This is a genomic window from Pantoea sp. PGP6 (assembly GCF_053474785.1).
Genome location: NZ_JBQBMA010000001.1, coordinates 57,672 through 171,917 on the forward strand (window position 1 = coordinate 57,672; position 114,246 = coordinate 171,917).

Annotated in this window: 106 protein-coding genes, 2 tRNA genes, 3 rRNA genes and 1 pseudogene (2 of these 112 running past the window's edge); 48 read left to right on the forward strand and 64 right to left on the reverse strand. The window is 55.2% G+C overall.

Features of this window, described 5'->3' with window-relative positions; genetic code table 11:
* From ACLIBF_RS00260 to ravA, 16 genes and pseudogenes are all read right to left on the reverse strand, one after another.
* A protein-coding gene (locus ACLIBF_RS00260) for a F0F1 ATP synthase subunit epsilon (RefSeq protein WP_031376165.1) crosses the window boundary here: on the reverse strand, positions 1-409 show its 5' portion. The gene continues 11 nt to the left of window position 1, outside the view; the window shows 409 of its 420 coding nt (coding positions 1-409); it begins with the start codon at positions 407-409; its stop codon lies off the left edge, out of view.
* A gap of 24 nt (positions 410-433) precedes the next feature.
* Positions 434-1,831 (reverse strand): F0F1 ATP synthase subunit beta, encoded by a 1,398-nt coding sequence (gene atpD / locus ACLIBF_RS00265; protein WP_010258870.1) that lies wholly within the window; start codon positions 1,829-1,831, stop codon positions 434-436.
* Between the two features lie 30 nt (positions 1,832-1,861).
* Complete coding sequence (gene atpG, locus ACLIBF_RS00270; RefSeq protein ID WP_031376166.1) at positions 1,862-2,728, reverse strand: F0F1 ATP synthase subunit gamma; 867 nt, start codon at positions 2,726-2,728, stop codon at positions 1,862-1,864.
* A 52-nt stretch (positions 2,729-2,780) separates the two neighbouring features.
* Positions 2,781-4,322 (reverse strand): F0F1 ATP synthase subunit alpha, encoded by a 1,542-nt coding sequence (gene atpA, locus ACLIBF_RS00275; RefSeq protein ID WP_069728658.1) that lies wholly within the window; start codon positions 4,320-4,322, stop codon positions 2,781-2,783.
* Between the two features lie 14 nt (positions 4,323-4,336).
* A complete protein-coding gene (gene atpH / locus ACLIBF_RS00280) occupies positions 4,337-4,870 on the reverse strand; it encodes a F0F1 ATP synthase subunit delta (RefSeq protein ID WP_031376168.1) in 534 nt (177 codons plus the stop codon).
* Between the two features lie 14 nt (positions 4,871-4,884).
* Entirely contained in the window at positions 4,885-5,355 is a 471-nt protein-coding gene (gene atpF / locus ACLIBF_RS00285) for a F0F1 ATP synthase subunit B (RefSeq protein WP_031376169.1), read from the reverse strand.
* Positions 5,356-5,460: 105 nt separating this feature from the next.
* Positions 5,461-5,700 (reverse strand): F0F1 ATP synthase subunit C, encoded by a 240-nt coding sequence (atpE, locus tag ACLIBF_RS00290; protein WP_003849523.1) that lies wholly within the window; start codon positions 5,698-5,700, stop codon positions 5,461-5,463.
* Positions 5,701-5,804: 104 nt separating this feature from the next.
* Entirely contained in the window at positions 5,805-6,623 is an 819-nt protein-coding gene (atpB, locus tag ACLIBF_RS00295) for a F0F1 ATP synthase subunit A (protein WP_031376170.1), read from the reverse strand.
* Positions 6,624-6,631: 8 nt separating this feature from the next.
* On the reverse strand, positions 6,632-7,012 hold the full coding sequence (gene atpI, locus ACLIBF_RS00300) for a F0F1 ATP synthase subunit I (protein WP_031376171.1): 381 nt from the start codon (positions 7,010-7,012) through the stop codon (positions 6,632-6,634).
* 713 nt (positions 7,013-7,725) lie between these two features.
* Positions 7,726-8,343, reverse strand: a complete 618-nt coding sequence (gene rsmG, locus ACLIBF_RS00305) for a 16S rRNA (guanine(527)-N(7))-methyltransferase RsmG (RefSeq protein WP_448309108.1) — start codon at positions 8,341-8,343, stop codon at positions 7,726-7,728.
* 47 nt (positions 8,344-8,390) lie between these two features.
* Positions 8,391-10,280, reverse strand: coding sequence for a tRNA uridine-5-carboxymethylaminomethyl(34) synthesis enzyme MnmG (mnmG, locus tag ACLIBF_RS00310; protein WP_448309110.1), 1,890 nt, complete (start codon positions 10,278-10,280; stop codon positions 8,391-8,393).
* Between the two features lie 432 nt (positions 10,281-10,712).
* Positions 10,713-11,153, reverse strand: coding sequence for an FMN-binding protein MioC (gene mioC / locus ACLIBF_RS00315; protein ID WP_031376174.1), 441 nt, complete (start codon positions 11,151-11,153; stop codon positions 10,713-10,715).
* A 154-nt stretch (positions 11,154-11,307) separates the two neighbouring features.
* Positions 11,308-11,769, reverse strand: coding sequence for a transcriptional regulator AsnC (asnC, locus tag ACLIBF_RS00320; RefSeq protein WP_003849496.1), 462 nt, complete (start codon positions 11,767-11,769; stop codon positions 11,308-11,310).
* 102 nt (positions 11,770-11,871) lie between these two features.
* Positions 11,872-14,010 (reverse strand): annotated as a pseudogene (gene ovoA, locus ACLIBF_RS00325) (5-histidylcysteine sulfoxide synthase).
* Between the two features lie 73 nt (positions 14,011-14,083).
* Positions 14,084-15,544, reverse strand: coding sequence for an ATPase RavA stimulator ViaA (viaA, locus tag ACLIBF_RS00330; RefSeq protein ID WP_069728662.1), 1,461 nt, complete (start codon positions 15,542-15,544; stop codon positions 14,084-14,086).
* Positions 15,541-17,037 carry an ATPase RavA gene (gene ravA, locus ACLIBF_RS00335; protein WP_031376176.1) on the reverse strand — a complete coding sequence of 499 codons (1,497 nt, stop codon included), beginning with the start codon at positions 17,035-17,037 and terminating at the stop codon, positions 15,541-15,543. The genes viaA and ravA overlap by 4 nt, the downstream gene beginning before the upstream one ends.
* Positions 17,038-17,329: 292 nt before the next feature.
* Here ravA and kup point away from each other — a divergent pair, with 292 nt between their 5' ends.
* The gene (kup, locus tag ACLIBF_RS00340; protein WP_046289503.1) at positions 17,330-19,198 is read left to right on the forward strand and encodes a low affinity potassium transporter Kup; all 1,869 of its coding nucleotides are present in this window, start codon (positions 17,330-17,332) and stop codon (positions 19,196-19,198) included.
* 33 nt (positions 19,199-19,231) lie between these two features.
* On the opposite strand, the gene qseC is transcribed toward kup, so the two are convergent.
* Positions 19,232-20,572, reverse strand: a complete 1,341-nt coding sequence (qseC, locus tag ACLIBF_RS00345; protein ID WP_069728664.1) for a quorum sensing histidine kinase QseC — start codon at positions 20,570-20,572, stop codon at positions 19,232-19,234.
* Positions 20,560-21,231, reverse strand: coding sequence for a quorum sensing response regulator transcription factor QseB (gene qseB, locus ACLIBF_RS00350; protein WP_069728665.1), 672 nt, complete (start codon positions 21,229-21,231; stop codon positions 20,560-20,562). Before qseB ends, qseC begins: the two co-directional genes overlap by 13 nt.
* A 162-nt stretch (positions 21,232-21,393) precedes the next feature.
* Between qseB and ACLIBF_RS00355 the strand changes: the two genes are divergently transcribed.
* The 7 genes from ACLIBF_RS00355 to rbsR all read left to right on the forward strand — a co-directional run bounded on the left by ACLIBF_RS00355 (position 21,394) and on the right by rbsR (position 27,772).
* Entirely contained in the window at positions 21,394-21,795 is a 402-nt protein-coding gene (locus tag ACLIBF_RS00355; protein WP_031376179.1) for a YgiW/YdeI family stress tolerance OB fold protein, read from the forward strand.
* A gap of 182 nt (positions 21,796-21,977) precedes the next feature.
* Positions 21,978-22,397, forward strand: coding sequence for a D-ribose pyranase (rbsD, locus tag ACLIBF_RS00360; protein ID WP_046289504.1), 420 nt, complete (start codon positions 21,978-21,980; stop codon positions 22,395-22,397).
* A 7-nt stretch (positions 22,398-22,404) separates the two neighbouring features.
* Positions 22,405-23,913, forward strand: a complete 1,509-nt coding sequence (rbsA, locus tag ACLIBF_RS00365; RefSeq protein ID WP_448309113.1) for a ribose ABC transporter ATP-binding protein RbsA — start codon at positions 22,405-22,407, stop codon at positions 23,911-23,913.
* Positions 23,910-24,881 (forward strand): ribose ABC transporter permease, encoded by a 972-nt coding sequence (gene rbsC / locus ACLIBF_RS00370; protein ID WP_031376180.1) that lies wholly within the window; start codon positions 23,910-23,912, stop codon positions 24,879-24,881. The genes rbsA and rbsC overlap by 4 nt, the downstream gene beginning before the upstream one ends.
* 26 nt (positions 24,882-24,907) lie before the next feature.
* Positions 24,908-25,783 carry a ribose ABC transporter substrate-binding protein RbsB gene (rbsB, locus tag ACLIBF_RS00375; RefSeq protein ID WP_069728666.1) on the forward strand — a complete coding sequence of 292 codons (876 nt, stop codon included), beginning with the start codon at positions 24,908-24,910 and terminating at the stop codon, positions 25,781-25,783.
* 62 nt (positions 25,784-25,845) lie between these two features.
* Complete coding sequence (rbsK, locus tag ACLIBF_RS00380) at positions 25,846-26,775, forward strand: ribokinase (RefSeq protein WP_069728667.1); 930 nt, start codon at positions 25,846-25,848, stop codon at positions 26,773-26,775.
* 13 nt (positions 26,776-26,788) lie between these two features.
* The gene (gene rbsR, locus ACLIBF_RS00385) at positions 26,789-27,772 is read left to right on the forward strand and encodes a ribose operon transcriptional repressor RbsR (RefSeq protein ID WP_069728673.1); all 984 of its coding nucleotides are present in this window, start codon (positions 26,789-26,791) and stop codon (positions 27,770-27,772) included.
* Here rbsR and mdtD read toward each other — a convergent pair.
* Positions 27,769-29,175 (reverse strand): multidrug transporter subunit MdtD, encoded by a 1,407-nt coding sequence (gene mdtD / locus ACLIBF_RS00390; protein WP_069728668.1) that lies wholly within the window; start codon positions 29,173-29,175, stop codon positions 27,769-27,771. The two genes, rbsR and mdtD, sit on opposite strands and share 4 nt — an antisense overlap.
* 535 nt (positions 29,176-29,710) lie before the next feature.
* Between mdtD and ACLIBF_RS00395 the strand changes: the two genes are divergently transcribed.
* The 5 genes from ACLIBF_RS00395 (at position 29,711) to rrf (ending at position 35,048) form a co-directional block, all read left to right on the forward strand.
* A 16S ribosomal RNA gene (locus tag ACLIBF_RS00395) occupies positions 29,711-31,250 on the forward strand.
* A gap of 73 nt (positions 31,251-31,323) precedes the next feature.
* Positions 31,324-31,400, forward strand: a tRNA-Ile gene (locus tag ACLIBF_RS00400).
* A gap of 142 nt (positions 31,401-31,542) precedes the next feature.
* Positions 31,543-31,618, forward strand: a tRNA-Ala gene (locus ACLIBF_RS00405).
* Positions 31,619-31,828: 210 nt separating this feature from the next.
* Positions 31,829-34,734: ribosomal RNA gene (locus ACLIBF_RS00410) — 23S ribosomal RNA — on the forward strand.
* Between the two features lie 198 nt (positions 34,735-34,932).
* Positions 34,933-35,048 (forward strand): 5S ribosomal RNA (rrf, locus tag ACLIBF_RS00415).
* Together the 16S, 23S and 5S rRNA genes with 2 tRNA genes alongside form the textbook arrangement of a ribosomal RNA operon.
* Positions 35,049-35,130: 82 nt before the next feature.
* Here the strand turns inward: rrf and mobB are convergent.
* Positions 35,131-35,637, reverse strand: coding sequence for a molybdopterin-guanine dinucleotide biosynthesis protein MobB (gene mobB, locus ACLIBF_RS00420; protein WP_069729246.1), 507 nt, complete (start codon positions 35,635-35,637; stop codon positions 35,131-35,133).
* A gap of 1 nt (position 35,638) precedes the next feature.
* Positions 35,639-36,205, reverse strand: a complete 567-nt coding sequence (mobA, locus tag ACLIBF_RS00425; protein ID WP_031377272.1) for a molybdenum cofactor guanylyltransferase MobA — start codon at positions 36,203-36,205, stop codon at positions 35,639-35,641.
* Positions 36,206-36,250: 45 nt separating this feature from the next.
* On the opposite strand from mobA, the gene ACLIBF_RS00430 reads away from it, so the two are divergent.
* From ACLIBF_RS00430 to ACLIBF_RS00450, 5 genes are all read left to right on the forward strand, one after another.
* Entirely contained in the window at positions 36,251-36,526 is a 276-nt protein-coding gene (locus ACLIBF_RS00430) for a YihD family protein (protein WP_031377271.1), read from the forward strand.
* A 45-nt stretch (positions 36,527-36,571) separates the two neighbouring features.
* The gene (locus ACLIBF_RS00435) at positions 36,572-37,558 is read left to right on the forward strand and encodes a serine/threonine protein kinase (protein WP_089562352.1); all 987 of its coding nucleotides are present in this window, start codon (positions 36,572-36,574) and stop codon (positions 37,556-37,558) included.
* 26 nt (positions 37,559-37,584) lie between these two features.
* Positions 37,585-38,214 (forward strand): thiol:disulfide interchange protein DsbA, encoded by a 630-nt coding sequence (gene dsbA, locus ACLIBF_RS00440; protein WP_031377269.1) that lies wholly within the window; start codon positions 37,585-37,587, stop codon positions 38,212-38,214.
* A 375-nt stretch (positions 38,215-38,589) separates the two neighbouring features.
* Positions 38,590-41,376: a DNA polymerase I gene (polA, locus tag ACLIBF_RS00445; protein ID WP_279810171.1), complete on the forward strand. Its 2,787-nt coding sequence runs from the start codon at positions 38,590-38,592 to the stop codon at positions 41,374-41,376.
* A 285-nt stretch (positions 41,377-41,661) separates the two neighbouring features.
* The gene (locus ACLIBF_RS00450) at positions 41,662-41,709 is read left to right on the forward strand and encodes a spot 42 RNA, inhibition of DNA synthesis (protein WP_071892919.1); all 48 of its coding nucleotides are present in this window, start codon (positions 41,662-41,664) and stop codon (positions 41,707-41,709) included.
* A gap of 85 nt (positions 41,710-41,794) precedes the next feature.
* Here ACLIBF_RS00450 and yihA read toward each other — a convergent pair whose 3' ends face one another.
* Complete coding sequence (gene yihA, locus ACLIBF_RS00455) at positions 41,795-42,430, reverse strand: ribosome biogenesis GTP-binding protein YihA/YsxC (protein WP_031377267.1); 636 nt, start codon at positions 42,428-42,430, stop codon at positions 41,795-41,797.
* Positions 42,431-42,981: 551 nt separating this feature from the next.
* Between yihA and yihI the strand changes: the two genes are divergently transcribed.
* Entirely contained in the window at positions 42,982-43,506 is a 525-nt protein-coding gene (gene yihI, locus ACLIBF_RS00460) for a Der GTPase-activating protein YihI (protein ID WP_031377266.1), read from the forward strand.
* A gap of 233 nt (positions 43,507-43,739) precedes the next feature.
* The gene (hemN, locus tag ACLIBF_RS00465; protein WP_069729250.1) at positions 43,740-45,113 is read left to right on the forward strand and encodes an oxygen-independent coproporphyrinogen III oxidase; all 1,374 of its coding nucleotides are present in this window, start codon (positions 43,740-43,742) and stop codon (positions 45,111-45,113) included.
* Between the two features lie 36 nt (positions 45,114-45,149).
* On the opposite strand, the gene glnG is transcribed toward hemN, so the two are convergent.
* From glnG to glnA, 3 genes are all read right to left on the reverse strand, one after another.
* On the reverse strand, positions 45,150-46,559 hold the full coding sequence (gene glnG, locus ACLIBF_RS00470; RefSeq protein ID WP_031377264.1) for a nitrogen regulation protein NR(I): 1,410 nt from the start codon (positions 46,557-46,559) through the stop codon (positions 45,150-45,152).
* A gap of 7 nt (positions 46,560-46,566) precedes the next feature.
* Entirely contained in the window at positions 46,567-47,616 is a 1,050-nt protein-coding gene (glnL, locus tag ACLIBF_RS00475) for a nitrogen regulation protein NR(II) (protein WP_046289507.1), read from the reverse strand.
* A 138-nt stretch (positions 47,617-47,754) separates the two neighbouring features.
* The gene (gene glnA, locus ACLIBF_RS00480) at positions 47,755-49,164 is read right to left on the reverse strand and encodes a glutamate--ammonia ligase (RefSeq protein WP_031377263.1); all 1,410 of its coding nucleotides are present in this window, start codon (positions 49,162-49,164) and stop codon (positions 47,755-47,757) included.
* Positions 49,165-49,600: 436 nt separating this feature from the next.
* Here glnA and typA point away from each other — a divergent pair, with 436 nt between their 5' ends.
* The 5 genes from typA (at position 49,601) to fabY (ending at position 54,547) form a co-directional block, all read left to right on the forward strand.
* The gene (gene typA, locus ACLIBF_RS00485) at positions 49,601-51,424 is read left to right on the forward strand and encodes a ribosome-dependent GTPase TypA (protein ID WP_046289508.1); all 1,824 of its coding nucleotides are present in this window, start codon (positions 49,601-49,603) and stop codon (positions 51,422-51,424) included.
* A gap of 212 nt (positions 51,425-51,636) precedes the next feature.
* Positions 51,637-52,233: a glucose-1-phosphatase gene (gene yihX, locus ACLIBF_RS00490; RefSeq protein WP_031375170.1), complete on the forward strand. Its 597-nt coding sequence runs from the start codon at positions 51,637-51,639 to the stop codon at positions 52,231-52,233.
* A gap of 3 nt (positions 52,234-52,236) precedes the next feature.
* Positions 52,237-53,106: a virulence factor BrkB family protein gene (locus ACLIBF_RS00495; protein ID WP_448309118.1), complete on the forward strand. Its 870-nt coding sequence runs from the start codon at positions 52,237-52,239 to the stop codon at positions 53,104-53,106.
* Positions 53,103-53,540: a D-aminoacyl-tRNA deacylase gene (dtd, locus tag ACLIBF_RS00500; protein ID WP_031375168.1), complete on the forward strand. Its 438-nt coding sequence runs from the start codon at positions 53,103-53,105 to the stop codon at positions 53,538-53,540. The genes ACLIBF_RS00495 and dtd overlap by 4 nt, the downstream gene beginning before the upstream one ends.
* Positions 53,541-53,599: 59 nt before the next feature.
* On the forward strand, positions 53,600-54,547 hold the full coding sequence (gene fabY, locus ACLIBF_RS00505; RefSeq protein ID WP_046289509.1) for a fatty acid biosynthesis protein FabY: 948 nt from the start codon (positions 53,600-53,602) through the stop codon (positions 54,545-54,547).
* Positions 54,548-54,579: 32 nt separating this feature from the next.
* On the opposite strand, the gene ACLIBF_RS00510 is transcribed toward fabY, so the two are convergent.
* From ACLIBF_RS00510 to gmk, 7 genes are all read right to left on the reverse strand, one after another.
* Positions 54,580-56,259: an AsmA family protein gene (locus ACLIBF_RS00510; protein ID WP_279810172.1), complete on the reverse strand. Its 1,680-nt coding sequence runs from the start codon at positions 56,257-56,259 to the stop codon at positions 54,580-54,582.
* A 118-nt stretch (positions 56,260-56,377) separates the two neighbouring features.
* Positions 56,378-57,751 (reverse strand): nucleobase:cation symporter-2 family protein, encoded by a 1,374-nt coding sequence (locus tag ACLIBF_RS00515; protein ID WP_094106101.1) that lies wholly within the window; start codon positions 57,749-57,751, stop codon positions 56,378-56,380.
* Between the two features lie 89 nt (positions 57,752-57,840).
* Positions 57,841-59,919 carry an ATP-dependent DNA helicase RecG gene (recG, locus tag ACLIBF_RS00520; RefSeq protein WP_031375165.1) on the reverse strand — a complete coding sequence of 693 codons (2,079 nt, stop codon included), beginning with the start codon at positions 59,917-59,919 and terminating at the stop codon, positions 57,841-57,843.
* Positions 59,916-60,617 carry a tRNA (guanosine(18)-2'-O)-methyltransferase TrmH gene (gene trmH / locus ACLIBF_RS00525; RefSeq protein WP_031375164.1) on the reverse strand — a complete coding sequence of 234 codons (702 nt, stop codon included), beginning with the start codon at positions 60,615-60,617 and terminating at the stop codon, positions 59,916-59,918. The genes recG and trmH overlap by 4 nt, the downstream gene beginning before the upstream one ends.
* A 3-nt stretch (positions 60,618-60,620) precedes the next feature.
* The gene (gene spoT / locus ACLIBF_RS00530) at positions 60,621-62,726 is read right to left on the reverse strand and encodes a bifunctional GTP diphosphokinase/guanosine-3',5'-bis pyrophosphate 3'-pyrophosphohydrolase (RefSeq protein WP_031375163.1); all 2,106 of its coding nucleotides are present in this window, start codon (positions 62,724-62,726) and stop codon (positions 60,621-60,623) included.
* A gap of 20 nt (positions 62,727-62,746) precedes the next feature.
* Complete coding sequence (gene rpoZ / locus ACLIBF_RS00535) at positions 62,747-63,022, reverse strand: DNA-directed RNA polymerase subunit omega (RefSeq protein WP_003851346.1); 276 nt, start codon at positions 63,020-63,022, stop codon at positions 62,747-62,749.
* Between the two features lie 54 nt (positions 63,023-63,076).
* Positions 63,077-63,700, reverse strand: a complete 624-nt coding sequence (gmk, locus tag ACLIBF_RS00540) for a guanylate kinase (protein WP_031375162.1) — start codon at positions 63,698-63,700, stop codon at positions 63,077-63,079.
* 240 nt (positions 63,701-63,940) lie between these two features.
* Here gmk and ligB point away from each other — a divergent pair, with 240 nt between their 5' ends.
* Positions 63,941-65,686, forward strand: coding sequence for an NAD-dependent DNA ligase LigB (ligB, locus tag ACLIBF_RS00545; RefSeq protein ID WP_279810174.1), 1,746 nt, complete (start codon positions 63,941-63,943; stop codon positions 65,684-65,686).
* On the opposite strand, the gene ACLIBF_RS00550 is transcribed toward ligB, so the two are convergent.
* The 7 genes from ACLIBF_RS00550 to ACLIBF_RS00580 all read right to left on the reverse strand — a co-directional run bounded on the left by ACLIBF_RS00550 (position 65,624) and on the right by ACLIBF_RS00580 (position 72,334).
* Positions 65,624-66,241: a trimeric intracellular cation channel family protein gene (locus ACLIBF_RS00550; RefSeq protein WP_031375160.1), complete on the reverse strand. Its 618-nt coding sequence runs from the start codon at positions 66,239-66,241 to the stop codon at positions 65,624-65,626. The genes ligB and ACLIBF_RS00550 overlap by 63 nt on opposite strands.
* 587 nt (positions 66,242-66,828) lie before the next feature.
* Entirely contained in the window at positions 66,829-67,473 is a 645-nt protein-coding gene (locus tag ACLIBF_RS00555) for an oligosaccharide flippase family protein (RefSeq protein WP_031375159.1), read from the reverse strand.
* A gap of 80 nt (positions 67,474-67,553) precedes the next feature.
* Positions 67,554-67,820, reverse strand: coding sequence for a hypothetical protein (locus ACLIBF_RS00560; RefSeq protein WP_031375158.1), 267 nt, complete (start codon positions 67,818-67,820; stop codon positions 67,554-67,556).
* Positions 67,821-68,254: 434 nt separating this feature from the next.
* Positions 68,255-68,650 (reverse strand): hypothetical protein, encoded by a 396-nt coding sequence (locus ACLIBF_RS00565; protein ID WP_046289511.1) that lies wholly within the window; start codon positions 68,648-68,650, stop codon positions 68,255-68,257.
* 140 nt (positions 68,651-68,790) lie between these two features.
* Positions 68,791-69,933, reverse strand: coding sequence for an alanine racemase (locus tag ACLIBF_RS00570; RefSeq protein ID WP_031375157.1), 1,143 nt, complete (start codon positions 69,931-69,933; stop codon positions 68,791-68,793).
* A gap of 191 nt (positions 69,934-70,124) precedes the next feature.
* Complete coding sequence (lpxP, locus tag ACLIBF_RS00575) at positions 70,125-71,048, reverse strand: kdo(2)-lipid IV(A) palmitoleoyltransferase (RefSeq protein ID WP_031375156.1); 924 nt, start codon at positions 71,046-71,048, stop codon at positions 70,125-70,127.
* A gap of 422 nt (positions 71,049-71,470) precedes the next feature.
* Entirely contained in the window at positions 71,471-72,334 is an 864-nt protein-coding gene (locus ACLIBF_RS00580) for a YicC/YloC family endoribonuclease (protein ID WP_031375155.1), read from the reverse strand.
* Positions 72,335-72,491: 157 nt separating this feature from the next.
* On the opposite strand from ACLIBF_RS00580, the gene ACLIBF_RS00585 reads away from it, so the two are divergent.
* A complete protein-coding gene (locus ACLIBF_RS00585) occupies positions 72,492-72,917 on the forward strand; it encodes a DUF3574 domain-containing protein (RefSeq protein WP_031375154.1) in 426 nt (141 codons plus the stop codon).
* Between the two features lie 36 nt (positions 72,918-72,953).
* On the opposite strand, the gene ACLIBF_RS00590 is transcribed toward ACLIBF_RS00585, so the two are convergent.
* On the reverse strand, positions 72,954-74,138 hold the full coding sequence (locus ACLIBF_RS00590; protein ID WP_031375153.1) for a NupC/NupG family nucleoside CNT transporter: 1,185 nt from the start codon (positions 74,136-74,138) through the stop codon (positions 72,954-72,956).
* 148 nt (positions 74,139-74,286) lie between these two features.
* Here ACLIBF_RS00590 and rph point away from each other — a divergent pair, with 148 nt between their 5' ends.
* Together rph and pyrE are read left to right on the forward strand one after the other, a co-directional pair.
* Positions 74,287-75,003, forward strand: coding sequence for a ribonuclease PH (gene rph / locus ACLIBF_RS00595; RefSeq protein WP_031375152.1), 717 nt, complete (start codon positions 74,287-74,289; stop codon positions 75,001-75,003).
* A gap of 49 nt (positions 75,004-75,052) precedes the next feature.
* Complete coding sequence (gene pyrE / locus ACLIBF_RS00600; protein WP_046289512.1) at positions 75,053-75,694, forward strand: orotate phosphoribosyltransferase; 642 nt, start codon at positions 75,053-75,055, stop codon at positions 75,692-75,694.
* Positions 75,695-75,725: 31 nt separating this feature from the next.
* Here the strand turns inward: pyrE and slmA are convergent, their stop codons facing one another.
* From slmA to coaBC, 3 genes are all read right to left on the reverse strand, one after another.
* Complete coding sequence (gene slmA / locus ACLIBF_RS00605) at positions 75,726-76,322, reverse strand: nucleoid occlusion factor SlmA (protein WP_031375150.1); 597 nt, start codon at positions 76,320-76,322, stop codon at positions 75,726-75,728.
* A gap of 118 nt (positions 76,323-76,440) precedes the next feature.
* Positions 76,441-76,899, reverse strand: a complete 459-nt coding sequence (gene dut / locus ACLIBF_RS00610; protein ID WP_031375149.1) for a dUTP diphosphatase — start codon at positions 76,897-76,899, stop codon at positions 76,441-76,443.
* Entirely contained in the window at positions 76,877-78,097 is a 1,221-nt protein-coding gene (gene coaBC, locus ACLIBF_RS00615) for a bifunctional phosphopantothenoylcysteine decarboxylase/phosphopantothenate--cysteine ligase CoaBC (RefSeq protein ID WP_279810180.1), read from the reverse strand. The genes dut and coaBC overlap by 23 nt, the downstream gene beginning before the upstream one ends.
* Before the next feature lie 180 nt (positions 78,098-78,277).
* Here coaBC and radC point away from each other — a divergent pair, with 180 nt between their 5' ends.
* The 4 genes from radC to mutM all read left to right on the forward strand — a co-directional run bounded on the left by radC (position 78,278) and on the right by mutM (position 80,478).
* Positions 78,278-78,934, forward strand: a complete 657-nt coding sequence (gene radC / locus ACLIBF_RS00620) for a RadC family protein (protein ID WP_031375148.1) — start codon at positions 78,278-78,280, stop codon at positions 78,932-78,934.
* Positions 78,935-79,174: 240 nt separating this feature from the next.
* Positions 79,175-79,411 (forward strand): 50S ribosomal protein L28, encoded by a 237-nt coding sequence (gene rpmB, locus ACLIBF_RS00625; protein ID WP_006121249.1) that lies wholly within the window; start codon positions 79,175-79,177, stop codon positions 79,409-79,411.
* 20 nt (positions 79,412-79,431) lie between these two features.
* Positions 79,432-79,599: a 50S ribosomal protein L33 gene (gene rpmG, locus ACLIBF_RS00630; protein WP_001051798.1), complete on the forward strand. Its 168-nt coding sequence runs from the start codon at positions 79,432-79,434 to the stop codon at positions 79,597-79,599.
* Between the two features lie 69 nt (positions 79,600-79,668).
* Positions 79,669-80,478, forward strand: coding sequence for a bifunctional DNA-formamidopyrimidine glycosylase/DNA-(apurinic or apyrimidinic site) lyase (gene mutM, locus ACLIBF_RS00635; protein WP_031375147.1), 810 nt, complete (start codon positions 79,669-79,671; stop codon positions 80,476-80,478).
* Here the strand turns inward: mutM and coaD are convergent.
* From coaD to rfaD, 11 genes are all read right to left on the reverse strand, one after another.
* Positions 80,475-80,954 carry a pantetheine-phosphate adenylyltransferase gene (gene coaD, locus ACLIBF_RS00640; protein WP_031375146.1) on the reverse strand — a complete coding sequence of 160 codons (480 nt, stop codon included), beginning with the start codon at positions 80,952-80,954 and terminating at the stop codon, positions 80,475-80,477. The two genes, mutM and coaD, sit on opposite strands and share 4 nt — an antisense overlap.
* Positions 80,951-81,727: a glycosyltransferase family 2 protein gene (locus tag ACLIBF_RS00645; protein ID WP_448309130.1), complete on the reverse strand. Its 777-nt coding sequence runs from the start codon at positions 81,725-81,727 to the stop codon at positions 80,951-80,953. The genes coaD and ACLIBF_RS00645 overlap by 4 nt, the downstream gene beginning before the upstream one ends.
* Entirely contained in the window at positions 81,727-83,001 is a 1,275-nt protein-coding gene (waaA, locus tag ACLIBF_RS00650) for a lipid IV(A) 3-deoxy-D-manno-octulosonic acid transferase (protein WP_031375144.1), read from the reverse strand. Before waaA ends, ACLIBF_RS00645 begins: the two co-directional genes overlap by 1 nt.
* Positions 83,002-83,093: 92 nt before the next feature.
* On the reverse strand, positions 83,094-84,227 hold the full coding sequence (locus ACLIBF_RS00655) for a glycosyltransferase family 4 protein (RefSeq protein ID WP_279810181.1): 1,134 nt from the start codon (positions 84,225-84,227) through the stop codon (positions 83,094-83,096).
* On the reverse strand, positions 84,220-85,296 hold the full coding sequence (rfaQ, locus tag ACLIBF_RS00660) for a putative lipopolysaccharide heptosyltransferase III (RefSeq protein ID WP_031375142.1): 1,077 nt from the start codon (positions 85,294-85,296) through the stop codon (positions 84,220-84,222). The genes ACLIBF_RS00655 and rfaQ overlap by 8 nt, the downstream gene beginning before the upstream one ends.
* A 73-nt stretch (positions 85,297-85,369) precedes the next feature.
* Positions 85,370-86,419, reverse strand: coding sequence for a glycosyltransferase (locus tag ACLIBF_RS00665; protein ID WP_069729260.1), 1,050 nt, complete (start codon positions 86,417-86,419; stop codon positions 85,370-85,372).
* Between the two features lie 209 nt (positions 86,420-86,628).
* Positions 86,629-87,621 carry a glycosyltransferase family 8 protein gene (locus tag ACLIBF_RS00670; protein WP_031375140.1) on the reverse strand — a complete coding sequence of 331 codons (993 nt, stop codon included), beginning with the start codon at positions 87,619-87,621 and terminating at the stop codon, positions 86,629-86,631.
* Positions 87,622-87,630: 9 nt separating this feature from the next.
* Positions 87,631-88,707 (reverse strand): glycosyltransferase family 9 protein, encoded by a 1,077-nt coding sequence (locus ACLIBF_RS00675; protein WP_069729261.1) that lies wholly within the window; start codon positions 88,705-88,707, stop codon positions 87,631-87,633.
* A complete protein-coding gene (gene rfaC / locus ACLIBF_RS00680; protein ID WP_069729262.1) occupies positions 88,704-89,681 on the reverse strand; it encodes a lipopolysaccharide heptosyltransferase RfaC in 978 nt (325 codons plus the stop codon). The genes ACLIBF_RS00675 and rfaC overlap by 4 nt, the downstream gene beginning before the upstream one ends.
* Positions 89,669-90,727 carry an ADP-heptose--LPS heptosyltransferase RfaF gene (gene rfaF, locus ACLIBF_RS00685; protein ID WP_069729263.1) on the reverse strand — a complete coding sequence of 353 codons (1,059 nt, stop codon included), beginning with the start codon at positions 90,725-90,727 and terminating at the stop codon, positions 89,669-89,671. The genes rfaC and rfaF overlap by 13 nt, the downstream gene beginning before the upstream one ends.
* A gap of 17 nt (positions 90,728-90,744) precedes the next feature.
* Positions 90,745-91,677 (reverse strand): ADP-glyceromanno-heptose 6-epimerase, encoded by a 933-nt coding sequence (gene rfaD, locus ACLIBF_RS00690; protein ID WP_031375590.1) that lies wholly within the window; start codon positions 91,675-91,677, stop codon positions 90,745-90,747.
* A 230-nt stretch (positions 91,678-91,907) separates the two neighbouring features.
* Between rfaD and ACLIBF_RS00695 the strand changes: the two genes are divergently transcribed.
* Together ACLIBF_RS00695 and tdh are read left to right on the forward strand one after the other, a co-directional pair.
* The gene (locus ACLIBF_RS00695; protein ID WP_279810182.1) at positions 91,908-93,104 is read left to right on the forward strand and encodes a glycine C-acetyltransferase; all 1,197 of its coding nucleotides are present in this window, start codon (positions 91,908-91,910) and stop codon (positions 93,102-93,104) included.
* A 10-nt stretch (positions 93,105-93,114) separates the two neighbouring features.
* On the forward strand, positions 93,115-94,143 hold the full coding sequence (gene tdh, locus ACLIBF_RS00700; protein WP_069729266.1) for an L-threonine 3-dehydrogenase: 1,029 nt from the start codon (positions 93,115-93,117) through the stop codon (positions 94,141-94,143).
* Positions 94,144-94,173: 30 nt separating this feature from the next.
* Here the strand turns inward: tdh and ACLIBF_RS00705 are convergent, their stop codons facing one another.
* The 4 genes from ACLIBF_RS00705 to envC all read right to left on the reverse strand — a co-directional run bounded on the left by ACLIBF_RS00705 (position 94,174) and on the right by envC (position 98,627).
* A complete protein-coding gene (locus tag ACLIBF_RS00705) occupies positions 94,174-95,085 on the reverse strand; it encodes a hypothetical protein (RefSeq protein WP_279810183.1) in 912 nt (303 codons plus the stop codon).
* Positions 95,078-96,307, reverse strand: coding sequence for a glycosyltransferase (locus ACLIBF_RS00710; RefSeq protein WP_069729268.1), 1,230 nt, complete (start codon positions 96,305-96,307; stop codon positions 95,078-95,080). The genes ACLIBF_RS00705 and ACLIBF_RS00710 overlap by 8 nt, the downstream gene beginning before the upstream one ends.
* 103 nt (positions 96,308-96,410) lie before the next feature.
* On the reverse strand, positions 96,411-97,322 hold the full coding sequence (locus ACLIBF_RS00715) for a divergent polysaccharide deacetylase family protein (RefSeq protein ID WP_031375595.1): 912 nt from the start codon (positions 97,320-97,322) through the stop codon (positions 96,411-96,413).
* A 3-nt stretch (positions 97,323-97,325) separates the two neighbouring features.
* Positions 97,326-98,627, reverse strand: a complete 1,302-nt coding sequence (gene envC, locus ACLIBF_RS00720) for a murein hydrolase activator EnvC (protein WP_069729270.1) — start codon at positions 98,625-98,627, stop codon at positions 97,326-97,328.
* A 253-nt stretch (positions 98,628-98,880) separates the two neighbouring features.
* On the opposite strand from envC, the gene ACLIBF_RS00725 reads away from it, so the two are divergent.
* The 5 genes from ACLIBF_RS00725 to cysE all read left to right on the forward strand — a co-directional run bounded on the left by ACLIBF_RS00725 (position 98,881) and on the right by cysE (position 102,002).
* On the forward strand, positions 98,881-99,312 hold the full coding sequence (locus ACLIBF_RS00725; RefSeq protein ID WP_031375596.1) for a rhodanese-like domain-containing protein: 432 nt from the start codon (positions 98,881-98,883) through the stop codon (positions 99,310-99,312).
* A 20-nt stretch (positions 99,313-99,332) separates the two neighbouring features.
* A complete protein-coding gene (gene grxC / locus ACLIBF_RS00730) occupies positions 99,333-99,587 on the forward strand; it encodes a glutaredoxin 3 (protein ID WP_008926942.1) in 255 nt (84 codons plus the stop codon).
* Between the two features lie 38 nt (positions 99,588-99,625).
* Positions 99,626-100,096: a protein-export chaperone SecB gene (gene secB, locus ACLIBF_RS00735; protein ID WP_031375597.1), complete on the forward strand. Its 471-nt coding sequence runs from the start codon at positions 99,626-99,628 to the stop codon at positions 100,094-100,096.
* Complete coding sequence (gpsA, locus tag ACLIBF_RS00740; protein WP_031375598.1) at positions 100,096-101,112, forward strand: NAD(P)H-dependent glycerol-3-phosphate dehydrogenase; 1,017 nt, start codon at positions 100,096-100,098, stop codon at positions 101,110-101,112. The genes secB and gpsA overlap by 1 nt, the downstream gene beginning before the upstream one ends.
* A 68-nt stretch (positions 101,113-101,180) precedes the next feature.
* The gene (gene cysE, locus ACLIBF_RS00745) at positions 101,181-102,002 is read left to right on the forward strand and encodes a serine O-acetyltransferase (protein WP_046289519.1); all 822 of its coding nucleotides are present in this window, start codon (positions 101,181-101,183) and stop codon (positions 102,000-102,002) included.
* On the opposite strand, the gene trmL is transcribed toward cysE, so the two are convergent.
* From trmL to cpxR, 3 genes are read right to left on the reverse strand one after another with little or no spacing between them, the layout of a single operon-like run.
* The gene (trmL, locus tag ACLIBF_RS00750; protein ID WP_031375599.1) at positions 101,999-102,472 is read right to left on the reverse strand and encodes a tRNA (uridine(34)/cytosine(34)/5-carboxymethylaminomethyluridine(34)-2'-O)-methyltransferase TrmL; all 474 of its coding nucleotides are present in this window, start codon (positions 102,470-102,472) and stop codon (positions 101,999-102,001) included. The two genes, cysE and trmL, sit on opposite strands and share 4 nt — an antisense overlap.
* A 35-nt stretch (positions 102,473-102,507) precedes the next feature.
* Positions 102,508-103,887, reverse strand: coding sequence for an envelope stress sensor histidine kinase CpxA (gene cpxA / locus ACLIBF_RS00755; RefSeq protein ID WP_031375600.1), 1,380 nt, complete (start codon positions 103,885-103,887; stop codon positions 102,508-102,510).
* Entirely contained in the window at positions 103,884-104,582 is a 699-nt protein-coding gene (cpxR, locus tag ACLIBF_RS00760) for an envelope stress response regulator transcription factor CpxR (protein WP_031375601.1), read from the reverse strand. Before cpxR ends, cpxA begins: the two co-directional genes overlap by 4 nt.
* Positions 104,583-104,730: 148 nt before the next feature.
* Here cpxR and cpxP point away from each other — a divergent pair, with 148 nt between their 5' ends.
* From cpxP to ACLIBF_RS00790, 6 genes are all read left to right on the forward strand, one after another.
* Positions 104,731-105,240, forward strand: a complete 510-nt coding sequence (gene cpxP / locus ACLIBF_RS00765) for a cell-envelope stress modulator CpxP (protein WP_031375602.1) — start codon at positions 104,731-104,733, stop codon at positions 105,238-105,240.
* Between the two features lie 452 nt (positions 105,241-105,692).
* On the forward strand, positions 105,693-105,848 hold the full coding sequence (locus ACLIBF_RS00770) for a con-10 family general stress protein (protein WP_031375603.1): 156 nt from the start codon (positions 105,693-105,695) through the stop codon (positions 105,846-105,848).
* A 234-nt stretch (positions 105,849-106,082) separates the two neighbouring features.
* Positions 106,083-106,985, forward strand: coding sequence for a CDF family cation-efflux transporter FieF (gene fieF, locus ACLIBF_RS00775; RefSeq protein WP_031375604.1), 903 nt, complete (start codon positions 106,083-106,085; stop codon positions 106,983-106,985).
* Between the two features lie 208 nt (positions 106,986-107,193).
* Positions 107,194-108,156, forward strand: coding sequence for a 6-phosphofructokinase (pfkA, locus tag ACLIBF_RS00780; RefSeq protein ID WP_046289520.1), 963 nt, complete (start codon positions 107,194-107,196; stop codon positions 108,154-108,156).
* A gap of 143 nt (positions 108,157-108,299) precedes the next feature.
* Complete coding sequence (locus tag ACLIBF_RS00785) at positions 108,300-109,289, forward strand: sulfate ABC transporter substrate-binding protein (RefSeq protein ID WP_031375606.1); 990 nt, start codon at positions 108,300-108,302, stop codon at positions 109,287-109,289.
* A gap of 148 nt (positions 109,290-109,437) precedes the next feature.
* Positions 109,438-110,211, forward strand: a complete 774-nt coding sequence (locus ACLIBF_RS00790; RefSeq protein WP_046289521.1) for a CDP-diacylglycerol diphosphatase — start codon at positions 109,438-109,440, stop codon at positions 110,209-110,211.
* Between the two features lie 29 nt (positions 110,212-110,240).
* Here ACLIBF_RS00790 and tpiA read toward each other — a convergent pair whose 3' ends face one another.
* The gene (gene tpiA / locus ACLIBF_RS00795) at positions 110,241-111,008 is read right to left on the reverse strand and encodes a triose-phosphate isomerase (RefSeq protein WP_031375607.1); all 768 of its coding nucleotides are present in this window, start codon (positions 111,006-111,008) and stop codon (positions 110,241-110,243) included.
* A 120-nt stretch (positions 111,009-111,128) separates the two neighbouring features.
* Complete coding sequence (locus ACLIBF_RS00800; RefSeq protein WP_031375608.1) at positions 111,129-111,719, reverse strand: DUF1454 family protein; 591 nt, start codon at positions 111,717-111,719, stop codon at positions 111,129-111,131.
* Positions 111,720-111,819: 100 nt separating this feature from the next.
* On the opposite strand from ACLIBF_RS00800, the gene ACLIBF_RS00805 reads away from it, so the two are divergent.
* Positions 111,820-112,254: a DUF805 domain-containing protein gene (locus ACLIBF_RS00805; RefSeq protein WP_031375609.1), complete on the forward strand. Its 435-nt coding sequence runs from the start codon at positions 111,820-111,822 to the stop codon at positions 112,252-112,254.
* Here the strand turns inward: ACLIBF_RS00805 and fpr are convergent.
* Positions 112,245-112,991, reverse strand: coding sequence for a ferredoxin--NADP(+) reductase (gene fpr, locus ACLIBF_RS00810; RefSeq protein ID WP_031375610.1), 747 nt, complete (start codon positions 112,989-112,991; stop codon positions 112,245-112,247). The genes ACLIBF_RS00805 and fpr overlap by 10 nt on opposite strands.
* A gap of 273 nt (positions 112,992-113,264) precedes the next feature.
* On the opposite strand from fpr, the gene emrD reads away from it, so the two are divergent.
* Positions 113,265-114,246 carry the 5' portion of a multidrug efflux MFS transporter EmrD gene (gene emrD / locus ACLIBF_RS00815; protein ID WP_031375611.1) on the forward strand. The gene runs 212 nt beyond the window's last position, so only the first 982 of its 1,194 coding nucleotides appear in the window; it begins with the start codon at positions 113,265-113,267; its stop codon lies beyond the right edge, outside the window.

The window sequence follows — 114,246 nt, forward strand, 5'->3', positions numbered from 1 at the left end:
TTTTGGTCAGTTCGATCACGCGCAGTTTAGCAATGGCTTTCGCCAGCTCGGCAGAGGCCTGAGCATAGTCCACGTCACCGTGGCTGCTGTTCATGTGCTCTTCTGCTTTGCGTTTCGCTTCCAGGGCGCGGGCTTCGTCCAGATCGGTACCGCGAATAGCGGTATCGGCCAGAACGGTGCTGCTGCCCGGCTGCACTTCCAGCACGCCGCCAGAGAGGTAGATAAACTCCTCTTCGCCGTGCTGTTTCACGATACGGATCATTCCAGGCTTAATGGCAGTCAGCAGCGGCGCATGGCCAGGGAAAATCCCTAACTCACCTTCGCTACCTGACACCTGAATTTTCTGTACCAGACCAGAGAACAACTGACTCTCTGCGCTGACCACATCCAGGTGATAAGTCATAGCCATAATATTCCTCCCGGGAAACCGTTATTACAGTTTCTTCGCTTTTTCCACGGCTTCTTCGATGGCACCAACCATGTAGAAGGCCTGCTCTGGCAGGTGATCAAACTCACCTTCCATGATGCCTTTAAAGCCACGGATAGTGTCTTTCAGCGTAACGTACTTGCCCGGAGAACCGGTGAAGACTTCCGCAACGAAGAACGGCTGAGACAGGAAACGCTGAATCTTACGCGCACGTGCCACCAGCAGTTTATCTTCTTCAGACAGCTCGTCCATACCGAGGATGGCGATGATGTCTTTCAGCTCCTGGTAACGCTGCAGCAGTGACTGAACGCCACGCGCTACGTCGTAGTGCTCCTGACCCACAACCAGTGGATCCAGCTGACGGCTGGTGGAATCCAGCGGGTCAACGGCCGGGTAGATACCCAGAGAGGCGATCTGACGGCTCAGCGTTACTGTTGAGTCTAAGTGCGCAAAGGTGGTTGCTGGCGACGGGTCAGTCAGGTCATCCGCAGGGACGTAAACGGCCTGTACGGAAGTGATTGAACCGGTCTTGGTGGAGGTAATACGCTCCTGCAACACACCCATCTCTTCGGCCAGCGTTGGCTGGTAACCTACCGCAGATGGCATACGACCCAGCAGTGCAGAAACTTCGGTACCGGCCAGGGTATAACGGTAGATGTTATCGATGAACAGCAGAACGTCGCGGCCTTCATCACGGAATTTTTCCGCCATGGTCAGACCGGTCAGTGCCACGCGCAGACGGTTACCCGGCGGCTCGTTCATCTGGCCATACACCAGGGCAACTTTGTCGATAACGTTGGAGTCGGTCATTTCGTGGTAGAAGTCGTTACCCTCACGAGTACGCTCACCCACACCGGCAAACACTGAGTAACCTGAGTGTTCAGCCGCGATGTTACGGATCAGTTCCATCATGTTGACGGTTTTACCTACACCCGCACCACCGAACAGACCCACTTTACCGCCCTTGGCGAACGGACACATCAGGTCGATAACCTTGATGCCGGTTTCCAGCAGTTCCTGCGAGTTAGACTGATCTTCATAAGAAGGTGCCGCGCGGTGAATAGAGGCGATCTCTACTGCGCTGCCATCTTCTTCTTTCAGCTCGCCTTTCATGTCGATTGGCTCGCCGAGAACGTTCATGATACGGCCCAGGGTCGCTTTACCGACCGGAACCTGAATCGGTTTCTGCAGGTCGTTGACGCTCAGACCACGCTTCAGGCCGTCAGACGTACCCATTGCAATGGTACGGACCACGCCGCCGCCCAGCTGCTGCTGAACTTCCAGCACCAGACGCGCATCACCATTCATAACCTCGAGGGCACTGTACACTTGCGGTACCGCGTCCTGAGGGAATTCGACGTCAACAACGGCGCCGATAATCTGGACAATCTTTCCAGTTGCCATCTTGAATCCTCTACCTAATTCCAAACCTGGTTAAACCGCGGAGGCCCCCGAGACGATCTCGGTAAGTTCCTGGGTGATGCTGGCCTGACGAGCTTTGTTGTACACCAACTGCAGCTCTTTGATCAGATTTCCGCCGTTATCGGTTGCGGCTTTCATCGCCACCATACGTGCGGCCTGCTCACTGGCCAGATTTTCCACCACACCCTGATAAACCTGCGATTCGACGTAACGACGCAGCAGGGTATCCAGCAGCGCTTTCGGATCGGGTTCGTACAGGTAATCCCAGGTCTTCGCCTTCATCTCTTCTTCACCTTCCGCTGGCGGTAACGGCAGCAGTTGGGTAATGGTCGGAGTCTGAGACATGGTGTTATTGAACTTGTTACTGACGATCATCAGTTTGTCGATGCGGCCTTCATCATAAGCCTGCAACATCACTTTTACCGGGCCAATCAGGTCAGACAGGGTAGGTTTATCGCCCATGCCGCTGACTTGCGCCACGATGTTGCCACCAACAGAACTGAAGAATGACGCCCCTTTAGAACCGATAATCGACAGATCGCTCTGCACGCCTTTATCGGACCAGGACTTCATATCTGCCAGTACTTTCTTGAACAGGTTAATGTTCAAACCACCACAAAGCCCGCGGTCAGTTGAAACGACCAGGTAGCCGACGCGCTTAACGTCGCGCTCTTGCAGGTAAGGGTGCTTGTATTCCAGATTACCCAACGCAAGGTGACCAATCACTTTGCGCATGGTGTCTGCATACGGACGGCTGGCCGCCATGCGTTCCTGCGTTTTACGCATCTTGGAGGCGGCGACCATTTCCATCGCTTTGGTGATCTTCTGCGTGTTTTTCACGCTTCCGATCTTGCTTCGTATCTCTTTTGCGCCGGCCATTAGCTTCTCCTCAAAGCCTTGCGGCCTGCCTTTTCAGACAAGCCGCCAGACATTACCAGGACTGGGTTGCTTTAAACGTATCGATCAGGCCTTTCAGCTTGGCTTCGATATCGTTGTTGTAGTTACCCGACTGGTTGATTTCAGCCATCAGCTCGGCGTGATCGCGATCGGCGAAGGCCAGCAGTGCAGCTTCGAAGCTGCCAATTTTTGCCAGCTCAACGTCGTTCAGATAGCCACGCTCGGCCGCGAACAGAACCAGACCCTGCTGCGCGACTGACATCGGCGCATACTGTTTCTGCTTCAGCAGCTCGGTGACTTTCTGACCGTGGCTCAGCTGTTTACGGGTTGCATCGTCCAGATCAGAGGCGAACTGCGAGAACGCCGCCAGTTCACGATACTGTGCCAGCGCGGTACGGATACCACCGGACAGTTTCTTGATGATCTTGGTCTGTGCAGCACCACCAACACGCGATACCGAAATACCTGGGTTAACCGCCGGACGAATACCGGAGTTGAACAGGTTCGATTCCAGGAAGATCTGACCATCAGTAATCGAGATTACGTTGGTCGGAACGAACGCAGAAACGTCGCCCGCCTGGGTTTCGATGATCGGCAGTGCAGTCAGTGAACCGGTTTTACCTGTCACGGCACCGTTAGTGAAACGCTCAACATAATCAGCGCTTACGCGTGATGCACGTTCCAGCAGACGGGAGTGGAGATAGAACACGTCACCAGGGAATGCTTCACGACCTGGTGGACGGCGCAGCAGCAGAGAGATCTGACGGTAAGCAATTGCCTGCTTAGAGAGATCATCATAAACGATCAGCGCATCTTCACCGCGGTCACGGAAGTATTCACCCATCGCACAGCCTGCGTACGGAGAGAGATACTGCAGGGCAGCAGATTCAGAAGCAGAGGCCACCACAACAATGGTGTTCTGCAGCGCGCCATGCTCTTCCAGCTTGCGAACCACGTTAGAGATGGTTGAGGCTTTCTGACCAATCGCAACGTAGACACACTTGATGCCCGAGTCGCGCTGGTTGATGATCGCATCGATCGCCATCGCGGTTTTACCGGTCTGACGGTCACCGATGATCAGCTCACGCTGGCCACGGCCGATTGGAATCATCGCATCGACCGACTTATAACCGGTCTGAACCGGCTGGTCGACTGACTGACGGTCGATAACGCCTGGTGCAATCACTTCAACCGGTGAGAAACCGTCGTTGTCGATTGCGCCTTTACCGTCGATTGGTGCACCCAGGGTGTTCACCACACGGCCCAGCAGACCACGGCCTACCGGTACTTCCAGAATACGGCCAGTACACTTCACCTTCATGCCTTCGGCGAGGTCAGCGTAAGGACCCATTACCACTGCACCTACTGAGTCACGCTCGAGGTTCAGGGCAATCGCGTAACGGTTGCCCGGCAGGGCAATCATCTCACCCTGCATCACATCGGCCAGGCCGTGTACGCGGATGATACCGTCACTTACAGAAACAATCGTACCTTCGTTGTGAGCTTCACTCACGACATTGAACTGAGCAATGCGCTGCTTGATCAGTTCGCTGATTTCGGTGGAATTCAGTTGCATATGCTCCAGTCCCCTTAAGACTGCAAGACGTCAGCCAGACGGTCAAGACGGCCGCGTACGCTGCCATCAATAACCAGATCACCCGAACGGATGATCACGCCTGCCATCACAGACTTATCAATTTTGCAATTCAGCTTAACTTTGCGTGACAGACGTTTTTCCATCGCGGCGCTGATTTTATTCAGCTGGTCGTCACTCAGCGTACTGGCGGAGATAACATCAACTTCTGCGGTGGCTTCATAAGCGTCACGCAGGTCGATGAATTGGGCCAGTACTGCCGGAAGCGCTGTCAAACGTCCGTTTTCCGCCATCACCTTAATCAGGTTCTGCGCGGGTTCATCCAGTTGATCACCACAGACTGCGTTAAACGACGCTGCCAACGCTTCGGGTGCTAACGCACCTGAAAGAAGATCAGCCATCTGTTCATTGCGAGCCACTTCTGCGGCAAACGCCAGCATCTGTTGCCAGCGTTCAATACTTTGATGCTCAACAGCAAAGTCAAAAGCTGCTTTGGCGTAGGGGCGAGCTACAGTAATCAGATCAGACATCAGCCCCTCCCTCCTTACAGTTCAGCGACCAGTTTATCAACGATGTCGCTGTTAGCAGCTTCATCCACGGAACGTTCGATGATCTTCTCGGCACCGGCCATAGCCAGCAACGCGACTTGCTTACGCAGTTCTTCACGAGCACGTTTGCGTTCGGCGTCAATCTCAGCCTGCGCTTGTGCCACGATGCGAGCACGTTCGTTATCAGCTTCGGTTTTGGCTTCGTCCAGAATCTGCGCGCGACGCTTGTTCGCTTGCTCGATAATGACCTGAGCGTCTTCTTTAGCTTTTTTCAGCTGGTCGGTCGCATTAGCCTGCGCGAGATCCAAATCTTTCTTCGCGCGTTCAGCAGAAGCAAGGCCTTCAGCAATTTCTTTCTGGCGCTTTTCGATGGCAGCCATAATCGGCGGCCATACGTACTTCATGCAGAACGCGACAAACAGGATGAACGCGATGGCCTGGCCGAGGATTGTTGCATTAATGTTCACAGCACAATGCCTCTAATTGAGTATTTAACTTTTCTGCCGTTATCAACGATAAGCGGCAGAATCCGTTCACCCTTGCACACTGTGCGCTGAGTGAACACAGGAGCTTTAGGCGACAGCAAACATCACGTAGAGACCCAGACCAACAGCGATCATCGGGATTGCATCCACCAGACCCATTACAACAAAGAACTGCGTGCGCAGCAGAGGAATCAGGTCAGGCTGACGAGCAGCGCCTTCCAGGAATTTTCCTCCGAGGATGCCGATACCGATCGCAGCACCGATTGCCGCCAGGCCCATCATCACAGCGGCAGCCATGTACAGCAGATCCATATTCAGGTTTTCCATGACAGTCTCCAGTTTGTTTCAGTTAAATGCTCCCTTCATCTTCCGGGCCGCGGCCTGATGGCCGTCACCCGGAATAGAGAGGGAAAGTAGTGTTGAGAAAAAAATCAATGTTCTTCAGATGCCATCGACAGATAGACAATCGTGAGGACCATGAAAATGAAAGCCTGTAGCGAAATGATCAGGATGTGGAAAATGGCCCACGGCACATTCAGCACCCACTGCGACCACCACGGCAACAGACCGGCAATAAGGATAAAGATCAGCTCACCCGCATACATGTTGCCGAACAGTCGTAAACCGAGAGAAACCGGTTTAGACAGCAGGCTCACACCTTCCAGAATCAGGTTGATCGGGATGAAGATCGGGTGGTTAAAAGGCTGCAGCGTCAGCTCTTTCGTGAAGCCGCCAATGCCTTTCATTTTGATGCTGTAGAACAGAATCAAAATAAAGACGCCCAACGCCATAGAGAGCGTGATGTTCACGTCTGCAGACGGCACGACGCGCAGCGCCGGCAGGCCCAACCAATGCTCGCCGATATACGGCAGCAGATCGATTGGCAGCAGATCCATGAAGTTCATCAGGAAGACCCAGACAAAAATTGTCAGCGCCAGCGGGGCGATAAGTTTGCTCTTACCGTGATACATGTCGCGCACGTTGTCATCAACGAAGCCGACAACCAGTTCGATAGCCGCTTGTAATTTCCCTGGCACACCGCTGGTAGCTGTTTTAGCTACTTTACGGAACAACACCAGGAAGATGAATCCCAGCACCAGAGAGAAAAACATGGAATCGATATTTAATACCCAGAACGTCGCGGGAGCGTCGTGCGGATTCACTAACTCGAAAGTACGCAGGTCCAGCTGAAGGTTATTCAGATGGTGTCCTATGTATTCTTGCGGAGTAGAGATTTCTCCTGCAGCCATGATGCCTCTTACCCTTTGTTGTTAATTACCGCCGGTGCCAGCATTTGTACCACCAGCACCGATAACCAGGTTATTCCGACCGGCCAGAAAACCGCCCCGAATAGACCCAACGCCACAATGAGCAAAATGATGGTCGCGAACACTTTGGCTATTTCACCCAAAGCGAAGCTCCACGCGACTCGCCCCGAAGCCGGGGTTTGCCCCTGCAGGCGCCAGGCTAAAAACAAAAACAACACGTTCGGCAGCCAGGCTGCCGCTCCGCCAGCTACAGCAGAGACGCCCCAGGTGACATCTTTCAGGGCAAAGAGTGCGCCGATGATGACGATTGTCACCAGCTGAATCATCAGCACTGTCCGGGCGAATTTTACACTGTAAAGAGACACTGACATGACGCTGATACTCTCCTGCCCCATTCGGGGTATGTCGCGTGTCGTATAAGACTGCCTTTACGCATTTGAGTCAAGCAGCAAAAGCCGTGCAAATTATACGGGCCGCACCTGCGATTTCAATCGGTAAGTAGCGAAAAGGTGAACAATTATTTAAATTTCTTTCCGGAGGGCTATTTTTCCAAACATCCCCCGGTGAGGATTCGCCTTTTCCCGGCTGAAAATTGGCTGGCGAGTTGCTTTTAAAGCGTGCTTTAGATCACATAATAAGCATTCGCGCCGCCAGGACTTTTCTCAGAACGCTAATTACATGCCGTTCATATCCGAGCTAAAGCCATAAAAATCAGTGGCTTGAAAATATATTAACCGCCAAAAAAGCCTATTTTCACTGAAAACACGCTATTGACATCGAACTGTGCATGAGAATCGTGAAATTCATATTACGCACGCCAGGTAATTACCTTGATATATTTTCTGGCGTGACTATTTTTATTCCGTTAGTCCGCTATACAAGTGATCTTTGTGCTAACTAAATGTGAATTAAACGTTAAATGTAACAGAGCTTTTCGGATAATTTCCGTCGGCGTTTTTAACCTTCCGCCGTCAGAGGCTTAATGAAAATCCTTTATTATTAACGCATCAAATGCACTTTTTTTCACCAGTCAGCGGGATAAGACAAATCGCTGAAGCGGGTTAAATCCTTATCTATTTCAGGCCTATTGCTGATGGAGGATCACCAGGTGCCGGTCGCCTTCCAGCTGCGGAACCTGCAGCTTAATCACCTCATCACAGCGATAGCCGGCCGGTAAGCTGGTGATTTCATCATCCGGACGGACACCTTTAAGGGCAAAAAAGCGCCCTTCTGCCCCGGGCAGATGATGACACCAGTTAACCATGTCAGTCAGTGAGGCGAATGCCCGGCTGATCACGCCATCAAACGGTGGCTCTGCCGGGAAGTCTTCAACCCGGCTCTGCACCGGCGTAATGTTAGTGAGTCCTAACTCATGCTGTACCTGCCGCAGGAAACGCACCCGCTTACCGAGGCTGTCGAGCAGCGTAAAGTGCGCATCAGGCATCACAATCGCCAGCGGAATGCCTGGCAGGCCCGGTCCGGTACCGACATCAATAAAGCGCGAACCGATCAGGTGTGGTGCCACCACAATGCTGTCGAGTATATGGCGAATCAGCATCTGCTGCGGATCGCGCACTGACGTCAGGTTGTAGGCTTTATTCCACTTGTCCAGCAGGCCGACATAGGCAACCAGCTGCTGTTTTTGTTGATCGGAGAGGGAAATCTTGGCTGCCTGTAGCAGCGAGGTGAGTGTGTTGATCACAGCGTAAGTCCAGTCAGCGGGGGCGAGTCGCCTCGCCCCGTTTCAGGTCAGGCGCTTTTGCGCAGCAGACCCTGTTTTTTCAGATAAATAAGCAGAATAGAGATAGCCGCCGGCGTGATGCCGGAAATGCGCGTCGCCTGGCCAATCGAGGTTGGCTTGTGGTCATTCAGCTTCGCGATCACCTCATTTGACAGGCCGTTGACCTGGCGATAATCCAGATCCACCGGCAACAGGGTATTCTCGTTGCGCTGCTGACGATCGATCTCTTCCTGCTGACGCGCAATGTATCCTTCATATTTGACCTGAATCTCAACCTGCTCTGCCGCTTGCTCATCGGCCAGCGCCGGGCCAAAGGTATCCAGCGTCATCAGGGTGAGATAGGTCATTTCCGGCCGACGCAGCAAATCTTCGCCACTGGCTTCTTTGGTCAGCGGCGCGCTGAGGACGGTGTTCACCTCGGCAACGCGCTCAGATTTAGGGTGTACCCAGATATCGCGCAGACGCTGACGCTCCTGCTCAATCGCTTCCAGCTTCTGGTTGAAACGCGCCCAGCGGGCATCATCGACCAGGCCCAGCTCGCGGCCAGTTTCGGTCAGACGCAGATCGGCATTATCCTCACGCAGCATCAGACGATACTCGGCGCGGGAGGTAAACATGCGGTACGGCTCTTTGGTACCGAGGGTGCAGAGGTCGTCAACCAGTACGCCGAGGTAAGCCTGATCGCGACGCGGTGCCCAGCCCTCTTTGTCGGCAGACTGACGCGCGGCGTTGAGGCCGGCCAGCATCCCCTGCGCGGCTGCTTCTTCGTAGCCGGTGGTGCCGTTGATCTGTCCGGCAAAGAACAGACCGTTAATGAATTTGCTCTCCAGCGTCGGTTTCAGATCGCGTGGATCAAAAAAGTCATACTCGATGGCATAGCCCGGACGTACGATCGTCGCATTTTCCATGCCCTGCATCGATCGCACGATCTGGATCTGTACGTCAAACGGCAGGCTGGTTGAGATGCCGTTCGGGTAAATTTCGTTACTGGTCAGCCCTTCCGGTTCAAGGAAGATCTGATGCGCGTTACGATCGGCAAAACGCATCACCTTGTCTTCGATCGACGGGCAGTAACGCGGGCCGATCCCTTCGATGATCCCGGCATACATCGGGCTGCGATCGAGGTTATTGCGGATCACTTCATGGGTTTTTTCGTTGGTATGGGTGATCCAGCACGGCACCTGCTGCGGATGCTGAGCGGCATTGCCCATGAACGAAAACACCGGCATCGGGTTATCGCCATGCTGCGGCGCCAGTACGCTGAAGTCGATGCTGCGCGCATCAATGCGCGGCGGTGTACCGGTTTTCAGGCGATTAACCCGCAGTGGCAGGGCACGCAGACGTTTTGCTAGCGGAATAGAAGGTGGATCGCCTGCGCGACCGCCGCTGTAGTTATCCAGTCCGATATGAATTTTACCGTCGAGGAAAGTCCCGACCGTCAGTACCACGGTCTTCGCCCGGAATTTCAGCCCCATCTGGGTAACGGCACCGACTACCCGATCGTTTTCCACAATCAGATCGTCGACCGCCTGCTGGAAGATCATCAGGTTGGGCTGATTCTCCAGCGCGGTGCGAATCGCCTGCCGATAGAGCACGCGATCGGCCTGAGCACGGGTTGCCCTGACTGCCGGGCCTTTACTGGCGTTTAGTATCCTAAACTGGATACCGGCCTGATCGATTGCGTGGGCCATCAGACCCCCCATGGCGTCCACTTCCTTCACCAGATGTCCTTTGCCAATGCCACCGATCGCCGGGTTACAGGACATTTGTCCAAGCGTATCAATGTTATGGGTGAGTAACAGGGTTTGCTGACCCATTCGGGCTGCCGCCATTGCGGCTTCGGTGCCCGCATGACCACCACCAATTACGATGACGTCAAAAGGATCCTGATAAAACATGAAGTGGTACCTCGGTTGATAAACGTGCCGGATCGTCGTCCTGGGGCGTGGATTCTACTCAAATTCCGTCTGGGGTGAAAGCCGCGGGATCGTCCGGTTTTAAAAGAAAGGATCTTAGATTTGTATATGATCTTTCTGTTAGATCTCTTATTAGGATCGCCGGTTTCTGTGGATATGTGCCAGAACACCCGTCAAAACAGGGGATTACCCAGGATCACTAGCTGTTAATGATCGGTGATCCTGATCCGTATAAGCTGGGATCTAAATGGCGACTTATACACAGCTCAAAAAGCATACTACGGTTATTCTTTGGATAACTACCGGTTATACGCAGTAAAAGAGGGTAGTTATCCACAAAATAAACGTCTGCAAAAGGACAAAATCAGCATCTTCCACTGGGGATCGTCACTATTTCACGATCCCCGACCAGTCTCAGATCGCGTTTTTCCACGTCATGACCCAGGCCTCAGCCGGATCTTCCGGGATCTCATGCTCCAGTACGTCGATTTCCAGTCGATCACCGATCCGCTGTGCGCCCTGGGCGATCAACAGCGTCTCGATCTGACGAATCGCCCCGCAAAACAGGTCATATTCATGATTGCCGAGACCGACGGCACCAAACCGGACCTGAGAGAGATCGGGCTGGCTTTCACTGATAGCCTCGAACCACGGTTGCAGATTGTCGGGAATTTCACCTGCGCCATGGGTTGAGCAGACCACCAGCCAGATGCCTTCCTGCGGCACCTCATCCAGCGCCGGGCCGTGCAGCATCTGCGTTGAGAAGCCTGCGTCCTGTAATTTTTCTTCCAGATGCTCAGCAACATACTCGGCGCTGCCCAAGGTACTGCCACTGATTAAAGTAATATCGGCCATCTTGCTCTCCTGGACATTAAGGCGGGCATTGTACGCTGTGATCAAGCGGTGATCCACCTGTGGAAAACAGGGTTAATAGATCAGGAGAGGTGAACGCAGCCGTTGTCAGCCGCTGCATTCGTCCGGGATAAGGTTGTGCACAGGAGAAGTGCGATCAGGGTTTGATGGTCCGCATGATCGGGTTTTGCAGAGAGATCAGGGTTTCTGTTGATTGAATTTCATCAATGGTCTGGATCTTGTTGATCAGCACCTGTTGCAGGGCATCAATCGAGCGGCACATCACCTTAATAAAGATGCTGTAGTGGCCGGTGGTGTACCAGGCCTCCACCACTTCATCCAGCGCGTCCAGCTTGCTCAGCGCCGCCGGATAATCGCGGGCACTCTTCAGGATGATGCCGATAAAACAGCAGACATCAAATCCCAGCTGGCGCGGATCGATGTCGACGCGGGTGCCCAGTATAATGCCGGCCTGCTTCATCTTCTCTACCCGCACATGGATGGTGCCGGGGCTGACGTTAAACTGTTTTGCCAGTTCGGCGTAAGCGGTACGCGCGTTATCCAGCAGGGCATTCAGAATGCCGCGATCCAGATTATCAAGCTGCAGATGTTCGGCCATGGCCATCCTCGTTGGGCTGCTTTGAATTGAACAAGGGAGAATGTGCAGCAAAAGCGCGGTTCAGGCAACAACCGGCAGCGACGGGCGCCGCTGCCAGGTAACTTAGCGTTTACGCCAGACGGTAACCTGCGCCAGCGTGTGCTGGAACTTGCGCGCCGTTTCACGGATCACAAACGGCATCTCCTGCGGCGTATCCAGCAGTTCAAAGTCGGCCGCCAGCAGCCGTTGCAGCGCCTGTAGCGTCGTCAGCGCCTCACCATTTTCACGTACGCCGCCCAGCCAGTTCTCTTTAGGCGTATACGCTTCCAGCCAGGTGTAAGGCGAGGAGAGCAGCAGAATGCCGCCCGGACGTAGCATCGGCGTGACATCCTGCAGGAAGCGCGCAGGCTGGCGCAGGCGATCGATCAGATTGGAAGCCAGCACCAGATCGTAGCGGGCCGGTTGCGGTTTGAGGTTACAGGCGTCGCCCTGCACAAACTGAATGCGCTGCGCCAGATCGCCATCCAGCCCGAAATCTTTCAGGCGCACCTGGCGATACTCCACCAGATCGCCCTCCTGCGGCACGACATAGCGGAAATCTTCGCCGCTGGTCAGTTGCAGCGCCACGTCAATAAAGCGCGCCGAGTAATCCATGCCGGTAACGCGTTAAAAATGGCGGGCCAGTTCAAAGCTGGCGCGTCCGGTGGCGCAGCCGATATCCAGCGCTTCAGCGTGTGACGTGGTGTAATTCAGCGCCAGTTTTACCAGGCTTTCGGCGTAATTATCGACCCCAAAATAGCGCGGGCCATACTGGAAATCGAGATACTGCGACACCATGGCGTCGGTTTCGTACGGATTCAGCGTCATGCTTTCCTGATGGCGGGAGACCACGTAGCGGAAACCGGCGTGCTGGAAGAAATGTCGGCGGAACGCATAACGCGCCGATTTGAGCGCTTCGTTGCCGGTCGAGATCCAGCTGCCGCCTTTAATCAGCGAATGCTTGCCATCAAAGGTCGGGGTGGAAAAGTCGTCGTACAGCGGATGGACTTTGAAGCCTTCAAAGCCGTTAGTCGGCGTGGTGGTCCACTGCCAGACGTTACCGACGATATCGAAGAACTCGCCCTGGGCGAACTGATCGACCGGGCTGGAAGAGGCCCAGTATGCCAGATTGATATTGCCAAGCGCCCGCTCCCACTGCGGCTGATCGCCGGTGACCTGTTCACGCAGCTGATACCACTCCGCTTCGCACGGCAGCTGGATAGCCATTCCGCTCTGGTCGGCTTTCCAGCGACAGAAGGCGGCCGCTTCCAGCTGGTTCACTTCCGCTGGCCAGTCCCACGGCATCGCCACTTCTTCACACATCAGACGCAGCTTAAGCTGATCGGGCATCGCTGGCGTGCCGACCCAGAACGTTGGCATCTCCGCCTGGGCAAACTGGCACCAGCCCCAGCCTTCATCATCCCACCAGCGGGCGTCCTGATAGCCGCCTGCGCTGACAAACTCAAAAAACTCGGCGTTACTGACCAGCATCTTGCTGGCTTTGAACGGCTGCAGCGTGATCTGCTGGCTGCCATATTCGTTATCCCAGCCGTAGGTATCGTCGGTTTTGCCCAGCGTAACGCGACCGCCCGGCATCGGCAGCAGACTGTTGACCGGCACATCCTGGCGCTGATGGTGCGCCAGCGGACAGACTGGCCAGGCCGGCTGCGGCGTCACCCAGTCAACCGGCAGTTGCCGGATCAGCACGCTGGACGTTTCCAGGTGAATACGCTCATGCTCGATCCCCATCAGGATCACCCAGGCCGGGCTGTCCCACTGGATCGGTAAGCTCAGCGGCATCGTCTGGATCAGGTCGCTGACCACTGCTTTGACCCGACCACGATAGTCACGTACCGCGTCGATAGTGGGCCACTCATAGTGGCTGTCATTGAGATCGTCCCAGCTCATCTCATCGACGCCAATCGCCATCATCGCTTCAATACGATCGTCGAGGCGCGCCTCAATGTAGCGACCGGCCATCAGCTTATTAATGTAGAAGGTGGCGGTATGACCAAAATAGAAGATCAGCGGATGACGCAGCGGAATGGCTTTGGTAAACCAGGCCTGCGAATCAGTCAGGCAGGTAAACAGACTTTCGTACTGCTCCCAGGTCTGGAGGAAGTAAGTCAGCAGTTCGGCACGTTTTTGTTCAATATTCTGGCCGGAGAGCAGTAAGGTTCGCGTCGGCGCAGGCAGATCGCGATGGGGTTGGACGGTCGTCACAAGGTGCTCCAGATTGCTGTGTGAAAAAATGGCAGTGATTCACTATAGCAAAGAAGCATTTCTGCCTGATGACTTAACGCCGCCAGTGGCGCAGCAGGCGGCTTTTCATACCGGTATCGAAGCGCCAGATATGGTCGAAGATGCGCATAATGCCGGGCTTGCCGTGGGTCGACATCGCCACGGCGTGAAAACGTTGCTGATTGTGTCGCTGGCGCTGTTTGATGGCGCTGATCACCTCTTCCGGCAGCCGCTGGGCGATAAAATCGGAGACGATCACCGCGTCCGCCTCCTGCCAGACCGGTCCTTCCATGCGCTTAACCACGGCCGTGAGACAGGCGGCAAGATCGGTGCCGCCACGAAAACGCTGGCTGAGGAAGCGAATAGCCTGCTCAAGTCCATCATCACCGGTCAGCTCATAGCCAATCACCTCATGGGCGAACAGCATAATATAGCAGCGACGACGATCGGCCAGCGCCACCTTCAGCAGTGCCAGGCAGAACGCTTTGGCGCAGCGCTCATTGAACCCGCCCATCGAACCGGAGGTATCGACGCAGACAATAAACGGTCCGCGCGGCTGCTCTTCATGATGCTGGTGGCTGACCGGTCGCTGGGTCACTTTTTCATGCCAGGCATCGCCCTGCAGCTTGTAGGTCAGCAAGCGTTTCTCTACCAGCCGGCGGTAAAATTCCAGCTCCAGCTCGCTGATGCTCAGCGCAGCCAGCTCCGGTGGCAGCAGGCGCAGCACATCATCGCTCTGATGAATGCCGCTGACCTCTTCCGGTACCGCCGCTGGCTCGTGAACCAGCTGATGAAATGCCTCCATCGGCGCATCCTGTGACGGCACCGATTTCGCTTCCCGGCTGCGGCCGAGCTGTTGTGCCAGCTTCAGCAGTTCCGGCTGCTGCGCCAGAAAATCACCGTACTGCAGCATCAGCTGGTAGTCGCCTGGCTGCAGTGAAGTTTTGCTCATGTCCCACAGCCGGCCTGCCGCCGCTTCGTCATCGTCGCTCAGCATCGGTGCCAGCTGACCACTCAGCGCCATACGCTGCAGCAGTTCCGCCATCAGACGTTCGCGCTGCTGCTCCAGCAACTGCTGATTCAGCGTCAGGGTTTGCAGCGTCAGGCTGAGCCGCCAGCGCTGTAAAAACAGCGTATGCTGCGCACTGCTGAGATGATGGATGTCGGTGTGTTGCAGTAGCCGGCGGGCTTCATCAATAAACGGTGAAGGCAGGCGTTCCAGCGTTTGTAGCGTGTCATCGAGCTGCTGGCTGAACTGACGATCGCTGAGCAGCTGCACCCGCTGGAACAGCTGAAACTCCTCCGCCAGCACGGCGGGTACCGGGGTGGCCTTCAGCTCAGCGTTGATCTCCGCTTTCCAGCGCGGCACATCGCGCAGCAGGGCTTTTTTCAGACCGGGGAATTTTTCAAAAAACAGTGCCAGTTGCGGCGACGCCAGCAGAGCGATGATCAACTCTTCAATCAGTTCCGTTTCGCCAATTGAGAGCAGCGTGCTGAGCGTCTCCAGTGAGATCATTTACGCGCCTGTTTCAGCTGTTCCGCCACATCCTGCAGGCTGGTCTCAACCCGCGCCAGCCAGTCATCGCTGATAAACAGACAGCGCTGATGCTGGCTGAACAGGTGACGCTGGCTGCGTAACTCACTTTCCAGCGTATCCAGCGCCTCGATAATTTCGCCGGGTAGCTGATCGCTATTGCTGGCGCCAGGCAGTGTCAGCCGTGAGGATTGCAGGCTGACGTCACGTATCGCCAGGCAGTGCTGCGCATCGACCTGCAAATCCAGCGTCTGCGCGAAGCCGATGCCGTTGAGCTTGCCGCGTATCTCGCCGCCTTTTTGCAGCCACTGATGCAGTGCGTCGCGGGCGATCACCAGATGCGTGACCTGCATATCATGCAGCGTCAGTGGATGTTGCAGCATCAGCGTCAGCTGCTCGTCGGTAAGATTTTCCGGCAAATCGTAATAGGGTTTGCGGCTGAACATACCGCTGTGCTTCTCCAGCGTGATCGCCTGCGCCATGCTCTGTTGCTGCTGCAAGGCCATCCGGCGCGCTTTGATCTGTTGCAGCCTGAGCAGCATCGGCTGCTGTTGCCAGGCATGCTGGGTCATTAACAGGTCAATTTCACGTTCCAGCAGCTGCATTGAGGCGACATCGTGCCACAGGCAATCTTTCAGCAGGATCAGGTCGATTGGCGCGATGGCGTTGCGGCCGCTGTAAAAGGCGCTGGCCTGCAGCAGGTGAATGGCTTTTTTCCAGCGCCGGTCAGAAATGTAAGGGGCCGCTGGCTGGCTCTCCAGCTGCTGACGCAGTTGATAAATCAGTTCAAACACCGCATCGGGTAAACTGACCTGGCTGATGCCAAGCTGCCACTGGGCATACTCTTCATCGCTGATGCGCAGCGATTCGGCCACCGGATTGGCATTTTCATCCTGCTGATGCGTCAGCATGCTGCGGAAGTTCTGCTTTTCATGCACGTTGTCCAGCCATAAGCGGATCAGCATCCGGTCATACAGTGCTTCCAGACCGCTGTCGGCTTCCGGCAGTTCGTTGGAGGCGGTGACCAGCAGCCGCATCGGAATTTTTTCTTCGCTGTCGCCGTTGCGGAAGCGGCGTTCGTTAATCGCAGTCAGCAAGGTGTTCAGAATGGCCGGACCGGCTTTCCAGATCTCATCGAGAAAGACAATCTCCGCGTCGGGCAGATAGCCTTTGGTCAGGCGCTGATAGCGACCTTCATCTTTTAGCGCCTGGATCGACAGCGGGCCAAACACCTCTTCAGGCGTGGAGAAACGGGTCATCAGGTATTCAAAGGCGCGGGCGTGCTGAAAGGCATATTTGAGGCGGCGGGCAATCAGACTCTTCGCAATGCCAGGCGGACCGAGCAGGAACACGCTTTCACCGCTGAGCGCGGCCAGCAGACAAAGGCGAATAGCATGATGCCGTTCATACAGGCCTTTTTCTAACGCGTTGCTGAGGCGAGAAATTCTTTCTGCCAAAAGATGGGGTTGAGCCATAATCACATCAATGTCCTTACGATCGTCGGGCCGCCGCGCTTAAGCAAGCGCCTTACTCTATAGATAATGATGCGTGAAAGCGTTGATAGCTGTCAGCTTTTTTGTTTCAGAAGATTCGGTTAACGGGAAAGCGGCCATAAGCCGCGGTTTCTGAGGTAAAAACCGCCGCATTCCGCCGGTGGTCAGGTTAACCGGGTATAGGAATTTTCGGCAATACGTGCATACTGTGCGCTTTTTGATGGCTTGAGCGAGGGGTTTTTGCGCCTCTTAGACTCCAACAAAAGATAACTCTATGAGCTCGGATAATAAGCAGTCACTTGGTGGGCTAACGCTGGCCGCAATTGGTGTTGTCTATGGGGATATCGGCACCAGTCCGCTGTATACCTTGCGTGAATGTCTCTCCGGCCAGTTCGGCTTCGGCGTGGAACGCGGCGCGGTATTTGGCTTTCTGTCACTGATTTTCTGGCTACTGGTGCTGGTGGTTTCACTGAAATACATCAGCTACGTCATGCGGGCCGACAACGCGGGTGAAGGGGGAATTCTGACCCTGATGTCGCTGGCGGGCCGTCATACCGGTGCCCGCGCCACGGCGGTGCTGGTAATCATGGGCCTGATTGGCGGCAGCTTCTTCTATGGCGAAGTGGTGATCACGCCAGCGATTTCAGTGATGTCGGCGATAGAAGGACTGGAAATTGCCGCTCCGTCGCTTGATCCCTTTATCGTGCCGCTGTCGATTGCGGTGCTGACGCTGCTGTTCGCGATTCAGAAACACGGAACCGGCATGGTCGGCAAGCTGTTTGCGCCGGTAATGCTGCTGTGGTTCCTGGTGCTGGCGATCCTCGGCGTTAACGGCATCATGAAGAACCCTGAAGTTCTGCAGGCGCTTAATCCCACCTATGCGGTTAACTTCTTCCTGCAATATAAGTCGATCTCCTTCTTTGCACTGGGCGCCGTCGTACTGGCGATTACCGGCGTAGAAGCGCTGTATGCTGATATGGGCCACTTCGGTAAAATCCCGATCCGGCTGGCGTGGTTCTCCGTGGTGCTGCCGTCACTGGTGCTCAACTATTTTGGCCAGGGCGCGCTGCTGCTCAGCGATCCCAAAGCGATTAAGAACCCCTTTTTCCTGCTGGCGCCGGACTGGGCGCTGATCCCGATGCTGATTCTGGCGACTCTGGCGACGGTAATCGCCTCGCAGGCGGTAATCTCCGGCGTCTTCTCGCTGACGCGCCAGGCGGTCCGTCTCGGGTATCTGCCCGGCATGCGGATCATTCATACCTCGGAGCGTGAATCGGGCCAGATCTATATCCCGATGATCAACTGGGTGCTCTATTTCGCGGTGCTGATTGTGATTATCAGCTTTGAACACTCCAGCAATCTGGCGGCGGCCTATGGCATTGCGGTGACCGGTACTATGGTGCTGACCTCAATTCTCTCCTGCACCGTGGCGATTAAAAACTGGCACTGGCACAAGCTGGCGGTTGGCGTAATCCTGCTGCTGATGCTGTTTATCGACGTGCCGCTGTTTACCGCCAACCTGGTCAAAATTTTCTCGGGTGGCTGGTTGCCGCTCTGCCTCGGCCTGGTGATGTTTATCATTATGACGACGTGGAAAAGTGAACGTTTCCGCCTGCTGCGCCGGATGCATGAGCACGGCAACTCACTGGAGGCGATGATTGCGTCACTGGAGAAATCGCCGCCGGTGCGGGTACCGGGCACCGCGGTCTATATGTCGCGCGCACTGAACGTGATCCCCTTTGCCATGCTGCATAACCTCAAGCACAACAAAGTGCTGCACGAACGGGTAGTGCTGTTGACGCTGCGTACTGAGGATGCGCCTTACGTGCACAATGTGCGGCGGGTGACGATTGAGCAGCTTTCGCCGACGTTCTGGCGCGTGGTGGCCAGCTATGGCTGGCGCGAAACGCCGAACGTGGAGGAGATTTTCCACCGTTGTGGGCTGGAAGGGCTGAACTGCCGGATGATGGAAACCTCTTTCTTTATGTCGCATGAGTCGCTGATTATCGGCAAACGGCCGTGGTATCTGCGGTTGCGTGGCAAGCTGTTCATGGCGCTACAGCGCAATGCGTTACGCGCCCCTGACCAGTTTGAGATCCCGCCAAACCGGGTGATCGAGCTGGGCACCCAGGTCGAGATCTAACCTGTGAAACCCGCCTTATCGGCGGGTTTTTTATTACCAGCGCAGCGTGACGCACAATCCGCTGCCGGGGCGCTGGCTGAACGCCAGCTGCATCGCGTGCAGCTGAGCGATGTTCCGCACAATCGACAATCCCAGCCCGCTGCCACTCTTCTCCTGACCGGGCGGTCGCCAGAAACGCTCGCCTAACCGTTGCCGATCGGCATCGCTCAGGCCCTCTCCGTTATCCTCGACGGACAGGCTGTTGGCCGCGAGCCGCACATCCACTTCACTGCCGGCGGGGGTATAGCGAATCGCGTTATCCAGCAGGTTGCGTACCAGCAACGAGAGCAACAGCGGATGGCCCTGTATCACCGGTTCGGCTTCTGCGTGCAGACGTAGGGTTACGCCGGCTTTATCCGCCAGCGGCAGTTGCGCCGCCAGCGTCTCCTGCAGCGTCTGTTTTAACGATACCGGTTCAAAGGCGCTGCGGGCATCATCCGCTTCCACCCGCGACAGGGTAAGCAGCTGATCCACCAGCCGGGTAGCGCGCGCAATGCCGCTATCCAGCTGTTTCAGCGCATGGGTTCGCATCGTTTCATCGTCGACGGCCAGCTGAATCACTTCGCTTTGTACCTGCAATGCGGCCAGCGGGCTGCGCAGCTCATGCGCGGCATCAGAGGTAAAACGCCGTTCACGTTGCATCATTGCGCTGATGCGACTGAACAGGCCGTTCAGCGCGAGGATCAGCGGCTGCACCTCTTTCGGCACCCGTTCGGCCTGCAAAGGGGTGCCGTCATCCGGTGCACGCTGAGCCAGTTGCTTCGCCAGCTGCTTTAACGGACGTAATTCCGACCAGACCAGGCTGATGAGCAGCAGCAGCATAAAAGGCAGCGCGATCAGCCAGGGTAATACGCTGGCCTGCATCAAATCTCCGGCCATCTCATCGCGATATTCCCTCTCCTGACCGACCACCACGCGAAACTGTTTGTCTGGTGTGGTCAGCCAGACAAAACGCCAGCGGTCATCATCATTGGTGAGCTGGCCATCATGAAAACCCTGGTAGTCCGCTTCAAACGGCAGGTATCTGCCATTATCACCATCGTTGAGCACCTGCCGGCCATCATGGGTGAAGACAGCAAACGCCAGCGCGTCATCATCCTGATCGCCACGGTGGTGCCGCAGCAGCTGTCGGGTTTTTGGCAGGGACGGTGCATCTAGCGAGGCGTAATCGAGGGTCAGCAGGCGCTTGGCCAGCAGCATCTGCTGGGTATCGAACAGCTCATTAATGGTGTCACGCGTCTGATGCCATGCACTGAGGCTGGCACTGGCCCAGCAGATGCCCAGCAGCAGCACAAAACCGATGCCAAGCCGCAGAAACAGACTTACCGATCGCATTCTGTCGCTCCCAGGGTATAACCCACGCCGTGCAGAGTGCGGATAAACTGACTGCCGAGTTTCTTACGCAGGTGATGAATATGCACTTCCACCGCATTGCTGGAGACGTCGGCGTCCCAGCTATACAGTTTTTCCTCCAGCTGGTTGCGGGTCAGCACCCGGCCAGGGTTGCGCATAAACAGCTCCAGCAGCGCCAGTTCCCGACTTTTTAGCTCAATCGCCTGGCCGTCGCAGGTAACGCTGTGGCTGTCGGGCTTCAGGACCACGTTGCCATGACGCAGCTCTGGCTGTAGCTGACCATGCCGGCGACGGATCAGCGCCTGTAAGCGAGCAGCGACTTCGGTCAGAGCGAACGGTTTGCAGAGATAATCATCCGCGCCCATCTGCAGCCCTTCGACTCGCTGATCGAGCGCATCACGCGCCGTCAGGATCAGCACCGGTACATCCTGCCCTTGCTGACGCCACTGTCGCAGGATATCCAGTCCGTCCCGTTCGGGCAGTGACAGATCGAGGATCACCGCATCCCACGGCGCGGCGTTTAACGCCTGAAATCCGGCCTCGCCGGAGGTAAACCAGTCGACGCTAAATCCCAGCTTACCCAGTCCCGCTTTAATCCCGTCGCCAATTAAGCGATCGTCTTCTATCAGTAAAATACGCATCATTTCTCCCTGCGGTGATAGCGCTTTATACGAAGCAGACTGCCGCTTGTACAGCGCATTTCGGCGAAAATGGCTTATTTTTGCTTCTTAAGAAGCTGTTAAGAACCTTATGGTCAACTAGGCTCAACAAAACGAAACACATCATGGAAAAGAGGTGACAAAATGAAAAAGCACGCTGCAATTTTAGCTGTCGTTATGCTGGCTTCTGCCCCGGTTTTTGCTGCTCAGCAAGGCGGCTTTGTCGACCCCAATGCCCCGGCGGCGCAGGTTCAGACCCGACAGGGTGGTTTCAGCGCTGACCACACCAGTGTGGTGACGGTGAAGCAGGCGGAAGAGATGAAGGATGACAGCTGGATTACCGTACGCGGTAAGCTGGAAAAACAGATCGGCGATGAAGATTATCTGTTCCGCGATCAGACCGGTACGATGAAAGTCGAAATCGACCATAAGCACTGGAACGGCCAGACTATCTCGCCAAAAGATACCGTTGAGCTGACCGGTGAGCTGGATAAAGATTTCAACAGCATCGAAATGGACGTTAAACAGGTTAAGAAACTGCCTTAATCGTCCACTACGGGACCGCATCAGCGGTCCTTTTTTCTGCCCTGCTGCCCGCCTTAATTCAAATTTCCCGCCGCGTAAGCGAAACGTTTCGATAGCGATCACAAATTTCAGCTTCGCCGATTGAGTTGCTGGCGGCTTTTCATACACTCCTGTCAGCGAAACGTTTCGCTGTGGAGTGAAAAATGAAAAAAGGTCGCTTGTTAAACGCTGAACTCTCTCATGTGATTGCCCGCCTGGGACACACAGATACGCTGACGATTGCCGATGCCGGTTTGCCGATCCCGGCAGGACCGCAACGCATCGATTTAGCCCTGATACCGGGTACGCCCGATTTTATCGCGGTGGTAAAGGCCGTCACGCTTGAGATGCAGGTAGAAAGCGCCCTGATCGCGGAGGAGATTAAGCAGCACAATCCGCAGCTCCATAGCGCACTGCTCGCCGTGCTCGAAGCCTTGCAACAGCACCAGGGAAATACCATCACCATCCGCTACACCAGCCATGATCAATTCAAACAACAAACGCAGCGCAGTCAGGCGGTCATTCGCAGCGGAGAGTGTTCTCCGTTTGCGAATGTCATCCTCAGCGCCGGTGTGACCTTCTGAGGCCGCTATGCAACCTTTACTGCAGCTCAACGGCATTGAAAAATCGTTCCCTGGGGTAAAAGCCCTGAAGGGTGCCTCACTGAATGTCCGGGCAGGACGCGTCATGGCGCTGGTGGGTGAAAACGGCGCCGGCAAATCTACCATGATGAAAGTGCTGACCGGGATATATCAGTTCGACGCCGGTTCGCTGCTCTGGCTCGGCAAAGAGACCCGTTTCAATGGCCCTAAAGCGTCACAGGAAGCGGGCATCGGCATTATTCATCAGGAACTGAACCTGATCCCCCAGTTAACCGTGGCTGAGAATATTTTTCTCGGTCGCGAATTTGTTAACCGCTTTGGCCGCATCCAGTGGGCGCGCATGTATGCCGAAGCGGATGCGTTACTTAAGCGGCTTAATCTGCGCTTCAACAGCCACAAGCTGGTCGGCGATCTGTCGATTGGCGATCAGCAAATGGTCGAAATTGCCAAAGTGCTGAGCTTTGAGTCGCAGGTGATCATCATGGATGAGCCGACCGATGCGCTGACGGATACCGAAACGCTGTCGCTGTTCCGGGTGATCAACGAACTGAAAGCGCAGGGCTGCGGCATCGTCTATATCTCACATCGTATGAAAGAGATCTTTGAGATCTGCGATGACGTCACGGTGTTCCGTGACGGCCAGTTTATTGCCGAGCGTCCGGTCAGCGAACTGACCGAAGAGAGCCTGATCGAAATGATGGTCGGTCGCAAACTGGAAGATCAGTATCCTCATCTGGATCAGGCGCCAGGCGAGGTGCGGCTGAAAGTCGATAACGTCAGCGGTCCCGGCGTGCATAACGTCAGCTTCAGCCTGCGCAAAGGTGAAATTCTGGGCATCTCCGGACTGATGGGCGCGGGCCGTACCGAACTGATGAAAGTGCTGTATGGCGCGTTGCCGCGTTATCAGGGCAGCCTGTGGCTCAGCGGTCGGGAAGTGGTGACGCGTTCGCCGCAGGATGGCCTGGCTAACGGCATCGTCTATATCTCGGAAGATCGTAAGCGTGACGGCCTGGTGCTGGGCATGTCGGTCAAAGAGAACATGTCGCTGACCGCGCTGCGCTATTTCAGTCACGGCGGCGGCACGCTGAAGCATGCGGCTGAGCAGCTGGCGGTGGGTGACTTTATCCGGCTGTTCAACGTGAAAACCCCCTCTATGGCGCAGCCGATCGGGCTGCTTTCCGGCGGCAATCAGCAGAAAGTGGCGATTGCCCGCGGCCTGATGACCCGTCCCAACGTGCTGATTCTTGATGAGCCAACCCGTGGCGTCGATGTTGGCGCGAAAAAAGAGATCTACCAGCTGATTAACCAGTTCAAAGCCGAAGGGCTGAGCATCATCCTTGTCTCTTCTGAAATGCCGGAAGTATTAGGAATGAGTGACCGCATCCTGGTGATGCATGAAGGCCGTTTAAGCGGCGAATTTACCCGTGAAGAAGCCACTCAGGAGAGCCTGATGGCCGCCGCCGTAGGCAAGCAACACAGCGAGGATTTAGTGGTATGACGACCCAATCTTTACCTGCCAGCCGTCGCTGGTTTAGCAAAAGCTGGTTACTGGAACAAAAGTCGCTGATTGCGCTGATGGTGTTAATTGCCGTGGTGGCGAGTCAGAGCCCGAACTTCTTTACCGTAGCCAACCTGTTCAACATTCTGCAGCAGACCTCGGTGAACGCCATTATGGCGGTTGGCATGACGCTGGTGATTCTGACCTCAGGTATCGATCTCTCGGTGGGCTCGCTGCTGGCGCTGACCGGGGCGGTAGGCGCGTCGCTGGTCGGCATGGAAGTGAATGCGCTGGTGGCCGTGGCGGCGTCTCTGGCGCTCGGTGCAGCGATTGGTGCGCTGACCGGCACCATTGTGGCGCGCGGTAAGGTGCAGGCATTTATCGCCACGCTGGTGATGATGCTGCTGTTGCGCGGCGTCACCATGGTCTACACCGACGGCAGCCCAATCAGTACCGGTTTTAATGCCAACGCCGATCTGCTGGGCTGGTTTGGTATTGGTCGTCCGCTGGGTATTCCTGCCCCGGTATGGCTGATGGCGCTGGTATTTATCGCCGCCTGGTACATGCTGCACCACACCCGTCTCGGCCGCTACATCTATGCGCTGGGCGGCAACGAAGCCGCGACCCGCCTCTCCGGTATCAATGTTAATCGCGTCAAGGTCATCGTCTATTCACTGAGTGGCATGCTGGCTGCGCTGGCGGGCACCATTGAGGTGGCGCGTCTCTCCTCGGCGCAGCCAACGGCTGGTACCGGCTATGAGCTGGATGCGATTGCCGCTGTGGTGCTGGGTGGTACCAGCCTGGCGGGCGGTAAAGGACGTATTGTCGGCACGTTGATTGGTGCCCTGATCCTCGGTTTCCTTAATAACGGCCTGAACCTGATGGGCGTCTCTTCGTACTACCAGATGATCGTTAAAGCGGTGGTAATCCTGCTGGCGGTGCTGGTGGATAATAAAAGCAGTAAATAACTCTGACCTTTACACAGGATGAAATGATGAAAAAGTTAACCGCACTGGCCATGATCCTTGGCGCTACGCTCAGTACCAGCGCCATGGCAAAAGAGACCATCGCGCTGGTGGTATCGACCCTCAATAACCCGTTTTTTGTTTCGCTGAAAGAGGGCGCACAAAAAGAAGCCGACAAACTGGGCTACAACCTGGTGGTGCTGGATTCGCAGAATAACCCGGCAAAAGAGCTGGCGAACGTACAGGATCTGACGGTACGCGGTACCAAACTGCTGCTGATCAACCCAACCGATTCTGACGCGGTCGGCAACGCAGTGAAGATGGCTAACCAGGCCAACATCCCGGTTATCACCCTGGACCGCGTGGCCGCGCAGGGCACGGTGGTCAGCCACGTCGCCTCTGATAACCGTTTTGGTGGGAAAATGGCCGGTGATTTCATCGCCAAAAAAGTCGGCGAAAGCGCCAAAATTATTGAGCTGCAGGGCATTGCCGGCACCTCAGCCGCCCGTGAACGTGGCGAGGGATTCAAACAGGCTGCTGATGCCCACAAATTCCAGATCCTTGCCAGCCAGCCGGCTGACTTTGACCGGACTAAGGGCCTGAACGTGATGCAGAACATGCTGCAGGCCCATCCGGACGTGCAGGCTGTATTTGCGCAGAATGATGAAATGGCGCTGGGTGCACTGCGTGCGCTGCAGACTGCCGGTAAAACCGATGTGATCGTGGTGGGGTTTGACGGCACCGCTGATGGCGTGAAAGCGGTAGAAGGTGGCAAACTGTCTGCGACCGTGGCACAGATGCCAGACAAAATTGGCATGATCGGCGTTGATACCGCTGATAAAGTGCTGAAGGGTGAAAAAGTGAAGGCGATCAATCCGGTCGACCTGAAGCTGGTCACTCAATAACTCAAAGAAAAGCAGGGCACTGCGCCACCCTCCCGGTGGCGCACTTATTCCGGACTCCCCTAATGAGCAAAAACGCAAAACTGGCCGTTCTTGGCAGCATCAACGCTGACCACATCCTTAATCTGGCGCACTTTCCTCGTCCCGGTGAAACGGTGATCGGGCAGGATTACCAGATTGCGTTTGGCGGTAAAGGTGCCAATCAGGCCGTGGCCGCAGGGCGTGCTGGCGCGGATATCGCTTTTATCGCCTGTGTGGGCGCGGATGACATTGGCGAACGTATTCGTCAGCAACTGGCCCGCGACAATATTGATACTGCTCCGGTAGAAGTGGTGGCGGGCGAGTCGACCGGGGTGGCGATGATTTTCGTCAACCGTGAAGGCGAGAACAATATCGGCATCTATTCCGGCGCTAACGCCGCCTTAACGCCCGACTGTGTGGCGCGCCATCAGCAGGTGATCGCCGAGGCTGACGCGCTGCTGATGCAGCTGGAGTCACCGCTGGAAAGTGTGCTGGCAGCGGCGCGTTTCGCCAGAGAACAGCAGACTCAGGTGATCCTCAACCCGGCACCGGCTACGCCGCTCTCCGATGAGCTGCTGGCGTTGATCGATATCATTACCCCGAATGAAACCGAGGCGGAAATTCTGACCGGGATTGCCGTTCATAACGATCAGGACGCTGCCCGGGCTGCGGCGGCACTGCATGCCAAAGGCATCGATACCGTACTGATTACGCTGGGCCGGCGCGGTGTCTGGTTGAGTGAGCAGGGCCAGGGTCAGCGTATTCCGGGCTTTAGCGTTAAGGCGATTGATACCATCGCTGCGGGCGATACCTTTAATGGTGCCTTTATTACCGCGCGACTGGAGCAAAAACCGATGCAGGATGCGGTGCGCTTTGCGCATGCCGCTGCGGCTATCGCCGTAACCCGATCCGGCGCGCAGCCCTCCGTGCCGTGGCGCGCGGAGATCGATGACTTTTTGCAGCAGCAGGATTAAGCGCTTGGCCACCATGAAAGATGTCGCTCGCCTGGCGGGCGTCTCTACCTCCACCGTTTCGCACGTCATCAATAACAATCGCTTTGTCAGCGAGGGCGTGCGGGAGAAAGTCGAACAGGCGATCCGCAGTCTGAACTACGCCCCCTCGGCGCTGGCGCGCAGCCTGAAGATCAACCAGACCCACACTATCGGCATGCTGCTGACCACCAGTAGCAACCCGTTTTATGCAGAAGTGGTGCGCGGCGTTGAGGACAGTTGCTATCAGCGTGGCTACAGCCTGATCCTGTGTAATACCGCCGGTGATGAGGAGCGGATGAATCGCAGTCTCGAAACGCTGATGCAAAAGCGCGTCGATGGATTGCTGATGATGTGTACCGAAAGTCATCTGCCGTCGGCGGACATTCTCAACCGTTATCCCTCTATTCCGACCGTGATGATGGACTGGGCACCGTTTGAAGGTCGCGGCGACATCATCCAGGACAATGCGCTGCTGGGCGGTGAGTTGGCAACTCAGCACCTGATCGACAGCGGCTATACCCGCATCGCCTGTATTGCCGGCCCGCAGGACAAAACCACCGCGCGGATGCGGCTGGAAGGATTTCACAATGCGATGGCGAAAAGCGGTCTGGAGGTGTTGCCGGGTTATGTGGTCAACGGCGACTTTGAATTTCAGGGCGGTTACAACGGGATGATTGAGCTGCTGGCGCTGGAAACTGTGCCGCAGGCGGTCTTCACCGGTAATGATGCGATGGCGGTCGGGGTTTATCATGCGTTATATCAGGCGGGTTTACAGATTCCGCAGGATGTCGCCGTGATGGGCTATGACGATATTGAGCTGGCGCGTTATCTTTCTCCGCCGCTGAGTACCATTCATCAACCTAAAGATGAACTGGGCGAACTGGCTATCGATACCTTAATCCATCGCCTGCGCGATCCCGACGCCAGCCAGCAGACGCTGGTGCTGACGCCGGAGCTGGTGGCGCGGGGCTCAACTTAAGCCGTCTTCTTCTTTTTCTTATCGCGGTTGGTAATCAGATTCCGTCCGTCGCCGTTTTTCAGCAGCATAAAGGTCAGCGCTGACAGCACCGTTACCACGCCCATGGTCAGAAATGTTGCGTGGAACTGTGCAACGGTGCTGGTTTCAAATTCCTGATAGAAGCGCAGGACGGCGGCGCTTACCGCGACACCAAAACTGATCGCTAACTGCTGTGTCACGGCCAGCACGCTGTTACCCCCGCTGGCGTTATCGTCATTCAGGTCGGCGAGGGTGATGGTATTCATCGCGGTAAACTGAGTCGACATTGCCATGCCGAGAATAAACAGCGGCAGTAATAACAGGATCATGCCTTCCTCGGGTGACTGCAGAGAGAAAGTGGCAATCAGGATGCCGATAATGACGGTAATACCGACCAGCAGACGGCGATAGCCTAACCAGCGCAGCAGTTGTGTCACCGTCGACTTCGCCAGTATCGACCCCACGGCGGTAGGAGCCATCATACAACCGGCGATAATCGCCGAATAACCAAAGCCCACCTGCAACATCAGCGGCATCAGGAACGGCACACAGCCGGTGCCCAGACGTGAAGCGATATTCCCGATGATGCCTACCGAGAAGGTGCGGGTTTTAAACATCGGCAGATTAATCAGCGGGGAGGGATGGCGGCGCGCGTGCATTATATAGAGAAGCAGCAGAACAATCCCGCCGAGTAATACCCCGCCCGCCAGCCAGGCTGACACAATACGCTCACCAAACAGTTCAATCCCTGTCGAGATCATGACCAGCCCCAGACCAAACAGTAAAAAGCCGAAGAAATCGAAGCGGCGTTTTGGCGTGGTGAAGTCCGGCATATATTTGCGGGCATAGAAGATGCCGAGTATGCCGATGGGAATATTAATCAGGAAGATCCAGTGCCAGGTGGCGTAGGTCACCATCACACCACCCAGCAGCGGACCCAGTATCGGCCCGACCAGTCCCGGCATGGTGACAAAATTAAGCACCGGTAGCAGTTCGCTGCGCGGATAGGCACGCAACAGCGCCAGGCGCGCAACCGGCATCATCATGGCGCCGCCCACCCCCTGTACGATACGTGAGGTCACCAGCATAGAGAGCGTGGGTGACAGGGCACAGGCCAGCGAACCGAGCGTGAAGAGGGAGACCGCAGCGATAAACACTTTTCGGGTGCCATAGCGATCGGCAAGCCAGCCGCTGACCGGGATCAGCATTGCCACAGTCAGGGTATAACTGATTACAGCGGATTGCATGGCCAGAGGAGAACGTTCAAGGCTGGTGGCGATAGCGGGCAGGGCGGTGTTGAGAATAGTGGCATCCAGTGCCTGCATGAAAAATGCCATGGCAGCAATCCATGGCAAACCGGCCATGCTGCGCGCGGATTTTATCATTGAGCGTCCTTCTTAGGGTTATCCAGCGAGAAGAATGAAAAAGAATAGCACCGCCAGCGCAACGCGGCAGGCCTGTTTTTTCCGCTTTACGGGGATTTCTGTGCGTTATTCGATCATCAAATGGCGGTTTTTAAGGCGTTCGTTTAAAAAAAGCGCGCTTAGCAAATTTATTTAAAGAAACGCTTGTCAGCCTCCGGAAACTCCCTATAATGCGCCTCCACTGACACGGAACACCGGCTTACGGAGAGACGGGTCAGCAGGCACAGGAGACTGCGCCGCCGGAGAAAAGCTTCTGAAAAAGAGGTTGACTCTGAGGGAGGAAAGCGTAATATACGCCTCCTCGCGACAGGACGCTAACGCACTGTTCGCACTGCTCTTTAACAATTTATCAGACAATCTGTGTGGGCACTCGCAGGATTGATATCAGCGTCTCCGGACGTAAAAAATATCAAGTCTCACGAGTGAACACATAATGAAATTCATTATGACGTTTTACAGATGAGCACCGCTTAACTTGTTTAAGCAAATCAAACTTAAATTGAAGAGTTTGATCATGGCTCAGATTGAACGCTGGCGGCAGGCCTAACACATGCAAGTCGGACGGTAGCACAGAGAGCTTGCTCTTGGGTGACGAGTGGCGGACGGGTGAGTAATGTCTGGGGATCTGCCCGATAGAGGGGGATAACCACTGGAAACGGTGGCTAATACCGCATAACGTCGCAAGACCAAAGAGGGGGACCTTCGGGCCTCTCACTATCGGATGAACCCAGATGGGATTAGCTAGTAGGCGGGGTAATGGCCCACCTAGGCGACGATCCCTAGCTGGTCTGAGAGGATGACCAGCCACACTGGAACTGAGACACGGTCCAGACTCCTACGGGAGGCAGCAGTGGGGAATATTGCACAATGGGCGCAAGCCTGATGCAGCCATGCCGCGTGTATGAAGAAGGCCTTCGGGTTGTAAAGTACTTTCAGCGGGGAGGAAGGCGATGTGGTTAATAACCGCGTCGATTGACGTTACCCGCAGAAGAAGCACCGGCTAACTCCGTGCCAGCAGCCGCGGTAATACGGAGGGTGCAAGCGTTAATCGGAATTACTGGGCGTAAAGCGCACGCAGGCGGTCTGTTAAGTCAGATGTGAAATCCCCGGGCTTAACCTGGGAACTGCATTTGAAACTGGCAGGCTTGAGTCTCGTAGAGGGGGGTAGAATTCCAGGTGTAGCGGTGAAATGCGTAGAGATCTGGAGGAATACCGGTGGCGAAGGCGGCCCCCTGGACGAAGACTGACGCTCAGGTGCGAAAGCGTGGGGAGCAAACAGGATTAGATACCCTGGTAGTCCACGCCGTAAACGATGTCGACTTGGAGGTTGTTCCCTTGAGGAGTGGCTTCCGGAGCTAACGCGTTAAGTCGACCGCCTGGGGAGTACGGCCGCAAGGTTAAAACTCAAATGAATTGACGGGGGCCCGCACAAGCGGTGGAGCATGTGGTTTAATTCGATGCAACGCGAAGAACCTTACCTACTCTTGACATCCAGCGAACTTGGCAGAGATGCCTTGGTGCCTTCGGGAACGCTGAGACAGGTGCTGCATGGCTGTCGTCAGCTCGTGTTGTGAAATGTTGGGTTAAGTCCCGCAACGAGCGCAACCCTTATCCTTTGTTGCCAGCGATTCGGTCGGGAACTCAAAGGAGACTGCCGGTGATAAACCGGAGGAAGGTGGGGATGACGTCAAGTCATCATGGCCCTTACGAGTAGGGCTACACACGTGCTACAATGGCGCATACAAAGAGAAGCGACCTCGCGAGAGCAAGCGGACCTCACAAAGTGCGTCGTAGTCCGGATCGGAGTCTGCAACTCGACTCCGTGAAGTCGGAATCGCTAGTAATCGTGGATCAGAATGCCACGGTGAATACGTTCCCGGGCCTTGTACACACCGCCCGTCACACCATGGGAGTGGGTTGCAAAAGAAGTAGGTAGCTTAACCTTCGGGAGGGCGCTTACCACTTTGTGATTCATGACTGGGGTGAAGTCGTAACAAGGTAACCGTAGGGGAACCTGCGGTTGGATCACCTCCTTACCTGAAGATACCTTCCGGCGCAGTGTCCACACAGATTGTCTGATAAAAAGTAACGAGCAGAAAAAACCTCTACAGGCTTGTAGCTCAGGTGGTTAGAGCGCACCCCTGATAAGGGTGAGGTCGGTGGTTCAAGTCCACTCAGGCCTACCAAATTCGTACTCATGCTGCGTTATGTTTCCGGCTCGCATAGTTCACTATGCTGCGCGAAAACATGCCTTGCCTGAGCACGAATTGCATTTCTTACGGAATGTACTCGGTTGAGTGGTAGTAGTGGTCTCTGCAGTAACTGTATGGGGCTATAGCTCAGCTGGGAGAGCGCCTGCCTTGCACGCAGGAGGTCAGCGGTTCGATCCCGCTTAGCTCCACCATACCGTTTAACTGTTTTTTCTGAAAAATACTTCAGAGCGTACCGGCAACGGTGTGCTGCGAAGTATTATGCTCTTTAACAATCCGGAACAAGCTGAAAATTGAAACGACATGTCGTTTTCATTCTCCGTAATAAGAATGAAAGCCACGACATGTTCGAGTCTCTCAAATGCTTGCAACACGCAGCGCTGAAAAACGCCTGTGGGTTGTGAGGTTAAGCGACTAAGCGTACACGGTGGATGCCCTGGCAGTCAGAGGCGATGAAGGACGTGCTAATCTGCGTAAAGCGACGGTAAGGTGATATGAACCGCTACAGCCGTCGATGTCCGAATGGGGAAACCCGGTGCACTCAGTGCATCATTGCAGCATGAATACATAGTGCTGCAAGGCGAACCGGGGGAACTGAAACATCTAAGTACCCCGAGGAAAAGAAATCAACCGAGATTCCCCCAGTAGCGGCGAGCGAACGGGGAGCAGCCCAGAGCCTGAATCAGCTTGTGTGTTAGTGGAAGCGTCTGGAAAGTCGCAGGGTACAGGGTGATACTCCCGTACACAAAAACACACATTCTGTGAGCTCGATGAGTAAGGCGGGACACGTGGTATCCTGTCTGAATATGGGGGGACCATCCTCCAAGGCTAAATACTCCTGACTGACCGATAGTGAACCAGTACCGTGAGGGAAAGGCGAAAAGAACCCCGGCGAGGGGAGTGAAACAGAACCTGAAACCGTGTACGTACAAGCAGTGGGAGCCTTCTTTATGGGGGTGACTGCGTACCTTTTGTATAATGGGTCAGCGACTTATATTCTGTAGCAAGGTTAACCGTATAGGGGAGCCGCAGGGAAACCGAGTCTTAACTGGGCGTTAAGTTGCAGGGTATAGACCCGAAACCCGGTGATCTAGCCATGGGCAGGTTGAAGGTTGGGTAACACTAACTGGAGGACCGAACCGACTAATGTTGAAAAATTAGCGGATGACCTGTGGCTGGGGGTGAAAGGCCAATCAAACCGGGAGATAGCTGGTTCTCCCCGAAAGCTATTTAGGTAGCGCCTCGTGAACTCATCTTCGGGGGTAGAGCACTGTTTCGGCTAGGGGGCCATCCCGGCTTACCAACCCGATGCAAACTGCGAATACCGAAGAATGTTATCACGGGAGACACACGGCGGGTGCTAACGTCCGTCGTGAAGAGGGAAACAACCCAGACCGCCAGCTAAGGTCCCAAAGTCATGGTTAAGTGGGAAACGATGTGGGAAGGCACAGACAGCCAGGATGTTGGCTTAGAAGCAGCCATCATTTAAAGAAAGCGTAATAGCTCACTGGTCGAGTCGGCCTGCGCGGAAGATGTAACGGGGCTAAACCATGCACCGAAGCTGCGGCAGCGACACTATGTGTTGTTGGGTAGGGGAGCGTTCTGTAAGCCGTCGAAGGTGTGCTGTGAGGCATGCTGGAGGTATCAGAAGTGCGAATGCTGACATAAGTAACGATAAAGCGGGTGAAAAGCCCGCTCGCCGGAAGACCAAGGGTTCCTGTTCAACGTTAATCGGAGCAGGGTGAGTCGACCCCTAAGGCGAGGCCGAAAGGCGTAGTCGATGGGAAACAGGTTAATATTCCTGTACTTGGTGTTACTGCGAAGGGGGGACGGAGAAGGCTATATCAGCCGGGCGACGGTTGTCCCGGTTTAAGCGTGTAGGTGTGTGTTCCAGGCAAATCCGGTTCACTTTACACTGAGGCGTGACGACGAGGCACTACGGTGCTGAAGTGATAAATGCCCTGCTTCCAGGAAAAGCCTCTAAGCATCAGGTAACACAAAATCGTACCCCAAACCGACACAGGTGGTCAGGTAGAGAATACCAAGGCGCTTGAGAGAACTCGGGTGAAGGAACTAGGCAAAATGGTGCCGTAACTTCGGGAGAAGGCACGCTGGCGCGTAGGTGGAGGGACTTGCTCCCCGAGCCGAAGCCAGTCGAAGATACCAGCTGGCTGCAACTGTTTATTAAAAACACAGCACTGTGCAAACACGAAAGTGGACGTATACGGTGTGACGCCTGCCCGGTGCCGGAAGGTTAATTGATGGGGTTATCCGTAAGGAGAAGCTCTTGATCGAAGCCCCGGTAAACGGCGGCCGTAACTATAACGGTCCTAAGGTAGCGAAATTCCTTGTCGGGTAAGTTCCGACCTGCACGAATGGCGTAATGATGGCCAGGCTGTCTCCACCCGAGACTCAGTGAAATTGAACTCGCTGTGAAGATGCAGTGTACCCGCGGCAAGACGGAAAGACCCCGTGAACCTTTACTACAGCTTGACACTGAACATTGAGCCTTGATGTGTAGGATAGGTGGGAGGCTTTGAAGCGCGGACGCCAGTCCGCGTGGAGCCAACCTTGAAATACCACCCTTTAATGTTTGATGTTCTAACGTGGCCCCGTTATCCGGGGTGCGGACAGTGTCTGGTGGGTAGTTTGACTGGGGCGGTCTCCTCCTAAAGCGTAACGGAGGAGCACGAAGGTCAGCTAATCACGGTCGGACATCGTGAGGTTAGTGCAATGGCATAAGCTGGCTTGACTGCGAGAGTGACGGCTCGAGCAGGTGCGAAAGCAGGTCATAGTGATCCGGTGGTTCTGAATGGAAGGGCCATCGCTCAACGGATAAAAGGTACTCCGGGGATAACAGGCTGATACCGCCCAAGAGTTCATATCGACGGCGGTGTTTGGCACCTCGATGTCGGCTCATCACATCCTGGGGCTGAAGTAGGTCCCAAGGGTACGGCTGTTCGCCGTTTAAAGTGGTACGCGAGCTGGGTTTAGAACGTCGTGAGACAGTTCGGTCCCTATCTGCCGTGGGCGCTGGAGAATTGAGGGGGGTTGCTCCTAGTACGAGAGGACCGGAGTGAACGCACCACTGGTGTTCGGGTTGTCATGCCAATGGCATTGCCCGGTAGCTAAGTGCGGAAAAGATAAGTGCTGAAAGCATCTAAGCACGAAACTTGCCCCGAGATGAGTTCTCCCTGACCCTTTAAGGGTCCTGAAGGGACGTTGAAGACGACGACGTTGATAGGCCGGATGTGTAAGCGCAGCGATGCGTTGAGCTAACCGGTACTAATGACCCGTGAGGCTTAACCTTACAACGCCAGAGGCGTTTTTGAGAGACACAATTTTCAGCCTGTACCGGATAAAAATTAGCGGAAACGAAAGATTTTGCGGCGTGACAAGGCGCAGAGCGAGGACGTCAGCGGGAGCATACTGAAGTATGTGACCGGTGTGGCCGAGCGATGGCAACGCGGTCATGGCGTAAAAGATTCGTTTCGTGCACCAAGATTTGCCTGGCGGCTGTAGCGCGGTGGTCCCACCTGACCCCATGCCGAACTCAGAAGTGAAACGCCGTAGCGCCGATGGTAGTGTGGGGTCTCCCCATGCGAGAGTAGGGAACTGCCAGGCATCATACGAGTGAAGAAGCCCCGCACGAAAGTGCGGGGCTTTTTTACGTCTGCAGATCCTAAAATCCTGTCAAAAACGTGCATCAGCGGGCTTTTAGCCAGTCAGCAATGAACGCCGCAATCACTACCGGCTGGTTTAAATCCAGTACCGGTACCGACAATGCAAGAGCCTGATCGCTGGCGACGGCGATCACCTGTTCATCCAGCAGCTCATCTACGCCACCTTTGATGCCGGCGCGCCACAACACAATTTTTGGCACTGCCTCATTTTTGAATCCTTCTACCAGCACCAGATCCAGTAGTGAATGTTCCATCCGGCTCACCAGGTAAGGCAGATCAATGTGCCCTTCATCAGGTGTTTCACACATTAATGCCCAGCGCTGTGAACTGGCCACGATAACCTGATTCGCCCCGGCTTTCCTGAGGAGATAGCTATCCTTGCCAGGTGTATCCACCTCCATCTGATGATGCGTATGCTTGATCAAACCGCTACGTATGCCCTGATGGCTAAGGATCGGTATAAGTTGCTGTAGGAGCATTGTTTTTCCGGTTCCACTCCAGCCGGTGATAGCCAGTAAAGGTAGCGACATATTAAAATCTCTTATCCAGATCATCCGGGGTATTGATGTTGTGAAAGGCGGATTCGTCATCCGGTAACAGCACCGCATGTCCGCCCTGATGGCGTAAAAACTGCATCAGGCGGCGTTCACCGGCCTGGAGATAGGCCTGCAGTGGCGCAGCAACATCGCGGTGGATCAGCGCCAGCGTAGGATGATCGCGCTCCTGTGAGCGTACCCACACTGCTGGGGCGTCGCCGCGTTGTTGCACCAGCTGCTCAACAAAGTTAAGCGGGATAGCAGGTGTATCGCAGGAACTGAACACCGCCCAGTCCCCCTCAATAGCGCGTAATGCGCTATAGATCCCCGCCAGCGGGCCCGGGTAATCTGCAAACACGTCCTGCACGACCCGACATCCGCTTAACTGATAACGATCAATATTGCGATTCGCGTTAATCACCACAATGTCGACTTGTGGCCTTAGCCGTTCAAGGACATGCTGATACAGTGGCTTGCCATTCAGTGGTACCAATCCTTTGTCCTGACCACCCATACGGCGGCCCTGACCCCCGGCCAGAATCACGCCGGTTAACATTGTCATGGCATTATCCTCGCTAATGACATACTGAAAACGGGAGTAAGTGATATGAAATGCCATCGTCTGAACGAATTGATGGAACTGTTACAACCCGCCTGGCAAAAAGAACCCGATCTTAACCTCATCGCATTCTTACAGAAACTGGCACAGGAAGCTGGATTCCGTGGCCCATTAAGTGAATTAACCGATGACGTATTGATTTACCATCTCAAAATGCGCGACGCAGGCAGCCATGATGAGATACCGGGGCTGAAAAAAGATCACGAAGTTGATTTCAAAACAGCGTTGCTACGCGCACGGGGTGTCATTAAAGATGACGAGTAGTGTTATCCTTGGTGGCTAAATACACCGGCCACGACAGGTAAAATGATGAGCGACGCTGCGTTTAACTTTCAGACGTTGAATCCCGACGTGCTGCTGGATGCGCTGTGGGAAACAGGCATACGCGTCGAATCAGGACTGACAGCGCTGAACAGCTATGAAAACCGTGTTTATCAATTTAGTGATGATGAGAAACGCCGTTACGTGGCTAAATTCTATCGCCCACAGCGCTGGCGTGCAGAGCAGATTGTCGAAGAGCATCAGTATGCGCTTGATCTGCTGGCTGACGAAGTACCGATCGCGGCACCGCTGATTTTACAGGGCAACACCTTGCAGAGTCACGCCGGCTTCTTTTTTGCAGTGTTCCCCAGCCTTGGCGGGCGGCAGTATGAAACTGATAATGAAGATCAGATGGAGTGGGTAGGTCGCTTTCTGGGTCGGATTCATCAGACCGGCCGTAAAGCGCTGTTCAGCCAACGGCCGACTATCGGCCTGGATGAATATCTCCATCAGCCTCGTGCGGTGCTGGAACAGTGTGCATTAGTACCTGCTTCACTGAAAGATGCGCTGCTTCAGTCGGTCGACAAGCTGGGGCACACGTTACAGCAGCGCTGGCATAGTACGTGGCAGCCGCTACGATTACACGGTGACTGTCATCCCGGTAATATCCTGTGGCGTGACGGGCCACTGTTTGTCGACCTGGACGATGCCCGTAACGGTCCGGCAGTGCAGGATCTGTGGATGCTGATCAGCGGGGATCGGCAGGAACAGCGTATTCAGTGGGATATCCTGCTGGAGGCGTACGGTGAATTCAGTGACTTTGATATTAATGAATTGTCACTGATTGAGCCTTTACGCGCGATGCGCATGGTTTATTATCTGGCCTGGGTAGTCCGACGCTGGCAGGATCCCGCTTTTCCGCGCGCCTTCCCCTGGATGACAGATGAAGATTTCTGGCGCCGGCAGATTTCGCTTTTTACCGAGCAGGAGAAGCTGTTGCAGGAACCTCCTTTGCAGCTGACCCCGCAATTTTAATGAAGTAGTCAGGAGAGTTTTTCACGATGAAAAAGATTTGGTTTGCACTGATCGGTTTAGTGCTGGCGTTCAGCGCGTCTGCTGCACAATTCACCGAGGGGAAACAGTACGTCAGTCTGCAGAAGCCCGTTGCAGGCGAACCTCAGGTGATGGAGTTTTTCTCCTTCTTCTGCCCGCACTGCTATCAGTTCGAACGTATTTATCACGTCAATGATGCGGTGAAAAAGAATCTGCCTGCTGAGACTAAGATGGTGAAATACCACGTTGATTTCCTCGGCGGCGATTTGGGACCGGTGGTGACTCAGGCCTGGGCTGTTGCAATGGCGTTAGGTGTGGAAGATAAAGTCACCGCGCCGATCTTTGATGGTATCCAGAAAACGCAGACCATCACCGATCCTGCCAGCCTGAAACAGACCTTTATCACCGCGGCTGGCATTTCTGCGGCGGATTATGATGCTGCCTGGAACAGCTTTGCAGTAAAAGCGCTGGTTGCTCAGCAGCAGAAAGCAGCCGCTGATGTTGATCTGCGTGGCGTACCGGCGATTTTCGTTAATGGCAAATATATGGTCAATAACGGCGGTCTCGATACCAGCTCTATGGATAATTTCGTTGCCGATTACGCGAACGTCGTGAAATTCCTGGTCAGCCAGAAGTAACCTGCTGCCTGACCGCTAAACGCCAGCGCTGCTGGCGTTTTTTTTGCCCTGCGATCGGCGACAGCATTTTTATCCATCTCCTGGGCATAAATTTAATATCCACACAAGGGATCACGTAATTAAAAATGGCGATCGGGTCACGGAAATAAGATAAATGATTGAAATTTAATAATTTAAATCGGGCGGGATTTATCTAAACACCTAAAAAACAGCGCGTTATAATTTTTACGCACAAAGTTATCCACAGAACGATCGTTGCGATCCTTCACTCAAAAGCGTTAAAAACGCCAGACGCTGCTCGCCTTATTTCACCATTCTTGCCAAGCTGTGGCATCCTTATAGACCAATCCATGGCAACGAAGAATAGACAGACTTATGGCGCAAATCGCAGAAAATCCCCTGATTCTGGTTGATGGCTCATCCTATCTTTATCGCGCGTACCACGCGTTCCCGCCGCTGACCAATAGTGCAGGTGAACCCACAGGCGCCATGTATGGCGTGCTTAATATGCTGAAAAGCCTGCTGACGCAATATAGCCCAAGTCATGTTGCTGTGGTGTTTGATGCTAAAGGCAAAACTTTTCGCGACGAGCTGTTTGAGCACTACAAATCGCATCGGCCACCGATGCCGGACGATCTGCGAGCGCAAATCGAACCGCTGCACGAGATGGTGCGCGCAATGGGATTACCGCTGCTGGCAGTCAGCGGCGTTGAGGCTGATGATGTTATCGGTACCCTGGCGCTTGAGGCCGAGAAAAAAGGCCGGGCGGTGCTGATCAGCACTGGTGATAAAGATATGGCGCAGCTGGTGACGCCGGGTATCACGCTGATTAACACCATGACCAACACTATCCTCGGACCGGAAGAGGTCGAGCAGAAGTATGGCGTGCCGCCTGCTTTGATTATCGATTTCCTCGCCATGATGGGTGATAGCTCAGATAACATCCCTGGCGTTCCTGGCGTGGGCGAGAAGACCGCGCAGGCGCTGCTGCAGGGACTGGGCGGCATGCGTTCGATCTATGACAACCTGGATAAAGTGGCCGAACTCTCGTTCCGTGGTGCCAAAACCATGGCGGCAAAACTTGAACAGAACCGTGACGTGGCGTTTCTCTCTTACCAGCTGGCGACCATCAAAACCGACGTTGAGCTGCCGTTGCCTTGCGAAGAACTGACGGTGGCCGAACCGGACGTGGCGGCGTTACAGACGCTGTTCAGCCGTTATGAGTTCAAACGCTGGCTGAACGATCTGCAGGACGGGAAATGGCTGCAGGGTAAAAAGAGCAATCCTCAGGCGCAAAAAGGGCTGCCTGATGAGCCGGTGGCAGTGGTGGAGACCAGCAGCATTTTATCGGCTGATGGCTACGTCACTATCCTCGATCAGGCGACCTTTGAAAGCTGGCTGGAGAAACTAAAGCGCAGCGAGGTGTTCGCCTTTGATCTGGAAACCGATTCGCTGGATACCCTGAGCGCCAATATCGTGGGCATCGGTTTTGCGGTAGCACCGGGTGAGGCAGCCTATCTGCCAGTGGCACATGACTATCTGGATGCGCCTGAACAACTCGACCGCGCTGCCGTGCTGGCACAGCTTAAGCCACTGCTGGAAGATGCCAGCGCCTGGAAGGTTGGTCAGAATCTCAAATACGATCGCGGCGTATTGAAGAACTACGACATTGAACTGGCCGGTATTAAGTTCGATACCATGCTGGAGTCCTACATTCTCAACAGCGTGGTCGGCAAACACGATATGGATAGCCTGGCCGCACGCTGGCTGAACCACAAAACCGTCACGTTTGAAGAGATTGCCGGCAAAGGCAAAAATCAGCTGACGTTTAATCAAATCGCCCTCGAACAGGCGGGGCACTACGCTGCGGAAGATGCCGACGTCACCTTACAGCTGCATCTGAAGATGTGGCCAGAGCTGGAGAAAGAAGCGGGCCCGAAAAAAGTGTTTGAGCAAATTGAGATGCCGCTGCTCACCGTGATCTCGCGTATCGAGCGTAATGGCGTGTTGATCGATCAGGCTATACTGGCGCAGCACTCGAAAGAGCTTACGTCCCGGCTGGCTGAACTGGAGCTCAAGGCGCATGAACTGGCGGGCGAGTCGTTTAATCTCTCTTCGACTAAACAGTTGCAGGTTATCCTGTTTGAAAAGCAGGGCATTAAACCGACCAAAAAGACCCCGGGCGGCGCACCTTCAACCAGCGAAGAAGTCTTAGCTGAGCTGGCGCTCGATTATCCGTTGCCCAAAGTGATTCTGGAACATCGCGGCTTATCCAAACTGAAGTCCACCTACACTGATAAATTACCGCTGATGATCAACCCGGTCAGCGGGCGGGTTCATACCTCTTATCATCAGGCGGTTACCGCGACCGGACGCTTATCCTCGACCGATCCTAACCTGCAAAACATTCCGGTACGTAATGACGAAGGACGCCGCATCCGCCAGGCTTTTATTGCTGGCAAAGGGAATCGCATCGTTGCGGCCGACTACTCACAAATTGAACTGCGCATCATGGCGCATCTCTCGCAGGATAAAGGATTGCTGGATGCGTTTGCCCAGGGCGAAGATATCCACCGGGCAACCGCTGCTGAGGTGTTTGGCGTCGCGCTGGACAAGGTCAGTGGAGAACAGCGCCGCAGCGCCAAAGCGATCAACTTCGGTCTGATCTATGGCATGAGCGCATTTGGTTTGTCTCGCCAGTTGAACATCGGTGCCGGCGAAGCGAAAAAGTATATGGATCTCTACTTTGAACGCTATCCAGGCGTGCTGCGCTACATGGAAAATACCCGTCAGCTGGCCGCCAGCACAGGCTATGTCGAAACCCTCGAAGGGCGCCGGCTGTGGCTGCCGGATATTAAATCCAGCAACGCGATGCGACGTAAAGCCGCGGAGCGTGCGGCGATCAATGCGCCAATGCAGGGAACGGCGGCAGACATTATCAAGCGTGCAATGATTGCAGTTGATAGCTGGTTAGAGCAGGAAAAAGAGAGCGGCGTCAGAATGATTATGCAGGTTCACGATGAACTGGTATTTGAGATCAAGGCTGAGGCCGTTGAGGCCGCCAGCAAGAAAATTCAGGCATTGATGGAAGGCAGTGTGCAGCTCGACGTGCCGCTGCTGGTGGAAGTTGGGGTGGGCGATAACTGGGATGAAGCCCACTAATCTGCATCAATGCGCTGGCGTTGCGGCGTCATTGCGGGTCTGGCATGAGGCATAAGTAAATCGTTTACTTAATCGCTTCAGCCACGGGCAATGGCGCCTCAGTCTGAAGGAGATCACTAACTACTTATCGGCTAAGCACTTTTTATGTCATTAAACTACATCGCGACGCCGTTTTTGTGACGTATATGGTAAAAAAAGTTCTGTTTGATGTAAGTAAGCGACAAAAAAGCCTTTGTGGCTCAGAAAAAATCAGGTAAAGTTCGAGGCGTAGGGTACAGAGGTAAGATGTTCTATCTTTCAGACCTTTTACTTCACGTAATCGGATTTGGCTGAATTTAGCCGCCCCAGTCATTCTGTGACTGGGGCGTTTTTTATTGGGCTTTTTACAGCCTCAACGGACGGAATGTACCGGTCCGGTTTACTCGTCTGCTTCCTGATCGTCGCGTGCGGGCTCAAGGTTGGTGAACCAGCCATCAAGCTTCTGCCGTACTTTATCCACGCCAATCTTCTTCAGCGACGAAAACAGTTCGACCTGCACATCACCCATAAAGGCCAGTGACGCTTCACGCACCATCGTCAGCTGCGCTTTACGCGCGCCCGAGGCAAGCTTATCAGCCTTGGTCAGCAGCAACAGTACCGGGATGCTGCTTTCCACTGCCCACTGAATCATCTGCTGATCCAGATCCTTAAGCGGATGACGGATGTCCATCAACACCACCAGCCCCTTCAGCGCCTGTCGTTTTTGCAGATACTCACCTAATGCACGTTGCCATTTCAGCTTCATCTCTTCTGGCACTTCGGCATAGCCGTAACCCGGCAGGTCGACCAGCCGTTTCCCTTCCGAGACTTCAAACAGGTTAATCAACTGGGTGCGGCCCGGCGTTTTACTGGTACGCGCCAGGCTTTTCTGGTTGGTTAAGGTGTTCAGTGCGCTGGACTTGCCGGCGTTGGAGCGGCCAGCAAAGGCGACCTCGATCCCGGTATCGGCGGGAAGATGGCGGATATCCGGCGCGCTCAGGACAAAATGGGTTACGTGATAATTCAGTTCAGACAAAGTGACACTCCAGAAAACGCATTAGGGCAATGGCGCCGATTATACGCGTTATGGCGCGAAAGTGCTCAACCGCTTGGCGGTCGCCTTTTTTGTAAGAGATTTGCCATAGACGTTGCCCGTTATGTCGTTATTTACTTTAATTACTAAAAATAAAAGACATTACTATTCAGTTAATTATGAATATGTAGTGTTTTTTTCCAGCAACTAACCCTGCCGCTTACTTGAGGGTTTTACCAGTTGGTCTACATTAGTGTGCAGTGCACGGCAGCACACATCAGGAAGATGCGTTCAGGGATGTCAGGAAGGCAAAGAGCGATGGAGTGGAAATGGTCAGGGATTGCGGACCGGACAGGGATAAGGAAAAGCTCAGGTGTTGAGCAGGCGCGGGATTGACCGGGATGTTACGAGCCGAAAAGGACTTAAAACATGATTCCTTCGTATGAAGGTATGAAATAAGGCGACAGCTTGAGCTGTCGCCTTTTTTCTTTGGCTACTTTCTGCTAGATTTCGCCGCAATTCTATACTGAATAAAAAAGCCGGGACCGAACACTATGAAGCAACCTGCACGAGCTGCGCACGGCAAACCTGCCGTCAAAGCCAAACGCAAATCGCGTGAAGATATTAATAACGAAGCACGCGATCGTAAACGTGATAAAAAGCATCGCGGCCATGCGTCAGGCAGCCGTGCAAATCCGACAGCGTCGGACAACAACGGTGGCCGCCAGGGCAGCAATGTTAAAGATCCGCGTATCGGTAGCAAAAAACCGGTCGCGCTGATTGCCGATGGCCAGACTGCATCCGCTAAAGTGAAGAAAAGCGTGGCAAAACCCGCGGCTGAGAAAAAAGCACGCCTGACACCGGAAGAAGAGCTGGCGAAGCTGGAAAATGACGAACGTCTGGATGCGCTGCTGGATCGGCTGGAAAATGGCGAAACGCTGTCGGCAGAAGACCAGGGCTGGCTGGACGCAGCACTCGATCGCATCGACGAACTGATGGAGCAGTTAGGCATCGCCATGGATGACGGCGATGACGAGCAGGCGGAAGAAGATATGTACCGTCTGCTGAAAGGTAACTAAGCCAATTTGATCGGCATGCGGTTTCCGCATGCCGCCCCTCTCAGGTAAACGACAATGTTTTGGCCTGGATCAATTTTCGCGCTGCTGACGACATGTTATCTGCTGTGGTTATTGTTTAAACTACGTCGCCTGTCGCGTCTGAAGCAACGTTTACGTCGGGTTTCGTCCCGCTCACCTTTCATCCCTTCTTCATCGCGACCTTCTCTTAGACGACGTCACCGGAAGGAGTGAGCATGCCATCGCTGCAGATTGATTGGGACCAGGCGCTGATTGAGAAATACAATTACGCCGGGCCACGTTATACCTCCTATCCCACTGCGCTGGAGTTCAGCGAGCAGTATGCCGAGCCTGATTTCCTGCGTGCGGTAGCGCGCTATCCAGAACGTCCTCTGTCGCTCTACGTCCATATTCCTTTCTGTCATCGTCTTTGCTACTTCTGTGGCTGCAATAAAATAGTCACGCGCCAGCGTCATAAAGCGGACCGCTACCTGGATGTGCTTGAGCAGGAGATTATTCAGCGGGCACCGCTGTTCCGTCAGCGTCAGGTGCGGCAACTGCACTGGGGCGGCGGCACACCGACCTTTCTCGATAAGGCGCAGATTAGCCGGCTGGTGGCCGTGCTGAAGCAGCATTTTACGGTGGCGGACGATGCCGAAATGTCGATCGAGGTCGATCCACGCGAAATTGAGCTGGATGTTATCGATCATCTGCGCGCGCTGGGGTTCAATCGCCTGAGCATGGGTGTGCAGGACTTTAACAAAGCGGTGCAGCAGCGGGTCAATCGGGTACAGGATGAAGCGGTCATCTTCGGACTGATGGCTCGGGCGCGCGAGCAGGGTTTCAGCTCAACCAGCATCGATCTGATCTACGGTTTACCGCTCCAGACGCCGGACAGCTTCGCCTTCACCCTGGAGCGGGTGCTGGCGCTGAATCCCGATCGGCTAAGCGTATTCAACTACGCGCATCTGCCCGCGCTGTTCGCTGCCCAACGTAAAATCAAAGATGACGAACTGCCGTCGGCACAGCGAAAACTGGATATTCTGCAACAGACCATCGCCACACTGACGCAGCAGGGTTACCAGTTCATTGGCATGGATCATTTTGCGAAGCCGCAGGATGAACTGGCCATTGCCCAGCGCGAAGGAGAGCTGCACCGTAACTTCCAGGGCTACACTACTCAGGGCGACAGCGATTTACTCGGGCTTGGCGTCTCTGCCATTAGCATGATTGGTGACAGCTATGCCCAGAACCAGAAAGTGCTCAATAGCTGGTACAGCAGCGTAGAGCAGCAGGGCAACGGCCTGTGGCGTGGCGTAGCGTTAACCGATGATGACTGTCTGCGTCGTGAGGTGATTAAAACCCTGATCTGCAACTTTTCGCTCGACTTTGCGGCGGTTGAAACCCAGTGGGGTATCCGATTTGCCGACTACTTTGCCGAAGACCTGGCGCTGCTGAAACCGTTAGTGGCGGATGGGCTGGTGGTGCAAGCGGCGACCGGCTTGCAGGTGACGGGGGTGGGACGCTTGCTGATCCGCAATATCTGTATGTGTTTTGATCGCTACCTGCGTCAGAGAGCGCGTCAGCAGCAGTTTTCACGGGTGATCTGAAAACGGGCTGAGATCCCTCAGCCCGTATCAGGATGCTTATTCCATCCCCAGTTCTTTCAGTTTGCGCGTCAGGGTATTACGTCCCCAACCCAGCAACCGGGCAGCTTCCTGCTTATGACCCTGAGTATGGCGCAGGGCGGTTGTGAGCAGCGTGCGCTCCATCTCTGGTTGCGCTTCTGACAGCAGATTCTGATGACCGGAACGCAGCGCGCGGTCGGCCCACTGTGCCAGCAAGGTTGCCCAGCTGTCCGGCAGCGACTGCACCGGATTTTCCGGCGTGCTGGACTCAAACAGTTCGGCAGGCAGATCCTGAATCAACACTTCCTGACCCGCCGCCATTACGGTCAGCCAGCGACAGGTATTCTCCAGCTGACGCACGTTACCTGACCAGTGCAGACGGGTGAGCGCGGCTTCGGTTTCCGGATGCAGGATCTTCGCCTCTACCCCCAGCTCACGCGCGGCAACCTGCAGGAAGTAACGCGCCAGCCGCGGAATATCTTCCCGGCGCTCACGCAGTGGCGGCAGATGCACCCGGATTACATTCAGGCGATGAAACAGATCCTCACGGAACTTGCCTTCCTGCACCCGCAGCTCCAGATTCTGGTGGGTTGCGGCGATGATACGCACGTCGACTTTGACTGGCGCATAGCCGCCGACGCGATAAAACTGACCGTCGGCCAGCACGCGTAACAGACGGGTCTGCACATCAAGCGGCATGTCGCCGATCTCATCTAAAAACAGCGTGCCGCCATCTGCCTGCTCAAAGCGGCCCTGGCGAATCTGGTTAGCGCCGGTAAAAGCCCCTTTTTCATGACCGAACAGTTCTGACTCAATCAGGTCTTTCGGTATAGCGGCCATATTCAGCGCGATAAACGGTGCTTTGGTCCGTGGGCTGTGGCGATGCAGCGCGTGCGCCACCAGCTCTTTACCGGTACCGGACTCGCCGTTGATCAGCACGCTAATGGAGGATCGCGACAGGCGGCCAATAATGCGGAACACGTCCTGCATTGCCGGGGCCTCACCAATGATATCGGTGGTCGGTCCGCTGACCGGCTGATTACGCGGCTGTTGCTGCTCCTGATAGTGACTGATGGCACGCTCTACCAGCGCAACCGCCTCATCAATATCAAACGGCTTAGGCAGGTAATCAAACGCCCCTTGCTGGTAGGCGCTGACAGCAGCATCCAGATCGGAGTGGGCCGTCATTATGATGACCGGGAGCATCGGGTGACGCTGTTTAATCTGCTTCAGCAGCGCCAGACCATCCATACCGGGCATGCGGATATCTGATAATAAAACGTCCGGGGTTTTGGTCGAGAGGGCATCCAGCACCTCTTTTGCGCTGTCAAAGGTGGCACAGCTTAAACCGGCTCCAGTGAGCGCGCGTTCAAGCACCCAGCGGATGGAGCTATCGTCATCGACGATCCAGACTATCCCTCGTTGCATAGAAACCTCACTGGCGAATGGGCAGGTAAACCGAAAACTCGGTGTGTCCCGGCCAACTGTTAAATTCTATTTTTCCTGAATGTTGATCAATCAGGCTACGGGCGATGGAGAGGCCTAAACCGGTTCCGCCTTCCCGGCCGCTGACCATCGGATAAAACAGCGTATCCTGCAGCTGGGCGGGAATGCCGGGGCCATCATCTTCAATATCAATCCGCGCTACCAGACGGTAACGCGTGCCGTGCAGCGTGAGCTGAAACGCGGTACGGGTGCGAATAATAATGGTGCCGCCCTCGTCGCCTAACGCCTGCAGCGCATTACGGACGACGTTGAGTAACACCTGTTCAATCTGATCGGGGTCGTGTGGCAGTTCCGGCAGGCTGGGATCGTAATCACGCACCAGAGAGACGTTATCCGGCAGCTCCATCGACACCAGATTCACTACGCGCTCAGCCACCTGATGAATGCTTTGGGTGATGTGCATGCCGGGCTGCTGCGGCCCTAACAGGCGATCGACCAGATTTCTCAACCGGTCCGCCTGTTCAATAATCACTTTGGTATATTCGTTCAGCGACGGATCGGGCAGGGCGCGTGATAACAACTGGGCGGCACCGCGTAATCCACCCAGCGGATTTTTGATTTCATGCGCCAGGCCGCGCACCAAATCGCGCGCGGCTACCTGCTGAGCGTGCTGTAACTGTTCCTGACTGAGACGACGCTGATTATCCATCGGCGCCATTTCCAGCAGAAGTAAGCCATCGGGCAAACGCTGGGCGGTCAGCGACATGATGTGCGCGCGTCCATCGACTACCAGCGTGACTTCACTGTCGGTAAATCCCTGGCCAGCCTCAAGACTCTCGCGCATCACCTCAATATTCAGCGAAAAGTAGCCGGTCAGTTCCGGTAACGGCGTGCCGAACAGTTTACGTGAGCTTTGCGCCAGTAATTGCTGCGCCGCCGGATTGGCATAGTGGATAACCAGGTCGTTATCCACCAACAAAATACTGTTGATTAACGCGTTGAGAATCTGCCCTGCATCGGGCAGAGAGCCAGTTGCCATACAGCGTTCCTCTGCACTAAGTTAGTGCATTTTAGTCTTTAAGCCGAAATGAAGGCGAATGAACGGTGAATTCGCGGAGAAAAAAGCCCATCCGAAGATGGGCTGAAAGTTTCCACGGCAACAAAAACGTCTGACCAATTAAACGCTGTAGTAAAGCTCGAACTCTACCGGATGTGGCGTCATGCGGACGCGGTCCAGTTCTGCTTTACGCAATTCGATGTAAGCGTCGATGGTTTCGTCGGTGAACACGCCGCCACGAGTCAGGAACTCGCGGTCTTCGTTCAGGGCGTTCAGCGCTTCTTCCAGCGAGCCAGCAACTTTTGGAATCTCAGCTTCTTCTTCCGGTGGCAGGTCATACAGGTTTTTATCCATCGCATCGCCAGGATGGATCTTGTTGATGATGCCGTCGAGGCCAGCCATCAGCAGTGCGGTGAATGCCAGGTATGGGTTAGCCGCTGGGTCCGGGAAGCGCGCTTCAATACGACGTGCTTTCGGGCTGGCTACAACCGGGATACGGATTGAGGCTGAACGGTTACGGGCAGAGTACGCCAGCATAACCGGGGCTTCGTAACCAGGGACCAGACGCTTGTAGGAGTTGGTGGTCGGGTTCGCCAGCGCGTTGATCGCTTTCGCGTGCTTGATGATACCGCCGATGTAGAACAGCGCCATTTCAGACAGGCCGCCGTATTTGTCACCGGAGAACAGGTTCTGGCCGCCTTTAGACAGTGACATATGGCAGTGCATACCTGAACCGTTGTCGCCAAACATTGGCTTCGGCATAAAGGTCGCCGTTTTGCCGTAGGCGTGGGCCACGTTGTGCACGACATATTTGTAGATCTGAATTTCGTCGGCTTTTTTGGTCATGGTATTGAAGCGGGTTGCCACTTCGTTCTGACCCGCAGTCGCCACTTCGTGGTGATGCGCTTCAACCACCAGACCCATCTGTTCCATCGTCAGACACATGGCAGAACGGATGTCCTGTGATGAGTCAACCGGTGGCACCGGGAAGTAGCCGCCTTTCAGACCTGGACGGTGACCTTTGTTACCGCCTTCGTACTCTTTGCCGGTGTTCCAGGCCGCTTCGATATCGTCGATAGCAACGTGTGAACCGGAGGTCGATGAACCGAAACGGATGTCATCGAACAGGAAGAATTCAGGCTCTGGCCCAAACAGCACGGTATCAGCGATGCCGGAAGAACGCAGGAAATCTTCAGCGCGCTTGGCAATTGAGCGTGGGTCACGATCGTAGCCCTGCATGGTGCCTGGCTCGAGAATGTCACAACGGATGATCAGCGTAGAATCTTCAAAGAAAGGATCCATGACCGCCGTAGTAGCGTCAGGCATCAGCACCATGTCTGATTCGTTAATGCCTTTCCAGCCACCGATGGAGGAGCCATCGAACATTTTGCCTTCTTCGAAGAAGTCAGCGTTAACCTGGTGAGCAGGGATAGTAACGTGCTGTTCTTTACCTTTGGTATCGGTAAAACGCAGGTCAACAAACTTAACTTCATGCTCGTTCATCATCGAGAGAACGTGTTCAGCGGACATACTCAACTCTCCTGGAAATGGTCATTGTCTACATGGTGAGGGAACGTCGTTGCCGGGAATGCGTTTCTGACTACTGCCATCCCTGACCTGGCTATTCCGGCACGCTCTTCAACCGTCGTCTGACTGGCGTTTGCGCTTAAAAGAGATAAAGCGAATTCTGTGCCAACTTTCTCCGTGTCGGTTAAATCGCCCTGTGGTGCACCTTTTTGTCCTCCGGTCGCTGCACCACGATAGTCTCAGTGCACTATTATGGTGCTTTTGGTCGATCGTTAAGCACTAAAGTGGTGCAACAGCCCAACTTAGTGCATTTTCTGCACCGGGAACAGTGCGAATTTGCGGCAATGCAATAAACTTTCAGTGAAAAGTGTGATCGTGTTCAGTCTTCCGCTTAATCCGTGTACAATAGCGCGCTATTTCTAATGCCTGAGGCAAAGCTGTGATCGAAAATTTGCGTAACATCGCCATCATCGCGCACGTTGACCATGGAAAGACCACCCTGGTTGACAAACTGCTGCAACAATCCGGTACTTTTGATGCCCGTACCGAAGCAACCGAGCGCGTGATGGACTCCAATGATTTGGAGAAAGAGCGTGGGATTACCATCCTCGCAAAAAACACCGCCATTAAGTGGAATGACTACCGTATCAACATCGTTGATACCCCAGGACACGCCGACTTCGGTGGTGAAGTTGAGCGCGTCATGTCCATGGTGGACTCGGTGCTGCTGGTTGTAGATGCGATGGATGGCCCTATGCCGCAAACTCGCTTCGTGACCAAAAAAGCGTTCGCGCATGGTCTGAAGCCGATTGTGGTTATCAATAAAGTTGACCGTCCTGGCGCGCGTCCGGATTGGGTTGTTGATCAGGTATTCGACCTGTTCGTTAACCTCGACGCGACCGACGAGCAGCTCGACTTCCCTATCATTTTCGCCTCGGCGCTGAATGGTATTGCAGGTCTGGAGCACACCGATATGGCGGACGATATGACTCCGCTGTATCAGGCGATTGTTGACCACGTTTCTCCACCACAGGTTGAAGCTGAAGCGCCACTGCAGATGCAAATCTCGCAGCTGGACTACAACAACTACCTGGGTGTTATCGGTATCGGCCGCATCAAGCGCGGTAAAGTGAAGCCTAACCAGCAAGTCACCATTATCGATAGCGAAGGTAAAACCCGTAACGGTAAAGTCGGTAAAGTGCTGACTCACCTGGGTCTGGAGCGTATCGACAGCGACCTGGCTGAAGCGGGCGACATCATCGCCATCACCGGTCTGGGCGAGCTGAATATCTCTGACACCATTTGCGATCCACAAAATGTTCAGGCGCTGCCAGCGCTGAGCGTGGATGAGCCAACGGTAACCATGTTCTTTAACGTCAACACCTCACCGTTCTGCGGTAAAGAAGGTAAGTACGTGACTTCACGTCAGATCCTTGAGCGTCTGAACAAAGAACTGGTACACAACGTGGCGCTGCGTGTTGAAGAAACCGAAGATGCTGACGCGTTCCGCGTATCAGGTCGTGGTGAGCTGCACCTGTCTGTTCTGATCGAAAACATGCGTCGTGAAGGTTTCGAACTGGCGGTATCCCGTCCGAAAGTTATCTTCCGCGAAATCGATGGCCGTAAACAAGAGCCATTCGAGAACGTAACGCTGGATATCGAAGAGAACAACCAGGGTTCAGTCATGCAAGCCATGGGTGAGCGTAAGGGCGATCTGAAAAACATGGATCCGGATGGCAAAGGCCGCGTACGTCTCGACTACGTGATCCCAAGCCGTGGCCTGATCGGCTTCCGTAACGAATTCATGACCATGACCTCAGGTACCGGTCTGCTGTACTCCACCTTTAGCCACTACGACGATATTCGTCCGGGCGAAGTGGGCCAGCGTCAGAACGGCGTACTGATCTCTAACGGTCAGGGTAAAGCCGTTGCGTTCGCGCTGTTCGGCCTGCAGGACCGCGGTAAGCTGTTCCTGGGTCACGGTGCAGAAGTGTATGAAGGCCAGATCATCGGTATTCACAGCCGTTCTAACGACCTGACAGTCAACTGTCTGACCGGTAAGAAGCTGACCAACATGCGTGCTTCTGGTACGGATGAAGCGACTACTCTGGTGCCGCCAATCAAGATGACGCTGGAGCAGGCGATCGAGTTCATCGATGATGACGAACTGGTAGAAGTTACGCCACAGTCCGTGCGTATCCGTAAACGTCACCTGACTGAAAACGACCGTAAACGTGCTTCACGTGGTCCTAAAGACGCATAATCTGCGCCTTTAATTGATGAAAAGCCCCGTTATCGGGGCTTTTTTTTTGCCTGCTATTCCTGTCTGTTGCCACCAGGCCAGCGATAAGTGGTGTTGCCTGACAGGCGCATCACGCGCCGGTCAGCGTTTGCGTTTTTCTCTCTGAGGTTAGCTGTTCAGCCTGCACTTTTGCCGCTAGAGTGAATACTCCAGGGAACCGAAGGAGGCGCACCATGTTGTACATTTTTGATTTGGGCAATGTGATCATTGATATCGATTTTAACCGCGTGTTAGGTGTCTGGAGTGACCTTAGCCGCGTGCCGCTGGCGTCACTGCAAAGTCATTTCGAGATGGATGAGGCCTTTGAACAGCATGAACGGGGTGAAATCAGCGATGAGGATTTCGCGTTAGCGCTGTGTGAAAAGCTGGAGATAGCCCTGAGCTACGAGCAGTTCACCGCCGGCTGGCAGGCGGTGTTTGTCGACGTGCGGCCTGAAACGCTGGCGCTGATGAACCGGTTGCGGCTGGAGGGGCATCGGGTAGTGATCCTCTCCAATACCAACAAGCTGCATTGCGCCTTCTGGCCGACTCAGTACCCGGACGTGCAGCACGCGGCCGATGCGCTCTATCTGTCGCAGGAGCTGGGAATGCGTAAGCCCGAAGCGCGGATCTATCAGCACGTGCTGGAAGCGGAAGGCGTCAGCGCCGACCAGGCGGTATTCTTTGACGATAACCAGCAGAATATTGACGCGGCGCGGGCGCTGGGGATTAAAAGCGTGCTGGTTACTGACAGCAAAACGGTGCCTGACTGGTTCGCAGGTCAGCCTTAACCCATGACGTCACGTAAATTTCGTCCCGGGCTACATGCGTTCTGGCTGTGGCTCAAACTGCTGTGGAAACGGGTTGATGAGGATGGCATGAAGACCCAGGCCGGGAATCTGGCCTTCGTCTCATTACTGGCGCTGGTGCCGCTGATTGCGGTGGTCTTCGCCCTGTTTGCGGCGTTTCCGGTGTTCTCCGATATCAGCGTGCAGTTAAAGCACTTCATCTTTACTAACCTGATGCCGGCTGCGGGTAACACGCTGCAGCGCTACCTTGAGCAGTTTGTGGCCAACGTCAATCGGATGACGGCGGTCGGCGCAGTCGGCCTGATCGTCACGGCGCTGCTGCTGATGCATTCGGTCGATACTGCACTCAATACCATCTGGCGCAGCGATAAGAAGCGGCCGATGGTCTACTCTTTTGCGGTTTACTGGATGATCCTGACGCTCGGTCCGCTGCTGGCGGGCGCCAGCCTGGCCATCAGTTCCTATCTGCTGTCACTGCGCTGGATAAACGCCACCGGCGTGACCAGCCTGGTCGATCAGGTACTGCGCATCTTCCCGTTACTGCTCTCCTGGTTCGCCTTCTGGCTGCTCTACAGTATCGTTCCTACCCAACGGGTGCCGCCGCGCGATGCGTTGATTGGCGCGCTGGTGGCGGGCGCGCTGTTTGAGCTGGGTAAAAAGGCTTTCGCGCTCTATGTTACTATGTTCCCCTCTTATCAGCTGATCTACGGCGTACTGGCCGTGATCCCGATTCTGTTCCTCTGGGTCTACTGGACCTGGTGTATTGTGTTGTTAGGTGCGGAAATTACTGTCGCATTAGCCGACTATCGTCAGTTAAAACAACAGCACAGAGAAAAAGAACGCGAGGAAACATGATTGCATTGATTCAACGCGTGCAGCGCGCCAGCGTCAGCGTCGATCACGTGGTGACAGGTGAAATCGGTGCCGGATTACTGGTGTTACTGGGCGTGGAAAAAGGCGATGACGCACAGCGTGCGGAACGTCTCGCAGAACGCGTACTGGGTTATCGCATCTTCAGTGATGAGCAGGGCAAAATGAACCTGAGCGTCAAACAGGCAGGCGGCAGCGTGCTGGTGGTTTCGCAGTTTACCCTGGCGGCGGATACGCAAAAGGGGATGCGTCCCTCGTTTTCCGGCGGCGCGGAACCGGCGGAAGCTGAACGCCTGTATGAGTATTTCAGCGACTGCTGTCGTCGGCAGGGTATCACCACTGAAAATGGCCGCTTTGCTGCGGATATGCAGGTCGCGCTGGTGAATGATGGTCCTGTAACGTTTTGGTTGCAGGTGTGAGATCGTCAGCCGAGCGGCAAGGGATGAGCCACGCAAGCTCCGAACGAGAGAAACATTTTATGTATCATCTTCGCGTGCCCCAGACGGCGGAAGAGCTGGATATCTATTACCAGTTCCGCTGGGAAATGTTACGAAAACCGCTGCGCCAGCCGCAGGGTTCCGAGCGGGATGCCTGGGATGCCTTAGCCCATCATCAGATGGTGGTGGATGAACAGGGGCAGCCGGTCGCGGTAGGACGTCTGTATATCAATGCCGACAATGAAGCGGCGATTCGCTTTATGGCGGTCCATCCCTCGGTACAGGGCAAAGGCCTGGGTACGCTGGTGGCGATGACGCTGGAGTCGGTGGCGCGTCAGGAAGGGGCTAAGCGCGTTACCTGTAGCGCGCGTGAAGACGCCGTCGCCTTTTTCGCCAAGCTGGGCTACGTCAACCAGGGTGAGATTACCGCTCCACAGACCACGCCGGTACGCCATTTTCTGATGATCAAGCCGGTGGTGACGCTGGACGATATTCTGCATCGCGCCGACTGGTGCGGTCAGCTGCAGCAGGCCTGGTACGCGCATATCCCGCTAAGCGAAAAAATGGGGGTGCGCATTCTGCAGTATACCGGCCAGAAATTTATTACCACCATGCCGGAAGCGGGCAACCAGAATCCGCATCAGACGCTGTTCGCGGGCAGCCTGTTCTCTCTGGCGACGCTCACCGGCTGGGGATTAATCTGGCTGTTGCTGCGTGAACGTCATCTTGGTGGCACCATCATTCTGGCGGATGCGCATATTCGTTACAGCCAGCCGATCAGCGGTCGTCCGGGTGCCATCGCCGATCTCGGCTCGTTAAGCGGCGATCTCGATCGTCTGGCGCGAGGCCGTAAAGCGCGTGTGCAGCTTGAAGTGGAGCTGTTCGGGGATGAAGAGCGCGGAGCGGTGTTTGAAGGGGTTTACATCGTGCTGCCGGCCGATCCTGACGGACCGCTGGAAGAGGGCGGTTCCGGCGCGCGGATTAACTGATGAACAGGGCCGGTAAAACCGGCCCTGTTTTGTTATCGCACCTGACCAGCCTGCAGGGTCTGCTGTAACTGCTGGCTGTCGGTGGTCACCGACAAACTGCCATTGGTGGTCGGCCGCAGCGGCTGACCGGCTTTTAACGCGGCATTCAGCTGCAACTGCAGGTTGCTGTCACCGGTTAACGGCAGCGCCGGCCATCCCCAGTTCTGCAACACATTCACCGGCACGGCACGGCCCGTCAGCTGTAACGCCAGCGGACGATCGGGTTGCTGGCCAACCGTCGCATGCCCTTCCAGCAATCCTTTATCGCTGAAAGCACTTAGCTCAGTTACCTGAATCTGCTGCGGGTCAGCACTCAGCGTAATCGAAGGATGACGCAGATCGGTGCGATTAAAGGTCGATTCCGCCGCATTCAGGCTCAGTTTACCGGACCAGATGCCCCACTGATGCTGACGAGCCAGCAACAGGTTCTCGCCGCTGCCATCCAGCGACGTCAGCTGGAAAGGAAACGCCGGGTTAATATCGATAATCAGATTACGGTTTGAGGTGAAACGCGTCACCAGCACGCTGTCGAGCCAGTCAGGCAGGGGTGCCTGCCAGCGATCGCGCCAGTTCTGCGGCAGGGTATACTCCAGCCCGGCGACGGCAAGGGTCTTCAGCGTCAGGCGTTTATCGGCGCGCGACCAGTCACCCTCAGCCCGGATCACACCGTTGACCCAGCGTGAACTGAACTGTGTCAGCGCGATACCCTGCGGAGAAAAGTCCAGATTGACGATCGGATCGTTAAGCTCCAGCCCGCCGTTAATAAAGTTGCTGGCATTCAGCGCCAGCGAACCGTCATTGCTCTGCCAGTCATTGCCCTGCCAGTTAAGATTGCGCAGGGTCAGATCAAGATCGGTCACCGCCCAGTCAGGCCCCTGCAGACGCGCATCGGTAACATCCAGCCGGGTAATCGCAATCGACGGTACCGCGTCTGCATTACGCAGAAACTCTTTCAGGCTGCTGGCGGTCTGCAGGCGAATATCATTCAGCCGCAGCTGGTTAATTTTCCAGTTGCCCTGCGCGTCACGCTCGCCGTTGCCGGTCATCGAGCCTCGCGCCAGGTCGGCACCGACATTGTTGAACACCATCCGGCCCTGCGAGACGCTTCCCTGAATCAGCACATTTTCGCCGGGCACCTTATTCAGCGTCATGCTGCCTGCACTCATCTGGAAGCGGGCATCACGGCCCAGCATATCGCTGGCGGTGGGTTTCCACGGCAGAATACCGCCGTTCACCTGCTGTGCGAACAGCGGCAGCGCACTGTTGGGGCTGTCGATACGCATGTTGTTGAGTTGCAGGCGCTGAGCCTGAATCGGCAACGCGCTTGTGGGCGTCAGGTTGGCCAGATTAACTTCGCCGTCACGCAGTTCGATGCTGCTGAAGTGCAGCGGATCGCTGAACTGCACCAGTGCCAGGCCCAGATCAACGCGTTTTGCCACCAGAACCGCAGGCTGACCATCGTGACCAAAGCTGAAGTCATCCAGAATGACGTGAGAGGGTGAGGAGAAGTTGTGCTCAATTTTACTCAGGGAGAGATGCCACTCCGTTTTGTCGCTCACCCATCGGCTAAACCAGCCTGCACCCCACTGTGTTTGCAGCAGCACATAGATCACCACCAGGATGAACAGCAGCAGCAAAAGTAAGGTGAGGAAAAACTTTCCAAGAAATTTCATAGCATCCTTCCCGAGTTAAATCCGGTGAGAGGTTGTTATGCCTGAATTACCGTTACAGCTCAACAGCCTGGATGTAAATCCGACTAAATAGCAGACGGGCCGAAGCCCGTCGTGAGCCTTACTTCTCTTGCGGAAAAATCAGGTTAAGCACGATAGCGGTAATCCCACCCGCCGCAATGCCGGAAGAGAGCAGGGTTTTCAACCACTCAGGCGCAAATTGCAGGATCAGCGGCTGCTGCGATACGCCCAGTCCTACCGCCAGCGACAGCGCGATAATCATAATTGCGCGACGGTTGAGCGGCTCGCGTGACACGATGCGCACGCCGGAGGCGGCAATGGTACCAAACATCACAATGGTGGCACCGCCCAGCACCGGCTCAGGAATATGCTGCACCAGTCCACTGACCGCCGGGAACAGGCCCAGCACAATCAGCATCAGCGCCACCACAAAGCCGACGTAGCGGCTGGCGACGCCGGTTAACTGGATGACGCCGTTGTTCTGGCCGAAGCAGGAGTTGGGGAAGGTATTGAACAGCGCTGACACGCAGGAATTAAGGCCGTTAGCCAGCACGCCGCCCTTCAGACGCTTCATGTAGAGCGGACCGCTCACCGGCTGCTCGGAGACATCCGACGTCGCGGTGATGTCGCCAATGGTCTCCAGCGAGGTCACCATAAACACCAGCATCAGCGGAATCAGCAGGTTCCAGTCGAAGCCCAGCCCGTAATAGAGCGGCGTCGGCACCGCAATCAGCGGTTGATCGGCTGGCGTGCTGGCGGCGGGCAACATATTCAGCGCCCAGGCCAGCAAATAGCCGACCGCCATCGCGATTACCAGTGAGGCGACGCGCAGATAGGGATTTTTCTGGCGATTCAGCAGCACGATCACCAGCAGCACCGCACCTGCCAGCAGCAGATTTTTCGGGGCACCAAAACTGTGGTCGGCGATGGCGCTAAAGCCGCCGCCAATCGACGTCAGTCCGACCTGAATCAGCGACAGACCAATAATCATCACCACGATCCCGGAGACCAGCGGCGTAATAATCCGGCGCGCCAGATGCAGAACGCGTGACAGCACCATCTCAGTACAGGAGGCGACCATCAGCGTGCCAAACAGCGCCGCCATCATGGCAGGCACATCAGCACCGCCATTTTTCAGCGCCATCCCGCCCATAATCAGCGGCGTGACGAAGTTAAAGCTGGTGCCCTGAATCGATAACAGGCCTGAACCCACTGGTCCCCAGGTTTTGATTTGCAGCAGCGACGCCACGCCCGACGCGAACAGCGACATGCTGATGATGTGCTGGGTATCCTGGGCAGGCAAGCCCAGAGCCTGACAAATCAGCAGGGCAGGAGTGATCACGGCAACAAACATGGCTAACAGATGCTGACCGGCGGCGAACAGCGTTTGCGGCAGCGGTGGGCGATCTTCAAGACGATAGATCAGTTCACTGTGATGGGTAGAGGGTTGATCTGGCTGCGGATTGGTGGACATCTTCTACTGTTCCCGAAAAATAGTGTGGCGATTGTAATCATCCGCTGGCTAAAAGCAATCGTTTGCCCGGCGAGGATAAAAAACGCCGATCAGACGTTGGTGTAACGGGTGTTCTCCGGCAGCCAGCGTTCAATCAGGGCGCTGGCCTGTTCCGGATAGTGCTGGTGGATATGTCGCGCCACGCGCTGGACTTCAGGCACCATCGCCTGGTCACGCAGTAAATCCGCCACTTTGAACTCGGCGTTGCCGGTCTGGCGGGTGCCCAGCAGCTCGCCAGGCCCGCGAATCTCCAGGTCAAACTGCGCAATCACGAAGCCGTCATTGCTGTCACGTAACACCTGCAATCGCTTCTGGGCGGTTTTGCTCAGCGGGGCTTTATAGAGCAACACGCAATGCGAGGCAACCGCGCCACGGCCGACCCGTCCACGCAGCTGATGCAGCTGCGCCAGGCCTAACCGCTCCGGGTTCTCGATAATCATCAGGCTGGCATTGGGCACGTCTACGCCCACTTCGATCACCGTGGTCGCGACCAGCAGTTGCAGCTGATTGGCTTTAAACGCCTGCATCACCGCCTGCTTTTCAGCCGGTTTCATCCGGCCGTGTACCAGACCGATATTGAGGTCGGGCAGTGCGGTTTTGAGGGCTTCCCAGCTGGCTTCCGCCGCCTGCGCCTCCAGCAGGTCCGACTCTTCAATCAGCGTACAGACCCAGTACGCCTGACGGCCTTCGCGACAGGCATGCTCGACCCGCGCAATGATCTCATCGCGGCGGGTATCGGGAATGGCGACCGTGGTAACCGGTGTGCGTCCCGGCGGCAGCTCATCAATCGTCGAGGTATCGAGATCGGCATAGGCGGTCATCGCCAGGGTGCGGGGGATCGGTGTTGCCGTCATGATCAACTGATGCGGATGGAAGCCCTGTTCCTCGCCCTTTTCCCACAGCGCCAGGCGTTGATGGACGCCAAAACGGTGCTGCTCGTCGATAATCACCAGCGCCAGACCGTTAAATTGCACCTGCTCCTGGAACAGCGCATGGGTGCCGACCACCATGGCAACCTGTCCGCTGGCAATGGCATCCTGCTGAGCCTGACGTGCTTTTCCTTTCTGTTTTCCAGCCAGCCAGCCGACTTCAATCCCCAGCGGCGCAAACCACTGGCGGAAGTTGCTGGCGTGCTGTTCAGCCAGCAGTTCAGTCGGGGCCATCAGGGCGACCTGTTTACCGTGCGCAATCACGTTCAGCGCTGATAATGCCGCCACCAGCGTTTTACCGGAGCCGACATCGCCCTGCACCAGCCGCATCATCGGGAAGTCATTGGCCAGGTCATGCTCGATCTCTGCCACCACCCGCTTTTGCGCGCCGGTGGGCGAGAACGGCAGCGCGGCCAGCAAGCGATCGCTCAGGTCATGGCGCGCCGGCATCGGCAAGGCGTAATAGCGCTGCGCACCGGCGCGTACCGCCAGCATGCTGAGGTTATGCGCCAGCAGCTCTTCCAGAATCAGACGCCGCTGTGCCGGATGGCGACCGCTCTCCAGTTCGCTCAGTTTGAGATCGGGGGGCGGACGATGCAGCGTGCGTAGCGCATCGGGCAGGCTGATTAAGCCGCCGCTCAGCTCCTGAGGCAGCAGCTCGGCAATCGGGCAACTCTCCAGCAGCGTCAGCGCCTGATCGGTGAGATTACGCAGCGTAGCCTGTCGGATGCCTTCAGTGGTGGGGTAGACCGGCGTCAGCGTCTCCTCCAGCGCCACATTGCTGTGTTCGCCCTGGATACGGTACTCAGGATGGATAATCTCGGCACCGCGCTGGCCGCGTTTGATCTCACCGTAGGCGGTAACGCGACGTCCCGGTGCCAGGCTGTTTTTCATGCCGGCATTGAAGTTAAAGAAGCGCAGAGTCAGCACGCCGCTGCCATCGCTGATCTGACACACCATCATCCGGCGGCGGCCAAAAGTAATGTCGGAATGTAGCACTTCGCCTTCTACCGTGGCCCAGATACCGGGCAGCAGATCATCAATGGCGTAGAGTTGGGTACGATCTTCGTAACGCAGCGGGAGGTGAAGCAGCAGATCCTGAATGGTGTGCAGGCCAATTTTGGCCAGCTTTGCTGCCTGGCTGGCACCGACGCCGGTCAGGGTACTGAGCGGAATGGCATCCAGCAGGCGGCCTTTCATCTTTTACTTTTACCGGTTGATTGCATAGTGGCCCACCAGCTGGCGTCAGCCTCAATGTCACCTTCGGCGTTGATGCGCGGATAAGGCAAGCCTTTCTGCCGGGCGACGCGCGCCAGCACCGGAAAACCGCCTTCGAACAGCAGACGCTGCTGCTCATCCTCATCCAGCAGGCTGTAATCACGCTGGTAAAGGCCGGCGTTCTGCCGTTGGCGCTGGGCTTCATACAGGATCAGGGCGGAGGCCACCGAGACGTTCAGCGACTGCACCATACCGACCATCGGAATAATAATCTGCTGATCGGCCAGCGCCAGGGCTTCATCGGTAATGCCGGTTTTTTCCTGACCCATCAGGATGCAGGTGGGGCGGGTATAATCAATCTCGCGGAAGTCGACGGCGTCGGCTGACAGATGCGTGGCTAAAACCTGCATCTTCTGCTGTTTAAGCTGTGCTACGGCGTCGCCAATCGTGCGATGCGTCACCACCTTTACCCAGCTGTTGCTGCCGGCAGAGGCGGACGCCTGGGTGCGCATCCGCTGGCTCGGCCAGACCGCATGCACTTCATGAATACCCACCGCATCGGCGGTGCGGATCACTGCGGAGACGTTATGTGGTTTATGCACCTGCTCCATGCAGACCGTGAGATCGTGCTGGCGCAGCGCCAGCATCGCCTGAATTCGGGCAAAACGTTGATCGTTCATGCACTAATTACGGTTACGGTGAACTTTGATCACATCCGGCATCACGCGAATTTTACGCATGATATTGGCCAGATGGACGCGATCGCGGGCGGTCAGACGGATAAAGGCGCTGTAAACCCGGCCATCGCGCTCTTCGGTGTTCAGGCTCTGAATGTTAGAACCGGCAGTGTTAATCGCCGCCGTCAGATTGGCCAATGCGCCCTGATGGTTAAACATATCGACCTTAATTTCGGCCACAAACTCCTGCTCAGTCACTTTGTCCCATTCAACCGGCATGAATTTTTCCGGCTCTTTCTGGTAACCGCGAATGTTTCGACAGGATTCGTGATGCACCACCAAGCCTTTGCCGGGACTGACGTGCGCAACAATCGGATCGCCGGGAATCGGTCGGCAGCATTTGGCGAAGGTGATCAGCACGCCATCAGCGCCTTTGATCGGCAGCTTGCCGCGTTTGCTGTTGCTAATCGCTTTGCTGTCAGCCTGCAGCAGATTTTTCGCCACCACCACGCTCATTGCATTGCCAAGACCAATCTCCGCCAGCAGATCATCCAGCGAGGTCAGCTTCATGCGATCCAACTCCTGCCTGATATTCTCAGGTGGGATTTCCGCCAGTTTACGACTACCGCCCAGCGCATGGCTCAGCAGGCGACGGCCCAGATTGACCGAGTCTTCGCGTTTGAGGTTTTTCAGTAACTGACGGATTTTGGCGCGGGCTTTGGAGCTGACGACAAAGTTAAGCCAGGCGGCGTTAGGTCGGGCGCCCGGTGCGGTGATGATCTCAATCGTCTGGCCGCTGGCCAGTGACTGCGACAGCGGATAAGGCTGGCGATCGACACGAGCGCCAACGCAGGCATGGCCAATATCCGTGTGCACCGCATAGGCGAAATCCACCGGCGTGGCACCTGTCGGCAGCTCAACGATGCGGCCTTCAGGCGTGAAGACGTAGATCTCATCAGGGAAGAGATCGGACTTCACGCTTTCAATAAATTCAAACGAACTGCCGGCGCTCTGTTGCAACTCCAGCAGGCTTTGCAGCCAGCGCTGAGCACGAATCTGTGCCGTGGTGCCACTTTCGCCCGCCTGTTTGTAAGCCCAGTGCGCAGCGACCCCCATTTCCGCCATCTGATCCATATCCTCGGTGCGAATCTGCACTTCAACCGGCACACCATGTGGACCGATCATTGAGGTATGGAGCGATTGATAGCCGTTCGCTTTGGGGATGGCGATGTAATCTTTGACCCGGCCCGGACGCGGCTTATATAAGCTGTGCATCTGGCCCAGAACGCGATAGCAGGTATCCAGATCTTTCACGATAACGCGAAAGGCATAGATATCCATGATCGAGTGAAAACGCTGCTCTTTCAGCGTCATTTTGCGGTAGATCGAGTAAAGATGCTTTTCACGACCGCTGACGCGGCAGGGAATGCCCGCTTCCTGCAGACGGCCATCGATCTCAGAAAGAATCTTCTGGATCATCTCTTTACGGTTACCGCGTGCCGCCTTCACCACCTCTTTGATCACCCGATAACGGTTCGGATAAAGAGCTTCGAAACCGAGTTCTTCGAGTTCTGTTTTGAGGTGATGAATACCCAGACGATGCGCCAGAGGACTGTAAATTTCCAGCGTTTCCAGCGCGATACGGCGACGTTTATCCGGGCGTAATGCGCCGAGGGTGCGCATATTGTGAGTGCGGTCAGCCAGCTTGATGAGAATGACGCGGATATCCTGCACCATCGCCATAATCATCTTGCGGAAGTTCTCTGCCTGAGCCTCTTTCTTGTCGCGAAATTTCAGCTTATCCAGCTTAGAAACACCTTCGACCAGCTCCGCAACGCTCTTACCGAAGAGTTGTTCCATATCCTGGTAAGTGGCGGGCGTATCTTCGATTACGTCATGCAGCAGCGCGGCCATCAATGTTTCATGGTCGAGCTTCATTTCCGCCAGAATACAGGCCACGGCAACCGGATGGGTGATATAAGGCTCACCGCTGGAGCGTGTCTGTCCCTCGTGGGCATCACGTGCGACAAGGTAAGCTTGCTGGAGGCGCTTGATATGCTCCTCTGGCAAGTATTTTTCAATCAGTTGATTGAGGCTTTCAAACAGATACAAGGGTGACCTGCAGGTGGCTGTTAACGACGACCTTCAGCGATAGCGGTAACGGCCTGTAATTCAGCGGCTTCCTGCTCTTGCTGTTCCTGACGATCACGCACATCTAAAATCTGATTGGTGACCAAACCTTCTTCGATTTCGCGCAGAGCGATAACGGTAGGTTTATCGTTCTCTTCCGGAACCAGCGGATCTTTGCCGCCTACCTGCATCTGACGTGCACGACGTGCAGCGACCAACACCAGGTCAAAACGATTACCAACTTTTTCTACTGCGTCCTGAACGGTTACGCGTGCCATAGGTGTGCTACTCCACAGATGAAGAAATGACTGGGCATCATACTGAAACTGAATTCAGACTGCCAACAGTTTGCTGATTAAAGCATCATGACGCGCCTTCTGACGCGCCATACGCAGACGTTCTGCGCGAATAATGGTTTTCAGATCGGACAGCGCCAGATCAAAATCATCATTCACAATTAAATAATCATATTCGGCATAGTGACTCATTTCCGCCACGGCCTGTGCCATGCGGCGGGTGATCACCTCTTCGCTATCCTGGCCACGGCCGCGCAGACGGCGATCGAGCTCTTCTTTCGAAGGCGGCAGGACAAAAATACTCCGGGCGCTGGGCATTTTGGCGCGAATCTGCTGCGCGCCCTGCCAGTCGATGTCGAGAAATACGTCAACACCGGTCGAAAGGACCTGCTCAATAGCCTGGCGTGAGGTGCCGTAATAATTGTCGAAAACTTTAGCATGTTCGAGGAAAGCGTCTTCCGCAATCATCTTCTCAAATTCATGTTTTTCAACAAAAAAATAGTGTTCGCCATGGGTTTCACCCGGCCGCATGCCGCGGGTGGTGTGCGAAACAGACACCTGCGTATCATACAACGGCTGGGTCTTTAACAGAGCCTGAATCAGGCTGGATTTACCTGCGCCGCTGGGAGCAGAAACAATATAGAGCGTGCCTTGAGCCATGGTTTTCTTGAATTGATTAAAAGCGGAGTCGATTTCCTGCACAGTATACACAGCTTCCCGGCGCCACGCAGCGTTTGCGCAGCGGCAACGGCTAAACTTTTGCGCGTTGCTGCGCAAATCAGTGTCGACTGAACGTAATGAGTGACGGATTACGCGGCGATCTGTTCCGGATTGGATCACTGTCTCTGGCTGACGCTTACGTCTCTGTGTTGAATGACGCAAAACGTCAGGAGACACATTATGAAAGGATTTGGCGGATTGCTGGTTGTCCTATTCATTGCGGTGATGCCCGCTTACAGCGCGATGTGTCCCGCCTGGACACCGGCGCGTGCAGCGACTGAAATCGGCCAGCTGCAGCAGCAACTTCAGCACTGGGATCAGGCTTATTATGGGCAGGGCCTTAGTGCGGTCAGCGATACGGATTACGATAATCTGCAGTCGCGCCTCAACCAGTGGCTGCACTGCTTCCGTTCTCCCCAGGCAGGTTACGCGGCGCAGCTGCCTGATAACGGTGAGCATCTGCATCCTGTAGCCCATACGGGGGTAAAAAAGCTGCCTGACAAACTGGCGGTGGCCTACTGGATGCAGGATCGCCACGATTTGTGGGTCCAGCCCAAAGTGGATGGGCTGGCGGTTTCATTGGTCTATCGCGATGGCCGTCTGGTTTCACTGTTGAGTCGTGGCGATGGGTTGCGCGGTGAGGAGTGGCTGAATAAAGCCGCCCTGATTCCTGCCATTCCCCAACGAATAAACAGCGATCGCGCGGAGATTGTTTTGCAGGGAGAACTGTTCCTGACGATGACCGATCACCATCAGGCGGAGGACGGCGGTAAAAACGCTCGCTCAAAGGTCGCCGGTGCCATGATGAGTAAACAGCCTGTTCCGCTGTTATCGCGCCTGAATATTTTTATCTGGGCATGGCCGGACGGCCCGGCGCAGATGCGCGATCGGCTGGCACAGCTGAGTCAGTGGGGACTGGGCATGGCCGCGCAGTGGAGTCAGCCGGTCAGGGATGAAGAACAGGTCGCGAGCTGGCGTGAGCGCTGGTTTCATGACGGGCTGCCGTTTGTCACGGACGGCGTGGTGATTCATCAGACGTCGCGGCCTGCCGGCAAAAACTGGCGACCCGGAGAGGGAGAATGGGCGGTTGCCTGGAAATACCAGCCGCCTGAGATCGCTACCGAAGTGCTATCGGTCGATTTTCCGATTGGCCGCACCGGGAAAATTGCGGTGGTACTGAATCTGCAACCCGTTCAGCTGGATGATAAAACGGTCAGGCGGGTGAATATTGGCTCGCTGCGTCGCTGGCGGGAAAGCGACGTTATTCCAGGCGATCAGGTGATTGTGAGCCTGGCCGGCCAGGGGGTACCCCGGCTGGATCGCGTTATCTGGCGGGTAGTGGAGCGTCAGTACCCGCAGCCACCCGACGAAACGCGTTATTCCCCGCTGAGCTGTTATCGCTTTAGCGCCGCCTGTCAGAAGCAGATGCTGGCGAAACTGCATTGGCTGAGTCGAAAGTCGGTGCTGAATATTGCGAATGTGCAGCGCAATACCTGGCTGAAGTTGCTGGAAAGCGGCAGCATGCCGCATCTGTTTTCCTGGCTCACCTTAACGCCTGAACAGATCGCTATGGCGGCAGGCATCTCTTCCGTGCGTGCCGGACAACTCTGGCACCGTTTCAATCTGACCCGCCAGCAACCGCTGCGACGCTGGATTAGCGCACTGGGCGTTTCACTGCCCCGCAAAGCCGCGGATGCGCTGCCCGATCAATACTGGGACGACCTGATACAACGGGATGCGGCGGCATGGCAAACTTTACCGGGCGTCGGCGCTGCGCTGGCTCAGCGCCTTGTCGACCAGTTTCACCATGCTGGGCTGCAATCACTGATCGCCTTTTTGCAGCAGCAGGGCATTCCTGCCGCCTCAGTGTTCCGGGTGGGGATAGTTGAAAATCGGCAGGCCGAGGCGGAAACGCAGCGCCAGTAAACGGGCAAAAAAACCGAACAGCAGCGTAATGATGATCACCGCTTCGTGCGCCAGCGTGGTTTTCAGCAGCAGGATGTACATCCAGCCTGAAACGAAGGCGATACCCGCATACAGCTCTTTCTGAAACACCAGGGGAATGCGGTTGCAGAACATATCGCGCAGAACGCCGCCGAATACGCCGGTAATTACGGCGCTGATGGCGGCAATAATCATTGCATGACCGGAATCCAGCGCAACCTGAGCGCCAATAATAGAGAAAACCACCAGGCCAAGCGCATCCAGTACCAGGAACACTTTGCGCAGATGCGTCATTAACGGCGCAGTAAAGGTAGTGATCACCGCAGCAGCGGCAACAATCATGATGTATTCGGGATGTTTAACCCAGCCCAGCGGATAGTGACCGAGCAGAATATCGCGAACTGAACCGCCGCCAATCGCGGTGACTGAGGCGATGATGATGACGCCGAACAGATCCATCTTACGGCGGCCAGCAGCCAGCGCACCGGTCATGGCCTCGGCGGTGATGCCGATGATGTAAAGAACAGTCAGTAACATAGCAGGCTCCAGTTAGACGGCGGCTAGGCTAAGGTATAGCGTAATAAACGGCGACTGAGATTTTATGGTGTCAGGCGGTTGGGATTAGCTCAGTTTATGGCTGAGTCATTTAAAATCAGACATATCAGCTAAGCGGCTGGAGGCGTGTCCCGTTATGGATAAGAAAAATTCATCAGCCGTAATCCACCGAGCGAGGTGTTATCTCTGCGGTTCACTGAACCCGGAGTAGCAGGCTGTACGACAGAGGTCTCTGTCATCCTGCTTCAATCTGAAATAGCGGTGAAGAGCGGACGCTGCGTTCTGGCACATATCGGTACGCTGACTGCGATGAGTACGGTTGAGAACGGGAAGGGCGTGCCTGAATGGTAAAGCGGGAATCCGATACGACGGCATTAGCCTGGTTTATTAATGCCCGACAGCGGGTGCAGGGATTTTATAACGTCATCCGTGGGTCTGCAGGTCAGCGAGAACGATTATTCTCAGCCGCGGAATAATGCCGTACATTAAAAAAAGAAAAAGCGTGCTGGTTCACAGCACGCCAACGCATCCCTGAGGATGCTCAGAGCCCACCATACAGACTTGCTTTATTATTTGTTTCTTGCACGAATCTGAGAGAATTTTTTCAGGCTAAAACGGTATTCCGGTTGGAACCATGAACGACCATAGTAGCAATAAATCAGCATGCGAATTGATGCCATCGCCAGATAACCCCAGATTGCGCAGAGTACTGAGGGAGTCAGCCAGACGGTAAATAAAGTGACGCTCAGCCCGGCTAATACCGAAGAGGTTTCAGCAAATGCGATACGGGTATATTGTTTTTCACGTTGTAATATTGCACGGTACTGCTGACCCTGGGGGATAATAATAAACACCACAGACACCATCTCCAGCATTAAAGCCAGTTCAGGCTGATCAAACATCCGATTAAGCAGATGGCTGCTGACAAATAACAGACCAAACACCGCTGCACCCATCAACATATTGCCCCAATACAGGATCGAGAGATCGTTGATAGAGAGCATACAACGGCGGATTATCGTATTCGAGAAGCCCCGATCGGCCAGGGTATCGATAGCCAGTAACGCCAGCACTGCAATGGCCAGCAGGTTCAGTTCATTTGCCTGCAGAATTTGCGCCAGTAAAGAAAGCTGCAACACGCCAATGCCAATAATCTTAATCGAAGAGAGGAGAGACCATTTTGCGCTATTCAGACTGCTTTCACGTATTGCCATAATATGCTCGTTAGAGTAGAGGTACTCTGTGAGAATTAAATGTTCGTGTAACGGCAATGAGGTTGCTGTGACACCGTTAGTTAGTGCAACTTTTCCGGCCGAAGTCCTGAAATACCTTGCCAGGCTTGCCATGTTATTATGGATTCAATCAAATGATGCTCGGATAAAAAATAGATATCCCTGGAATATTCGCGGTTTCGTGTCATGGCGGAATCTCCCGCTGTTAATAAGAAGTCCGCCAGATCACGAATAAATCCTGTTGTAGTTTTATATTCTCCTGCCAGCATCCTGCCGGCAATCTCAACAAATTCTTTTTCTGATAACAAAGGATAGGTCGAGCGGTCCATGTCTTTTTTCCTGCTTTATCATTATGGGTATTGCTGTGTGTGGAGTGATTTATACATTGTTTTATTTAAATTAACACCATAAGAAAACTCTGATAACGCGACCGCAGGAATTAATGGTTTCACTCTATGCATGATAAATATTAAATACCTGACAGCAGCGTAATAAATATTTATTAAGGATTAATGTATATCACCGGCAAAGGATGCGACGGGTGTCTGAAAAAACGGCATGAAATCAGGCATTGCAAGGGAGGTTGTGGTGATACTGCCAGGAGTTTTCCTGGCGACAATGCTTAAGCATAACTGTTGATAGATTGATAAACAGTACAGGTAATCAGCTAAGGGCTTTATGCTTTTTGACGCAATATTTTTGTATTTTTTTTCATTAACGGCCAGCCTTAAATACAGCAGAAAAAACGCGCTAACTCCTTGATTTACTGAGTCAGCAATTGATTGAGCTTTTCGAGATCTTTGCTAACCCATTCAATATCCTGCTTAAATTTTTCTTCTGAGGTTAATGGCTGGCGGTAGACCGTCACCACCACTTCGGCACCCTGTTCGTTAGCGATCACCCGCATCGGCATATAAATCTCTTTGCCAAAGCCGGTGTCAATCCAGTGATCCATTACGCCAAACGGATTATGGGGAGTGAAGCGAATCTTCACCGTGCCTTGTGGTCCTTTGGCGCGCCAGCGATTTCCTTCAGGTTCGAAGGTGCTGCTGGTTAAGCCGGATGCCCATTTTGGAAAGAACTCGGGTTTCCAGATGGTTTCATATAGATCTAACCAGTGTCGTGGAATCGTCAGGCTCAGAGTACGAGAGGAGAGCATGTTACCTCCGGCAGGGTAGCGGAAAAGGGCATTAAAGCATGCGGCTACGCCAGGTAAAATGTTGCGACGACAGAAGTGTGGGGTGGACAGGGTTTCGTACAAACCGCAGGCAACAACGTGGGCTGTTGCCTGCGATGCAATCAGATGAAATTGCCGCGCGCGGAAACGGCGTGTTGCTCTGCATCACCCTGTTCATGGCGCAGGATAAACGCATCTGATTGCGCCATCACCGCACAGCTGTGGTTCGGGAAGATGCGCACTAAGCTGCCGACTTCAGGGCGGTGCTGCGGACAGAGCAGAAAACCATGCTCTTCGGATAGTTTGGCGATTTCATAGGTCTTGCCGATTGCATCAACCGCGATGCCGAATCCGCTGGCGTTGGTGCCGTGAGGGCCTTTATCTGAACTCAGCATTTTCGAGCCGGCATCTATAATCGCGAAATGCTCGTTTACCGCCACTACCCGGCTGATCACACTCAGCGCCAACTGGTCGACCCGGCTCAGGCCGAGGCGGCAGGCGGTAAGATCGAGCAGTGCATAATTGCCGGGACGGATTTCATCAATGCCGGGAGCAACATTAGCTGCCAGCGCAGTGGGGGTGGAACCGACAGAGATCGGACAGTCGGTAAAAACCGCAGCCTGAAGCGTCGCCTGTAGCTGCTGCATCAACGCCGCCTCCTGGTGGGCAATCTCCGCGATGGCTGCCGGGTTGCCGGCGCCATAGGCGTGGCCGGCATGAGAGATCAGCCCGGCAAAACGTAATCCTTTCTCTCGCAGCGCCTGTGCAATCACTACGGCCTGATCGGTATGCGGATTAACGCCGATACGATGTAATCCGACGTCAACTTTGATCGCCACTGACAGGTCGCAGTCGGGTTGCTGTTGCCTGGCATCCGCAATAGCCGCAACGCCCTGTAGCGTATCGGCAATCAGGGTGATTTTCGCCTGATGCTGTACCGCCAGGCGCAGTAGTTCTGCCACGCTCTGCGCCTGCACCACCGGATAGGCCAACAGCAGATCACGAATGCCGCCCAGAATAAAACTGACACCTTCACTCGGTTTAGAGACCGTTACGCCCCGGGCACCCAATGCCAGCTGACGCCGGGCAATCCAGACGCTTTTGTGGGTTTTGATATGAGGACGAAATGCGACGCCGGCTGCATCAGCCTTGCGCTGCATCTGTTGCAGGTTCTGCTCCAGACGCGCTGCGTCTACTTCGATGTAAGGTGTCAGGCGGTCATCAATCAGTGGGCGCTGCCACTGCTCAGCGGTATTGATATCCATATGATATTTCAACTCTGGCTTGCGGGTGAGTATTCATCATTCCTCAAATAGAGGTCTGATGCCAGCGCGTCATTCAAAGCTAAGAGCGTGGGGGTCGTGCAGTGAGACGCGGGAGAAAAGGGAGCGGTGAGCGGAGGTTGGCTGCGAGATAAAACAACAAAGCAGGCGCGGGGCCTGCTTTGGGATCGGACTCAGACGTAGAGTGATGCTTCACCCGGCGGACGGGTTTTAAAGCGGCGATGCAGCCAGAGGTACTGTTCTGGTGCGCGCAGAATCTGGTTTTCGATCACCTTATTCATATAGGCAGCCGCAGCCGACTCGTCGGTGTGAGGATAATTTTCCAGCATCGGTTCGATAATCAAATGGTAGCCATCGTTACCAGGATTACGGATCAGCATAATCGGCACCATTGCCGGTTTAGCCAGACGCGATAACACGAAGGTGCCGTTGGTGGTTGCAGCTTTCTCCACGGCAAACAGCGGAGCGAAGGTGCTGCCTTTCGGGCCGTAGTCCTGATCGGGCGCAAACCACACTGATTCACCCTGCTTCAGCGCATGCACCATACCGCGCAGGTCGCGGCGATCGATCATCGCTTTATTAGAGCGCATCCGGCCTTTGGTCTGAACATACTCCATCGCCAGATTATTGTGTGGACGATACATCGCCATCATTGGCTGACACAGACCACTGATGCGACCGCCCAGTTCCAGCGACATAAAATGCACGCCAATCAGCATCACGCCACGCTTTTCATTCTGCGCAGAGTGTAAATTTGCCAGACCGGAGACGGTAAACAGGCGTTTGACCGCGCGATCGGACCAGAACCAGGCAATGCCGGTTTCGGCCAGCGCCATGCCCAGTGAAGCAAAGTTGCCCGCGATCATTCGCTCGGTTTTCTCTTCACTGATACCGGGGAAGCAGAGTTCGATGTTGCGACGGGTAATGCGCTCGCGGCGCTGCAGGAAATGACGGGAAATTTTACCGGCACCGGCACCAAGGCGCATAAGAACAGGGTAAGGAAGCTGAACCAGCAGCCAGAGTATTCCCAGGCCGAACCAGGTAAACCAATAACGCGGATGCAGCAGCGAACTGCTAAATTTTCCGGTGTTTTTCATTACTAACCTTCATGAGATAAATGGATGTATCGCATAAAGAACACTTCCATAAGTCTCCAGGCGGTACAGCTGTACTGATTTCGACCAACACTTTATCAAAAAGTGCCTTGAAAGACAGGTAATACCAGGAATCTACAGGATTGACCTGTTTCATGGATCGACGGGAAAAGGGGCTAAAAAAAGAGGTTTTAGGAAAAATAATAATTAAATTCAGCCAGTTAATCGAAACGTAGATAAAAATTTTTCCATGAATTTTTGGGCTGGCAGAACAGTCTGGAAATTATTATTTATCTAACTTTACGTAATTATTACGCGGATAGCGCCGAAAAAGTGACCAGCAGGCAAAAAGGCGTTATCGGCTTTTGAGGCAAATCGCTTAAAGGAAACAAAGCGCCCCGGCGGGCGCTTTGATAAGGGAAACGTTACTCGATATTCTGGATCTGTTCGCGCATCTGCTCAATCAGCACCTTCAGCTCAATCGCGGAGGTCGTGATTTCTGCATTGATAGACTTCGATGCCAGCGTATTCGACTCGCGATTAAACTCCTGCATCATGAAGTCCAGACGACGGCCAACTGCCTCTTTCTTCTTCAGAATGTTATAGGTCTCTTTAACGTGAGCATCCAGCCGGTCCAGCTCTTCGGAGACATCAACACGCTGCGCCATCATCACCAGTTCCTGCTCAAGGCGATTATTTTCCAGCTGCACTTCGGCATCTTCCAGCTTGGCGACCAGCCGTTCACGCTGCCATTTGATCACTTCAGGCATCTGTGCGCGGACTTTGCTGACTTCCTGTGAGACGCCTTCCAGACGCTGCTCAATCATCGCTTTCAGTGCGGTACCTTCGCTTTCGCGTGCCGCAATGAAATCATCCAGCGCGCCGTCCAGCGCCTGCAACAACTGCTGGTTGATCACGTCCAGGTCCTGCTCCTGAGCAGACATCACACCCGGCCAGCGCAGAATATCCAGCGGATTAATCGCGCCTTCATCGCTTTGCATCTTCACCCAGTTAGCGGCCTGCACCAGCTGTTTCGCCAGCGCTTCGTTCAGCATCAGTTCGCCCTGAGCACTGGGATCGGCATCATAACGCAGGTTGCACTCAATCTTGCCGCGCGTCAGACGCTGGCGAATGCGCTCGCGGATCACCGGCTCCAGTCCGCGGAACTGCTCCGGCAGACGGATATAGGTTTCCAGATAACGTTGGTTCACGGAACGCAGCTCCCAGGCGGCGCTGCCCCATTCGCCTTTAGCTTCGCGGCGGGCATAAGCGGTCATACTGCGGATCATAAGCGGTACTCATTTTCGGAAAGATGAGGGGAAGTATAGCGAGGGCAGCCACGGCATAACAGGCATAAGCGTCTCACGGCGAAATAACGAATCATTTCCGCTTTATACCACAGGCACTTATGATGATGGCTGGCCGACTATGTGAGGATGCCGATCTATGTTTCGCGTTATTGCTGTTCCCGTTGCGCTGGCTCTGATGCTGGCGGGTTGTCAGGCTCCCCCTTCACCGCCAACTAAACCCCAGCCGATTTGCGCCGGCGGTGACGTCATGATGCAGACCACGCTGTGGTTTGGTCTGAGCAAGCCACAGGGGGGAACGGTGAGTTCACTTGAGTGGATGAACTTCGTGGATAACGAGGTAACACCACGCTTCAGAGCGGGGTTATCGGTATATGACGCCAGGGGACAGTGGCTGGGCGACAATGGCCAGCTGGCGCGCGAAAACAGCAAAGCGCTGATGCTGATCCACGGCTTTGATTCGACTGCGAATGCCAATATTGAAGCGCTACGCACCCTGTATAAAAAGCGCTTTGGTCAGGAGTCGGTGATGCGGGTTGATGCACCCGTCTGTGTCGGGTTCTGAGGCGGGAAACGGCGGCAGACTTGCCGCCGTTGGCTATCAGATAAACAGACCGGCAAAGGCGGCCGACAGCAGGCTCACCAGTGTCGAGCCGTACACCAGTTTCCAGCCAAAACGTGAGACCACGTTGCCCTGCTGCTCGTTCAGTCCCTTGATCGCACCCGCTACAATGCCAATAGAGGCGAAGTTAGCGAACGAGACCAGAAACACCGACAGAATACCCAGTCCGCGTGCGCTCATGCCTGACGCGACTTTTTGCAGTTCAATCATCGCCACAAACTCATTCGCCACCAGCTTGGTCGCCATAATACTGGCCGCCTGCAGTGCATCGGCAGTCGGAATGCCAATCAGCCAGGCAAATGGATAAAACAGGTAGCCGAGCAACTGCTGGAAGCTGTAACCGAACACGGCGGCAAACAGCGCATTCACGGCCGCGATCAGCGCAATAAAGCCGATCAGCATTGCCAGAATAATCATCGCCACTTTAAAGCCAGCCAGAATGTATTCACCCAGCATCTCAAAGAAGCTTTGATCTTCATGCAGTTTATCGAGAGCGATGGGCTGCTGATCCTGGCTCTTCATCGGGTTAATGATCGACAGGATAATGAAGGTGCTGAACATATTAAGCAGCAGCGCCGCGACCACATATTTGGCTTCGATCATCGACATATAAGCGCCAACAATCGACAGCGAGACGGTGGACATTGCGGTCGCCGCCATGGTGTAAAGCCGGCGCGGCGGAATATCGCCCAGAATACCTTTATACGCGATGAAGTTTTCCGACTGGCCGAGGATCAGCGTGCTGACGGCGTTAAAGGACTCCAGCTTACCCATGCCGTTAATTTTCGACAGCAGGGTCCCGATAAACCGAATCAGCAGCGGCAGGATGCGCCAGTGCTGCAATATGCCGATTAAGGCCGAAATAAACACAATCGGGCAGAGGACGCCGAGGAAAATAAATGCCAGCCCCTGTTTGCTCATCCCGCCAAAGACGAATTCTGTGCCCTGTGCGGCAAAGCCGAGCAGTGTTTCAAAGAAGCCCGCCACCGATCCGACCAGCGCCAGGCCACTGGCTGAATGAAGAAAGAACCAGCCGAGTGCGGCTTCTGCCACAATCAGCTGAACGATATAGCGCAGGCGAATCTGTTTACGGTCATGACTGACCAGCAGCGCAAGGGCAAAGATCACCCCCAGCGCCAGCAGGAAATGAAGAATGGCGGCCATAATTTATTTAATCAGAGAGAAAGGAACGCGCATTTAGCCACAGTCAGCCGGGAATTTCATCTGATGATGCGGCGGACCAGCGCAAGAGACAGCGGGCAAGGAAGTCCGTATAATGCGCAGCCAATCATTAGCAAGCCGGAGATTACCCATGCGTCCAGCAGGCCGTAGCGCACAACAGGTGCGTCCAGTCACATTGACCCGCAATTACACCAAACACGCAGAGGGTTCCGTTCTGGTGGAATTCGGTGAAACCAAAGTGCTCTGCACTGCCTCCGTAGACGAAGGGGTTCCGCGTTTCCTTAAAGGCCAGGGCCAGGGCTGGATTACCGCCGAATATGGCATGCTACCGCGTTCAACCCACAGCCGCATGGCGCGTGAAGCCGCAAAAGGCAAGCAGGGCGGACGTACGCTGGAGATTCAGCGTCTGATCGCCCGTTCACTGCGCGCCGCGGTGGATTTGAAAGCGCTGGGTGAATTTACCATTACGCTCGACTGTGACGTGATCCAGGCCGATGGCGGCACGCGCACCGCATCAATCACCGGAGCCTGCGTGGCGCTGGCCGATGCGCTGAACAAGCTGGTCGCCAGCGGCAAGCTGAAAGCTAACCCGATGAAAGGGATGGTGGCGGCAATTTCGGTCGGCATCGTTAAGGGCGAAGCGCTGTGCGATCTGGAATACGTTGAAGACTCTGCAGCAGAAACCGACATGAACGTGGTGATGATGGAAGATGGCCGCATGATCGAGGTGCAGGGCACTGCCGAAGGCGAGCCGTTCAGCCATGAAGAGCTGCTGACGCTACTGGCGCTGGCACGCGGCGGAATTGAAGAGTTAATTCAGGCGCAGAAAGCAGCGCTGGAAAATTGATGTAACAGGCGACCACAGAGTCGCCTTTTCTTTATTTGAGGAGTGAGAAATGAAAGCCTGGCAGCGTCAGTTTATTGACTTCGCCCTGAACAAGCAGGTGCTGAAGTTCGGTGAGTTCACTTTAAAGTCCGGGCGTAAAAGCCCCTATTTCTTTAACGCCGGTCTGTTTAACAGTGGACGGGATTTAGCGCTGCTGGGACGCTTCTACGCGCAGGCACTGGTGGATGGCGGCGTCGATTTCGACCTGCTGTTCGGTCCGGCCTACAAAGGTATTCCGATTGCGACCACCACTGCGGTCGCACTCGCCGATCACCACGACCGCGATGTGCCTTACTGCTTTAACCGTAAAGAGGCCAAAGATCACGGCGAAGGCGGATTACTGGTTGGCAGTCCCCTGCAGGGCAAAGTGATGCTGGTGGATGATGTGATCACCGCGGGTACCGCGATTCGTGAGTCGATGGATATCATCGGTGCGCACAACGCGACGCTGGCTGGCGTGCTGGTTTCGCTTGATCGCCAGGAGCGTGGACGGGGTGACATGTCGGCGATTCAGGAAGTGGAACGTGATTATCGTTGCACCGTGACCGCAATCATTACGCTGGCTGATCTGATTGTGTGGCTGGAAGAGAAGCCTGAGATGGCGGATCATTTAGCCCAGGTGCGGGCGTATCAAAAAGCCTACGGCATTTAAACAGAAGGCGGGCGTGATGCCCGCCTTCCCGTTATACCATCTGGGCAGCAATCAGCGGCCAGCGAGCTTCAAAGTCTGCGGTCGGACTAAAGCGAAACTCCGAGCGGACATAACGCGACAGTAAACCTTCACAAAACGCCAGTAGCTGGCTCGCCAGCAGCGTCTCATCAGACTGAAAGCCTTCACCCTCACGCATTTTGCGCTCACGCATCACCTGGCGCAGCTGCACTTCAATCCGCTCAAACAGTTGATTGATGCGCCCCTGCAGGCGATCCTGCTCAAACATCAGCGCATGACCGGTCAGAATACGCGTCAGCCCCGGATTACGCTCACCAAATCCCAGAATCAATTGCACGATCAGACGCAGGCGCGTCATGGTCTCTTTCTCATCTTTCAGGATCAGATTGATGCGGGTAATCAGACTGTCTTCGATAAACTCAATCAGGCTGTCGAACATCCGTGTCTTACTGGGGAAGTGACGATAGAGCGCCGCTTCTGACACGCCGACCGTGGCTGCCAGTTTGGCAGTGGTAATCCGTTGACTGCCATCACCTGACTCCAGCATTTGCGCCAGCGCCTGCAAAATCTCTTCGCGACGATTTCGCTTCGCGACTTTTTTTTCTGCCATGACCTAAAAGACCCCTGAAATTCACCTTAAACAGGCAACACCTACGCATCTGCCACAAGCACACGTCTCATGGCGATGAGAAAAAATAATTGGCGTAAGTGAAAGTCGGTAGCGTTGGTTATTGACGGCCTGAGTGACCGAAGCCGCCTTCGCCGCGCAAGCTGGCGTCGAAGTCTTCCACCAGATTAAACTCGGCCTGCACCACCGGGACAAAAACCAGCTGTGCCATGCGGTCGCCCGGCTGCAGCGAGAAGCTTTCCTGGCCACGGTTCCATACTGAGACCATCAACTGTCCCTGATAGTCGGAGTCGATCAGTCCCACCAGATTACCCAGCACGATGCCGTGTTTATGGCCGAGGCCCGAGCGCGGCAGGATGACCGCAGCCAGATCAGGATCGGCAATGTGAATCGCCAGGCCGGTCGGAACCAGCGTGGTGGTGCCTGGTGCGATGTCGAGAACATCGTCGATGCAGGCGCGTAAATCTAACCCAGCGGAACCCGAGGTGGCGTAGGTCGGCAGCGGAAATTCTTTACCGACGCGCGCATCAAGGATTTTAACGTCTATTTTTTTCATCATAACGGCTGACAATCTCGTCTAATAATTGTTGGCCAAGGAGAGACTTATCGCTGAGCGGTAAGCGCTTTTCTCCATCCTGCCAAAAAAGGTGAAGAGCATTGGTGTCGCTATTGAACCCTTGTCCGGCTTTAGCAACGTCGTTAGCGCAGATCAGGTCCAGATTCTTGCGCACCCGTTTTTGCCGGGCGTATTCTTCCACATTCTGGGTTTCAGCAGCAAATCCAACCACGAAAGGCCGGTGCTCCTGTAACGCGGCGACGCCGGCAACAATATCGGGATTCTTTATCAGTTGCAGCGTGACGTTATCATCGCCGCCCTGTTTCTTGATTTTTTCGGCCGCAATGTCGACCGCCCGGTAGTCTGCCACGGCTGCGCTTGCAATGAAAATATGTTGTTTATCTATCTCGGCCATCACCGCCGCCTGCATTTCCAGCGCGCTGGTGACATCGACCCGTTTTACCCCCGCAGGCGCAGGCAGCGTCACCGGCCCGCTGACCAGCGTAACGGTGGCACCGCGTCGGGCCGCTGCGGCTGCGATAGCAAAACCCATTTTGCCGGAGCTGTGATTGGTGATGTAACGCACCGGGTCCAGTGCCTCGCGGGTGGGACCGGCGGTAATCATAATGTTGAGATGTTGCAGATCGTTGACGGGCGTGGCCCACTGTATTGCATGGTCGACGATTGCCAGCGGATCGAGCATCCGGCCCGGTCCGACGTCGCCACAGGCCTGGCTGCCGCTGTCAGGTCCCCAAATCAGTACGCCGCGCTGCTGCAGCGCCTGCAGATTTTGCTGGGTCACTGCCGCGCGATACATCTGTTGATTCATCGCCGGCACCACTGCCACCGGCGATGCGGTGGCCAGTACGGCGGTGGTGACCAGATCGTTGGCCATGCCGGCGGTAATTCGGGCAATCAGGTCGGCGGTTGCCGGGGCCAGCACAATTAAATCAGCCCATTTGGCCAGCTCAATATGCCCCATTGCCGCTTCTGCCGCCGGGTCGAGCAGATCGTTAAATACCGGATAACCGGAAACCGCCTGCAGGCTGAGCGGCGTAATAAACGCTTTAGCGCCGTCCGTCATCATCACGCGGACATCGGCACCGCGATCGCGCAGGCGCCGCACCAGCTCAGGTGCTTTGTAGGCGGCAATCCCGCCACTCACGCCAAGAAGAATTTTTTTACCGGCTAATCCCATCATGATGTTGGCCTCACTAAACTGTCTGCCGCCTGCCGCGGCGAATGCACGGACTTTATCACAAAAGCAGTGACGCGCCTTTTCACTGCCTGCGTTTGCGAGCCATCTCGTAAAAAGTCACGCTGCTGATGGTGGCGTTGCGCCAGATGGGTCACTCTGACGTTCGCCACAGGGAGAATGCAGATGAAAAGTATGGCACCGCGGGAGAAGCTAAAGCAGCAGGGCGCACAGGCGCTGAGTGACGTCGAGCTGCTGGCCCTGTTTCTGCGAACCGGCACGCCGGGACAGAACGTGATGGCGCTGGCGCAGCAGATCGTGCAGGAGTTTGGCTCGCTCTATCACATTATGACCGCCAGCAAAGCCGCTTTCAGCGGCATCAAGGGCGTCGGTGATGCCAAGCTGGCACAGCTGCACGCGATAGCGGAGCTGGCGAAGCGCTTTTTTGCCAGCCAGCTGGCCCGCGAAAGTGCGATGGAAAATCCTCAGGTCACGCGGCATTACCTGCAAAGTCTGTTAGCCCGTCAGGAGCGTGAGATCTTTATGGTGCTGTTTCTTGATAATCAGCACCGGGTGCTGGTGGCGCAAAAGATGTTTTCGGGTTCCATCAACAGCGTAGAGGTCCACCCGCGCGAGATCGTACGGGAGGCGCTTAAGGTCAATGCAGCCGCACTGATTCTGGCGCATAACCACCCTTCCGGGATGGCGGAACCGAGCCGGGCTGACCGCGATGTGACGCGAAAAGTCAGCGAAGCCTGCCAGTTGCTCGACATCCGTTTGCTCGATCATCTGGTGATAGGTCATGGCGAATATGTCTCGTTTGCTGAGCGAGGCTGGCTTTAACACAGCAAAAATTCGCGCCAGGTGGCGGCTTTTTACCCGATCATTCGGGATCTTTATCTGTTCGGGACTTGAGCACTTGGGCTGAGCGGCGTATACTACGCCACCTTTGAGAATCTCGGGTTTGGCGGTTAGGCCAGCTTAGCGGGTTCCATGGAACTCGCCTGGCGGGCTGCAAGCCTGACGAGGCGGCCAAAACCTAATTTTTAAAGCTCGAGCTGATTTGATTTTTGGAGAATAGACATGTCACGAGTCTGCCAGGTAACTGGAAAGCGTCCGGTGACCGGTAACAACCGTTCCCACGCAATGAACGCGACGAAACGCCGTTTCCTTCCGAACCTGCACTCACACCGTTTTTGGGTTGAGAGCGAGAAGCGCTTCGTTACTCTGCGTGTATCTGTAAAAGGTATGCGTATTATTGATAAAAAGGGCATTGATACGGTGTTAGCCGACATGCGTGCCCGTGGTGAGAAGTACTAAGAGTACTAAGGAACTGAATCATGGCTAAAGGTATTCGTGAGAAGATCAAGCTGGTTTCCTCTGCTGGTACAGGTCACTTCTATACCACCACGAAGAACAAACGTACTAAACCAGAGAAGCTGGAACTGAAAAAGTTCGATCCGGTTGTACGTCAGCATGTGATCTACAAAGAAGCTAAAATTAAGTAATTTTAGTGTTCTGCTAAAAACCCGGCTCCGGCCGGGTTTTTTGTTTGTGCAATCCGCTGAGGAGAGGTTATGCCAGAGTTGCCAGAGGTTGAAACCAGCCGTCGCGGTATCGAACCGCATTTGGTCGGTGAAACCATCCTTCACGCCGTGGTGCGTAATTCACGTCTGCGCTGGCCAGTTTCACAGGAGATCCTGTCGCTGAGCGATCAGCCGGTACTCAGCGTGCAGCGTCGGGCAAAATATCTGCTGCTGGAGCTGCCGCATGGCTGGATCATCATCCATCTCGGGATGTCCGGCAGTTTACGTGTGCTGCCAGAAGAGTTGCCGGCCGCCACCCATGACCATGTTGATTTAGTGATGAGCAATGGCAAAGTGCTGCGCTACACCGATCCGCGTCGCTTTGGCGCCTGGCTCTGGAGCAGCGATCTGGCCGGCAGCAGCGTGCTGGCGCATCTGGGACCGGAGCCGCTCAGCGACCAATTTGATGGCGCTTATCTGTTCGAAAAGTCGCGCGGCAGACGGACGCTGATTAAACAGTGGCTGATGGATAACAAAGTGGTGGTCGGCGTCGGCAATATTTACGCCAGCGAGTCGCTGTTTACTGCCGGGATCCTGCCCGATCGACCTGCCGGCAGTCTGTCGCAGTCAGAGGCCGGAGTGCTGGTCAATACTATCAAAGCGGTGTTACTGCGTTCCATCGAGCAGGGCGGAACCACGCTGCGTGACTTCTTACAGAGTGACGGTAAGCCGGGGTATTTTGCGCAGCAGCTGCAGGTTTATGGCCGGGCCGGGGAACCGTGCCGGGCATGTGGTACGCCGATTATCAGCGGCAGACACGGGCAACGCAGCACTTACTGGTGCCCGAATTGCCAGCACTAAGCTAATTTAGCCAGTAACGCCTGATAGACTGGCGCGGGCAGGAAGGCGGTAACATCGCCACCGTGACGCGCCACCTCTTTGACCAGCGAAGAGGAGACAAAAGAGAAGCCTTCCGACGGCATCAGAAACACGCTCTCCAGCGTCGGCAGCAGGTGACGATTCATGTGCGCCAGCTGCATTTCATATTCAAAGTCCGACACCGCGCGCAGTCCACGAACCAGCACGTTAGCCTGCTGAGAGCGGGCGAAATTTGCCATTAAATCGCTGAATCCGACCACCTCAACGTTAGGCAGATGTGCCACTACCTGGCTCGCCAACGCCACACGCTCGTCCAGACTGAACATCGGCTTCTTGCTGGGACTGGCGGCAATCGCCAGCACTACCCGATCAAACATCTGCGCGGCCCGCGTCACAATATCGAGATGTCCCAGCGTAATGGGATCGAAGGTGCCGGGATAAATGGCTTTAGTACTCATACTCGCCCTTTTGCCGATGCGTGCTTCAGCGCCCACAGCGCCGAATACTTGTTAAAGGTATATTGTGCGTTAACCACCGCCAGGATCCAGCCCTGTTTGCCATCCAGAAAGCCCGCGCGTAACAGCAGGGTTTTTACAAATGCACCCAGCGTATGGCTGAAGATAGAAAACAGGCCGCAGCGTTTACCGCGCTGATAACGTTCCGTCGCCCAGGCTTCGGCATACGCCAGTTGCTTGCGCTGAAAGGCGATCAAATCACGACAGGTCAGGTGTTGCAGGTCTCCCTTCAGTGCCACCACCGGCGCGTCTTCGGCGTTCAGCGATTCATGCACCAGGTTGTCATTGTAGTGCAACGTCGGGGGATAAAGCCGCATGACGCGGTCAGGATACCAGCCGCTGTGGCGCATAAAGCGGCCCAGAAACAGGTTGCTGCGGCCAAGGCTGTAAACCGTGCGGCTGGGTGGGGCGATCAATACCTGCTCAATGGCGGCGCGCAGCTCTGGCGTCACGCGCTCATCGGCATCGATCATCAAAATCATGTCGCCGCTGGCGTAACGCTGCGCGCGCTGGCGTTGTATGCCGTAACCCTGCCAGTTATCGCTGCGAAACACCTGCGCGCCCGCCTGGGTGGCAATTTCCACGCTGTTATCTTCGCTACCGGAATCCAGCAGGATAATCTCATCGGCCCAGCTGACGGAGGCCAGACAGTCAGGCAGCAGTTCCGCTTCGTTTTTGGCGATCATCACCACTGAAAGACGTTGGCGTGTTGGCATCAGTGGGCCCGTGGCGGTAAATGGGGTTCGAGTAACTGCAGCAGACGTTGCAGCGCGCCCTGGTTCTGATGCAGCACGTCCACCGCGTGGCGTCCGTAATAACGACGATAGTCATCATCCTGCAACAGGTTGGTGACCTCTTTTTCCAGCGAAATCACGTCGGTGACGGTAATCAGGCCCTGGCCCTGTTGCAGTTTGCTGCAGATATCTTTGAAGTTCCAGGTGTGCGGCCCCATCAGAACCGGAATCGCATGTGCAGCAGGCTCCAGTGGGTTATGTCCGCCCCGTTCAACCAGGCTGCCACCGACAAATGCCAGATCGGCAATACCGTACAGCAGCATCAGTTCACCCATCGAGTCACCAATCACCACCTGAGTCGAGCCAGAAGGGATCTCACCGCTGCTGCGCAGGATAAAGCTGAAGTTACGCTGCTGGGTCAGTTCGCGCGCATCGTTGAAACGTTCGGGATGGCGGGGAACCAGAATCAGCAGTAAATCCGGGAAGGATTGCAGCAGTCGGCGATGCGCATCGAGCACGATCGCCTCTTCGCCTTCATGGGTGCTGGTGGCAATCCACACCGGACGCCGCGGTGCCCACTGACGGCGCAGCGTGACGGCTCTGGCCGCCAGCTCTGGCGTCACTGAGATATCAAATTTCAGGCTGCCGGTAATCGCCAGTTGCGAGCGCTTCAGGCCCAGCTCAAGGAACCGGTCGCCATCTTCACTATTCTGCGCCGCAATCAGCGTGATGCTCTGCAGCAGCTGGCGCATGAATTTGCCCAGCTTGCGGTAGCCTTTTGCCGAACGCGCCGAAAGACGGGCGTTGGCGATCACCAGCGGAATATTGCGCTGATGCAGAATGCGGATGATATTGGGCCACAGCTCGGTTTCCATGATGATCACCAGCCGTGGGTTGACCGTATCGAGGAAACGATTAATCGAGCCTGGCAGGTCATAAGGCAGATAAACGTGATGCACATCTTTGCCAAACGCCGATTGCGCCCGCTCTGAACCGGTTGGTGTCATGGTGGTGACGGTAATCGGCAGGGTAGGATAACGATGACGCAACGCACGCACCAGGGGGATCGCCGCCAGCGTTTCGCCGACCGACACCGAGTGCAGCACAATACCGTCTGGCTTAACTTTGCCGACACAATAGCCATAGCGCTCTGCCCAGCGTTTGCGATAGGCCGGCGCTTTACGACCGCGCAGCCACAGGCGCAGCCAAATCAGTGGCTGAATAAGATAGAGCAGTGCGGTGTAAATGGTCGTCATAGTTACCGTTACGACACGTTCGCGTCTAAAACCAGATTAAAATCAGATGGCGGCATGTTATCAGAAACCCTGCATCCACTCATCCCACATTGTCAGTTGCTTCGCAGCACCTGTTGATACAGCGAAGTCAGCGAGCTGGCCAGTCGCTGCGGCCCATAAGGTTCAATTCTGCGCCGTGCCGCTTCGCCCATGCGTGAGTCGACTGAAAGCGACGGTATCGCCTGAATCGCCTGATTCAGTCCATTGATATCCAGCGCATCACAGACGAAACCTTCCTGACCGGCAGTAATAAATTCCGCGCCGCCGCAGCCGGTGCTGGTAATTACCGGCAGGCCACAGGCCATCGCCTCCAGCACCACATTCGGGAAAGGATCGTAGAGCGTGGGCAGCAGTAAACCATCGGCCGCATGATAGAACGGCTGCACATCCTGCTGTACGCCGACAAAACGCAGGCGATCCAGACAGTTAAGCTGATTCGCCAGCTGCTGATAGCGCTGCAGCTGTTTATCCTGACCGACCACAATCAGATAGCGATCGCTGCCGGCCAGCGCTTCAATCGCCGCTTTCAGCCCTTTACGCTCAAAACCAGATCCAACATAGATCAGCACAGTCGCGCTATCGGGCAGCGATAACTGCTGACGGGTCGCGTGGCGGGTGGCGTCAGTTGCGGGCTGAAAACGGCTGCTGTCGATGGCGTTATGGATGACGTGGATTTTTTCGGCACCGAGTGAGAAGCAGCGCAGGATGTCGCGTTTTACCATCTCAGAGTTACAAATGACCGCTTTCAGCGTGGGCGAATTAAACATCTCCGCTTCCGCCTGCAGCACATAGCGATGGTAAGGGCTGAGGCTGGCGCTCAGGCGCTGCCAGGACGAAACGATACGCGCACGCTGTTCCAGCCAGACGCGGTGGACACCATCGCCGGCCCGAAAAATATCACAACCGGCGATGCGCTCATGGCTTTGCACAATGTCGAATTTTTCCCGTTCCCAGCAGGCGCGGGCCGCACGGGCAAATCCACGTTCGCGAGAGACCCGTCCCAGTTTAGGTGGGTTACAGATGTGCAGGTGCCAGTCAGGATTCGGCGTGCCCTGCCAGCTGCGCGTGATGATGTTGAGATCCAGCTGTTCGCTGCCCAGCGCTTCCAGCGCTCGCGAGATAAAACGCTCAGCACCGCCATCAGGCCGGTATTTCTGCCGGACAATCGCCAGCCGTAACTTACTCATTCAGATAGCTCCTTGCCGCCGCGACCACATCCTTAACCGGGATGGCAGACAGATAACGCTGGTCAGTTTTGGTATCAATCGAGTCCGGTGACGGCAGCGGACCATAATCGCCCGCCCAGATGACGTGATTATTGTCGCCCCACGGCCGCCAGTGCTGCAGCTTGGTCGGGCCAAATAGCGCAATACAGGGTGTGTTCAGCGCGGCCGCCATATGCATCGGGGCGGAGTCGACGCCAATAAACAGCCTGGCATGATCGATCAGCGCCGCCAGCTGCGGCAGTGTGAACTGGCCTGCTAATGACACCACATACGGCGAGGTGCACAGGGCCTGAATGCGCTCGATCATCGCCAGTTCGTGTTTATCCGGTCCGGCGGTCAGCACCACCGGACGTTCTGGCTGCGCCAGCTGGTCGATGGTGGCGGCAACGCTCTCCTCTTCCCAGCATTTAAAGCCCCAGCGGGAGGTCGGCTGCACCACGATAAACGGCGAGGCGATCTGCTTCTCCGCCAGTCTGGCGAGCACGTGTTGACGATCGGCTTCGCTGTAGTGCATCGAAACCCGCGCGCCCTCGCTGCTGATGCCGAGCGGGGCCAGCGCGGACATATTCTGCTCCACGGTATGCAGTTTGCTGTGATTGAGAGTGGGCACCAGCTGGTTATGGCACAGCCGCCAGAACAGGTTGTCGCGCTTTTTAAACGCGAAGCCGATGCGTATCGGCGCGGCGGAGAGCAGGGTGATCAGGGCGGCACGCCATTGATCGGCCAGATTAATCACCAGGTCGTAATGGCAACCCCGTACCGCACGAATCAAGGCATATTCATGGCCCAGCTTGCGCCAGCCACCTTGCTGCTTCCACTTACGGTCAATCACGTGCAGATGGCGGATATCCGGATGCGCTTCCAGCATCGGACGCGTTTCCTGATAAAGCAACACGTCGATACTGGCCTGCGGATAACGCTGGCGAAGGGCGTTGATCGCCGGCGTCGTCAGCAGCATGTCGCCATGATGGCGCAGCTTGATGAGCAATATATTTTGCGGAGAGACGTTTGCTGGAATCGGACTGGCCATAAACAATTGTTCTCAAATTTTAGTGAACCGATTGTAGGGCAAACCCTTTTTAGGATAAAGCCAGCCTCAAGGGTTATTTGTAACGCCAGCGATAGAGACGACTCAGCCACAGCAGTAGCTGATACCACTGCTTAATCCCGCGGGCATTGCGTAGCATTCGGCGATGCGTCTGGCTGGCAAACAGGTCGGCGATAATCGCCCGGCGTGCGTCACTATCCGGCTCCCGACGTACGCTATGACAGACGCTGAGCGCTTCATGCGTCACCTGATAATGGAAAGATGGATAGATTTTTACCTTGCCGCGGTAGCGATGATTCAGCGCTTCCAGCATAGCGGCAATCTTCAGATAGTGACGCTGGTATTCGACATTACGCTGGCCGGTGCGCTTGCGGTTGCTGATTGAGGCGTCATGCATGTAGTAGCGGTACAGCACCGCATCGGTATAGCGCACGCGTTTCGCCAGCAACATGAATTCAGTGGTCCACGGAATGTCCTGATGGTGCAGCCCTGGCTCAAACAGCAACTGATGCTGTTCAATCAGCGCACGACGGTAAATGCCCAGCCAGACCACATGCATGTAGCGGTGGGTTTTTAACGCGGTATTCAGCCAGTCGGGACCGCTCAGTACGCCGGTACTGCGCAGGCGGTCCAGCGGAATCAGCGGCTTCACCCGCTGGCTATGTTTGAAATACCATTCGGCATTGCACTGTGCCGCATCCAGATCGTCCTGTTCCGCCAGCGTCACCAGCGTCTGGTACATTTCCGGTTGCATGGTGTCATCAGCATCCGGAAAGGTGACATATTTCCCCTGCGCGATCGCCAGGCCAGCATTACGCGCGCGTGAGACGCCGCCGTTTTCCTGATGAATGACCCGAACGTGGGAGTGATGTTGGGCGTAATAGTCGGCGCGCTCACCGGAACCGTCGGTTGAACCGTCATCGACAATGATGATCTCCAGAGACGTCAGCGTTTGCGCCAGCAGCGACTGCATGAATTCATCAAACATGCTGCCCGCGTTGTACATAGGCGTAATGATACTCAACAGGGGAAGGGCACTCATGACAACGTTTGCACCTGTGCAGAGTGAAAAGCGAAAGGGGTTTGCCTCATCATCATAAACCAGGTCCAGGCCAGCAAAATAAAATAGGGTGACTGATGATTATAAAACTGACTCTGGCCCAGGCTGAAGTAAATCACCGGAATTGTTAACAAAAACGCACGCAGAGTCCCTTTTTCCTGAAGCGGTATGCCTGAAACGTGGAATAGCGAACGCCCGTCACGCCACAGATACGTCAGGTGACACAACCGGTAGCAAAAATTGTCCGCGCCGCGCTAACCGAAAAACTTGTGTCGGACATAGTTCATCATCCAGCTGACGCTTTCCGCATATTGCTTCTGATACCACTTAATCCGGGCGAAGCGCTTCATCTCTTTATAATGCTGCGGTAAATCCAGTGACTGAGCGGCCCACGGCGATCGCTGATAGTAGTCGTAATAGAGCAACGAAAGATCGCTACCGCCCCAGGCATGCCAGGGTTTGCATTTACCGGTGTAGTGAATCATCACGGTATCGTTCGGAACCTGGAAGCGGTGCCAAACCTTGTTCGCGATGATGTCGTAAATGTGGTTGTAACGCTCCGGCAGGATCAGTACTTCATCTTCCAGCACAATGTTCAACGCATCCTGATCGGGAAAACCAAACTCCGCTCCGCGGGTGACGAGCACCTCGGTAATGCGGGCCGTGGTCTGACGCGCCATCCAGCGTGGAATATTGATCAGCATAAAGCCGGAGTTGAAGTAGTTGTTGCCCTTGAGACCGAGCTTCGGACACTGATTCTGACGCGCCCGTGGCGTGTCGTTACAGGCACACAGCGTGTAATCGGCAATATCCAGGGTGAATAACGGCGAATAGTCACCCACCACCAGCGTATCGGCGTCGATGTAGATCACCCGATCGCTGAAGCGCGCCACGGTTTCGGGGATCAAAAAACGATAATGGATGCTTTTTGGATAGCGTCCGACCGCCGGCAACTGATCGACCCAGGCACTGTTGAAAATGTGTAGCGTAATCGCCAGCCGATGACCGGCCGCCAGCGAGCGTAATTTTTCGACATCCTGCTCGCTTAGCGAGTCTGAAAAGATATGAGCGTGGAAAGCGGTATCAGGATGATGGCTGAGTAGTGAAAATAACGTAATGCCCAGACCACGCGCGTAGGCGTGGTTGATGCCAAAGGCAACGTGCACGGGATTTGCATCCGTATCAGAGAGCGTGTTGACCAGGAGCTTACTTTGCTGAACAGCATCAGCAACAGGGGTAATTGCCATTACGCTTCACTATTCCAGGTTATGAGTAATAAACGCTTGTATTCTAGTCAGTTTATCGTGATCCAGCCCAAATAATTTTTCAGCGGGCTGATCAAAGCGAAAACGCGTGGCAAAAACGAATGTCGACGCAGCAACATTATCGGGCCCGATAAACAGCACATTGTTGACCGGACGCTGTTCCCTGACTTCACAAGGGCCATAAAGCATGATCACCGGTATCTGTTGCGCATCGGCAATGTAGGCATTGCCGGAGTCAGATGAGATATAGAAATCCATCTGCGCGATGGCCCAGGGCACCTCTTCTAGTTTTAGCTCACCAATCAGGCTCACGATATTTTCTTTCGGGCCGGTTAAGCTCAGCAATTCATCCAGCCACGGCTGTTCAGCAGGCGGCCCGAACACATAAAAGGTACAGGGCAGGTCGGCCAGCGCTTCCATCAGCTGCTGCCAGACACTGGCGGGAATAGTTTTCGCCCGGTTGCCAGCGGAAATACTGATGCCGATTTTAATGCCTTCACGCGGAGTCAGCAGCGCAGCGGGCGGCGCGGGCGGCTGCCATAGCGGCGAGGTGGCGTGCTTAGGAAAATCGGTATAGCGGTACTCGCGATTAATCAGTTTCAGGTAGCTGTCGAGGGTTAAATCGGTTTTAGCATGATCCACAATGCCGCTGGCGCTGCGATAGAACACCGCGTGGTAGGACTTACGCACATAGGTGCGCAGAAACTGTTTGTTCGGCGCGTTACACAGCGATGCAAAAAAGAGGTTTACGCTGTTGGGCTGCACCAGATAAACATTGTCGTAGCGGTTCATCAGGGTGAACGCCAGTTTAAGCTTGGCAAAGAAGCTGCGCTTCGCCTCTTCGATCAGAAAATAGTGGCTGACGGTATCATCATGGCGCACCAGCGGTTCTACCGCCTTACTGATCAGCAATTCGGACTGACCCAGCGCGCGCAGCATCGGTGTGATATTAATGAAATCACCGATTTTTGCCGTCTGGATGATTAGATTGCGCCCGGTCGGCCGGTAAAACAGCCGCATCAGCGTGCGAAACGGCACCAGCAGCAGATAGATCAACACATAGTTCATGGCCTGTTTTCCGTAATAACGGCCTGCAGTTTCTCTGCCACCGCGTCGGCAGTCAGCTCCGCCAGATTATGATTCGGGGCGCTCAGCGCCTGTTGATTCTGACCGTAACCGCCGATCAGGCCTGGGTCGGTCGGGCCATACAGCGTCAGGTTAGGGCGATCCAGCGCGGCGGTCAGGTGGCTTAATCCGGTATCGACTGACACTACCGCACGCGCGCCAGCCAGCTGCCGGGCAATCGCCTCCAGCGTCAGTTTCGGCAGCACATCGACGTGGTCAAATCCTTCAGCCAGGCGCTGCGCACGCTGGTGCTCATGTTCTGCGCCCCACGGCAACTTAACCCGCAATCCGCTCGGTTGCACCCGTTCAATCAGCTGTCGCCAGTGCGACTCTGGCCAGTGCTTATTGTCACGCGTCGTGGCGTGCAGAAACACCAGATAGTGCTGGGCATCGGCAGGCAGGTGATGCAGGAAATGTCCGGCAATCGCATAGTCGCCCTGGCCGTGCGGTTTCTCATAGCCGAGACTTTTAGCAAACAGTTCGCGCGTCCGCTCGACGGCGTGCTGTTGCTTGCTGACCTCGTGCCGCACGTCATACCACCAGCTGGCAAACGGTTCACGGGCGCTGCGGCTATCCTGGCCATGCTTAACGCCTTTTGACAACCGCGTCACCAGGGCCGCGCTTTTGATCAGCCCCTGCGCATCAATCACAATATCGTACTGACGTGACTGTAACGCGCGCTTAAACAGCACGCGCTCTTCACGTTGCTGGCTGCCAAACCAGTGTTTGCGCCAGCGGCGGATCGCTACCGGCAGCACCTTATCCACCGCAGGATGCCAGCCGGGGATCTGGGCAAAGTTCTCTTCCACCACCCAGTCAAAACGGATGCCAGGAATAGCGTGCATCGCATCGGTCAGCGCTGGCAGCGAATGCAGCACGTCGCCCATTGAGGAGGTTTTAACGATCAGGACGTGCATGGCACCTCCTGCGGCGCGTCGAGTAATTCGGTAAGGGTCTGATGCACGCGCTCAGGTTGAATGTCGATCAGGCTCTGATGATATCCCTGTTCGGCATCGCCTTTGCGTACTTTGTGATAGCCGCTAATCAGGCGAATAACCCGCGCCTGGCGAGCCAGCGGTGGCGTAAAGTCGGGGCTGCTTGGCCCATAGAGCGCGACCAGCGGACGGTCCAGCGCGGCGGCGATATGCATCAGGCCGGAGTCGTTACTGACCACTGCCCGGCACTGCGCCAGCAGTATTACCGCCTGCTCCAGCTGGGTTTCACCGGCCAGATTACGGCAGTGAACGCGGGCTTCTTGCGGCAGTGCGGCGATAATCTCCTCACCGGTCGGCCGATCTTTTGCCGAGCCAAACAGCACAATCTGGAATCCTTCTGCGATCAGCTGTCGCGCCAGCGCAGCATAGTGATAGTGCGGCCAGCGTTTTGCCGGACCAAATTCGGCGCCGGGACAAAAACCGATGATCGGACGCGTCGCCGACAGCTGAAACTGCGCGGCGGTTTCAATTTTCTCCTGCTCTCCGACCTGCAGCTTCGGCCACAGCAGCGGTTGCGGCAGCTGCTGCGCCGACGCGACCGGCGTGTCATAGGCCAGCGCGACGTAGCGTTCGACCATCAGCGGGAAAGCGGCTTTATCCAGCACCCGCAGATCGTTCAGCAAGCCATAGCGCATTTCGCCGCGCCAGCCGACGCGACGTTTGATCCCGGCGAAGAACGGCACCAGCGCCGACTTAAACGAATTCGGCAGCACATAGGCGCGGTCATAGTGGCTGGCGCGCAACGTCTTGCCTAACCGGCGACGCTCGCCAATTTCCAGCGCACCATGGCCAAGCGGCATCGCCAGCGCCTGATTCACTTCCGGCATGCGTGACAACAGGGGACGACACCAGGCCGGTGCCATCACATCAATCACCGCATCGGGATGCTCGGCCTTGAGCGTGCGATAGAGACTTTGCGACATCATCATATCGCCGACCCACGACGGGCCGATTACCAGAATTTTCATCGCCGGAGCAGCTTCCTTTATGCGTTACGGTTAAGCCAGGCCATATATTCAGCGACGCCCTGCGCCACGGTTTTGAACGGCTTGTCATAGCCTGCGGCACGCAGCCGGGTCAGATCGGCCTGGGTATATGCCTGATAGCGTCCTTTGAGTTTTTCCGGGAACGGAATGTACTCAATCTGGCCTTTCTGATGGAATTTCAGTACCGCATCTGCCACTTCCTGGAAGGATTCTGCGCGGCCGGTACCACAGTTATAAATGCCGGAGACGCCGTTCTCCCAGCACCACAGGTTCACTGCGGCCACATCATCCACGTGGATGAAATCGCGTTTGAAACCGTCGCTGCCTTCAAACAGTTTTGGATTTTCATCGTTGCTGATTTGGGTGTTGAGATGGAAAGCGACGCTCGCCATGCTGCCTTTGTGGCCTTCACGCGGTCCGTAGACGTTAAAGTAGCGGAAACCACACACCGGAGAGTTCGCTTCCGGCAGCATCTGACGGACGTAGTGATCGAACAGCATCTTCGAGTAGCCGTAGACGTTAAGCGGCTGCTCATACTGGCGCTCTTCAATGAAATTTTCGTTGCGGCCGCCATAGGTGGCTGCTGAAGAGGCATAAAGGAACGGGATCTCGCGCTCAAGACAGAAGTGCAGCAGCTCTTTGGAGTACTGATAGTTGTTCTCCATCATGTACTTGCCATCCCACTCGGTGGTGGAGGAGCAGGCACCCTGATGAAACACCGCTTCGATCGGGCCTAAATCATCGCCCGCCATCACGCTCATCAGGAACTCTTCTTTGTCCATGTAATCGACGATATCCAGGTCGACTAAGTTGGCAAACTTGGTGCCATCCTTCAGATTATCCACCACCAGAATGTCGGTGTGACCGCGATCGTTCAGCGCTTTGACGATGTTGCTGCCAATCATTCCTGCGCCGCCAGTTACGATAATCATGTTGTTACCTTCAACGTTGTGGGGTGAAACAGGAGGTTTCACACACGAATACTTCACATCATAACATTTCATCAGGGTGCAGACAGCCAGATGACTCTGTAACGATTTGTGCGGTATCCGCCATGGCGTGAACTATGCTGCAAAAATGACATTCTGTTGGGTGATTTATCGTGGTCAGGCTCGCTGTTCAGTAAGATGTGCCAAATTTTTGCCATCTGAGGAGAGCAATAATGCCCGCGCAATTTTATCAACAACTTCGTCAGCAACTCGATACTGCCCGTCAGGAAGGCCTGTTTAAACAGGAGCGGATTATCACATCTGCCCAGCAGACGGAAATCGCCGTCGGCAGCAATCCGGCGGTGATCAACTTCTGCGCCAACAACTATCTGGGGCTGGCTAACCATCCCGCCCTGATTCAGGCGGCAAAAGAGGGGATGGACTCGCACGGATTTGGCATGGCATCAGTGCGCTTCATCTGCGGCACCCAGGATAGCCATAAGCTGCTGGAAAAACGGCTGGCGGAATTTCTGGGAATGGAAGATGCGATCCTCTACTCCTCCTGTTTCGACGCCAATGGCGGACTGTTTGAAACTCTGTTTGATGCGCAGGACGCCATCATTTCTGACGCCCTGAATCATGCCTCGATCATTGACGGTGTCCGGCTGTGTAAAGCGCAGCGCTATCGTTACGCCAATAACGATATGGGACAGCTGCGGGCGCGTTTACAGGAGGCGCGTGCTAACGGTGCTCGTCACATTGTGATCGCGACCGATGGCGTGTTCTCAATGGATGGTGTGATTGCTAACCTGCCGGCGATCTGCGATCTGGCCGATGAATTCTCCGCGCTGGTAATGGTGGATGATTCGCATGCGGTGGGTTTTGTGGGCAATGCCGGGCGCGGGACCCATGAGTATTGTGAGGTGATGGGCCGTGTCGACATCATCACCGGCACGCTGGGAAAAGCACTGGGCGGCGCATCAGGCGGTTACACCGCGGCGAAAGCGGAAATGGTCGAGTGGCTGCGTCAGCGTTCGCGTCCTTATCTGTTTTCCAACTCACTGGCACCTGCAATTGTTGCCGCCTCTCTGCGGGTGCTTGATCTGCTGAGCGAAGGCGACGGCCTGCGTCAGCGGCTGTGGGATAACGCCCGCTTCTTCCGTGAGCAGATGACTGCGGCAGGCTTTACCCTGGCCGGTGCCGATCACGCCATTATCCCGGTGATGCTGGGCGAAGCCAGCGTGGCGCAGGAGTTTGCCCGCCTGCTGCAGCAGGAAGGCATCTACGTCACCGGCTTCTTCTATCCGGTGGTGCCCAAAGGTCAGGCGCGCATTCGCACCCAGATTTCTGCTGCCCATACTCAGCAGCAACTGGAACGCGCGGTCGCGGCCTTTACCCGAATCGGCAAACAACTGGGCGTTATCGCCTGAGGAAATGACCATGAAAGCACTCGCCAAACTGAAAAAAGAAGCGGGCATCTGGATGGTGACTGATGCGCCTGTTCCTGAGCCGGGCCATAACGACCTGCTGATAAAAATCCGTAAAACGGCCATCTGCGGGACCGACGTACACATCTACAACTGGGATGACTGGTCGCGAAAAACGATCCCGGTGCCGATGATTGTTGGCCATGAATATGTGGGTGAAGTGGTGGCGGTCGGCCAGGAGGTCAAAGGTTTTTCTATTGGCGATCGGGTGTCAGGCGAAGGCCACATCACCTGCGGCCACTGCCGCAACTGCCGTGCCGGACGCACCCATCTGTGCCGCAATACCATCGGGGTGGGCGTTAACCGTCAGGGCTGTTTTGCCGAATATCTGGTGATCCCGGCATTCAATGCATTCAAAATTCCTGACAACATTTCCGATGAGCTGGCGGCGATTTTTGACCCGTTCGGGAATGCGGTACATACCGCGCTGTCGTTTGATCTGGTCGGTGAGGACGTGCTGATCTCCGGAGCCGGTCCTATCGGCATTATGGCGGCGGCGGTCTGTCGTCACGTTGGCGCGCGCAATGTGGTGATCACCGACATTAATGAATACCGACTGGCGCTGGCGCAGAAAATGGGCGTTACCCGGGCGGTTAATGTGGCAAAAGAAGATCTGCGTGAGGTGATGCATTCGCTGGGGATGACCGAGGGATTTGATGTCGGGCTGGAAATGTCGGGCGCGCCGCCGGCTTTCCGCACGCTGCTTGAGGTGATGAATCACGGTGGGCGGATAGCGCTGCTGGGTATCCCACCGGGTGAGATGGCGATCGACTGGAACCTGGTGATTTTTAAAGGTCTGTTTATTAAGGGGATCTACGGTCGCGAGATGTTTGAAACCTGGTATAAAATGGCGGCGCTGATCCAGTCGGGGCTCGACTTAACGCCGATTATTACCCATCGCTATGCGATTGATGATTTTCAGCAGGGCTTTGATGAGATGCGTTCCGGACGCTCCGGCAAAGTGATCCTCAACTGGGATTAAAGATAAAGCGGCCGTTGCGCGGCCGCTTTATTACGCCTGCTTTTTCTCTTCATCGGTCAGGTAGCGCACCTTGCGGGTGTAATCCTGACCTTTGAACATCAGCGGCTGGCGGGGATCGCTAAGGTATTTTTGCCATTCCGACAGTGGGAAGCCGCCGTGTGCGCCCACCACCTCTGCCGGGATGACGGCTGACTGACCGCCCATTTTCTTCGAAACCGGCCAGTTAGCCCATTCACCCAGATTAACGGTCCTGAGATCCAGCATATCCAGCAATACCGCCAGCGGCAGCTGATCGGTCGGCGGCTGGCTGTCATTCATTAAATGCCAGGTATCATTAAACAGCGTCAGCCACAGCGGTGAAATACGCTGCCAGACCGCCCGCGTCGCCGCCAGATAAGCGCCATTGACGTGGTCAACCAGGTAAGGGCGGATGCTGGGCGGGTAATAGGCGGGAATCCCCTCTTTTGGTGCACCTTCCAGTTTGGCAATCATTTTGCCCTGACGGAAGCTGGAGTAGAGGTGGCCTGGCTTCATTCTGATGTCAGGCATCTTAAGCAGATTGAGGTCAGAATCGATCATCAGAATGCCGTCGCCTTTGGCCTGCAGGGGGGCCTGCAGTTTGATCAACCGGCTGCGATAGATCTGCTTATAGCGATAGTTTTCCTCGCGATGCGGAACGTCCAGCGTCGCAACCCGGGTTTTGCCCGGCAGTTCACCAAAGGCCGCCGCGGGTTGATCGCTGACGATAACAATCTCTTCTATCTGCGTCGCAAAGCGCGCGGCAAACGTGGCGCTGAGCAGGGCTTCTTCAATGTAATCCGCGCCGGTGCAGGGGATCACCACCGAGGTCACCGTCACCTCACCCTGCACGTCCGCCTGATCGTAGGGCAGGTTATGGCGCGCCCGGATATGGCGATAGCGAGGATTTAAAAAATTAAGCATGGGGTTTTTCTCTGACGACGCTCTGAAGAATATTTTCGACGCCGCTGACGTAGGTTTCAATAGCGTATTGTTCGCGCACGCGCTTGCCTGCCGCATTGATCAGTCGCTGACGTAAATCCGCATCCTGCCATAACGCAGTAAGATGCTGGGTCAGTTGCACCACATTGCCGTAATCAAACAGCAACCCGGTTTCATCATGACTGATCAATTCGGCAGTACCGACCACGCGCGAACCGACGACGGCGGTGTTCACCAGCATCGCTTCCAGCACCACCCGTGGCAGACCTTCACTGCGCGACGCGAGAATAAACGCATCGAAGGCGGTGAGATAATCCAGCGCGTTATTCTGGAAGCCGGTAAACACCACGTGGTTCTGAATATTTTCCGCCGTCGCCAGCTGCAGCAGGTGCTGTAATTCAGGCCCGGCACCCACAATAACCATTTTCCAGTCGGCATCCGGATTGGCACGTTTGAAGCGGCCCAGCGCCTGCAACGTATGATGATTGGATTTACGCAGGATCAGCGAGCCGATGGAGCCAAACACAAAGGTGCCAGGAGCCAGTTTAAAGCGCTGACGCACCTCAAGGCGGTCAGGCAGCGGCTGGTGAATATCGATGGCGTTACTGACGGTAAAACAGCGATCTGCATTCACGCCGTGCTTACGTAACGTGGCGTTCACGCCCTCGGAGACCGCAATCACCGCCTGGCAATCCTGATTGACCATTTTTACCAGCCGCGGCTCCAGCAACGGATCAATACGACAGTGCTGGACCACAGCCACATTCAGGCCTCGCGCCGCCAGATACCCTTCAATATTGGTGCTGGGCTGGTTATTCATGTACAGGGTGTCGTACTTGCCGAGCTGTAACAACGAGTTAATTTTGCTGGCGTTGGGGATGATACGCCAGCGCTCATCAATCAGATCGATGGCGCGCTTCTTGAGTTTTTTATTGAAAAACAGCAGCGCGCGCGCCACTTCTTTGACGATTTTGGCCCAGCGCGGTTGTTTGATTTGTGGAATAAAGAATACCGGAATATCCAGTGCAAGCAGCGCGGACTCGATGGTTTCGCCGTTGCCGCGACCGTAGTTGTGGTAGAAGCAGCAGGTGATATCAAATTTTTGACGATCAATACGCTTCAGCAGCTCCAGCATGCTGTTGGTGCCGCCTCCCCATTCTCTGCCGTTATCCAGCAGCAGAATTTTTTGTTTATTAATCGTCATCCGTCTCAATATTCCACACAGCACCTCATGGCCCGACCCGGGATTATAGTAATTTCTGCGTAGAAATGAACGCTAAGCTGCATACTTAGCATTCATAGCAAATTCAGAACAGACTTTTTACCTGCTTAAACAGCGGACTCTGGCTCACGCTTTCGCCTACCACTTCCAGTGCTCGGGTCGCCGGAACCGGTGTCAGCGGCCGTTTCGGCTTACACAGCCCTGGCGGCTGGAAGCGCGGAGAAGCGGGCTTGGTTGGCGCTACCGATGTGGCTGGCGGGCGAGTGCCATTATGCAGCGGCTCGTTCAGCAACTGGCTGGGACGGACTAAGGTAATCTCAGCCGGCAGCGTGGGTAACATCTGCTGCAGCACCCGGACCGTGTTGGGATGCGGATGACCAATGGCGATGGCGTAGCCATCACGCTGCGCCAGCTTTACCGCGCGGCTGAACTGCTGGCGAATGGCGTTAATATCCTGGCTGTCATCCAGAAAAACTCTGCGCTTCAGCACTTTGACCTGGGTACCCTGCGCCGCCGGCACTGCCTGGCTGTTTGCGATGGTCATGCTATCCAGGAAGTAGAGATTGTAGTGGTTCAGCGCCTGCATCACTTTTTGCATGCCGGGCAGGCTGGAGGTCATTCTGCTGCCCATATGGTTATTGAGACCCACCGCATAAGGCACGTTGCTGACTGCATTACGCATGATGCGTGCTACCTCTTCACTGCTCATCTCCGGCGTTAAGGTATCTTTCTCCAGCGGCTGCTTGCTGAGCGGTGCCATCGGCAGATGGATCAATACCTCGTGGCCACTCTGATGCGCTTTGGTGGCCATTTCACGCGCGTGCGGCGCATTGGGCAGCACGGCAACCGAGATCGCCTGCGGCATCTGCAGAACCTTGTTCTCTTCGGTCGGACGATAACCGACATCATCAATCACAATCGCGAGTTTGCCGGCGTGGGCAGCGTAGCTGAGCAGCAAACTGCTCAGCAGTACGGAGATTTTTCGAAGTTGTAGCAAAACTTATTTTCCTAACCACGGGAGTGGGTTGACGGCCTGTCCCTGACGTCGAATTTCAAAATAGAGCGACGGTGTGCCACGGCCGCCGCTGGTACCGACCAGCGCAATAGGCTGACCGGCTTTCACCTGTGCACCGACGGTCACCAGAGCGCTTTGGTTGTAGCCATACAGGCTCATATCGCCTTTACCATGCTCCAGTACCACCACCAGACCATAGCCCTGTAACCAGTCGGCCATCAGTACGCGACCGTCGGCGATGGCTTTCACCTCGGTGCCTTCGCGCGCATCAATCACCAGCCCTTTCCAGCGCAGCTCACCCTGTAGCTGTTCGCCAAAGCGATGCTCAATACGTCCGCGTACCGGCCACAAGGCCTGACCGCCCGCGCGACCCAGGCCGCCGGTTCGGGCGACCAGCTCGCGTTCACTCTGGGTCGGCTGATAGCTTGATCCTTTGGCTTTCGCCTGCGCCTGACGCTGACGCACTTTTTCCGCTTCACGCGCTTCGCGGGCAGCACGTTCCCGTGCTTCACGCTCTGCCCGGGCGATTTTGTCCTGCAGGCGGGTTTCGTTCTGGCGCATCTCCACCAGATCGGCCTGATCTTTTTCCAGCGCGCTTTCCAGTACCGACAAGGTTTTCTTACGTGCTGCGCTCGCCTGCTGCAGTTTCTGCTGCTGGCTTTGCTGCTGGGCTAACAGGCCTTTCTGCTGCTGTTGCTTCTGCTCCAGCGAGGCCCGCTGCTGGTTCAAATCCTGTCGCGTCTGCTGCAGCGCCTCAATGCTCTTCTGGCGCGCGGCATTCAGGTAACCGAAATAGGCCAGAATGCGCTCGCTGCGCTGACTTTCTTCGCCACCCAGCAGCAGTTGCAGGCCATTATGCTGGCCCTGGCGAAACGCGGCGTCGAGCTGCTGTGAAAGCAGCTTTTCCTGTTGCGTCTGCTGCTTTTCAAGCCGGGCGATCGAGCTGGCGAGCTGGCTGATGTCATTGTTCAATGCTGTCAGGCTATTCCGGGTTTCGCGCAGCTGACGACTGGCCTGAGCGATGATTTTTTCCTGACTCTGCAACTGATCCAGCAGTTTGCTGCGCTGTAGTTTTTGCGCTTTAACGCTTTTCTCTTTTTCGGCGATGTTTTGCTGAATAGATTGCAGTTGAGATTTGCTGTCTTCCGCACTGCGTGCGGCGGTTGGCAATAACAGTACGCCCGCACAAAGCAGGCTAAGGGAGAGGGTGGACAGATGTGTGGACAACGGCAGGTTATCGCCGTTGCGACGGGTCCTTGTGTGCGAAACGGTTGTTTTTCCCTTCATAGGCCAATGATTATTCCACGATGAACCGCCGCTTACCAGTAAACCGCACCGGCATTTGCTTTTCCAGTTATGTCCGGTTTTTACAGGACATCGCCTAAGCGTTACGCCATTTTTGTGCTTTAGCCAGATTTTTTTGGAAAATGCTACTCAAATTGCCACTCTGGCCGCTTAGCATCTGTACATGAGAAGTGGCGCAGGTATACTCAGAACCCTTGTTTTAGCTTATTAGCCCGGTCTGGAGTCGTTACCCCTCATGCAAGAAATTATGCAGTTTGCAAGCAATCACCCCATCCTCAGTCTGGCATGGGTTGTTTTACTCATTCTGGTGATTGTGACTACCGTTAAAGGAATGTTCTCTAAGGTAAAAACCATCAGCCGCGGTGAAGCAACCCGCCTGATTAACAAAGAGGACGCGGTAGTTGTAGACGTGCGTTCGCGCGACGATTTTCGCAGAGGGCATATCTCAGGCGCGCTGAATGTGGCAGCCGCAGAGATTAAAAAAGGCAACTTAGGCGAACTGGAAAAACATAAAGCACAGCCGATCATCGTGGTGTGCGCGACCGGACAAAGCGCGGCCGATCCTGCTGCCCATCTGAGTGCTGCTGGCTTTACTCAGGTATCGGTGCTGAAAGACGGCATCAGCGGCTGGAGCGGTGAAAATCTGCCGTTAATTCGCGGTAAATAATCTTACTGAGGTGCTAAATCATGGCAAATGTTGAGATGTATACCAAAGCGACCTGCCCTTACTGCCATCGGGCGAAGGCGCTGTTAACGCAAAAAGGCGTATCGTTCCAGGAGATTCCCATTGATGGGGACATGGCGAAACGTGAAGAGATGATTAAGCGCAGCGGTCGTACTACCGTGCCTCAGATTTTCATTGATGCGCAGCACATTGGCGGCTGCGACGACTTATTTGCACTCGATAATCGCGAAGGTTTAGATCCTTTACTGCAGGCGTAATTTTACGCCGGACATTCTCACTTATAGGACCTGGTCACATGTCAGAACACAACACTAACGAAATGCAATTCCAGATTCAGCGCGTATACACCAAAGATATCTCATTTGAAGCGCCTAACGCGCCGCAGGTTTTCCAGAAAGAGTGGGAGCCGGACGTAAAACTGGATCTGGATACTGCATCTTCTCAACTGGCTGACGAAGTTTATGAAGTCGTGCTGCGTGTGACTGTAACCGCAACCGTGGGTGAAGAGACCGCTTTCCTGTGTGAAGTTCAGCAGGCCGGTATTTTCACTATCAGCGGTATCGAAGGCACGCAGATGGCCCATTGCCTGGGTGCTTACTGCCCGAACATCCTGTTCCCGTATGCCCGCGAATGCATTACCAGCCTGGTTTCACGTGGTACTTTCCCGCAGCTGAACCTGGCGCCGGTTAACTTTGATGCGCTGTTCATGAACTACCTGCAGCAGCAGCAAGGTGAAGAAGGCGCCGAACCACATCAGGATGCCTGATGACTACTCACGCTTCGATTAGCGTCATCGGTGCCGGCTCGTACGGCACCGCTTTGGCGATTACCCTGGCCCGTAACGGCCATCCGGTGCTGCTGTGGGGACATAACCCGGCGCACCTGGCGCAACTTCAGTCTGACCGCTGTAATACCGCCTTCCTGCCCGATGTGCCGTTCCCTGATAATCTCTCCCTTGAGCCGGACCTGGCGAAAGCCATTGCGGCCAGCCGCGATCTGTTGATTGTGGTGCCGAGTCACGTCTTTGGTGATGTGCTGCAGCAGATCAAGCCGGAATTGCGTGCCGATTCGCGTATTGTCTGGGCGACCAAAGGGCTGGAAAAAGAGACCGGACGTCTGCTGCAGGATGTGGCGCGTGAGATCGTTGGCGAGGCGATTCCGCTGGCAGTGATCTCTGGCCCGACCTTTGCGAAAGAGCTGGCGGCAGGTTTACCGACCGCGATTGCACTGGCGGCGACCGATGCGCAGTTTGCTGACGATCTGCAGCAGAAGCTGCACTGTGGTAAAAGTTTTCGCGTTTACAACAACCCTGACTTTATCGGCGTACAGCTGGGCGGGGCGGTGAAAAACGTGATTGCTATCGGTGCCGGTATTTCGGATGGCATCGGTTTTGGTGCCAATGCACGTACCGCATTAATTACGCGCGGGCTGGCGGAAATGAGCCGTCTTGGCGCGGCGCTGGGTGCCGATCCCACCACCTTTATGGGCATGGCGGGATTGGGCGATCTGGTACTGACCTGTACCGATAATCAGTCGCGCAACCGTCGTTTTGGCATGATGCTGGGACAAGGTGAGGATGTAGATAGCGCGCAACGCATTATCGGACAAGTTGTAGAAGGCTACCGAAACACCAAAGAAGTCAGAGCGTTAGCTGCGCGTGTCGGCGTCGAAATGCCGATCACCGAGCAGATTTATCAGGTGTTGTATTGCGAAAAACCCGCGCGGGATGCAGCATTAAGCCTGCTGGGGCGGACAAGGAAGGACGAAAACAGCAATAGCTAAAGCAGGAAGCGTAGCGTCATCACCTGTAGCGCCCATTCAGGCGCTTTTTTTATCGGGAGAAAACAGCAATGTCGTCTGATGAGTTAGAACTGGTCTGGAATAATATCAAAGCAGAAGCGCGAGCCCTGGCTGATTGTGAGCCGATGCTGGCCAGCTTTTACCACGCGACATTGCTTAAGCATGAGAATCTCGGTAGTGCCTTGAGTTATATGCTGGCTAATAAGCTGGCCAATCCGATTATGCCCGCGATCGCCATCCGTGAAATTGTCGAAGAAGCGTATCGCGAAGACCCCACGATGATTCTGTCAGCCGCCTATGATATTCAGGCGGTCCGTCAGCGCGATCCGGCGGTGGACAAATATTCCACGCCGCTGCTCTATCTTAAGGGCTTCCACGCCTTACAGGCCTACCGTATCGGCCACTGGTTGTGGAACGAGGGACGCCGTGCGCTGGCGGTTTATCTGCAGAATGAAATTTCCGTCTCATTTGCGGTTGATATCCATCCTGCCGCTAACATTGGTCACGGCATCATGCTCGACCATGCGACCGGCATTGTGATTGGTGAAACGGCAGTGGTTGAGAATGATGTCTCGATCCTGCAGTCAGTTACGCTCGGCGGGACCGGCAAAACCAGCGGCGATCGTCATCCAAAAATCCGTGAAGGGGTGATGATTGGTGCCGGGGCGAAAATCCTCGGCAACATTGAGGTCGGACGCGGAGCAAAAATCGGCGCGGGTTCCGTGGTCCTGCAGCCTGTACCACCGCACACCACCGCCGCTGGCGTGCCTGCGCGCATCGTGGGTAAACCCGGCAGTGATAAGCCGTCAATGGATATGGATCAGCACTTCAACGGCAGCCTGGCGGGCTTTCAGTTTGGCGACGGCATCTAGCCTTTAATCAGTGCGCCAGCGTAATCGAGCTGGCGCCACGCTTCATACACCACCACCGAGACCGCATTCGACAGATTCATACTGCGGCTTTCGGCCTGCATCGGTATACGAATCTTCTGCTGTGCCGGTAAGGCCTGCAAAATCTCAGCCGGCAATCCGCGGCTCTCCGGACCAAACAGTAAATAATCCCCGGCCTGATACTGCACTGCGCTGTGCGCTGGCGTGCCTTTGGTGGTCAGGGCAAATAGCCGCGCGGGCGATTCTGCCGCCAGAAATGCCGCATAGTCTGCGTGGAATTTGATGGCGGTAAATTCGTGATAATCCAGACCGGCACGACGTAAGCGTTTGTCATCCCAGGCAAAGCCGAGTGGCTCAATCAGGTGGAGCTGAAAGCCGGTATTGGCGCACAGGCGAATGATATTGCCGGTATTAGGCGGGATTTCTGGTTCAAACAACACAATGTTAAGCATAAGGCCCCCGATAACGAGGGCCGAAGCATAGCAAATTATTGTCGACCGGAGGAGTAGAGCGGTAACCAGATCGTCAGGCGCAGGCCGCCAAGCGGGCTGTCATCGGCCTTAACCCAGCCGCGATGCTGCTGCACAGCGGTTTCGACGATGGCCAGACCGAGGCCGGTGCCGCCCGATTCGCGATCGCGCGCTTCATCAGTACGGTAAAACGGTCGGAAAATCTGTTCGCGATCTTCCGGGCTGACGCCAGGACCATCATCATCGACATGTACAGTGATACCGGCGATATCGACCGAGAAGCTGACGCTGATGTGGCTGTTTGAATAACGCAGCGCGTTACGCACGATATTCTCCAGCGCACTCTCCAGCGCGTGCGGATTGCCGTAAAGCGGCCATGGACCCGGCGGATAAGGTATGTCCATCTTCTTGCCCATCTGCTCGGCTTCGAAGCGGGCATCTTCCAGCACCCCGTTCCACAGCTGATTCGCCTTCATCGCCTCACTGACCAGCGCATTTTTATGCTGGGTGCGCGACAGCACCAGCAGGTCGTTAATCATGCCATCCAGACGCTGCGCTTCCATCTCAATGCGCTCCAGCTCTTTGCCCTCGCCCTGACGACGACGCAGCAGCGCCGTTGCCAGCTGCAGTCGGGTAAGCGGCGTACGGAGCTCATGGCTGATGTCTGACAGCAGACGTTGCTGACCGGTCATCATCCGTTCCAGCGCACTGACCATCTGATTAAAGCTGGAGCCGGCAGCCAGGAACTCCTGCGGGCCCGATTCCAGTTCCGGATGCTGACGCAGGTTACCGCTGGCGACTTCATCGGCAGCATATTTCAGCTTACGGGCCGGACGTGCCAGGCTCCAGGCCAGCCACAACAACAGCGGCGAACTGATCAACATTGTCACGATCAGCAGCAATAAGGGGCGATCAAACAGGAGATTGATGAAATCGAGCTGAGAACTGTTGGCTGGACGAATCATGTAGAGCTGATAGTTATCTTCACCATCCCGAACCGCAAACGGCCCCACCAGTTCAACCCGACCATACTTCTTTTTCTGCGGATGATCCGCATTATCGGACTGGCCGATAAAATTGCGGATAACCTGCATTTCATTATGCTGCGCGCCGATTACCCGGCCTTCGCTGGTCACTAACAGCAGCCGCTGACCCGGCGGCGCCCATTTTTCTACTGCACGGAATAACCGGCGCCACCACATCAGATCGTTAGGCGGATCCTGTGACAACTCGGCTTCAACGTGCTGCTCAATCATGATGCCCTGCCGCTGTTCACTTTCAAGCAGCGAGGTCATCTGTCGGGAATCGAGTTTGGGCACCATTAGCACCAGCATCAATACCAACGCCAGGGTTAACCAGAAGATGGCAAAGATGCGGGTGGTCAGACTGCCAATCATGATGCCGAAACCATCAGGTAGCCCCGGCCGCGTAAGGTTTTAAACCATGGATGACCATCACGACGCTCAGGAAGCTTACGGCGCAGGTTGGAGATGTGCATATCAATCGCCCGGTCAAACGGCGTCAGGCGTTTACCCAGCACTTCCTGACTCAGATGTTCACGCGACACCACCTGACCCAGATGCTGTGCCAGCAGATAGAGCAGGGTGAATTCGGTGCCGGTCAGATCCAGCGTCACATCATCAAAGCTGGCTTCCTGGCGACCCGGATTAAGCCGCAGGCAGTCGACTTCCAGCGTTGGTGAGCTGTTGTCCTGCTGCTGTTGCTGTTCACTCCAGTTAGAGCGGCGCAGAATAGCGCGGATACGGGCCACCAGCTCACGATCGTTAAACGGTTTAGGCAGATAGTCATCCGCGCCCAGCTCGAGGCCCAGTACGCGATCCAGCTCGCTACCGCGCGCGGTCAGCATGATGACCGGAGTCTGATGTTGCTGTCGCAGTTCTTTCAGGGTGTCGATACCGTTCTTCTTCGGCATCATCACATCCAGTAACAGCAGATCAACGGAGTTATCAAGCAGGTTCAGCGCTTGTTCACCGTCGCTGGCTACCACCACCTCAAACCCTTCCATTTCTAACAGTTCTTTTAAAAGCGAAGTTAATTCGCGGTCATCATCTACCAACAGGATTTTATTCATTTTTGTAGCCCTCCGCAGGCAAAATACCGTGTTCCTGGCGCACCTATCCATCGCTTTACGTAGTTTTACACCCCCTGACGGATGTTTGCAGCTATCGCCGTACACTGGCTCTCGTTGAATCGCAAAACGGAACGAACTGGAGTAAACGATGCGCACATTAACCGCCGTCGTCCTTGCCTCAGCGATGGCTCTCAGTCTCGCCAGCGCAGGTGCAAAAGATACGACGACGATTGACGAGATGCATCATGGCGGATTGCCGACAGGCAGTATGACGCAAAATCCGCAAAGCCACATGTTCGAGGGCATCGAGTTGACCGAACAGCAGCGTCAGCAGATGCGTGACCTGATGCAACAGGCCCGACACGAACGCCCGGCGGTCCGTCTTGATGATATCGCCGCTCTGCATGAGTTAGTGACTGCAGACAAATTTAACGAAACGGCCATCCGCGAGAAGGCGGAAACCATCGCCAGAGTTCAGGTTGAACAACAGGTCGAGATGGCGCGTGTACAGAATCAAATGTTTCATCTGCTAACGCCGGCCCAGCAGGCCACGTTGCAGAAGAACTACCAGCAGCGACTGAATGAGCTGCGTCATTTATCGAATTTGCAGTCAGCATCATCACTGCAAGCAGTGAGTAGTACCAGCAGTAACCAGTAACATAGTATCCCTGTTTTCCTTGCCATAGACACCATCCCTGTCTTCCCCCGCATGATGCGGGGGTTTTTTTTATCTTTTTACTGGTTTTTTTGCTTTGACAGTAATCATCACTCCGCAATAAAAACGCCATTTGATTAGCGCTTAGTCAGCCTGCGCTACCGATCACCGCCGTTTAACTCTGTTTACGCACGATGACTGCGCTTAAGCGCACCGGGAGTATTTGCCGCTGCAGGTAATTTATTAACGCATTGATATATATGAACTTATGCGCGGAAGTCATCAAATTAACCTGGGTTTTCAACGGCCTGCATTCCCCGCGTTGCGCTTGCTGGATCAGGTCCAGCTTCTACACTTAATCCTGTCACTGCAGGGAAGTGAAGTGTCTTCGCGAAGTCTCAGGGAGCAACAACCACATTATGTCGTCCTGAATGAATCTATTAACGGAGTAAGTTATGGCAGAGCATCGTGGTGGTTCAGGTAATTTCGCAGAAAATCCGCAGAAAGCATCTGAAGCTGGTAAAAAAGGCGGCCAGAACAGCGGCGGCGGAAATTTCAAAAACGATCGTGAAAAAGCATCAGAAGCAGGAAAAAAAGGCGGCAAAAAGTAATTGCTGTCTCACGCCCTGACGCGGCTGGCAGATGAAATAATGCTGGCCCTGATGTGTTAAGCACTGTGCCCCGTCCTCCTGCTGTGGTCGGGGCTTGTTTTTATTATCGCGTTCTCCCCGGCCGACATCCCTCTCTTTGATCACAATTAAGCGGTCTTCTGACAGCAGTGTTAAACTTTAGCCATTCTTTCATTTGGGTGCGCATCTCCCTTGATGCTGCATACGGAACCAGGCATGCAACCCTCTTATGGTCGACTGGTAAAGCGTGCTGCTCTGGCCGCGACTATCCTTGCGTCTGTGCTGTTAATCGTAAAGATTTTCGCCTGGTGGTACACCGGTTCAGTGAGCTTGCTGGCTGCGCTGGTCGATTCACTGGTCGATATCGCCGCCTCGCTGACCAACCTGCTGGTGGTGCGATATGCGCTGCAACCGGCGGATGAAAACCACACCTTCGGACACGGCAAAGCGGAATCGCTGGCGGCGCTGGCGCAAAGCATGTTTATCTCGGGCTCCGCACTGTTCCTGTTTCTGACCGGCCTGCAACATCTCGCTTCACCAAACGTACTCCGTGCGCCTGGCGTCGGCATCGTGGTAACCGTGGTGGCACTGGCCTCGACCCTGATACTGGTGGCCTTTCAACGCTGGGTGGTGCGCAAAACCCGCAGCCAGGCGATCCGGGCCGATATGCTGCACTATCAGTCAGATGTAATTATGAATGGTGCCATCCTGATCGCGCTGGTGCTGAGCGGTTACGGCTTCGCCCGCGCGGACGCGCTGTTTGCGCTGGGCATTGGCGTGTTCATTCTCTACAGCGCGCTGCGGATGGGATATGAGGCGGTACAGGCGCTGCTGGATCGCGCGTTACCGGAAGAGGAACGGCAGCGGATTCTGACGATAGCGACGCAGTGGCCGCGGGTTCAGGGGGTACACGATCTGCGTACCCGCCAGTCCGGACCCACCAAATTTATTCAGCTACACCTGGAGCTGGAAGATCAGCTGCCGCTGGTGCAGGCACACCGTGTTGCCGACCAGGTTGAGAAAGCATTACGCAAAGAATTTCCCGGTTCGGACGTAATTATCCATCAGGATCCCTGTTCTGTGGTACCGTTCGAGAGAGAAGATTCTTTAGGTTTTTAACTTAAATGAATCAAGCTGATACGAAAGGCATGACGTAACGCTAACATTGCTGCAAAAAATAGTGAAAAGTTGTCTGACCTGAATCAATTCAGCAGCAAGCCTTTGATATACTATCTGCCATCACGTGTCGCGCTAATCGCAAGAATGATGCTCAGCAGCGATCGACAGGCAGGATTAACCCTTAGTTTTGAACAATCCAGAGGTTGTCATGATCAAAAAAATTGGTGTATTGACCAGCGGCGGCGACGCCCCAGGCATGAACGCAGCTATTCGTGGAGTGGTACGTTCCGCGCTGAGTGAAGGACTGGAAGTTTTTGGGATCTATGACGGTTATCTGGGTTTGTATGAAGATCGCATGATCAACCTCGATCGCTATAGCGTCTCTGATATGATCAACCGCGGCGGCACCTTCCTCGGTTCTGCACGCTTTCCTGAATTCCGTAATGAAGATGTGCGTCAGGTCGCGATTGAAAACATGAAAAAGCGTGGCATCGATGCGCTGGTGGTTATTGGCGGTGACGGTTCTTATATGGGCGCCAAACGCCTGACTGAGATGGGCTTTCCCTGCATCGGTTTACCCGGCACCATCGATAACGACGTAGCCGGTACCGATTACACCATTGGCTATTTCACCGCGCTGGAAACCGTGGTCGAGGCGATTGACCGTCTGCGCGATACCTCTTCTTCGCATCAGCGTATTTCGATTGTTGAAGTGATGGGCCGCTATTGCGGTGACCTGACGCTGGCGGCGGCGATTGCGGGCGGCTGCGAATTTATCGTGTTGCCGGAAATCCCTTACACCCGCGAAGAGCTGGTGGCGGAGATCAAAGCCGGCATCGCCAAAGGTAAAAAGCACGCTATTGTGGCGATCACCGAACATATCTGCGATATCGACGATCTGGCACGCTTCATCGAAACCGAAACCAAACGCGAAACCCGTTCAACCGTGCTGGGTCATATTCAGCGTGGCGGCGCACCCTGTGCTTACGACCGTATTCTGGCGTCACGCATGGGAGCCTACTCCATTGAACTGCTGATGCAGGGTTACGGCGGACGTTGCGTCGGCATCCAGAACGAGAAGATGGTGCATCACGACATCATCGACGCGATTGAAAATATGAAGCGTCCGTTCAAGCGCGACTGGCTGGATACCGCTAAACAGCTTTACTGATCCCTTCTGCGGGCGTGCAGCACAGCACGCCCGATCTGCTCGCCTGTATATTCCGCACGGTTATAACAGCTTATTTTTAATTCTTTTAGCTCTGTAATGGTTTATGTCACGCTTAGCCCATAACGATATTGGGAGAGTGCGTAATGAACAAGTGGAGTATCGGAATTACCCTGTTGCTGGCCTCAACCAGCGTGCTGGCGAAAGACATCCAGTTATTAAACGTTTCCTACGATCCGACACGCGAGTTGTATGAGCAATACAACAAAGCGTTCAGTGCGCACTACAAACAGGAAACCGGCGATAACGTCGTGGTCCGTCAGTCTCATGGCGGTTCCGGTAAGCAGGCTACCTCGGTCATCAACGGCATTCGTGCCGATGTGGTCACCCTGGCGTTGCAATCCGACGTAGATGCGATTGCCGAGCGTGGTCGTATCGACAAAAACTGGCTTCAGCGCCTGCCCGACAACTCCGCACCGTACACCTCAACCATCGTCTTCCTGGTACGCAAAGGCAACCCCAAAGGGATCCATGACTGGAGCGATCTGATCAAGCCGGGCGTATCGGTGATTACCCCGAACCCGAAAACGTCTGGCGGCGCACGCTGGAACTATCTGGCCGCCTGGGGCTGGGCACTGGATCACAATAACGGCGATCAGGCTAAAGCACTGGCCTACGTCCGGGCGCTGTTTAAAAACGTTGAAGTGCAGGATTCCGGCGCGCGTGGCGCAACCAATACCTTTGTTGAGCGCGGTATCGGTGATGTGCTGATCGCCTGGGAAAACGAAGCGTATCTGGCGGTTAACAAGCTGGGTAAAGACAAGTTCGAGATTGTTACACCGAGTGAATCTATTCTGGCCGAACCCACCGTATCGGTAGTCGACAAAGTGGTGGATGAGAAGGGCACTCGCAAGGTGGCGGATGCGTACCTCAAATATCTCTACTCGCCAGAAGGCCAGACCATCGCTGCGCAGAACTACTATCGCCCGCGTGATGCTGAAGTAGCGAAAAAATTCGCCAGCACCTTTGCGCCAGTGAAGCTGTTTACCATTCAGGATAAATTTGGCGGCTGGACCCAGGCACAAAAAGCGCACTTCGCCGATGGCGGCAGCTACGACCAGGTAATGAAACCGTAATCGGGTGCGGCCAGCGCGCCCTGCGCTGGCCGCGTCTCTGTGCTCTCCCGTTCATCGCCATTTGCTGGCCCGCCCAAACAATTCTCCGTGACATTAGCGTATCGCCAGGCGAGGATGCAGGCTGCTGAATCCCACAGGAAGCATTGTTATGCAGCCACGTCGTCGCGCAGTCGGTCTGATTGCGTTTCTGCTGATACTAGTGATTGCGGGCATGCTGGCCGCCGCCCTTCATTTCAAAAAAAACGCCGATGCGCTGTGGCAAATCGTCAGCGAAAAGTGCTTGCCCAATCAGCTGCGGCATGGCGAGCCGGCTCCCTGCCAGCGGGTTGATCTGCAGCATCGCTACGCCACGCTGAAAGATATTCACGGCCCGCTGCAATATCTGCTGATCCCGCTCGATAAAATTACTGGCATTGAAAGCCCGCAGCTGTTGAAGACCACCACGCCCAACTATTTTGCTTTCGCCTGGCATGAACGCCAGTTACTGGCGCAACGGCGCGGCTCACCGATCGACGATCGGGTGCTTTCGCTGGCGATCAACGCACAGTACGGCCGCACCCAGAACCAGCTCCATATTCATCTCTCCTGTTTACGGCCGGATGTGCGTCAGCAGCTTGATCAGCTGATGCCGCAGCTTACGGCGCGGTGGCAGGCGACCACGCTGCGCAATCATCGCTACTGGCTGCGCACGCTGACGCCCGCAGAGCTGGCACAGCAAAGCGTTTTCATCCGTCTGGCGGATGAGGTGCCACAGGCACGTACGGCGATGGGAAAATATGGTCTGGCGCTGGCGGGTTTATCTGACGGACGGCTGGTGTTGATGGCGATTGAGCGTAACTGGCTGCTGCTGAACCGTGGTTCAGCGGAAGAGGTGCAGGATCATCGCTGTCAGCTGATCTCGCCAATAAAAAAGGCGGCTTAATTAGCCGCCTTCAGGGTGCGCATTAGCGCTTAGGCATTTTTCGCCGCTGCTGCCGCTTTAACAATCACGGCAAACGCATCGGCTTTCAGTGACGCACCGCCAACCAGCGCGCCATCAATGTCGGGCTGGGTAAACAGCTCAGCAGCATTTTTATCGTTGACCGAACCGCCGTACTGAATGATGACCTGTTCAGCGATCGCCGCATCTTTCTTCGCGATATGATCACGAATAAATTTATGCACCGCCTGCGCCTGCGCAGGGGTCGCTGATTTACCGGTACCGATAGCCCAGACTGGCTCGTAAGCGATGACCGCGTCTTTAAACGCTTCGGCGCCCTGCGTTTCCAGCACGGCATCCAGCTGACGCGCGCAGACTTCTTCGGTTTTACCCGCTTCGTTTTCTGCTTCGGTTTCGCCAATGCACAGCACCGGTACCAGACCCACTGACTTCAGCACTGCGTATTTCTTCGCAATGAATTCGTCGCTTTCTTTATGGTAGGTGCGGCGTTCGGAGTGACCGATGATGATGTATTTCGCACCGATATCTTTCAGCATCTCGGCAGAAACTTCACCGGTGAAGGCGCCAGACAGGTTAACGTCTACGTTCTGCGCACCCAGTGCGATGTGGCTACCAGAGATGGCATGTTTCGCCTGCTCGAGATAGACGGTTGGCGGTGCAATGGCAACGCCACACCCATCAACGCCGGACAGTTCCTTGCGCAGACCGTCGATCAGTTCGGCTGTCATCTGCTTGCTGCCATTCAACTTCCAGTTACCCATAACCAGTGGATGTCGCATTCTATCCTCCGCATAACGCGATACATGAAAAATCACTGCCAGCTGGCAGCGTTGTCTGCCAGACAGTATAGAGATCAAATGTGGCGATGGCTTTGCTTTTCGTCATTTTTGCCCACATCATCAGGGGGTCGCGAGCGCCAGTTTGACCGGTTCAATCGCAAAGGTTAATCCCTTGTCGCCATTGTCAGCCACCACAAAACGCAACGCGCCTTCGACGTGAGCATAGTAGGGCGATCCCTTACCTTCTTTCAGCAATCCATCCAGCTTTTTACGCCCCTCTTCAGCGCTTAAACCCGGGACGAAGAAGCGCAGCGAAGCGGTCATATAGGCCAGCGCTTTCTCCTGTGACGCACTCTGATCCGGACCGGGCAGCGGCAGCCAGGTAATCTGCAGCGTTTTGATTTTGCCGGTTCCCGGCTCCAGCGCCGTCGAGGCATACAGGGTTTCGTTAATCTTGCTGGCGGCGCGCGTCAGGTTGCTTTTGTCACCGCGATTATCGATGGCGCGATACTCCAGCAGCGGCAATGCCGGGTTAGCCAGATTGTACTTTTCGCGAAACTGGCCGATCGTCATATCAAAGGTGGGCGCACCCGCCAGCAGATAAGGCGCAGCGGGCAGCGCGTCGGCCCGATCCTGCGGTTGCGGATCGGCGGCAAATGCCGGAACCGTCAGCGCAAGCGATAACAGCAGTGCGCCAGGCAAATTCTTCATTTTGTCGACCCTAACCAGTAAACTCAGGCCCAAATTAGAACGGTTTTTATCCGCGAGGTCAAAAGCGCGGCGGCTTTAATTTCTGCTGGGACAATAATGCATGACGTTACAACAATGGTGTTTTTCTTATCGTGGCCGGCTGGGGCGACGTGACTTCTGGATCTGGCAGGCGGTCTGGCTGTTGACGACCACCTTATTATTCGTTTTAGCGGCGAATGAGTGGCTGGATACGCAAATGGCCGCATTCGGCGTGGTATGCCTGCTGTGGCCCGCCAGCGCGGTGCTGGTAAAGCGTCTGCACGATCGTAATCGTCGCGGCTACTGGGGATTTTTACTGATTGCAGCCTGGCTGTTGGTGGCGGGAAACTGGAGCATGTTAGACGGCATCCTGCCGTGGCTGGTGGGACGGGCCATTCCATTTGTGATACTGGCTGGACTGCTACTCGATCTCGGCGTGTTTCGCGGCACCCCCGGCGATAACCGGTTTGGTGCCGCGGCGCAGCCTGTGCGTTACTGGCAGGCGGCTCACCAGTAATGTTCGCTGGTGATGTGGCCCGGTTTGCGCTTCAGGTGTTTGCGCATCTCGCGCGTCTCCTTAAGCAATTGCTGGGTATCACGCACCATCTGCGGGTTGCCGCACAGCATTACGTGGCTGCTGTCGGCATCGAGCGGTAATCCCACTGCGCGTTCCAGTTCGCCATTTTCAATCAGCGCAGGCACCCGGCCGGTGAGTGAACCGGCGATCTGTTCGCGGCTGACTACCGTCTGGATATGCAGCTTGCCGTGATAAACCTGCTGTAACTGCTGCATCAGCGGCAAAAAACTCAGGTCAGCAGCGTAACGCGCCGCATGAACCAGCACGATATTTTCAAACCGGTCCAGACCTTCGCCCTGCTGGAGCATAGAAAGATAAGGACCGATGGCGGTGCCGGTCGCCAGCATCCACAAGGTCCGGCAGTCCGGTACCTCATCCAGCACAAAGAAACCGGCCGCCTCTTTGGTCACCATTACCTGATCGCCAGGACGCAGCGCGTGTAAATGCGGGCTGAGCTTGCCGTCCGGTACGGTGACCAGATAGAACTCCAGCAGGTCATCTTTAGGCGCATTGACGTAGGAGTAAGCACGCTGGACACGTTCGCCATCAATTTCTAACGCCAGCTTGGCAAACTGGCCGGCGATAAACGGATCGACTGGCGCCTGAACCCGAAGGCTGAACAGCGCATCCGTCCAGTTTTTAACTTCCTTCACTTGAGCATTGACCCACTCGGCCATAATCACTCCCTGGTTGTTGATTATTCAGGCAGATGGCTATTTTCGCGACTGTGCCGCGAGATTGCTACCCTGCGTCCGGACAAAGGCTCTAATCGACAAACTGTTGCGTTACCTTTACAAGCTGGTGCATAAACTTGACGGGCGCAAGTCCGACCCTTTTTCGCTGCCTCTCGCTTTGTCATTTAATCCTGATATTTTTCACGCCATAACGAAACACTCAGCCGGTTAACGGCTGTTTTAACCTCTTTTCTCAGACAGATATGTTACTCAATCATGATGAATAAACTGGAAAATCGCCGCTTGCTGGTGATGCTGATTGTGCTGGTGGCAGTCGGGCAGATGGCGCAGACCATCTATGTACCGGCGATGGCCGCCATGGCTGACGCGCTAAACGTACGCGATGGTGCGCTGCAACGGGTGATGGCAGCCTATCTGATGACCTACGGTGGATCGCAGCTGATCTACGGTCCCCTGTCGGACAGTGTCGGACGCCGGCCGGTGATCCTGGCGGGGATGATGATCTTTATGATCGGCGCGATCACCGCATTGATGGCCACGTCGCTTAATATGCTGGTGCTTGGCAGCGCGGTGCAGGGACTGGGAACCGGCGTAGCGGGCGTAATGGCCCGTACCATGCCGCGCGATCTCTACGAGGGACACGCGCTACGCCGGGCCAACAGCCTGCTTAATATGGGGATTCTGGTCAGCCCGCTGCTGGCACCGGTGATTGGCGCTCTGCTGACACAGCTGTTTGGCTGGCATGCCTGTTTCGCCTTCCTGCTGCTGCTCTGCCTGGCCGTCACCGCCTCTATGGCGCGCTGGCTGCCGGAAACCCGTCCCTACAGTGCAGAAGTCACGCCGTTCTTTAAGCGCTATGTCCGTTTGCTCAGTGACGCCAATTTCGTTCGCTATATTGTACTGCTGATTGGCGCGCTGGCGGGGATTGCGGTGTTTGAGTCGAGCTGTGGCGTACTGCTGGGCGGCGTGCTCGGCCTGAACAGCCTGACCGTCAGCATTCTGTTTATCCTGCCGATTCCGGCGGCCTTTTTTGGTGCCTGGTTCGCCGGACGCGAGCAGGGCTCCTGGCACAGCCTGATGTGGTGGGGCGTTAATAGCTGCCTGCTGGCTGGAGTGCTGATGTGGGTGCCGGCCTGGTTTGGCGTGATGAATATCTGGACGCTGCTGGTGCCGGCGGCGCTGTTTTTCTTTGGTGCCGGCATGCTGTTCCCGCTGGCAACCTCGGGCGCAATGGAAC

Excerpts from the sequence above, each read along its gene's own strand:
- atpD (WP_010258870.1), bottom strand. The coding sequence starts at position 1,831 with ATGGCAACTGGAAAGATTGTCCAGATTATCGGCGCCGTTGTTGACGTC.
- atpG (WP_031376166.1), bottom strand. The coding sequence starts at position 2,728 with ATGGCCGGCGCAAAAGAGATACGAAGCAAGATCGGAAGCGTGAAAAAC.
- atpA (WP_069728658.1), bottom strand. The coding sequence starts at position 4,322 with ATGCAACTGAATTCCACCGAAATCAGCGAACTGATCAAGCAGCGCATT.
- atpH (WP_031376168.1), bottom strand. The coding sequence starts at position 4,870 with ATGTCTGATCTGATTACTGTAGCTCGCCCCTACGCCAAAGCAGCTTTT.
- atpE (WP_003849523.1), bottom strand. The coding sequence starts at position 5,700 with ATGGAAAACCTGAATATGGATCTGCTGTACATGGCTGCCGCTGTGATG.
- atpB (WP_031376170.1), bottom strand. The coding sequence starts at position 6,623 with ATGGCTGCAGGAGAAATCTCTACTCCGCAAGAATACATAGGACACCAT.
- atpI (WP_031376171.1), bottom strand. The coding sequence starts at position 7,012 with ATGTCAGTGTCTCTTTACAGTGTAAAATTCGCCCGGACAGTGCTGATG.
- mnmG (WP_448309110.1), bottom strand. The coding sequence starts at position 10,280 with ATGTTTTATCAGGATCCTTTTGACGTCATCGTAATTGGTGGTGGTCAT.
- mioC (WP_031376174.1), bottom strand. The coding sequence starts at position 11,153 with ATGGCCGATATTACTTTAATCAGTGGCAGTACCTTGGGCAGCGCCGAG.
- asnC (WP_003849496.1), bottom strand. The coding sequence starts at position 11,769 with ATGGCCGAACATCTGCAGCTTGATAATCTGGATCGCGGCATTCTGAAT.
- viaA (WP_069728662.1), bottom strand. The coding sequence starts at position 15,544 with ATGATCTCACTGGAGACGCTCAGCACGCTGCTCTCAATTGGCGAAACG.
- ravA (WP_031376176.1), bottom strand. The coding sequence starts at position 17,037 with ATGGCTCAACCCCATCTTTTGGCAGAAAGAATTTCTCGCCTCAGCAAC.
- kup (WP_046289503.1), top strand. The coding sequence starts at position 17,330 with ATGAGCTCGGATAATAAGCAGTCACTTGGTGGGCTAACGCTGGCCGCA.
- qseC (WP_069728664.1), bottom strand. The coding sequence starts at position 20,572 with ATGCGATCGGTAAGTCTGTTTCTGCGGCTTGGCATCGGTTTTGTGCTG.
- qseB (WP_069728665.1), bottom strand. The coding sequence starts at position 21,231 with ATGCGTATTTTACTGATAGAAGACGATCGCTTAATTGGCGACGGGATT.
- ACLIBF_RS00355 (WP_031376179.1), top strand. The coding sequence starts at position 21,394 with ATGAAAAAGCACGCTGCAATTTTAGCTGTCGTTATGCTGGCTTCTGCC.
- rbsD (WP_046289504.1), top strand. The coding sequence starts at position 21,978 with ATGAAAAAAGGTCGCTTGTTAAACGCTGAACTCTCTCATGTGATTGCC.
- rbsA (WP_448309113.1), top strand. The coding sequence starts at position 22,405 with ATGCAACCTTTACTGCAGCTCAACGGCATTGAAAAATCGTTCCCTGGG.
- rbsC (WP_031376180.1), top strand. The coding sequence starts at position 23,910 with ATGACGACCCAATCTTTACCTGCCAGCCGTCGCTGGTTTAGCAAAAGC.
- rbsB (WP_069728666.1), top strand. The coding sequence starts at position 24,908 with ATGAAAAAGTTAACCGCACTGGCCATGATCCTTGGCGCTACGCTCAGT.
- rbsK (WP_069728667.1), top strand. The coding sequence starts at position 25,846 with ATGAGCAAAAACGCAAAACTGGCCGTTCTTGGCAGCATCAACGCTGAC.
- rbsR (WP_069728673.1), top strand. The coding sequence starts at position 26,789 with ATGAAAGATGTCGCTCGCCTGGCGGGCGTCTCTACCTCCACCGTTTCG.
- mdtD (WP_069728668.1), bottom strand. The coding sequence starts at position 29,175 with ATGATAAAATCCGCGCGCAGCATGGCCGGTTTGCCATGGATTGCTGCC.
- mobB (WP_069729246.1), bottom strand. The coding sequence starts at position 35,637 with ATGTCGCTACCTTTACTGGCTATCACCGGCTGGAGTGGAACCGGAAAA.
- mobA (WP_031377272.1), bottom strand. The coding sequence starts at position 36,205 with ATGACAATGTTAACCGGCGTGATTCTGGCCGGGGGTCAGGGCCGCCGT.
- ACLIBF_RS00430 (WP_031377271.1), top strand. The coding sequence starts at position 36,251 with ATGAAATGCCATCGTCTGAACGAATTGATGGAACTGTTACAACCCGCC.
- ACLIBF_RS00435 (WP_089562352.1), top strand. The coding sequence starts at position 36,572 with ATGAGCGACGCTGCGTTTAACTTTCAGACGTTGAATCCCGACGTGCTG.
- dsbA (WP_031377269.1), top strand. The coding sequence starts at position 37,585 with ATGAAAAAGATTTGGTTTGCACTGATCGGTTTAGTGCTGGCGTTCAGC.
- polA (WP_279810171.1), top strand. The coding sequence starts at position 38,590 with ATGGCGCAAATCGCAGAAAATCCCCTGATTCTGGTTGATGGCTCATCC.
- yihI (WP_031377266.1), top strand. The coding sequence starts at position 42,982 with ATGAAGCAACCTGCACGAGCTGCGCACGGCAAACCTGCCGTCAAAGCC.
- hemN (WP_069729250.1), top strand. The coding sequence starts at position 43,740 with ATGCCATCGCTGCAGATTGATTGGGACCAGGCGCTGATTGAGAAATAC.
- glnG (WP_031377264.1), bottom strand. The coding sequence starts at position 46,559 with ATGCAACGAGGGATAGTCTGGATCGTCGATGACGATAGCTCCATCCGC.
- glnL (WP_046289507.1), bottom strand. The coding sequence starts at position 47,616 with ATGGCAACTGGCTCTCTGCCCGATGCAGGGCAGATTCTCAACGCGTTA.
- glnA (WP_031377263.1), bottom strand. The coding sequence starts at position 49,164 with ATGTCCGCTGAACACGTTCTCTCGATGATGAACGAGCATGAAGTTAAG.
- yihX (WP_031375170.1), top strand. The coding sequence starts at position 51,637 with ATGTTGTACATTTTTGATTTGGGCAATGTGATCATTGATATCGATTTT.
- ACLIBF_RS00495 (WP_448309118.1), top strand. The coding sequence starts at position 52,237 with ATGACGTCACGTAAATTTCGTCCCGGGCTACATGCGTTCTGGCTGTGG.
- dtd (WP_031375168.1), top strand. The coding sequence starts at position 53,103 with ATGATTGCATTGATTCAACGCGTGCAGCGCGCCAGCGTCAGCGTCGAT.
- fabY (WP_046289509.1), top strand. The coding sequence starts at position 53,600 with ATGTATCATCTTCGCGTGCCCCAGACGGCGGAAGAGCTGGATATCTAT.
- ACLIBF_RS00510 (WP_279810172.1), bottom strand. The coding sequence starts at position 56,259 with ATGAAATTTCTTGGAAAGTTTTTCCTCACCTTACTTTTGCTGCTGCTG.
- ACLIBF_RS00515 (WP_094106101.1), bottom strand. The coding sequence starts at position 57,751 with ATGTCCACCAATCCGCAGCCAGATCAACCCTCTACCCATCACAGTGAA.
- recG (WP_031375165.1), bottom strand. The coding sequence starts at position 59,919 with ATGAAAGGCCGCCTGCTGGATGCCATTCCGCTCAGTACCCTGACCGGC.
- trmH (WP_031375164.1), bottom strand. The coding sequence starts at position 60,617 with ATGAACGATCAACGTTTTGCCCGAATTCAGGCGATGCTGGCGCTGCGC.
- rpoZ (WP_003851346.1), bottom strand. The coding sequence starts at position 63,022 with ATGGCACGCGTAACCGTTCAGGACGCAGTAGAAAAAGTTGGTAATCGT.
- gmk (WP_031375162.1), bottom strand. The coding sequence starts at position 63,700 with ATGGCTCAAGGCACGCTCTATATTGTTTCTGCTCCCAGCGGCGCAGGT.
- ligB (WP_279810174.1), top strand. The coding sequence starts at position 63,941 with ATGAAAGGATTTGGCGGATTGCTGGTTGTCCTATTCATTGCGGTGATG.
- ACLIBF_RS00550 (WP_031375160.1), bottom strand. The coding sequence starts at position 66,241 with ATGTTACTGACTGTTCTTTACATCATCGGCATCACCGCCGAGGCCATG.
- ACLIBF_RS00555 (WP_031375159.1), bottom strand. The coding sequence starts at position 67,473 with ATGGCAATACGTGAAAGCAGTCTGAATAGCGCAAAATGGTCTCTCCTC.
- ACLIBF_RS00560 (WP_031375158.1), bottom strand. The coding sequence starts at position 67,820 with ATGGACCGCTCGACCTATCCTTTGTTATCAGAAAAAGAATTTGTTGAG.
- ACLIBF_RS00565 (WP_046289511.1), bottom strand. The coding sequence starts at position 68,650 with ATGCTCTCCTCTCGTACTCTGAGCCTGACGATTCCACGACACTGGTTA.
- ACLIBF_RS00570 (WP_031375157.1), bottom strand. The coding sequence starts at position 69,933 with ATGGATATCAATACCGCTGAGCAGTGGCAGCGCCCACTGATTGATGAC.
- lpxP (WP_031375156.1), bottom strand. The coding sequence starts at position 71,048 with ATGAAAAACACCGGAAAATTTAGCAGTTCGCTGCTGCATCCGCGTTAT.
- ACLIBF_RS00580 (WP_031375155.1), bottom strand. The coding sequence starts at position 72,334 with ATGATCCGCAGTATGACCGCTTATGCCCGCCGCGAAGCTAAAGGCGAA.
- ACLIBF_RS00585 (WP_031375154.1), top strand. The coding sequence starts at position 72,492 with ATGTTTCGCGTTATTGCTGTTCCCGTTGCGCTGGCTCTGATGCTGGCG.
- ACLIBF_RS00590 (WP_031375153.1), bottom strand. The coding sequence starts at position 74,138 with ATGGCCGCCATTCTTCATTTCCTGCTGGCGCTGGGGGTGATCTTTGCC.
- rph (WP_031375152.1), top strand. The coding sequence starts at position 74,287 with ATGCGTCCAGCAGGCCGTAGCGCACAACAGGTGCGTCCAGTCACATTG.
- pyrE (WP_046289512.1), top strand. The coding sequence starts at position 75,053 with ATGAAAGCCTGGCAGCGTCAGTTTATTGACTTCGCCCTGAACAAGCAG.
- slmA (WP_031375150.1), bottom strand. The coding sequence starts at position 76,322 with ATGGCAGAAAAAAAAGTCGCGAAGCGAAATCGTCGCGAAGAGATTTTG.
- dut (WP_031375149.1), bottom strand. The coding sequence starts at position 76,899 with ATGATGAAAAAAATAGACGTTAAAATCCTTGATGCGCGCGTCGGTAAA.
- coaBC (WP_279810180.1), bottom strand. The coding sequence starts at position 78,097 with ATGATGGGATTAGCCGGTAAAAAAATTCTTCTTGGCGTGAGTGGCGGG.
- radC (WP_031375148.1), top strand. The coding sequence starts at position 78,278 with ATGAAAAGTATGGCACCGCGGGAGAAGCTAAAGCAGCAGGGCGCACAG.
- rpmB (WP_006121249.1), top strand. The coding sequence starts at position 79,175 with ATGTCACGAGTCTGCCAGGTAACTGGAAAGCGTCCGGTGACCGGTAAC.
- rpmG (WP_001051798.1), top strand. The coding sequence starts at position 79,432 with ATGGCTAAAGGTATTCGTGAGAAGATCAAGCTGGTTTCCTCTGCTGGT.
- mutM (WP_031375147.1), top strand. The coding sequence starts at position 79,669 with ATGCCAGAGTTGCCAGAGGTTGAAACCAGCCGTCGCGGTATCGAACCG.
- coaD (WP_031375146.1), bottom strand. The coding sequence starts at position 80,954 with ATGAGTACTAAAGCCATTTATCCCGGCACCTTCGATCCCATTACGCTG.
- ACLIBF_RS00645 (WP_448309130.1), bottom strand. The coding sequence starts at position 81,727 with ATGCCAACACGCCAACGTCTTTCAGTGGTGATGATCGCCAAAAACGAA.
- waaA (WP_031375144.1), bottom strand. The coding sequence starts at position 83,001 with ATGACGACCATTTACACCGCACTGCTCTATCTTATTCAGCCACTGATT.
- ACLIBF_RS00655 (WP_279810181.1), bottom strand. The coding sequence starts at position 84,227 with ATGAGTAAGTTACGGCTGGCGATTGTCCGGCAGAAATACCGGCCTGAT.
- rfaQ (WP_031375142.1), bottom strand. The coding sequence starts at position 85,296 with ATGGCCAGTCCGATTCCAGCAAACGTCTCTCCGCAAAATATATTGCTC.
- ACLIBF_RS00670 (WP_031375140.1), bottom strand. The coding sequence starts at position 87,621 with ATGGCAATTACCCCTGTTGCTGATGCTGTTCAGCAAAGTAAGCTCCTG.
- ACLIBF_RS00675 (WP_069729261.1), bottom strand. The coding sequence starts at position 88,707 with ATGAACTATGTGTTGATCTATCTGCTGCTGGTGCCGTTTCGCACGCTG.
- rfaC (WP_069729262.1), bottom strand. The coding sequence starts at position 89,681 with ATGCACGTCCTGATCGTTAAAACCTCCTCAATGGGCGACGTGCTGCAT.
- rfaF (WP_069729263.1), bottom strand. The coding sequence starts at position 90,727 with ATGAAAATTCTGGTAATCGGCCCGTCGTGGGTCGGCGATATGATGATG.
- rfaD (WP_031375590.1), bottom strand. The coding sequence starts at position 91,677 with ATGATTATCGTAACTGGCGGCGCAGGAATGATTGGCAGCAACATCGTC.
- ACLIBF_RS00695 (WP_279810182.1), top strand. The coding sequence starts at position 91,908 with ATGCCCGCGCAATTTTATCAACAACTTCGTCAGCAACTCGATACTGCC.
- tdh (WP_069729266.1), top strand. The coding sequence starts at position 93,115 with ATGAAAGCACTCGCCAAACTGAAAAAAGAAGCGGGCATCTGGATGGTG.
- ACLIBF_RS00705 (WP_279810183.1), bottom strand. The coding sequence starts at position 95,085 with ATGCTTAATTTTTTAAATCCTCGCTATCGCCATATCCGGGCGCGCCAT.
- ACLIBF_RS00710 (WP_069729268.1), bottom strand. The coding sequence starts at position 96,307 with ATGACGATTAATAAACAAAAAATTCTGCTGCTGGATAACGGCAGAGAA.
- envC (WP_069729270.1), bottom strand. The coding sequence starts at position 98,627 with ATGAAGGGAAAAACAACCGTTTCGCACACAAGGACCCGTCGCAACGGC.
- ACLIBF_RS00725 (WP_031375596.1), top strand. The coding sequence starts at position 98,881 with ATGCAAGAAATTATGCAGTTTGCAAGCAATCACCCCATCCTCAGTCTG.
- grxC (WP_008926942.1), top strand. The coding sequence starts at position 99,333 with ATGGCAAATGTTGAGATGTATACCAAAGCGACCTGCCCTTACTGCCAT.
- secB (WP_031375597.1), top strand. The coding sequence starts at position 99,626 with ATGTCAGAACACAACACTAACGAAATGCAATTCCAGATTCAGCGCGTA.
- gpsA (WP_031375598.1), top strand. The coding sequence starts at position 100,096 with ATGACTACTCACGCTTCGATTAGCGTCATCGGTGCCGGCTCGTACGGC.
- cysE (WP_046289519.1), top strand. The coding sequence starts at position 101,181 with ATGTCGTCTGATGAGTTAGAACTGGTCTGGAATAATATCAAAGCAGAA.
- trmL (WP_031375599.1), bottom strand. The coding sequence starts at position 102,472 with ATGCTTAACATTGTGTTGTTTGAACCAGAAATCCCGCCTAATACCGGC.
- cpxA (WP_031375600.1), bottom strand. The coding sequence starts at position 103,887 with ATGATTGGCAGTCTGACCACCCGCATCTTTGCCATCTTCTGGTTAACC.
- cpxR (WP_031375601.1), bottom strand. The coding sequence starts at position 104,582 with ATGAATAAAATCCTGTTGGTAGATGATGACCGCGAATTAACTTCGCTT.
- cpxP (WP_031375602.1), top strand. The coding sequence starts at position 104,731 with ATGCGCACATTAACCGCCGTCGTCCTTGCCTCAGCGATGGCTCTCAGT.
- ACLIBF_RS00770 (WP_031375603.1), top strand. The coding sequence starts at position 105,693 with ATGGCAGAGCATCGTGGTGGTTCAGGTAATTTCGCAGAAAATCCGCAG.
- fieF (WP_031375604.1), top strand. The coding sequence starts at position 106,083 with ATGCAACCCTCTTATGGTCGACTGGTAAAGCGTGCTGCTCTGGCCGCG.
- pfkA (WP_046289520.1), top strand. The coding sequence starts at position 107,194 with ATGATCAAAAAAATTGGTGTATTGACCAGCGGCGGCGACGCCCCAGGC.
- ACLIBF_RS00785 (WP_031375606.1), top strand. The coding sequence starts at position 108,300 with ATGAACAAGTGGAGTATCGGAATTACCCTGTTGCTGGCCTCAACCAGC.
- ACLIBF_RS00790 (WP_046289521.1), top strand. The coding sequence starts at position 109,438 with ATGCAGCCACGTCGTCGCGCAGTCGGTCTGATTGCGTTTCTGCTGATA.
- tpiA (WP_031375607.1), bottom strand. The coding sequence starts at position 111,008 with ATGCGACATCCACTGGTTATGGGTAACTGGAAGTTGAATGGCAGCAAG.
- ACLIBF_RS00800 (WP_031375608.1), bottom strand. The coding sequence starts at position 111,719 with ATGAAGAATTTGCCTGGCGCACTGCTGTTATCGCTTGCGCTGACGGTT.
- ACLIBF_RS00805 (WP_031375609.1), top strand. The coding sequence starts at position 111,820 with ATGACGTTACAACAATGGTGTTTTTCTTATCGTGGCCGGCTGGGGCGA.
- fpr (WP_031375610.1), bottom strand. The coding sequence starts at position 112,991 with ATGGCCGAGTGGGTCAATGCTCAAGTGAAGGAAGTTAAAAACTGGACG.